The sequence below is a fragment of the Streptomyces sp. NPDC052043 genome, assembly GCF_044548235.1.
GTDB lineage: Bacteria > Actinomycetota > Actinomycetes > Streptomycetales > Streptomycetaceae > Streptomyces.
In genome coordinates, this window is record NZ_JBIUBT010000006.1 from 56,556 (window position 1) to 169,574 (window position 113,019).

Genomic DNA, 113,019 nt, shown 5'->3' on the forward strand with positions numbered 1-113,019 from the left:
AAGCGGTTCGGCCAGAAAACCCAGTCGGGTTGCCCGGGGCGCCGGGAAAGTGGTTCCATCACGGCTGAACGCGGTGACTGGCAGTCACAATTCGGCTCTGTGTCGATATTCCCCGACTCTTTTGATCGTCGAGCGGGCGCGACAAGGACAGGAACCAGGAAACGGCGGCCGCCCCTTTTGAACGGGCGGTCCGCGCCGGTCAGGAGGGAGCAACGTGGGTTGCTCGCACGCCGAGGGATGCCCCCTTTTCCCCCTGCTCAGGGCGAGCTTGCAGGGTTGGCGCGACTACTACTGCGACAGCGCGGACCAGTGGCACGACTGCGCCCGCTACCAGTTGTCGCTCACCGGTGAGCGCGTGCCGATCAGCCTGCTGCCCAACGGAGCGACCGCGCGGCACCTCGAAGGCACGTCCGGTGCGAGCCGGTCCAGCGCGACCAACTCCGCGCAGACACCCCGGCAGGCTCCGCGGCCACCGCAACAGCCGCAGCCACAGCCGCGGCCCGACACGTGGTCACAGTCGATACCGGCCGGACCGCCCGAGCCGGCCTCGTCAGGACCCGAACAACCGGGGAGCGCGGCCTGGTTCGGGGCGACGCCCGCGGCGCCGGCCCCGTACGGCCAGCCGTCACCCCACGCACCATCGCCCCACGCACCGTCACCCCACGCACCGTCACCCCACACACTGGCTGCCCAGACGCCGTCATTCCACGCACAGGCTCCGCACCCGCCGACTCCCCAGCCGTCGGGCCGCACCGCCCGGCAGTCGGGGCAGGCGACCAGCGCGAAGCGCGGCTTGTTGGGGCGGCTCGCCGACTGGATGAGAGGTCCGGCATGAACTACTGGCCCTGGTGGGCGGGCGCGGTCGGGCTCGCCCTGGTCACCGTCAACTACACCCTCACCACCGACCGTTCCTTCGGGGTGTCCTCGGCCTGGGACCGCGTGCTGCACTGGCGCAGCGAACGCCGTCTCGAACAGATGGACGACGAGTTCGCCGACGACGAGGCGCTCGCCGAAGCGCTCGCCGCGGCCACCGCGGAGCACTTCGGAACGCTGCCCGGCGCACCGGCCTCGCCCCCTTCCCCATACGCGGAACCGCAGTCCCCGTACCCGGGACAGTCCCCGTACGCGGACCCGCAGTCGCCGTACGCGCCGGACGGGCAGCAGGTCCCGTACGCGGACCCGTCGGCCGCCTACGGGGCGACGCAGCCGCCGGCGCCCGACGCCGACCCCGTGGCGTCCGAAGGTTCCTCGGTCACGAGCCAGCGCCCCGCCCCGCTGATCACCCAGGCCGCCCTGCTGGTGTCGATCTTCCTGGGCGGACTGATCGCCTCGCTCGTGTCCGGGCGGTTCGAGCTGCGCTACGACATGGGCCCCGGTTTCCGGGAGCTGGTCACCGGCGATCCGGTCACCATGGTCGTCCTGCTGTTCCTGGGCGGCGTGCTGGTCGGCTTCGGCACCCGGCTGGCCGGCGGGTGCAGCTCAGGCCACGGACTGAGCGGCTGCGGCCGGCTGCGACCGGTCAGCATCGTCGCGACCGCCGTGTTCTTCGGTACCGCCGTCGCGGTGTCGTTCCTCCTGTGGAAGGTGATCTGATGCGTACCCGGGGCGCGATCCTGCTCGCCAACATCATCACCGGCCTGGCCCTCGGCTTCACCGTCTCCAACATCGGCTTCGGCGACTACGCCGAGCTGAACCGCATGTTCACCTTCCAGGACCTGCGGATGTTCCTGTCCTTCGCGGGCGCCGTCGTGATCATCGTGCTCGCGTTCGCCCTGCTGCGGGTGCGTCGGACCCCCGGGCGGATCCACGCCGGTGTGATCCCCGGAGCGGTGCTGTTCGGCACGGGGTGGGCGATCTCGGGCGGCTGCCCGGCGATCCCGATCATCCAGGTCGCCGGCGGTTACCTGCCCGCCGCGGTGACCATCGCCGGCGTCGCCGTCGGCATCTGGCTGTGCCGCTGGGCCAACGCCCGCTTCTTCCACCTGGACCGCGGCTCCTGCGGGCTGTGACGAGGGGACGCCGTTCCCGTCGGCCGTAAGGCCTCAGGTCTCCCGCCCGATGCGCGCCGCGCCGGGCGGGAGACACATTTGCCCCACCTTTACCAAAAACGCCATCCGATTCCGCCTCCGGGACGTATCTACTCACGAGGCATGTTTCAGACATGTTCCAGGAGGACTCAATGGCGATCTTCAACGCTCTCTTCCCGACCATGGGCCGTGACCTCGACGAACGCGGCGGGCGCGGTGGACGTGGCGGACGCGGCGGACGCGGCGGACGCGGTGGACGCGGACGCGGTGGACGCGGTGGACGCGGCGGACGCGGACGCGGCGGACGCGGCGGACGCGGCGGGCGCTACTACTAGGGCGACCGGCTTTGGCCACGACAAGTGATACGGAGCGGACCGGTGTCTGAGCGAGCCGGTCCGCTTCGTCGGCTCGTCGTGCGGCTGCTGTCCGTCGACAGCGACGAGACGGACGCCGTGGTCGACGCGGCGCCGCCGCTGCCCGCGCGCGAGACCTTCCGGCGGTTCTGGCCCTACACACGCGGGCTCCGCGGCTGGCTGGTACCAGTGATCCTGCTCAGTCTGCTCGAGCCCCTCGTCGCCGCGGCCGAACTGTGGCTGTTCAAGATCGTGGTGGACCAGGTACTCGTCCCGCGGGACCTCTCCGCCTTTCTCTGGATCGCGCCGACGTACGTCGGGCTCATCGTCCTGTCCGGCATCATCGGCTTCGCCGACGACATGATCTCCGCCTATGTCAGCGAACGCTTCATGGTGGCCCTGCGCGCCGACGCCTTCCGGCACGTCCAGGGGCTGTCGCCGGGATTCTTCGAACGGCGGCGGCTGGGAGACGTGCTCGCGCGGCTCACCGAGGACGTCGACACCGTCGAGACGCTCCTGCTCTCCGGTCTGGCGGACGTGCTCTACTACGTGCTCCAGCTGGGCGTCTTCCTCGGTCTGCTCTTCTACCTGCGCTGGGACCTCACTCTCCTCGCGATGGTCATCGTGCCGCTGTTCTGGTGTTCCGCGCGTCACTTCGCCCGGCTGACCAAGGAGGCGTCGCGGGAACGCACGCGGCGCAGCGGCTCGCTCAGCGCGGTCGCCGAGGAGTCGCTGGGCAACGTGACCCTGGTCCAGGCGTACAACCGTCAGGTCTGGGAGCAGGACCGCTTCCAGCGCGAGAACCTGGGCCAGTTCCGCGCCACGATGGCCTCGACGCGGATCCGGGCCGTCTACCAGCCGCTCGTGGAGCTCATCGAGGTGTGCGGGGGCCTCGCCGTCATGGGCCTGGGCACCTGGAAACTGGCCCAGGGCCAGCTCACGCTGGGCGGACTGCTGGTCTTCCTGGCGCTGATCGGCAAGCTGTACACCCCGGTCCGCGGCCTCTCCCACCTCGGCCCCGCCTTCTTCTCCGCGGCCGCCTCCGCCGAACGTATCGCCGAGCTGCTCGACCAGCGGCCCCAGGTGCACGAGGCGCCGGACGCCCGGCGGACCGGCCGGGCACGCGGCGAGGTCGAGTTCGACGGCGTGTCCTTCCGCTACCCCGACACCTCCCGCTGGGCGCTGTCCGAGGTGTCGTTCCGGGTGGGCCGCGGCGAGACCCTGGCACTGGTGGGGGCGAGCGGCGCCGGGAAGTCCACAGCGGCCAAGCTGCTCCTGCGGTTCTACGACCCCGACCAGGGCACCGTCCGCCTCGACGGCACCGATCTGCGGGAGCTGGTCCTGTCCGACGTGCGGGACAACGTCGCGGTGGTGTTGCAGGAGACGCTCGTCCTGCACGGCACGGTGCGGGAGAACATCGCCTACGGGCGGCCCGACGCGACCGACGCCGAGATCGTGGAGGCGGCCCGCGCCGCCGACGCCGACGAGTTCATCCGGCTGCTCCCGGAGGGCTACGACACCGTGGTCGGCCAGCGTGGCCGGATGCTGTCCGGCGGGCAGCGCCAGCGGCTCGCCATCGCCCGCGCGATGGTCAGGGACGCGCCCGTGCTGCTCCTCGACGAGCCCACCACCGGCCTGGACGCCCAGTCGGGCCACCGGATCATGGCACCGCTGCGCCGGCTCATGTCCGGCCGGACGACCATCGTCATCTCCCACAACCTGCTCACGGTCCGCGACGCCACCCGGATCGTGGTCCTCGACCACGGGCGGGTGGTCGAGTCCGGAACCCACGACGAGCTGTTCCTGCGCGGCGGTGCGTACACGCAGCTGCACCGGTTGCAGGCGGCCTCTCCCCCGCAGACCGGGCAGACCGGCATACCACCGAACGGCGCCGTACTGTCATGACCGCCGTACTGTCATGACACGGCCGTCATGACACAGCGGTACCCGTGGAGACATGTGCCCTGGCCAGCGGTGTGCCGTCGGGTGCCGTCACCCGGACGCTGGCCAGGGTCGCGGGGTCGATGGCGGCCGGACCGCCCCAGGAGCCGCGGCCGCCGTGCAACGTGAAGTCGCCCAGGCGGACGGTGCTGCCGTCCTTGCGTACCAGTACGCAGGTGACCTTGCCGTCGTAGGGGGAGTCTCCGGCCTGAGGTGGAAGCTCGACGGTCATGTAGACCCAGCCCGGGGACCCGCGGTGGGCGTAGACCTCGCCGGACGGCTTGCCCGCGTCGGCGGAGACGAGCCCGCCCCACAGCATGCCTGCCCCGGCAGCGACAGCGGGAGCGGGACCGGTCATGGTGTCCTCGATCGCCGTACCGATGGCCCAGCCGCCGAAACCGATCGCGAGCACCAACGCGCCCGAGGCGGCGGCGACCTGGGGCCTGATCCGGCCGAAGGGCCCCGGGCGCGCGACGCGTGACCCGCGGTCGTGCGGGCGCCCCTCGTGCGCCGACGCCTGCCGGCCCGGCCCCGCGGCCCGCTGCCGCAGCGCCTGTGCCACCCGGCTCTCGAACCCGACCGGCGGTTCACTGCACGGAAGCAGCCCGATCAGCCGGTCGCCGAGCAGGGTCAGCTGGCGGATGTACTCACGGCAGTCCGCGCACCGGTCCAGGTGCGCGACGGCACCGGCCCGCTCCCGGCCCGGCAGTACACCGAGAGCGAGTTCGGCGCCGATCTCGCGCAGGCGCTCACAGGTGAACTCACTCGACATGGTCCCCTCGCTGGAAGGAAGCGAGCGTGGTCCGCAGCTTTCCCATTCCCGTCCTGATCCGCGTCTTGGCGGTGCCCAGCGGAATCTGCTCCCAGTCGGCGACCTGCTGGGCGGTCATGCCGTAGATACCCGCCAGCACCAGGGCACGGCCCTGTTCGGGCGGCAGTTCGGCCACGGCGGCCCGCAGCCGGGAGGACGCCTCGTCGGCCAGCGCGTACCGCTCCGGGCTCTCGCTGACGACGTCCAGGATCGCGTCGAGGTCCTCCGGCGCGACCGGCTCAGGGCGCCGGGACCGTACGGTGTCGATGGCGAGGTTGTGCGCGATGGTGGTCAGCCACGTGGTGACCGACCCACGCCGCGAGTCGTAGATCTGTGCATGGCGCCACGCCCTCTCGAAGGTCTGCTGCGAGATGTCCTCGGCAAGCTGCGGATCTCCCGTGACCGCGATGGCCACACCGAAGACCCGGTGCTGGAACCTGCGGACGAAACTCACCGCCAGGTCCGGATCCCCGGTGGCCAACCCGGACAGCAGAGCCTCGTCCGGGAGGCGGCCCGCCGGGAAGCGGAACCGTGACACATCCGTATATACGGGCCATCCCCGTCCGCGGATTGCCCGTCCCAAACGGAATCCCATGCTCCGATTCTCTCGCGAGACGGCCGCCCCCGCCGGTCGGTCGGCCCGTACAGACGGCAGACCTGCGATTTTCTTACCGGTTCCACGTCCGGTCGTACCGGTCGTGCGGTGTCACCCGGACCGCCGGAAAGATCGCCGGTCCGGGGTGGATGGTGGAACCACCGGTCCCGCTGAGGCAGTCTCTTCCCTCGTGGGGAGCGTTCCGTATCAGGGTGGGGTGCCGGCCGGCTCGGGCGCGCACATGGTGGTGTGCGGGGACGACGGGCTCGCACAACGGTTGGCCGCGGAATTGCGCGGCGTGTACGGCGAACAGGTGACGCTGGTCGTGCCGCCCTCCGAGCGGAGGGTCCAGCCGCCGGGGGCGGGCCGGGTCCGTACGGCTTCGGCGCTGCTGGACCGGGTGGTGAGCGCGGCCGTCAACCGGACGTCGGGCAACGGCGGAAGCGGTGCGGGCGGCGCACGCGGCGGTGATCCGCCGGCCGACGGGGACCGGCTGGTGGAGGCCGCCGAACTGACCGATACCGTGCTCGCGGAGGCGGGTGTGGAGCGGGCGGCGGCACTGGCCCTGGTGTACGACGACGACGAGACCAACATCCGCGCCGCCCTGACCGCCCGCCGCCTCAACCCTCGACTGCGGCTCGTGGTGCGCCTGTACAACCGGCGGCTGGGCCAGCACATCGAGGAGCTCCTCGACCAGGCCGCAGCGCTGGCGGTCGGCGGCGGCGACGCGGCGGGCGCCGACGCCTCCACGACCGTGCTGTCCGACGCGGACACCGCCGCGCCCGCGCTGGCCGCCAGTGCCGTCGTCGGCACCAGCAAGGTCGTCCAGACCGACGCGCTTCTGCTGCGCGCGGTGGAACGGCCGCCGCCCGCGCCGGGACAGGTCGCCGACCCCGGACTGTGCACCCTGGCGCTGCTGTCCGCCACTGCCAGCGACCCGGCCGGCGCGGACGGTTCCGAGGACAGCGGCGACCAGCGGCCGCAGCTGCTGCCGGACGAGGCGGCGGTACGGGCGGCCACCGGACGCGGGACCGTGGTGCTGGAGCAGGTCTCGTACGCCGCCGAGCCGCTGTCCGCGCGGCGCGTGGTGGCGGCCGCCGTGCCGCCGCTGACGTCGCTGTTCTCACGGCGGCTGCGGTGGACGGTGGCGGGTCTGGCGGCGTGCGTGGTCGCGCTCGCGGTGGCGTTGTGGCTGGTGGCCGGGGTCCATCCGCTGGGCGCGGTGTACCTGACGCTGCTCGACCTGTTCGCCATCGACGACCCCGCGCTCGGCGAGCCGGCCGGACGGCAGCTCCTGCAACTGCTGACCGGGCTGGTGGGTGTGCTGCTGTTGCCCGTGGTGCTGGCCGCGGTGCTCGAGGCGCTGGGCACGTTCCGCTCGGCGTCCGCACTGCGCAGGCCGCCGCGGGGGCTCGGCGGGCACGTCGTCCTGCTGGGACTCGGGAAGATCGGCACCCGGGTGCTGACACGGCTGCGGGAGCTGCGCATTCCCGTGGTGTGCGTGGAGTCGGACCCGGAGGCACGCGGGGTGGCCACGGCGCGGCGGCTGCGGGTGCCGGTGGTGCTCGGGGACGTCACGCAGGAGGGCGTCCTGGAGGCCGCGAAGATCCACCGCGCGCACGCGCTGCTCGCCGTGACCAGCGCGGACACCACGAACCTGGAGGCCGTGCTGTACGCGCGGTCCGTGCGCCCCGACCTGCGGGTGGTGCTGCGGCTGTACGACGACGACTTCGCCACCGCGGTGTACCGCACCCTGCGGGCCGCGCACCCGCACGCCCTGACGCGCAGCCGGAGCGTGACGCACCTGGCGGCGCCCGCGTTCGCCGGTGCAATGTTCGGCCGGCAGATCCTGGGGGCGATCCCGGTGGAGCGGCGGGTGCTGCTGTTCGCGTCCGTGGACGTGGGTGGGCATCCGCAGCTGGAGGGCAGGACGGTCGCGGAGGCCTTCCGGCCGGGGTACTGGCGGGTGCTGGCGCTGGACGTGGGGATGGCCGCGGGCGAACGGCGGGAACCGGCCGCTCCGGAAGCGGCGGCCGAGCACCCCGACCGGGTCTCGGGGCTGGTGTGGAACCTGCCCGGCACCTATGTCCTGCGGAAGGAGGACCGGGTGGTGCTCGCGGCGACCCGGCGCGGGCTGGCGGAGCTGCTGGGCCGCAGGTCGCGGGAGCGGACGGGACGGACAGGAACGGGGACAGGGACAGGAACGGGGGCGCAGGGAGCGTAGGGGTGCGGGGGCGTGCGGAGCCCGTGAGGGACCGTGCGGGGCGCACGCGGGTGGCTCAGGACGCGGTCCTGGGTCACCCGCGCCCCCGCGGCCCCCGCTCTCGCTTCGGCTACCTCGGCAGGTGCCGCTCCGCGAAGTCCAGTTCCAGACGGATCTGCTTGATGCGTTCGTCGACGACCAGGGAGCCGTGGCCGGCGTCGTAGCGGTACACCTCGTGGACGGCCTCGCGCGTCTCGAGGCGCCTGACGTAGTTCTCGATCTGGCGGATCGGGCAGCGCGGGTCGTTGACGCCCGCGGAGATGTAGACGGGCGCCTCGACCCGGTCGACGTAGGTCAGCGGCGAGGAGGCCTCGAAGCGCTCGGGCACCTCCTCGGGCGTGCCGCCGAGCAGGGTGCGGTCCATGGCCTTCAGCGCTTCCATCTCGTCGTGGTACGCCGTGACGTAGTCGGCGACCGGGACCACGGCGATACCCAGCGCCCACAGGTCGGGCTGGGTGCCGATACCGAGCAGGGTGAGGTAGCCGCCCCAGGAGCCGCCGGTGAGGATCAGGCGGGCCGGGTCGGCCAGCCCCGAGCCGACGGCCCACTCGCGGACCGCCGCGATGTCCTCCAGCTCGATCAGGCCCACCCGGTGCTTCAGCGCGTCCGTCCACGCCCGGCCGTAGCCCGTCGAGCCGCGGTAGTTGACCCGGACCACCGCGTAGCCGTGGTCGACCCAGGCGGCCGGGCCCGCGGCGAAGGAGTCGCTGTCGTGCCAGGTGGGGCCGCCGTGGATGTCGAAGACCGTGGGGAGCGGCCCGGTCGCGCCCTCGGGCCTCTGCACCAGGGCGTGGATGCGGCCGCCGGGGCCCTCCACCCACACGTCCTCCACCGGCACCGAACCCGGGGACTTCATGCCGGGCGGGTCGAGGACCACCCCGCCGTGCGTCGAGCGGACCGCCGAGGGCTCGGCCGCCGAGGACCACAGGTACTCCACGCTGCCGTCCGGGCGGGCACTCGCGCCGGAGACCGTGCCGGGCGGGGTGGGGATCCTCGTCAGCTCGCAGGCGGCCAGGTCGTAGCGGAACAGCTCGCTGCGGGCCTCGAAGCCGTGCACCACGAGCAGACCGCGGCCGTCCGGACACCACTCGGCGCTCACGTCGCCGGGCAGGTCGAGCGCCAGGTCGTGCTCCTCGCCCGTCGCCACGTCCCACACCAGCGGCTCCCACCGGCCGCGTCTTTGGTGGCCGACGAGCAGCCGCGTGTCCCCGTCGACCGGGGCGAAGCCCAGCACCTCGAGGCCCAGTTCGACCGTCCCGCCCTTGGTGTCGTCCAGCTCGGCGACCGTCGTGCCGTCCGGGCGCAGCACACGCAGCGCCGAGTGCATCGCGTCGCCGTGCTCGGTGTGCTCCAGGGCGATCAGCGAGCCGTCGTGGGAGAGGTCGCCCACGCCCGCCGACTCGCGGTGCCGGTAGATCTCCGTCACCTGGCCGGCACGGGCCAGGTGCAGGGTCGTGCCGTCCTCGTCCGTGGAGCGCCCCACGACCGCCGTGCGGCCGTCCCGGCCGAGTGCGAGTCCGGCCGGGTACGACGCCCCGAGGCCGGGCACGGCCTCCTCGTCCGGGCCGCCCTCGAAGGGCTGCCTCCGCCAGACGCCGAACTCGTCGCCGTCCTTGTCGTCGAACCACCAGATCCAGCGCCCGTCCGGCGAGAGCACACCGTCCGTCGTGCCGTTCGGCCGGTCGGTGACCTGCCGCTGCCCGCCCGTCGTCCGGTCCCAGGCGTACAGCTCGTACGTCCCGGTCGCGTTCGACACGAACAGGGAACGCTCCGGTGCGTCCTCCGCCCAGTCGGGCAGGGACACCCGGGGCGCGCGGAAGCGCTTCTCCCAGTCCGGCATCTCCTCGATGAGTGCCCGCCGGTCGAGCTGCTGCGGCGAGTCGGACCCGTTGCTCTCAGTCATGACCCCATACTGCACGGTCCCGCCGACATGGCGCTGTCCGGTCTCCCCAGCCTGTGGACAACTCCACCCGGACCCTTCGCATCCTCTTGCCTTTTCCACACCCTTCCCGACCCTCCCACTCCCTTCCCGCTCCCTCTTTCCGCTCCCTTTCCGCTCCCTTGTCGCCCCCTTTCCGCCCACCGGGCGTCCCGCGCCCCGCCCGCCGAAAGCCCCGCCGGGCCGACCCCGCGCCGGGCGCACGGCGGGCGGCACCGTACCGTTGAGGGCGTGTACCGGTTTCTGCTGACACCTCGCTGGTGGGGCATCAACGTCTTCGTACTGCTCGCCATCCCCTTCTGCGTGTTCATGGGGTCCTGGCAGCTGGGCCGGTTCGAGGCGCGGGTGCAGGACCACCGGACCGCGACCGAGCAGGCCGCCTCCCACCGCGAGGAGGCACCGCGCCCGCTGGACGGGCTGCTGCCCGTGGACAAGCGCACGTCCGGCATGCAGACCACCGCGACCGGCCGGTACGGCGAGCAACTGCTGGTCCCGGACCGCGAGCTGGACGGCAAGACCGGGTACTACGTGCTGACCCTGCTGCGCACCGGCTCCGGCAAGGCGCTGCCGGTCGTACGCGGCTGGCTGCCCGGAACCCCCGACCCGGCCAGGGCCCCGGCGCCGCCCGCGGGCGAGGTCACGGTCACCGGAGCGCTCCAGGCCTCGGAGACGCCGGGTGACAACGGGGTCAGCGCCCAGGGCGGACTGCCGTCCGGGCAGACCGCGGCGATCAGCGCGGCCTCACTGGTGAACCTCGTGCCGTACGGCGTGTACGACGCCTGGATCACCCTCGACCACGCCGACTCCGGGATGAAGGCGGTGCCGGCGAAGGCCCCGGAGAACACCGGTCTTGACCTGAAGGCGTTCCAGAACCTCGGCTACACCGGCGAATGGTTCGTCTTCGCCGGTTTCGTGGTCTTCATGTGGTTCCGGCTGCTGCGCCGCGAGGTGGAGGCCGTACGGGACGCGGAGCTGGGGCTTTCGCCCGAGGAGGCCCCGGTGCCGGCGCCCGCGTCGAGCAGCGCGTCCGGCGCCTGACCAGCCGCTACGACTCCGGGAGCACCCCGGTCCTGTAGACCGTCCCCGCACACGCGTTCGGCACTGTCACGGACGCCGAGGGCGAGCCGGCCTCCGGGGTGTGGGAGACCACGACGCTGCCGTCGGCCGGGCCGTCCGTCTGGAGCATCTGGGTGGTGACGCCGGAGTCGGCGCCGGGGCTCGTGGCACCCGTGGTGGTCACACCCTGGGTGGGGGACGGGTCGGACGAGGGTGCGCCGGTCTCGTTGCCGCCGGTGCTGCCGCCGCCGGTGGTCGGACAGGTCTGGGAGGGCACCCAGGCGAACTTCACCTCGTACGCCGAGCCGGACGGCAGGAGCAGTCCGGGCGCCTCGGTGGAGGGGTCGGGCAGCCCGGCCGCCGCGTCGCCGGAGGTGTGCGCGACCACGGTGATCCGGCCCGCGTCGGCCTCGCCCTGCGCCAGGGTGCTCACCGAGCCGGCGCCGCCGACCCGGCAGCTGCCGGTGGAGACGTTGGCGACGTGGAAGGTGCCGTAGACGACACCGGCCGAGTCGGGTGTGTCGACCGTGGCGGCGGCGGAGCCGAGCTGGGCGGCCGTGCACACCGGGGCGTCGCTGCCGGAGGGGGACGAGGAGCTGTCCGGGTCGCCGGTGGGTCCGCTGTCGGCGGCGCTGCCCGGACTGCTCTCGGGATCGTCCTTCCGGTTCTCCGCACCCCCGCCGGTGGCCTTGCCCGAGGAGCCGCCGAAGCCGCTCTCGCCGCCCTCCGGGTCCTTGCCCTGGCTCGCCCCGCCCTGGGCCTGGGAGGCCTGGCCGGCGATGGCCGGGTTGGCGTCGGAGTCGCCGGTGTGGGACACGTGCACGAGGGCCGGAACTGCGGTGCCGATGAACAGGGCTGCGGCGGCCATGCCGACGGCGGCCTGCCGCTTGCGGGCCCGCCGCGCCGGGACGGCGCGGCGCAGGTGCTCCAGAGTGCCGTCCCGCGGCTCGACGTCCTGGACCGCCTGGTGCAGCATCCTGCGCAGTGCCAGCTCGTCCGAGTCGAGCCCTTCCAGGCCGAGTTCGTCGGGGCTGTGGTTCACGGTTCCGTTCCCAGCGTGCGATGACATGTGCTCTTGGTGGTCCGGCTCGCGCGACGCGTCGGGTTCGTCCGGCTCGTCCGCGGCGCGGTCCTCTTCGTGCTTCCTCATGCGGACGCCCCCATCGCCACCCGTAGCGCCGCGATGCCGCGCGAGCCGTACGCCTTGACCGAGCCCAGCGAGATCCCGAGGGTCTCGGCGACCTGCGCCTCGGTCATGTCCGCGAAGTAGCGCAGCACCAGGACCTCGCGCTGGCGGCGCTGGAGGCCCTTCATCGCCTTGATCAGGGAGTCGCGCTCCAGCTGGTCGTAGGCGCCCTCCTCGGCGCTGGCCATGTCCGGCATCGGCTTGGACAGCAGCTTCAGGCCGATGATGCGGCGGCGCAGGGCCGAACGGGAGAGGTTGACGACCGTCTGCCGGAGATAGGCGAGGGTCTTCTCCGGGTCCCGGACGCGTTTGCGCGCGGAGTGGACCCGGATGAACGCCTCCTGGACCACGTCCTCGCAGGAGGCGGTGTCGTCGAGGAGCAGCGCGGCCAGGCCCAGCAGGGACCGGTAGTGCGTGCGGTAGGTGTCCGTGAGGTGGTCGACGGTGGTGCCGGCCGCCACGGTCTCCTCGGCGGCCTCACGCTGACTGGGTATGCGGGCGGGCCGCGCGGCGGGCATGGGCGCGATCACCGGCATGCCACCGGGCAGGCGCGGAGAGCGCGCCGCGCGGGGCGGCCGCAGGGCCGTGCCACGGGCCGCCGCCGGGGATTGCCCCCGCTCGAAGAACTTGGGGGCCAACTCGAGAACCTCTGCCACGCCAGTTGGACACGTCTCCCCCCACCGAGGTTGTACGTGCCGGGCAGGACATTTGCGCCATGTGACACGTCCGGCAACGTTCTCGCGGCAGGCGGCACAACCGAATGCGCCTTGTATGCCCTCATACGTCCCGCTCATCCCCTATGCCTGAATCGCCGGAACGTCCCCACGTCCCGCAGCGTCCCCACGCCCCCCGAAGGGCGACCGCAAAGACGCTCCCCGCCCTTCGCGCGGTTGCACGGGACGGGGAGGCACATCATCAGCCGCCGAACGGCATGGATCAAGTGGCCAAGCCCGTCGGCCGGACCATGATTCTCCCACGGATCCTGCCAACGGACAGGCCCCTGGCCACGGGATTTCCGGCGGCGGCCCCCTCACACGACAGGAGTCACGGCGCCTCGGCCGCCACCAGCTCCGCGATCTGCGCCATGTTGAGCGCCGCGCCCTTGCGCAGGTTGTCACCGCAGACGAAGAGCTCCAGCGCCGTCGGATCGTCCAGCGCCCGGCGCACCCGCCCGACCCACGTCGGATCGGTGCCCACCACATCGGCGGGCGTGGGGAACTCGCCCGCGGCCGGGTCGTCGTACAGCACCACGCCGGGCGCGGTGGCCAGGATCTCCCGCGCCCTGCCGACCGTGACCTCGTCCTCGAAGCGGGCGTGCACGGTCAGGGAGTGCGTGGTGACCACCGGGACGCGCACGCAGGTCACGGCGACCGGCAGCCGCGGCAGCTCGAGCACCTTGCGGGACTCCTCCCGCAGCTTCATCTCCTCCGACGACCAGCCCTCGTCGCACAGCGACCCGGCCCACGGCACAACGTTCAGCGCCACCGGCTCCGGGAACGGACCGGTGTCGTCCCCGACGGCCCGCCGCACGTCACCGGGGCTGGTCCCCAGGTCCGTGCCCGCCACCAGGGACAGCTGCCGGCGCAGCGTCTCCACGCCCTCGTCCCCGGCCCCGCTCACCGCCTGGTACGAGGAGAGGACCAGCTCGCGCAGGCCGAACTCGGCGTGCAGCGCGCCCAGCGCCACGATCATGGACAGGGTGGTGCAGTGGGGGTTGGAGACGATCCCGCGCGGGCGCCGCCGCACCGCGTGCGGGTTGACCTCGGGCACCACGAGCGGCACGTCCGGGTCCGTACGGAAGGCGCCCGAGTTGTCGACCACCACCGCGCCGCGGGCGGCGGCGAGCGGCGCCCAGTGCGCGGTGGCCTCGTCGGGCAGGTCGAACAGGGCGATGTCCACCCCGTCGAAGGCGTCCTCGGCGAGCGCGGCCACCTCGACCTCCTCGCCGCGCACCGTCAGCCTGCGGCCGACCGCGCGCTCGGGCTCCCCGCCGCCCGCACCGGGGCGGGGACCCGGAGGTGAGCCCGCGGGAGCGGCGAGCAGGCGGATGTCACCCCAGATGTCCGCGCGCTGGGACAGGATCCGGAGCAGCACCGTGCCGACGGCTCCGGTCGCTCCCACGACCGCGAGCGTCGGTCGGTCACTCATCGCCCGGTGCCTCCGTAGACGACGGCCTCGTCGCTGTCGGAGTCGAGCCCGAAGGCGCTGTGCACGGCGCGCACGGCCCCCGGCACGTCGTCCTGGCGGGTGACGACCGAGATACGGATCTCGGAGGTCGAGATCAGCTCGATGTTCACGCCCGCGTCGGACAGCGCGGTGAAGAAGTCTGCGGTGACCCCGGGGTTGGTCTTCATACCCGCGCCGACCAGGGAGATCTTGCCGATCTGGTCGTCGTAGCGCAGGGAGTCGAAGCCGATGCCGGACCGGTTCTTCTCCAGCGCGTCGATGGCCTTGCGGCCCTCGGCCTTCGGCAGCGTGAAGGAGATGTCCGTCAGGCCGGTGGCGGCGGCGGACACGTTCTGCACGACCATGTCGATGTTGATCTCGGCGTCGGCGATCGTCCGGAAGATGGAGGCCGCCTCGCCGGGCTTGTCGGGCACGCCCACGACCGTGATCTTGGCCTCGGAGGTGTCGTGTGCGACACCGGAGATGATGGCCTGCTCCACCTTCTTGTCCCCTTGCTGAATCGGCTCGCTGCTGACCCACGTGCCCTGCAGCCCGCTGAAGGAGGAGCGGACGTGGATCGGGATGTTGTACCGGCGCGCGTACTCCACACAGCGGTGGAGCAGCACCTTGGAGCCGGACGCCGCCAGCTCCAGCATGTCCTCGAAGGAGATCCAGTCGATCTTCCGGGCCTTCGCCACCACCCGCGGGTCGGCGGTGAACACCCCGTCGACGTCGGTGTAGATCTCGCACACCTCGGCGTCGAGGGCGGCCGCGAGCGCGACGGCGGTGGTGTCGGACCCGCCACGCCCCAGCGTGGTGATGTCCTTGCCCGCCTGGCTGACGCCCTGGAAGCCGGCGACGATGGCGATGTTGCCCTCGTCCAGCGCGGTCCGGATACGGCCTGGCGTGACGTCGATGATCCGGGCTTTGTTGTGCACCGAGTCGGTGATGACGCCTGCCTGGCTGCCGGTGAACGACTGGGCCTTGTGGCCCAGGTTTTTGATCGCCATGGCCAGCAGGGCCATGGAGATCCGCTCTCCGGCGGTCAGCAGCATGTCGAGCTCGCGCCCGGCAGGCATCGGGGAAACCTGCTCGGCGAGATCGATCAGCTCGTCCGTCGTGTCGCCCATCGCGGAAACCACGACAACCACGTCGTTGCCGTTCTTCTTGGCTTCCACGATTCGCTTGGCGACGCGCTTGATGCCCTCGGCATCGGCTACGGAGGAGCCTCCGTACTTCTGCACGACAAGGCCCACGTGCGCTCCTCGCTCAGTCCGTGTCCATCGCACTCACGCAAGATGCGGTGCGGTCGGCTCAGTCTATCGAGCGTCCGAATTTCCCTTTCGCGATATCGCATGGTGAGATACCCGGCGCCCGTCGGTCAGAACGGCTCATGCCCAAGGAGTGGAACACCACTCGGAAAAGTGCGCCGGGTCACACCCGAAGGTCAACGCGCCCGGCGCAGTCCCAGCGGGTCCGCGATCTCCTGTGCCATGACCTTGCCGGCCTCGAACTCCAGGGTCTCGTCGCCCATGCCCTGGTCGGTGTCCAGGCCGTCCAGCTCCTCCAGGGGCTGGTTGAGGCGGACGTGGGCGACCAGGGACTGGAGGGCGCGCAGGGTGGCGGAGGCCGTGGAGCCCCAGTTGGAGAAGTAGGAGAACTGCCACCACCACAGGGCCTCGGTGGTGCGGCCCGCGCGGTAGTGGGCCATGCCGTGGCGCAGATCGGCCATGACGTCCGCCAGGTCGTCCGAGATGCGGGCGGGCACGGGTGCCCGGCGCGGCTCGTAGGGGTCGAAGACCTCGGAGTAGACGTCGATCGGCTCCAGCAGACGCGCGAGGTTCTCGCGGAGCTGGTCCACGTCCTGCTCCGGACCGGGGTCGGGTTCGTAGCGCTCGTCGGGGACGATGTCCTCGTGCGCGCCGAGCCTGCCGCCGGCCAGCATCAGCTGGGAGACCTCCAGCAGCAGGAAGGGCACCGCCGAGTCCGGCTCGTCGCCCTTGGCGATCTCGGTGACCGCGACCAGGAAGCTCTCCACCTGGTCGGCGATCTGGACCGCGAAGTCGTCCGGGTTCTGGCTGGTGGCGTGCAGCGTGGCGTCAGACATCTAGGAGTCGTCTCCCCTCGAAGGCGCGGCCGAGGGTGACCTCGTCCGCGTATTCCAGGTCTCCGCCCACCGGGAGGCCGCTGGCCAGGCGGGTGACCTTCAGACCCATGGGCTTGATCATGCGGGCGAGGTACGTCGCCGTCGCCTCGCCTTCGAGATTCGGGTCCGTGGCCAGGATCAGCTCGGTGACCGTGCCGTCCGCAAGACGGGCCAGAAGTTCCCGGATCCGCAGGTCGTCCGGGCCGACGCCCTCGATGGGGCTGATCGCCCCGCCGAGGACGTGATAACGGCCGCGGAACTCGCGGGTGCGCTCGATGGCGACGACGTCCTTCGGCTCCTCGACCACGCAGATGACCGAGAGGTCGCGGCGGCTGTCGCGGCAGATCCCGCACAGCTCCTCCTGCGCGACGTTGCCGCAGGTCGCGCAGAAGCGGACCTTCGCCTTCACCTCGAGCAGGGCCTGGGCGAGCCGCCGTACGTCCGCCGGTTCCGCCTGAAGGATGTGGAAGGCGATCCGCTGCGCGCTCTTGGGACCGACGCCGGGCAGCCGCCCGAGCTCGTCGATGAGGTCCTGGACCACGCCTTCGTACAACGGACTGCCGTCCTTCCTGGGTCGCTTCGGTACGTACGGTAGTTGCCCGGTGCCCGCCTCAGAAAGGCAGCCCCGGGATTCCGCTGCCGCCGCCGAGGCCCTGGGCCAGCGGGCCGAGCTTCTGCTGCTGGAGGGCCTGGGCGTTGTCATTGGCCGCCTGGACGGCGGCGACGACCAGGTCGGCGAGGGTCTCGGTGTCCTCCGGGTCCACCGCCTTGGGGTCGATCTTCAGCGCGCGCAGCTCGCCGGCGCCGGTGACGGTGGCCTTCACCAGACCGCCGCCCGCCTGCCCCTCGACCTCGGTCCGCGCCAGTTCCTCCTGGGCCCGCTGAAGGTCCTGCTGCATCTTCTGGGCCTGCTGGAGCAGCTGCTGCATGTTGGGCTGGCCACCACCGGGAATCACGATCAGCTCCTGCTTTCGTACGGCTGTCCGGGCGGGGGACCGATGCACCGGTTTCCCGCTGGCACGAGCCTACGTGGTCCGGGCAGGCAGCGCCCCGCCACTCTTTCGAGTGAGTCTTGGATGAGCCCTATACCTGATCAAGGCCCTCTTACGGGCGGAAAAGCCGTGCTTTCCGGCGCCTCGCCACCCATTGGGGGGTAGGAAGGGGTCCGGCGTGTCAGCCAGCGTCACGGATCGTGATCAGTAGGGAGTGCCGGGTGGGTCAGCCGGAGATGCAGCCCGAGCGTCCGCCGCAGGACGGGCGGAGTGACGGGGCGGCCGGGCTGCGGCCGGGCGATCTGACCGGGCGGCCGTTCCCGCTCGGCGACTGGGGCGAGCCGGCGCAGCGGCTGGACGAGCTGTACCGCTGGGTGGAGCGGGGGGCGCTGCAGACCGTGGCCTGGTATCTCGGGGAGCGCGTGTGGAAGCGGCGCGGGGCGCGTGCGCTGCGGATCGGGGCCGCGGCGGGGGCGGTGACCGGGGCGGCGCTGCCCCTGCTCGATCTGACCGGGGCGGCCGACGGGGTGGCGCCGTGGGGGTATGTGGCGCTGCTGCTGGGCGTGGCGTGCGTCGGGATCGACCGGTACTTCGGGGTGACGGCCGGGTGGATGCGGGACGTGGCGACCGCGCAGGCCGTGCAGCGCCGGTTGCAGGCGTTGCAGTTCGACTGGGCGTCGGAGAACGTGCGGGAGGTCCTGGGCCCGGCGGAGGGAACGGCCGGTGAGGCCGCCGAGCGGTGCCTGGGGGTGCTGCGGCGGTTCTCGGAGGACGTGACCGAGCTGGTGCGCTCGGAGACGGCCGACTGGATGGTGGAGTTCCGCATCGGCTCGGCGCCGGTGGACCTTCAGGCGGTGGGGCCGGGGGCCGCCGGGCGGTCCGAGATGGGCGCCGGGCACGGGCGCCTGCCGCTGCCACCGGGCGCCGCACGGCCGAACATGCCACGGCAGCGGCCACCGGAGCCGCGCTGACGCCGGTGCCCGGTGGCGCCGACGCCGGTCACTGCCTGGTGTACGTCAGCTTCTCCCCGCTGCCGGCGTTCACGCGCTGGAGCCTGCCGTCCGGCAGCAGGGTGACCTCCGTGGCCGCGCCCGGGCTGCACCCCTCGCTCTGCCGCCCGCTCGTGACGACGGAGGGGCCGATCTCCAGTGGGCCCCCGTCGCTCGGCCGCCGGACGAGCCGGGCCTCGAACACGCAGTGGTAGGTGCTCCCGCTGTCGGTGGGGCCGTCGGCGACGAGAGTGAGCACGGTGTCGCCCACGTTGCCCTGGGTGAGGGTGAGCCGGCGGCTGTTCGCGCCGTAGGCGTTGTCGATCGTCGCCGTCCAGCTGCCGAGGTAGCCGGTCGGGACCACGCCGTCGGTCGGGGACGGGGACGGGGACTTCGGCTGCGAGGCCGCCGGGGACGGGTCGGAGCCGTCGGGGCCGGTGGCGTCGTGCGTGGCGGGCGCGCTGACGGCCGGCGTGGCGCCGGACCCGCCGCCCTTGTCGTCGCTGCCGCCGCCGCGCATCAGGACGTACACGGAACCGCCCGCGCCGAGCGCCACCACCAGGGCCACCGCGACCAGCGCCGCGGTGGACCGGCCGCTGCGGCGCGGCTCCCGCTCCGGGAGCGGGTTCGGGCCGTACGGCGGGGTCGGGCCGTACGGCGGGGTCGAGCCGATCGGGGGCGGACCGTACGGCGTGGTCGGGCCCAGGCCGCCGTACGGGTGATGCCCGGGCGGCGCGCCCCAGGCGCCGGGCTGCTGCGGGTAACCGTAGGCGGCGGGCTGCGGGTGCTGCTGGGGGTAGCCGTACGGCCCGGGAGCGGGCGCCGGGCCCGGCGCCGGCGCCTGCCCCGCGATCATGGTGGGCAGGTGATCCACCGGGGTGTGCCCCCCACCAACGGGCTGTCCGGGCGGCGGCGGCACGGAGGCGTCGGAGACCGGCGCGTGCTCGGGCGAGCCGTACGACTGCGCCCCGGCCGGCGGCTGCCAACCGCCCCCAGCGGCCCCGGTCCCGGCGGCAGGCACCCCCGACGCGGCTCCGGGCACTCCCGGTTTCCCGGATCCCCCGACCGCCTCCTGGTTCCCGGCCGCGTCAACAGCCACCCCGGAAAAACCCCCAGCCCCGCCTGGATCCCCAGCGGTACCCGGCGCTCCCGGGGCACCAGGCACACCCGGCGCGGCCCCCGAGGCTCCGGGCGGGCCCTGGGGGCCGGGCAGGCCGGTCGGTGGGTCCGCGTCGAGGGCCTCGGGGGCGGTGCCCGCCGCGTCTCGTGGGGGCTCCGGGCTCTCCGCTTCCAGAAGCTGGACCGCGTGGCGGCCGAGCTGGGCGACCAGGGCGCCGGGCAGCCACGGATCGCGCAGGCGGCCGTCGGCGACCGTGTCCTCGGCGCCGGTGCGCCGGATGATCTCGTCCACGGTGGGACGGGCCGCCGGGTCCTTCCTCAGGCAGGCGCGGACGAGGTCGGCGACGCCCTCGGGCAGCGCCCCGAGGTCGGGTTCCTTCTCGGCGATGCGGTACATCAGCGCGTGCACTCCGCTGTCGGTGCCGCCGAACGGAAGCGCCCCGGTCGCCGCGTACGCGAGGACCGACCCCAGGCAGAAGACGTCGCACGCGGTCGTGACCCGGTCGCCGCGCACCTGCTCGGGCGCCATGAACCCGGGCGAGCCCACCAGCGCGCCGGTCCGGGTGAGCCCGCCGTCCGTGACGGTCTGAAGGGCCCGGGCGATGCCGAAGTCGATGACGCGCGGCCCGTCGATCGTGACCAGCACGTTGGAGGGCTTGAGGTCGCGGTGGATCAGGCCGGCGGCGTGGATGTCCTTCAGCGCGCCCGCCAGCCCGGCCGCGAGGATCCGCACCGACCGCTCGGGCAGCGGGCCGTGGTCGTGCCCGACGACCCGTTGCAGGCTCGGCCCGGCCACGTACCCGGTGGCCAGCCACGGCACGGCGGCCTCGGTGTCCGCGTCCAGCACGGGCGCGGTCCAGTACCCGCCGACCTGCCGCGCGGCCCGCACCTCCTGCCGGAACCGCGCCCGGAACTCCTCCTGCTGCGCCAGCTCCCGCCGCACCAGCTTCACGGCGACGGTGCGCCCCCGGTCCGACCGGGCCAGGAACACCTGCCCCATGCCGCCGGCCCCGAGCCGCGCCAGCAGTCGGTACGCCCCGATCTCCTGTGGATCGCCAGCCCCCAGCCTCTCCATGGCAGAGCCGCCTCCCCCCGTATCCCCCGATACGCCCCTGTGCGTCAGACCGAGAATAGTGCGGCGTCCCCGCCCCCCGGGCGGCCCCGGTGTCTACGGTTCCGTAACAGGTCCGCCCCGCCCCGTAAGCCGCCCTCCCGGCGACCCGCCGCTCCCGCCGCCCGCCGCTCCCGTCGGCCTGCCCCTCCCGTTGGCCTGCCCCTCCCGACAACCTGTCGTTAAAACCCCCGGTCCACAGACAGGGCGCCGATGTCGCGCCCCCGCCCGGGCCGTTTACGCTCGGCCGCATGACCCCTCAGCCGAATCCCGAAGCCGGCGCAGTCGTCAAGGCCGCGGACCGGGCGCACGTGTTCCACTCCTGGTCCGCCCAGGACCTCATCGACCCGCCGGCCGTGGCCGGTGCCGAAGGGTCGTACTTCTGGGACTACGACGGCAAGCGCTTCCTGGACTTCACCAGTGGGCTCGTCTTCACCAACATCGGCTATCAGCACCCCAAGGTCGTCGCCGCGATACAGGAGCAGGCCGCCACCCTGGCCACGTTCGCGCCGGCGTTCGCCGTCGAGGCCCGGTCCGAGGCGGCGCGGCTGATCGCCGAGCGGACCCCCGGCGACCTGGACAAGATCTTCTTCACCAACGGCGGCGCCGACGCCGTCGAGCACGCGGTGCGCATGGCGCGGCTGCACACCGGGCGGCCCAAGGTGCTCTCGGCGTACCGCTCGTACCACGGCGGCACGCAGCAGGCCGTCAACATCACCGGCGACCCGCGGCGCTGGCCGTCGGACACCGGCTCGGCGGGGGTCGTGCGCTTCTGGGCGCCCTTCCTCTACCGCTCCCGCTTCTACGCCGAGACCGAGGAGCAGGAGTGCGCGCGGGCGCTGGAGCACCTGGAGGCGACGATCGCCTTCGAGGGCCCTGCGACCATCGCCGCGATCATCCTGGAGACCATCCCCGGAACCGCCGGGATCATGGTGCCCCCGCCCGGCTATCTGGCCGGGGTGCGCGAGCTGTGCGACAAGTACGGGATCGTCTTCATCCTGGACGAGGTCATGGCCGGCTTCGGGCGGACCGGTGAGTGGTTCGCGGCGGACCTCTTCGACGTCGTGCCGGACCTGATGACCTTCGCCAAGGGCGTGAACTCCGGATACGTGCCGCTGGGCGGCGTCGCCATCTCCGGGAAGATCGCGGAGACCTTCGGCAAGCGGGCCTACCCCGGCGGTCTGACGTACTCCGGGCACCCGCTGGCGTGCGCGGCGGCCGTCGCGACGATCAACGTGATGGCCGAGGAGGGCGTCGTCGAGAACGCCAAGCGGCTCGGCGCCGAGGTCGTGGAGCCGGGGCTGCGCGAGCTGGCCGAGCGGCACCCGAGCGTCGGCGACGTGCGCGGCGTCGGCATGTTCTGGGCCCTGGAGCTGGTGAGGAACCGCGAGACCCGTGAGCCGCTGGTGCCCTACAACGCGGCCGGTGAGGCGAACGCCCCCATGGCCGCCTTCGGCGCCGCCGCGAAGGCGAACGGCCTGTGGCCCTTCATCAACATGAACCGCACGCACGTCGTCCCGCCGTGCAACGCGAGCGAGGCCGAACTGAAGGAGGGCCTGGCGGCGCTCGACGCCGCGCTGGCGGTGGCCGACGAGCACACCGCGTAGCGGCGCGGGCCCCGGCGAGCCGGATTCGGAGGCATCCCGAACGCGTAAGGTGGCGTGCTCGTAGACATGGACGTACGAGTACGCCACCCGCACGCGCAAGGAGACGCCCCGACCATGCCCGGCATCAGCGGCACCGGCGCCGTGACGCGCAGCACCCTGCGGCAGCAGATCGCGGACGCGCTCCGGGACGAGGTGCTGGCCGGGCGGCTCCAGCCGGGGCAGGAGTTCACGGTCAAGGAGATCGCCGAGCAGTACGGGGTGTCCGCGACCCCGGTGCGCGAGGCACTCGTCGACCTGTCCGCGCAGGGCCTGCTGGAGGCCGACCAGCACCGCGGCTTCCACGTGCGCGAATACTCGCTGCACGACCTCCACGACATGATCAAGGCCCGTGCCCTGGTCACCGACGGCATGTTCCAGGCCGCCCAGTCGGCGCCGCGGGGCTTCCCCCGGCCCGACGACCCGCGTGTCAGGACCACGCTCACCGGGGTGCGCCGGCGCGGCGAGGAGGCGCAGCGCGCCGCCACCGCCGGTGACCTGACCGTCCTGATCGGCTACGACCTGCGCTTCTGGCGGGAGCTCGGCGCTCTGTTCGGCAACCCCTACCTCTCCGACTTCCTGAACCGGCTGCGCGTGCAGTTCTGGGTGTGCGCGGTGCAGCACCTGCGCCGCCGCGGCGATCTGCGCGGCCTGCTGTGGTCCGCCCACACCGAACTCGTCGACGCCCTGGCAAGAGGCGACACCCCGGCGGCCCGCGCGATCGTCGCCGCGTACAACGCGCACGACCTCGCCCTCGTCGAGCGCCTGGCCACCGCATGAGCGGGACCGCCACCGAGGCCGTCGACCTGTCCGTCGTCATCCCGGCCTACAACGAGGAACGGCGGCTCGGCCCCACCCTCGACGCGGTCACGGCGTACCTGACCGACCACGAGGACCGTTTCGGGGCATGGGAGGTCGTCGTCGCCGACGACGGATCCACCGACGGCACCGGCGGCCTCGTCACGGACCGCCGTGACCCGCGCGTCCGGCTCGTCGCCGGCGACCGCAACCGCGGCAAGGGCCACGCCCTGCGCCTGGGGGTGGCCGCCACCCGCGGCCACCGGGTGCTGGTCACCGACGCCGACCTCGCCGCCCCCATCGAGGAGCTGGAACAGCTCGACAAGGCGCTCGGAGAGGGCGGCACGGCCGCGATCGGCTCCCGCTCGGTGCCGGGCGCGACGATAGCCAGGCGCCAGCACCGGGTGCGCGAACTGCTGGGCCGTGCCGGGAACTTCCTGATACGGGGCATCGCGGTGCCTGGCATCCGCGACACCCAGTGCGGCTTCAAACTCTTCGAGGGCGAGAGGGCCCGCGAGGCGTTCGCCGCCTCCCGGCTGAGCGGCTGGGGCATCGACGTGGAGGTCCTCCAGCACTTCCGCCGCCAGGACTGGCCGGTGGCCGAGGTGCCGGTCCGCTGGTCGCACCAGAGCGGTTCGAAGGTCGGCCCGCTGGACTACCTCACGGTCCTCGCCGAACTGGGCCGCCTCAAGGCCCGTTCCGTCCGCCCGGCCGACCTGTTCGCCATCGCGCTCTTCCTGCTGATGGCGGTCACCCTCTACTCGGGCCGCCTCTTCGACCCCGGCCACCGCTACCTCCCCGACTCCCTCCAGGACCAGAACCAGTGGGAGTGGTTCTTCGCGGTCACCGCCGACAACGTCGCCCACCTGCGCAACCCCCTGTTCACCGATCTGCAGGGCTTCCCCGACGGCGTGAACCTCATGGCCAACACGGTCATGCTGGGCATGTCCGTCCCCTTCGCCCCCCTCACGCTGGCCTTCGGCCCGGCGGTCTCGCTCAGCGTCTGCATGGCGCTGGGGCTCGCGGCCACCGCGGCCGCCTGGTACTGGCTGATCGTCAGGCGGGTGGTACGGCACCGGGGCGCGGCCTTCACCGGCGCCTGCCTGGCCGCCTTCGCCCCGCCGATGGTCAGCCACGCCAACGCGCACCCGAACTTCGTGGTCCTGTTCATGATCCCGCTGATCGTCGACCGGGCGCTGCGCCTGGCCGAGGGTGCCCGGGTGCGGCGGGACGGGATCGTGCTCGGGCTGATGACGGCGTACCAGATCTTCCTCGGCGAGGAGCCGCTGCTGCTCGCCGCGATCGGCATGGCCCTGTTCGCCGCCGCCTACGGGCTCGTCCGCAGGGAGGTCGCGCGGGCGGCCTGGCGGCCCCTGCTGAAGGGCCTGCTGATCGCGGCGGCGGTGTGCCTGCCCCTCGTCGCCTATCCGCTGTACTGGCAGTTCGCGGGCCCGCAGAGCTACCAGAGCGTGCTGCACGGCGACAACGCCGGCAACAGCCCGCTCGCCCTGATCTCCTTCGCCGAGCGCTCCCTGTTCGCGGGCGACGCGGCGAAGGCGAACTCCCTCTCCCTGAACCCCACCGAGCAGAACGCCTTCTACGGCTGGCCGCTGCTCCTGCTCGCCTTCGGGATCGCCGTACGGCTGTGGGAGCACGCGCTGGTGAAGGCGCTGGCGGTCACGGCAGCCGGAGCGGCCCTGCTGTCCCTGGGCCCGAAGTTCCGCATCCCGCTGACCGACACGGTCTACCCCGGGCCGTGGGCGCCGCTCGCCCACCTGCCGCTGTTCGAGTCGGTCATCGAGGGGCGCGTGGCGATGATCTGCGCGCCGGCGCTGGGCATGCTGCTGGCCCTCGCCGTCGCCAGGATCACGGCGACCCGCCGCCTCGGCACGCTCTACGGCGGCCTGCTGGCGGTCTGTCTCGCGCTGCTGCCGCTGGTCCCGGCGCCGCTGAAGGCCGTGGACCGCGCCCCGGTGCCGGATTTCATCACGGCCGGCCTGTGGAAGCCCTACGTCCGCGACGGCGAGACCCTGGTGTCGGTACCGCTGCCCGACCCGAGCAACGCGGAGGCCCTGCACTGGCAGACCGCGGCCCACCTCGGCTTCAAGCTGCCCGGCGGCTACTTCAACGGCCCCTACGGCCCCGACCGCGTCGGCATCTACGGCGCCTCCCCGCGCCGCACCTCCGACCTGCTGCGGGACGTGAGCTACACCGGGTCCGTACCGGCCATCGGCGAGGACTGGCGGGCCCAGGCGCGGCAGGACTTCGCCCACTGGCACGCGGGCGTCCTGGTGCTGGCACCCCAGCCGCAGGAGGACCCGCTGCGGGAGGCGGTGACGAAGCTGGTGGGCCGTCCGGGCACGTGGACCGGCGGGGTGTGGGTATGGGACCTGCACGAGGGGAGCTGAGCGGTTGACCACCGGCTACGCTTCTACACTCTTCGACCACCGAACACGCTGGAAGCCCTGCCCTCCCCGAGGAGCCCTCTTTGGCCTGTGACCTGTGGCTGGTACCGCTCGTCGACGTGTTGTGCCACACCCCCGACAACCCGTTCGCCGAGGAACTCGCGCAGTACAACAAGGTGCTCGCCGAAAACGGGCTTCCACCGGTGCCGGTGTACCAGTACATGCCCGGCCTGTCCGGGGAGGTGGCGCCGGTGGCGGGCTTCGACTACGACGCGCTGCACTTCCTGCGCCGCGCCTACCTCCTCCAGGTCTGCGGCCTGCCGCTGACCCCGGTCGGTGAACTGGGCGGCGACTACGAGCAGTTGCTGGAGATGTTCGAGTCGACGGCCCAGCAGTCCCACCTGGTCTGGCACTTCGACCACGCCGGCGCCTACGTCCCGGTGGACTTCCCACATCCCCTGTCCAACGAGGAACTCCTGGCCGGCGGCGGCCCGTTGGGCTCGTCGCAGACCCTGCTGCGCGAGCTGGAGCACGTCGCCCCGTCCCTGGGCATCGACCCGGCCAACCCCCCGGCCGCCCCCGACCCCCCGCTCGGCCCCACGGAACTGGAACAGCCGGCCGCCCCCGGGCCCTACGACCCCAGCCCCTTCGCCCGCGAACGCCACGTCTGGCTGAGCCTCCACGCGGCAGCGACCCGAAGCCTGGCCCAGGGCTCGATGATCGTCTTCAGCTGACGGGATATCCGTGCCACGTCCCTTGTGACGTCAGGTCCATCTCGAGGTGCCCGAAGTGGGCCCTGCGTCGCACTCGTCTGAGTTATGGCGGTCCTGAGTACAGGTCAGGGGCGATGTGGGATGTGAGGGGGCTGGGGGGCGTAGTCGAGTGCCCAGGCCATTGCACTGGTCATGATGTCTCCCGCGGCCCAGCGCTGGCTCAGGACACGTGTCACGAAGGTGTCGGGGCTTGAGTTGATGTGAGGCATGCAGCGGTGTCCGTGTGTGGGGATGTGGACGCCGGCGGAGACCGGTCTGCCCAGGATCTCCTTGCCCCACGGGGCGAGCTCATCGGTCTTGTGTTTGCGCCGCCGTATTGCCATGGACCGGCAGTGAATCACCTCGACCAGCCGACGCCAACTGGTGGTCGTGCAGGGCGGCCGGTGCGGTTCACCGCACCGGCCGCCCTGGCAAATCTCCCGGAGGGGCGAGCGTCAGAGGAACGAGTTGATCTCGATCGTCTCGTCGCGGCCCGGGCCCACGCCGATCGCGGAGATCGGGGCGCCGGACATGTCCTCCAGGGCCTTGACGTAGGCCTGGGCGTTCTTCGGGAGGTCCGCGAAGGTCTTGGCCTTCGTGATGTCCTCCTGCCAGCCGGGGAGGTACTCGTAGACGGGCTTCGCGTGGTGGAAGTCGGTCTGGGAGTACGGGAGTTCCTCGACGCGCTCACCGTCGATCTCGTAGGCGACGCAGACCGGGATCTGCTCCCAGCCGGACAGCACGTCGAGCTTGGTGAGGAAGAAGTCGGTCAGGCCGTTCACACGGGTGGCGTAGCGGGCGATCACCGCGTCGAACCAGCCGCAGCGGCGGTCGCGGCCCGTCGTCACGCCCCGCTCGCCGCCGATCCGGCGCAGCGCCTCGCCGTCCTCGTCGAACAGCTCGGTCGGGAAGGGGCCGGAGCCGACGCGGGTGGTGTAGGCCTTGAGGATGCCGATGACGCGGCTGATCTTCGTGGGGCCGACGCCGGCGCCCGTGCAGGCACCGCCCGCGGTCGGGTTGGAGGAGGTGACGAAGGGGTACGTGCCGTGGTCGATGTCCAGCAGCGTGCCCTGGCCGCCCTCGAAGAGGACCACCTTGTCGTCTTCCAGCGCCTGGTTGAGGATCAGGACCGTGTCGGCGACGTACGGCTTGATCTGGTCGGCGTAGCCCAGCAGCTCCTCGACCACCTGGTTCACGGCGATCGCGCGCCGGTTGTACAGCTTGGTGAGGATCTGGTTCTTGGCGTCGAGGGCCGCCTCCACCTTCTGGGTGAGGATCGACTCGTCGTACAGGTCCTGCACCCGGATGCCGACGCGGTTGATCTTGTCCGCGTAGGTCGGGCCGATGCCCCGGCCCGTGGTGCCGATCTTCCGCTTGCCGAGGAAGCGCTCCGTCACCTTGTCGACGGTGACGTTGTACGGCGTGATGACATGTGCGTTGCCGCTGACCAGCAACTTGGACGTGTCGACGCCGCGCTCGTTCAGACCGCTCAGCTCGGAGAGCAGGACCGACGGGTCGACGACCACACCGTTACCGATGACAGGCGTGCAACCAGGGGAGAGGATTCCGGAAGGGAGGAGGTGCAGTGCATACTTCTGGTCACCGACGACGACGGTGTGGCCGGCGTTATTACCACCTTGGTATCGCACTACATAGTCCACCGAGCCACCGAGCAGGTCGGTGGCCTTCCCCTTGCCCTCGTCACCCCACTGAGCACCGAGCAGCACAAGTGCGGGCACGCGCGTACACCCCTTCCGGGCGGGGCATGTCCAGGGTCAGGGGCGTACGCGGAGGGTTGACCGCCGCGTGCACCGCGACCGTCGTCGGCCGCTCAACCGTCGGACCGGATGCCCCGGAATAGACGAAGCCCCCGGCGCAATAGCGCAAAGGGGCTCTTGCACAAAGATGCTACCCGAGGAAGCGAGGCAGGACCGAGGTGGCGACTTATCCGACGTCCGATCAGCTGCTGGTGGTCATCGACCCGGTCGCCCGGAGGACGGACGGGGAGTCCGTACGGATCGCGAAAGACGTGCTCAGCGCGGGTGCGGCCGCCAAGGTGTGCCTGCCGGACGGTCCCGAGGAGTTCACCCGCGCGCTGGCGCGGCGCGGCTCGCGGCGGCCGGTGGTGGTCGGCGACGACCGGGCGCTGCTGCGGGCGGTGTCGGCGCTGCACCGACAGCGGGAGCTGGCCGCGTGCGCGCTGTCCGTGGTGCCGGTCGGGGGCACCCTGTCGCTGGCCCGTTCGCTGGGGGTGCCGTCGGGGCCGGTGGCGGCGGCACGCGCGGTCCTCGAGGGCGCCGAGCGGCGGCTGGACCTGCTCGTCGACGACAGCGACGGGGTGGTGCTGGGCACGCTCCGCATCCCGCCGGTCTCTCCCCGTCAGCAGGATCCGGCAGGCCCCGAAGCGGTCCCGTCCGGAGCGGGGCATCCGTGGCTGCGGACCTGCCAGTCCCTCGTACGGACGCTGGTGACCCGGCCGCCGAGGGCCGCGGCGGCCGCCGGTGCCGGCCCCTCCCGGCTGCGGGTGGAGGTCGACGGGGAGACGGTCGTGGACCTGGAGCAGCCGGTGGAGGCGGTCTCGGTCACGCCGGGCGGCGGCACGGGGAAGGCCGAGGTGGAGGTGCGGCCGCTGTCGGTGGGCGCGGAGGCCTCGCCGCTGCTGGCCCGAGGGCGCACGGTGACCGTCTCGGGGGCCGGCTTCCGCTACCGGGCGGACGCGGTGGTGTCGGGGCCGGTGCGGACACGGACGTGGCGGGTCGTGGAGGGGGCCTGGGGGCTGACGCTGCCGGTGACGGGGTGAGCCGGCCGGAGCCGGGCGCCGTCCGGTCGCGTCACCCGCGGAGGTTCTCCTCCCGGTACCGGCGCCAGCGCTCCAGTATTCCGGCGATGTCCTGCTCGATGAACTCGAAGAAGGCCAGCGTGTCGGCGAGCCGACGGCCCGCGGGGGTCTCGGCCCCCAGGCTGGCCACGCCTTCGCGCAGGGCGTCCTCCCACCGCTTGATGATCGCGTCACGGCTGGTGAGCGCCTCGTACCACTGATCGTTGTGGACCCGGTAGCGCTCCCGCCGCGAGCCGGGCTCCCGCTCGCGGGAGACCAGGTGCACCTGGGCGAGGTAGCGCACCGCGCCGGAGACGGCCGCGGGGCTGATCCTCAGCCGGTCGCCGAGTTCGGCGGAGGTCAGGGCGCCGGCGTCGGAGGCGAGCAGCGCGGCGAAGACCCGGGCCGGCATGCGCGGCACGCCCGCCTCGACGAGCTGGGCCGCGAAGTGCTCCACGAACTGCGACACCACCTCGGGGTCCCGCTCCACCGCCGCTTCCCGTTCCGTCATCCCGGCCCTCTCCCCTGCTCCGCCTGTTCGGACGCCACCATCGAGTCTAACCTTGCTTTTATACGCTTCCTTAACTTCACAAATTTGTGAAGTGCGCGTACGTTCCAAAGCATGACCAAGGCAAACTGCGCCGTCGAGGTGTCCGGCCTGCACAAGTCGTTCGGCTCCACGCGAGCCCTGGACGGCCTCGACCTGAACGTCGCCGCCGGCGAGGTGCACGGCTTCCTCGGCCCCAACGGCGCCGGCAAGTCCACCACCATCCGGGTCCTGCTCGGCCTGCTGCGCGCCGACGCGGGCGCCACGCGGGTGCTGGGCCGCGACCCCTGGGCGGACGCGGTCGAGGTGCACCGCCGGATCGCCTACGTGCCCGGCGACGTGACCCTGTGGCGGAACCTCTCCGGAGGAGAGGTCATCGACCTGTACGGCAGGCTGCGCGGAGGCCTCGACCGGCGGCGTCGGGAGGAGCTGGTCGAGCGCTTCGAGCTGGACCCGGCCAAGAAGGGGCGGACGTACTCCAAGGGCAACCGGCAGAAGGTCGCCCTGGTCGCCGCCTTCGCCTCCGACGTCGACCTGCTGATCCTGGACGAGCCGACCTCGGGCCTGGACCCGCTGATGGAGGAGGTCTTCCAGCGGTGCGTGGCCGAGGAGCGCGACCGAGGCCGCACCGTCCTGCTCTCCTCCCACATCCTCAGCGAGGTCGAGGAGCTGTGCGACCGGGTGAGCATCATCCGCAAGGGCCGCACCGTGGAGAGCGGGTCGCTGGCCGACCTGCGCCACCTCACCCGCACCAGCGTCACCGCCGAACTGGCCGGCCCGCCGAACGGGCTCGCCCACCTGCCCGGCGTCCACGACCTCGACGTCCAGGGCAACCGCGTCCGTCTCCAGGTGGACACCGACAAGCTGAACGCGGTGCTGCGCTCGCTCAGCGAGTCGGGCGTGCGGTCGCTGACCTCGACCCCGCCCACGCTGGAGGAGCTGTTCCTGCGGCACTACCAGGACGAGGACGAGGCCGAGGCCGGGACGGGCTTCGGGACGGACGCGGAAGCCGCGGAGGTGGCGCGATGACCGCCGCCGTCGCCACGCCCGCCGCCTTGCCCGCCGGCCGCTCCCGCAACCTGGCCGGCACCGGCACCCTGCTGCGGTTCGCCCTGCGCCGCGACCGCGTGATGATCCCGGTGTGGATCGCAGTGAACGCGCTGATGGTCCTCAGCATGCCGAACACGCTGAAGGGTCTGTACGCCACCCCGGCCGAACGCGCCGACCTGGTGCGCCAGATGACGACGAACGCCTCCCTGCGCGCCATGGTGGGGCCGGTGTTCGGCGACTCGCTGGGCGCGCTGACGGCCTGGCGGGTGGGGGTGTTCGCGGGTGCGCTCGCCGCCGTCATGAGCCTGCTCGTCGTCATCCGGCACACCCGGGACGAGGAGGAGAGCGGACGGCAGGAACTGGTGTCGTCCGGGATGGTGGGCCGCCGGGCCCCGCTGACGGCCGCGCTGCTGGCCGCGGCGGTCGCGAACGCGGTCCTGGCGCTGCTGGTCACGGCCGGTCTCGCCGGGCAGGGCGCCGCCGGTGCCCTGGCCTTCGGGCTCGGGACGGCGGGCGTGGGCATGGTCTTCGCCACGATGGCGGCGATCGTCGCCCAGTTCACCGAGAGCGCCCGGCTGGCCCGGGGCCTGACGTCCGCCGTCCTGGGCGCCGCCTTCGCGCTGCGGGCCGCGGGCGACTCGGGGACGGACGACGGCTCGTCCGTGCTGACCTGGCTGTCCCCGCTGGGCTGGCTGGAGGACCTGCGTTCCTTCGCCGCCGAGCGCTGGTGGGTGCTGCTGCTGTTCGCGGCGGCGACGGCCCTCCAGGCGGGCACCGCCTACCAGCTCGCCGGACGCCGGGACATCGGCATGAGCTTCCTGCCCACCCGGCCGGGACCGGCCCGGGGCCGCCTCGCCACGGCGGGCGCGCTGGCCTGGCGGCTGCAACGCGGCAGCGTGCTCGGCTGGAGCATCGGCTTCTTCGTCGCCGGAGTCGTCTACGGCGGGCTGGCGGACGGTGCGGCCGAGCTCGTCGGCGACAACGCCAAGGCGCGGGAGATCTTCGAGCGAATGGGCGGGCAGTCCGGCATGACGGACGCCTTCCTCGCCGCGATCACCGGGATGCTGGGCATGGTCGCCGCGCTCTACGTCGTGGCGTCCGTGCTGCGCCTGAACGGCGAGGAGACCTCCGGGCGCGCCGAGCCGGTGCTGGCGGGCGCGGTGGGCCGGCTGCGCTGGGCCGCCGGGCATCTGCTGATCGCCTTCGGCGGCTCCGCCCTGCTCATGCTCCTGGCGGGGCTGGGCATCGCGGCCGGCCACGGCAAGCAGGTCGGGCCGGTACTCGGCGCGTGCCTCGTGCAGGTGGCCGGGGTGTGGGTGATCGGCGGCGTCGCCGTCCTGCTCTACGGCGTCCTGCCGCGGGGTGCCGTGGCCGCGTGGGGCGTGGCCGGAGCGGTGCTGCTGATCGGCTGGATCGGCCCCGCGCTGAACGTCCCCCAGCTGGTGCTGGACCTCTCCCCCTTCGGCCATCTGCCGAAGCTGCCGGGCGGGCGGATGGAGTGGGGGCCGGTCGGCGTCCTGCTCGCGCTCGCGGTGCTCCTGGTGGCCGGAGGGCTGGCGGGTCTGCGCAGGCGGGACATCAGCGGCGGCTGAGCCTCCGGCTCAGTCGCGGCCCACCGGGGCGAGCACGGCGTCGGGCCGTGCTCGCCCGTTCCGGTACGCCTCAACCTTCAGCCCCTGACCAGTGGTGCTGAGCGTGAGATCCGGGCGCGGGCGTCAGCCCACCGTCACGCTCAGCCCCTCCAGTCCGCGGATCACGAAGTTCGGCTTTCGCTGTGGTTCGGCGGCCAGGGTGAGGGTGGGGGCCTGGTCCAGGAGGGCGGCCATGGAGGCAGCGAGCTCGATACGGGCCAGGGGGGCGCCGATGCAGTAGTGGATGCCCGCGCTGAAGGAGATGTGCGGGTTGTCCCGGCGGGTGAGGTCCAGGCGCCCGGGGTCGGTGAAGACCGCCGGGTCGTGGTTGGCCGAGCCGAAGAGCATGGCGATCTCCGCACCCCTCGGGATCGTGGTGCCGGCTATCTCGATCTCGTCCAGCACCCAGCGCTCGAAGAGCTGGAGCGGGGTGTCGTAGCGCATCAGCTCCTCGATCGCGGAGGGGATCAGGGAGTGGTCCGCGCGCAGGGCCGCCAGCTGCTCCGGGTTGCGGAACAGCGCCCACCAGCCGTTGACCGTGGCGTTCACCGTGGCCTCGTGGCCGGCGTTGAGGAGCAGCACGGCCGTGGAGATCATCTCCTGCTCGGTCAGCCGGTCGCCCTCGTCGTGCGCGGCGATCAGCCCCGAGATCAGGTCCTCGCCCGGCTCCTTGCGGCGGGCCGCGATCAGCTCGCGCAGGTAGTCGGAGAACTCGACCGACGCCCGCACCGCCTTCTGCGCCGTCTCCCCGGACGGGTTCAGCTCGTACATCCCGCAGATGTCCGCCGACCAGGGCCGCAACGGGGCCCGGTCGGACTCGGGGATGCCCAGCATCTCGGCGATCACGGCGACCGGCAGCGGTTCGGCCACGTCCCTCAACAGGTCGCCGCCGCCCGCCTCCACCAGGGCGGAGACCAGCTCGTTCGCCAGGCCGTGCACGTACGGCTTCAGCCGCTCCACCGTGCGCGGGGTGAACGCCTTCGACACCAGGCGCCGGATCCTGGTGTGGTCCGGCGGCTCCAGGTCGAGCATCCCGTGGTCGTTGAGGACGTGGAACGGCTCGTGCTCCGGCGGGGGCGGCGTGCGGCCGAAGTCCTCGTGCGTGAACCGGTGCTGGTACGTCCGGCCCAGCCGCCGGTCCCGCAGCAGCGCCGAGACGTCCGCGTGGTGCGGCACCAGCCACTGGTCGGTGGGCTCGTAGTGGAGCACCCGGCCCCGCGCGCGCAGCTCGGCGTAGGCCGGGTAGGGGTCGGCGAGGAACGCCGGGTCCCACGGGTCGAAGGCGAGGCCGGAAAGAGCGGACATGCCCGGACGTTAGCCCGGCCACCCCCGATCCGACCAGGGGGTCCGGCCAAGGGTGTCGGTCACAGACGTCGCACGGCGTCCCGGTCCGGTGACGGCCCGGGGCGGCTCACCCCGGCGTGACGAGTCTGGCCTCGTAGGCGAACACCGCCGCCTGGGTGCGGTCCCGCAGGCCCAACTTGACCAGGACGCGGCTGACATGGGTCTTGACGGTCGACTCGGCGACCACCAGCCGCTCGGCTATCTCCCCGTTGGACAGGCCCTGTGCGATCAGTACCAGCACCTCCGTCTCCCGCTCGGTCAGCTCCCCGTACGCCGCGTGCGCGGTGGCCGCCAGCCGCGGGGGCTCGGTCAGCTTCGAGAACTCCGTGATCAGCCGTCTGGTGACCGAGGGGGCGAGCAGCGCCTCGCCGGCCGCGACCACTCGCACCCCGTCGGCGAGCTGCCGTGCCGAGGCGTCCTTGAGCAGGAACCCGGAGGCACCGGCCCGCAGCGCCTGGTACACGTACTCGTCCAGGTCGAACGTGGTCAGCACCAGCACCTTCGCCGTGCCGTCCGCGGCGACGATCTCGCGGGTCGCCTCGATGCCGTTCAGCTCCGGCATGCGGATGTCCATCAGTACGACGTCCGGGGCCAGTTCGCGTACCCGCTCCACCGCGTCGCGGCCGTTGACGGCCTCGCCGACGACCTCGATGTCCGGCATCGCGTTCAACAGGACCGAGAAGCCCTCGCGCACCATCATCTGGTCGTCCGCGACCAGCACCCGGATCGTGCCCGCCCTCATGCGCCGGCCTCGTCGTCGTCCGTGTGCTCGGCCACCGCGGCGACCGGCAGGAACACCGCCACCTCGTACCCGCCGTCGTCGACCGGGCCCGCCGTCATCTCGCCGCCGAGCATCGACACCCGCTCCCGCATGCCCGTGATGCCGTGCCCGGATCCGGGCGAGGGCTTGAGCAGGGACGGCCCCGGCGGCGGGCCGTTGACGATGCGCAGGGCCAGCCCGCCGAGGACGTAGCCGATCTCGACGCGGGCGCTCGCGCCGGGCGCGTGCCGCAGGGCGTTGCTCAGCGCCTCCTGGACGATCCGGTACGCCGACAGCTCGACGCCCTGCGGGAGTTCGCGCACCGCGCCCATCGTCACCCTCTCCACCGTCAGCCCGGCCTCCCGCACGTTCGCCAGCAGGGTGCCGAGGTCGGCGAGGGTGGGCTGCGGGGCCTCCGGGGCCTCGTAGTCCTCCGCGCGGACGACGCCGAGGACGCGGCGCAGCTCGGTGAGGGCCGCCACCGCGTTCTCCCGGATCGTGGCAAAGGCCTTCTCCAGCTCCGGCGGCGGGTTCTGCACCCGGTAGGGGGCGGCCTCGGCCTGGATGGCGACGACGGACATGTGGTGGGCCACGACGTCGTGCAGCTCGCGGGCGATCGTGGTGCGCTCCTCCAGCAGGGTGCGGCGGGAGCGCTCGTGCTCGGTCACCGTCTGCTGGGCGGTCACCTCCTGCTCGGCGTCCTTGCGTATGTGCCAGACCGTGACGGCGAGGAGGACGAGCGCGGAGAGGACCAGCAGGGGCGCCGAGTTGTTGCCGTAGGCGTATCCGAACAGCGCGTCGGCGATCACGGAGGAGAACGCGGTGGCCGCCCACATCCATGCCGCGGTGCGCGGCCGGGTGCGTATCGCCACCACCGTGAGCACCGTCAGGTGCGCGATGTAACTGCCGGGCTGCCACGGATAGCTCGCATGGATACCGGCGAGCCACGACGAGACCAAGGCCGCCATCAGGGAGACCCAGAACGCTCCGACCGGGCGGGTCAGGGTGAGCAGCACCGGGGCGAGGGCCAGCAGACCCGTCATCGGGGCCGCCCCGCCGTCCATGCCGCTCGTCCAGCCGGCGAACAGCGCCAGCAGGCCGGCCGCCACCACCACGGCGTGCCGCCTCCAGGCCGCGTACGGACGCAGGCGGCCGGGCAGCCGCCGGACCAGCGGGCCGTCGACACCCACGGGTCGCAGCGGACGGTAGGCGAAGGCGTCATGGAACAGGCCCTGCCGCAGCCCGCGCAGAACCTTCTCGGCGAGCCTGTACTCCGGGCTGCGCTGCTTGTACGGACTGAAGGCGCCGTCCGGCGGCGTCGCTTGCGTCTGCGTCGTCTCGGTCACGCTGAAAACGGTAGGCGCAGGCGGCGGCCGCGGTCGTCCCCTTCGAGGGGGTCCTTCGCGATCCGTCTCAAGTACTACGGGTATCGCCCTGATGCCCGCGCTCAGTACCCGGAGGGGCGGACCAGTCCCGACTCGTAGGCGAACACCGCCGCCTGAGTGCGGTCCCTGAGGCCCAGTTTCACCAGGATGCGGCCCACGTGGGTCTTCACGGTCTGCTCGGCGACGACGAGGTGCCGGGCGATCTCCGCGTTGGACAGGCCCTGCGCGATCAGGGCGAGCACTTCCGTCTCGCGTTCGGTCAGTACGCCGATGCGTGACTTCAGCGGGGCGCGCGGTGCGTCCTTCAGCCGGGAGAACTCCGCGATCAGCCGGCGCGTGATCCCCGGCGCCAGCAGCGCGTCTCCGGCCGCGATCACCCGGACCGCCTCGGCGAGCTGGTCCGCGGAGGCGTCCTTGAGCAGGAAGCCGGACGCGCCGGCGCGCAGCGCCTCGTACACGTACTCGTCCAGGTCGAAGGTGGTGAGGACCAGGACCCTCATGTCCGGGGTGGCGGTGGTGATACGGCGGGTGGCCTCGATGCCGCCGAGTTCGGGCATGCGGATGTCCATCAGGACGACGTCCGGGGAGACCTCGGCGGCCTTGGCGACGGCGTCCAGGCCGTCCACCGCCTGGCCCACCACCTCGATGTCCGGCTGGGTGTTGAGCAGCACGGTGAACCCCTGCCGCACCATCTGCTGGTCGTCGGCGATGAGGACGCGGATGCGGCCGCTCGTCATGGAGTGTCCTCTCCTGTCGGGGACGGTGAGCCGGGAGCGGGTGCGGCGCCGGGCGGTTCGACGTGGACGACGGGGGTGTCGGGCGGGTCGGTGTAGACGACGGGCAGGCGGGGCGGGCTGGTCGCGGGCGCGACGCCGTCGTGGGGGAGGAAGGCCGTGACCGCGAAGCCGCCGTGGAGTGTCCTGGCGGCCGTGACGTGCCCGCCCAGCATGGTCGCCCGCTCGCGCATGCCGAGCAGGCCGTGCCCGGCACCCGGGGAGGGCTGGACGGGCCGCCGGGGTCGGGAGTTCACCACGCTCAGGAACAGGCCGTCGGGAACGTGGGTGACTTCCACACGGACCGTCGACCCCGGGGCGTGCCGCAGGGCGTTGCTCAGGGCCTCCTGGACGATGCGGTACGCCGACAGCTCCACGGCCGGCGGATACGCACGTTGCTCGCGCCGCGAGTCCTCGATGTCCACGGTGACCGTCAGACCGGCGGCGCGGGTGTTCTCGACGAGGGCGCCGAGGCGGTCGAGGGTGGGCTGCGGGGCGTCCGGGGCGGCCCTGGTGCCGGATTCGCCGAGGCCGTAGGGGTCCTCGGGGTTCTCCGAACGCAGCACGCCGAGCACCCGGCGCAGTTCGCCGAGCGCCTCCAGCGCGTTCTGCCGGATGCCGTGGAGGTTCTCCTTCAGCTCCGGCGAGGGGTCCGGTGTGAGGTGCGGTGCCACCTGCGCCTGGATGGAGATCACCGACATGTGGTGGGCGACCACGTCGTGCAGCTCGCGGGCGATGCGGCTGCGCTCCTCCAGGAGCGTGCGGCGGGCCCGCTCCTCCGCGGTGAGCGTGGTCTGCTGCACCAGTTCCGCGCGGGCCTCGCGGCGGCCGCGCAGGGCCGTGCCCAGCAGCACCACGACCGCGAACAGCGCCAGCGCGAGAACACCGGTGGACTGGTAGTCCGCCGCGCCCCACACACCCTGGAGGACGTAGGTGGCCAGTGCGGTCAGGGCCAGCGCCTCCACGGCGACGCGGGCGCGTACCCGCAGGGCGAGCAGCAGCAGGACGAACAGGTGGGCGATGATCCCGGACGTGGTCCAGGGCCAGGTAAAGCCGTGCAGATCGCCGGCGACCAGCGGGCCGTGCAGGGCCACCGCTCCCAGCACCGTGGCCGCCATGGACAGCCACCACGCCGGGATGGGCCGCCACAGGGCCAGCGCCATCGCACCGGCCTGTCCGAGCGCGACGAGGAAGGCGTAGCCGAAGGCCAGCCGCGCGCCGCTCCAAAGGTGACCCGCGGCGCCCAGCAGCACCACGAGCGCGACGAGCCACACGACGCCGTGCGGAAGCCAGCGCAGCCAGACGGACGGGGGCAGCGGATCCGGCCGTGCGGTCCACAGGTCCTCGCGCAGCACCCGCAGCCCGTGCCTGACGCGGCTTTCCCCTGGCATCACGCGCCCACTCTAGGGTCTGGCGCGGAGGCCGTCCCGGGGCGATGGACCCTGACCACCCGGGAACGGCGCCGGCCACCGCCCTGCTCACAGGTACGGAAGGCGGCCCAGCAGACGGCCAGGGCGAGGGCGAAGACCGGGAGCCAGGCCAGCCGGGCCGCCACCCAGCCGGGGCCGTCGGGGAGTGTGTGCAGGCCCGGGAGGCGGCCGGCGAGCAGGCCCATGGCGGTGGTCGCCATCAGGGCCGTCTGGTGCCAGAGGAAGATCGTCATCGCGGAGAGGTTGACCAGCGCCACCGCCGCCCAGGCGAGCGGGCGGGACATCGCGCGGCGCAGCCGCTCGCGCAGCAGCAGGGCCAGGCCGCACTGGGCCAGGCCGAAGGTGACGGCCGCCAGTGTCGGCGGGTTGAGGTTGGAGACCGTGGCGCCCGGGACGCCGACCATCGACGCCGGGTAGCCCGCCCAGGCGACGAGGGCCGCGGTCGCCGTCGCACCGCAGATGAGCAGCGTCCAGCCTGCGCGGCGGCGGTCCAGCTCACCACGGGTCCAGGCCGCGCCCAGGGTGTACGGCACGAGCCAGCCGGCCGGCAGGTTCAGCCAGCCGATCCAGGAGGGGGCGCCGAGGCCGAAGCGGAGGAGGTCCACGTGCAGGACGACGGCCAGGGGCCACAGGGGACTGAGCCGGGTGAGCAGGGGCGTCGCCGCCGTCAGTACGGCGAAGACCAGGAGGAACCACAGGGGGGACAGAGCCAGCTTCACGAGGGTGTGGACCGTGTCGAGGTCCACGCCGGTCAGGAGGAGAGCGGTGGCGGTGACCGTCCAGAGGGCCAGGACGGCCGCGACCGGCCCGAACAGCCGGGACAGGCGAGCACGGAGCCACTGCGGGTAGCTGGTGCCGCGGGCGCGGGCCGAGAGGTGGCTGCGGGTGGCGACGCGCCCGCCGACGAGGAAGAACACGGCGAGGGTCTGGAACGCCCAGGAGATCGGGGCCAGGGCGGGCAGGTAGTGGAGGGGGCTCGCGGTGTGCAGGGTGGGGCGGGGCTGGGTGCGGGTGTCGGCGACCAGGGCCGTGACCAGCCAGTGCCCCAGGACCACACCGAGGATGGCGAGGGCCCGCAGGGCGTCCACCGCCCGGTCCCGGTGCGGTGGGGTCTGGTTGTGGAGGCGGTGGGCGGAGGCTCGTATGCGGGTGAGTGCTGCTGGGAGGCGGTCAGTCACCTTGCACCTCGCTCGTGGCGCCCAGGACGATCCGGGCCAGGTTGGTCAGGGACGGGGAGCCGGGGGTGAAGTAGGCGCTGTGGCCGCCGCTTCCGGCCGTGAACCTGCGGGCGCCGAAGGCGGGGTCCATGGGGTCGGCGCCCAGGCCGACGGTCGTGCCGAAGAGGTGGGCGCGGACGTGCGGCACGTTCGCCACCCAGTCGCCGGTTCCGCGGGCCGCCCAAACACGGGCCCGGGTGTGCAGCGCGGGCACGGAGTCCGCTCCGGTGCCGGGACTGCCGATGAAGGCGATGTCGTCCACGTCCAGGCCGGACGCGGCGCGCCCGCACACCACCGAACCGTAGGAGTGGCACACCAGGGTGATGTGCGGCGCCCGCCCCATCACGGCGCGCAGGTCGCGTATCAGCTCCCCCAGATGCGGGGCCGCCTGCTCGGCGCGGCCCGTGGTGAGCACCGTGGTGCTGACCGTGCCCGGCGTCTCGTAGCCGAGCCAGGCGACGACCGCCGGGCGCGAACCGGCCGTGGCCTCGCGGCCGAGCTCCTGGTACAGGGCGAGTGCGCCCTTCCGGAAGCGGTCGTAGGTGTCCAGGGAGGTGTCGGAACCCGGGACGAGGACCGCAGTGCGGTCGGCGTGCGCCAGGTCGCCGAACACCTCCGACACGCGGCCGGAACCACGGCCGTCGAAGGAGAGCAGTTGACGAGAGGGTGACGCCAGCGCCCGGTCCACGGCCGCGCGGTGCGTGTCGCCGTGTGCCGCGGCCATGCCGGACGCGCGGGCCGCGTCGGCGCTGTTCGCCCCGTAGGCCGCGTCGAGGGCGGTCCGGGTCAGGGGCGCGAGGGTCGCCGGGGCGGGCGCGGGAATCCGGGGCCGGGCCGCGGCCGACAGAGGCACCACGAGAGCGCCGGTGACGAGAAGGGCGAGCAGGGCCCGACGCCATCCGCCTGCCCTCGCCCCGACGCCCGACTTCACCTCCGGGCCGGGCCTCGGGCCCACTCCCGGACCGGCACTCAGGTCCGCTCCCGAACTGGCACTCAGGCCCACTCCCGGGCCAGCACTCGGTTCCGCTCCCAGGTCAGCACTCGGACCGGCCCCCGGTCGCCTTCCCAGGCCGGGATGCGAGCCCGCACCCAGAGCCGCGCTCGGGTCCGCTCCCGGGCCGGCACTCGGCCCCATACCGAGACCGGCATCCGGTTCGGTCTCCGGTCCGGTCTCCGGCCCCGTGCCCGGTCCCGCGACCCCGCCCGGGCTCGCGGCCCTGCCCCGCCTCTCCCGTCCACGCCCCACGGCTCATCCCCTCCGGCTCCGCCCGGCCACCGGGCCGATCTGGAAGGGAAGTTACGGATCCGGGGCCGTAGCCCGCGTCCCGCCAGGGAGGTGTTCGCGGCCGTAGCTCTCAAGTACTACGGGTACGACCGGGTTGCCCCGGTCGAAGCGCGGGCCCGGTCGGGACGAAGGCCGGAGTCACCATGCCAGCTGCGCGATCTCCTCCGCCACCACCGCGCACGCGTCGGCCGCCGGGTCGATCAGGGGGAAGTGGCCGACGCCCTCCAGGAGGGTCAGGCCCACCACCTCGCCCGCCTTCGCCGCGGCCTCGGTGTAGGACTCCGCGACCACCTGCGGTACGACCAGGTCGTCGCGCCCCTGGACGAGGGTCGTGGCGATGCCGGTCGGCAGCAGCAGAGCCGGGTCGGCACAGGGCTGCCGCTCGACGAAGCCCTCTTCCCCACCCAGCAGTTGACGGGCCGCACCGCCGCACACGTCCAGCTTCTCGGCGACCGCGAAATCAGCGATGGGGGCGAGCGCGACCACGCCCCGCAGCGGGGCGGGACGGTCCGTGCGCCAGGGCGCGTCCGCGGGCAGGACATGCCGGGCCGCCGCCCACAGGGCCAGGTGGCCGCCCGCCGAATGGCCGGTGAGCACCGTGCGCCGCGTGTCGGCCTGCGGGAGCGCCTCCCGGGCCAGCCCGGGCAGCGCGTCGAGCGCCGCCGCCACGTCGTCGAACGTGTCCGGCCAGCGGCCCGCGACCGGGTCCTCGCCCGGCGCCGCCGGGGTGGCGCTGCCGCGCCGGTACTCGACGCAGGCCACGGCGAAGCCCCGGCGGGCGAGGAAGTCCGAGAACGGCGTGATGTGGCGGCGGTCGTACGGGGCCCGCCAGGCGCCGCCGTGCAGCACCACCACGAGCGGGGCGTGCGGCGCGGGCCCCGAGGAGTCGGCCGCACCGCGCGGGCGGTAGAAGTCGACGACCTGGTCGGGGTGGTCGCCGTAGGCGGCCGTGCCGTCGGGTGCGACGGGCGCATGCGAGAAGACCGACTCCTCCTCCGCGGCGGCACGCGCCGCCGCGTCACGGCCGGGGGTGCTCCCCGGTTCCGCGGCGGTGGGGGTCTCCCCCGCCCGAGCGGACCCGAGCGCTCGGGGGAGGGGGGCGTCGGCTTCCGGCATGCTCCAACCTCTCAGCGGTGAAACGGGTTTGGCGGTCCGGGATGGAAATCAACCGACCGTTGGCCGGGACGGTATCAGGCCCGTCACGTGCCCCGACATGGGGATGTCACGCTGGGTGAGGCCAAACGGTTCTGCCGCACGATCCGGGACCGTGCGGCAGGAAACCTCCGTTCCGGTACGCCCGCGGGAGCCGGGCACTCCCGCAGGAGCCGGGCACTCCCGCGGGAGCCCGGCTACGCCCGCGCCAGCCGGGCGTAGCCGACGCATCAGCCGGCCGGCCCCTACGCCGGCATCTCCGCCAGTACCTCCGCCAGCACCCGCGCCGCCCGCTCCGCGTCCGCGAACCCGACGTAGAGCGGGGTGAAGCCGAAGCGCAGGACGTCGGGGTGCCGGAAGTCGCCGACCACCCCGCGTTCGATCAGCCGCTTCATCGCCTCACCGGCGTCCGGGCAGCGCAGGGCCACCTGGCTGCCGCGCTCCTCGTGGGCCGCCGGGGTCAGGGACTCCACGCGTCCGGCGGGGACGTACGCGTCGACGCACTCCAGGAAGAAGTCCGTCAGCGCGAGGGACTTGGCGCGTACGGCCTCGACCGGCACCCCGTCCCAGACGTCCAGCGCCGCCTCCAGGGCGAGCAGGGAGAGGATGTCGGGGGTGCCGACCCGGCCACGCAGCGCACCCCCCGCCGGTTCGTAGCCGGGCCGCATGCCGAAGGGCTCGGCGTGCGAGTTCCAGCCGGGCAGCGGGGAGTCGAAGCGGTCCTGCACATCGCGGCGGACGTACAGGAAGGCCGGTGAACCCGGGCCGCCGTTCAGGTACTTGTAGGTGCACCCGACCGCCAGGCGGACCCCGTGCTCGTCCAGCCCCACCGGCAGGGCGCCCGCGCTGTGGCACAGGTCCCAGACGGCGTACGCGCCCACCGCGTGCACCGCGGCCGTCAGGGACGGCAGGTCGTGCAGCCGGCCCGTGCGGTAGTCGACGTGGTTCAGCAGGACCGCGGCGGTGCGCGCAGTGAGCGCCCCGGGCACCTCGGCCGGCGTCACCGGGCGCAGCGCGCAGCCCGTCATCCGGGCCGCCGACTGGGCGATGTACCCGTCCGAGGGGAACGTCGTCGCGTCGACCAGGATCTCGTCCCGCTCGCCCGCACCGTCCTGCCGGGCCATCCGGACCGCCGCCACCAGCGCCTTGAACACGTTGACGCTGGTCGAGTCGCCCACCACGATCTGGCCCGGCGCGGCCCCGACCAGCGGGGCGATCCGGTCGCCGACCCGCTCGGGCGCGGTCCACCAGCCGCCCTCCGTCCAGGAGCGGATGCGCAGCTCGCCCCACTGGCGGCGTACGACGTCGCCGATGTGGTCCGGGACGTTCGCCGGGAGCGCGCCCAGCGAGTTGCCGTCCAGGTAGACGCCCTCGTCGAGGACGAACCGGTCGCGCAGCCCGGCGAGTTCGTCGGCGGCGTCCAGCTTCTCGGCTCGGAGGGTCATCTCAGACATGGGACCTCGCCGTCCACAGCTCGGGGAAGACGTTCTTCCGGGCCCGCTTCTCCAGCCAGGCCACCCCGGCGGAGCCACCCGTGCCGGCCTTGGCGCCCATCGCGCGGCGGGTGGCCACGAGGTGGTCGTTGCGCCAGCGCCACACCAGTTCGGCGACGTCGGTCAACGCCTCGCCGAGCCGGGCGAGTTCGTCGTCCTGGTCACCGGCGTAGAGCGCCGTCCAGACGGCCTCGACCTCCTCGCTGGGCTCGTAGCGCAGCGACACGTCGCGGTGCAGCACGGCGTCCGGGACCGCGTGCCCGCGGCGGGCGAGCAGCCGCAGCACCTCGTCGTACAGGCTCGGCTCGTGCAGCGCCTTCTCCAGTTCCGCGTGGGCGCGGGGGGCGCCGCGGTGCGGGACGAGCATCGAGGCGGACTTGTCGCCGAGCAGGAACTCCATGCGGCGGTACATCGCCGACTGGAAGCCGGAGCCCTCGCCGAGGGCGCCGCGGTAGCTGTTGAACTGGGCCGGCGTGAGTGCGGCGAGCGGCGTCCAGGAGGCGTTCAGCGCCTGGAGTTCCCGTACGGACCGCTTCAGCGCGGCGACCGCCGTCGGCACGTCGTCCGAGCGCAGGGCGCGGGCCGCGGTCTCCCACTCGTGGACGATGACGGTGAACCACAGCTCCATCACCTGGGTGGTGACCAGGAAGACCATCTCGCCGGGGTCGTCGGAGAGGGTGTGCTGGAGGTGGGTGAGCACGTCCGCCCTGACGTAGTCCTCGTACGGCGTGGTGCCTGCGAAGTCGAGATGCGGGGTCTCGGGCTCAGAGGCCTCAGCAGGCTGAGGAGTCGGGTGAGCCGGTTGGGACATCGCTGTCTCCTGTAGTACTCCGGGTAGCGGTCCGCCCCTGCCGATGCCGGCACGGGGGCCCCGGTCCCCATCCGCATCCTGCGCATCACGTGCACAGATCGCAAGGCCCGCCCGGTCGCGCCGGCGGGCCTCGCGTGCGTACGGGGTCAGCCCAGCGTGTGCGCGGCCGTCTGCGAGGAGTCCGTCAGGAACTGCGTGCAGCGCTCGTACTCCTCCTGCTCGCCGATCGCGTGGGCGGCGCGCGCGAGGGCGTGCAGGGCGCGCAGGAAGCCGCGGTTGGGCTCGTGCTCCCAGGGGACCGGGCCATGGCCCTTCCAACCGCTGCGGCGCAGGGCGTCCAGACCGCGGTGGTAGCCCGTCCGGGCGTACGCGTACGACTCCACGGCCGCCCCCCGCTCGAAGGCGTCGTCGGCCAGCTGCGCCCAGGCCAGCGACGACGCCGGGTACCGCGCCGCCACCTCGGCCGGCGAGGTTCCCGTCGCGAGGAGCTCACGCGGCTCCGGGTCGTCGGGAAGGTGGGTGGGCGGCGGACCGCCCAGGAGGTTCTCGTGAATGGTCATGGGGTCCAGTCTGCTGCATGGCCCGTGAGCGGTGACGGCTGCTCCCGGCCGCCGCGGAACGGCCCGTTCCACGGCTCACGCGGCCGGTTCGGTGCCGGAGGCCGCACCCCCGCGCCCCGTCTCCAGCGGCGGTGTCGTCACACTGCCGTGGGTGCGGCACTCGGGCCGGCAGCAGCCCTTGGCCGGACGGCGGACGGTGGCGAAGGCGAGGACCGCCCCCACCACCAGGACCGCCGCGCAGATCGGCATGGCCCGGCGGAACGCGGCGTCGAAGGCGTCCGCCGAGCGGTAGGCCTCCGGGCCCATCCCGGCCAGCAGCGGCAGCGCGGCCACCGCGATCAGGCCGGCCGCGCGGGCGGCCGCGTTGTTGATGCCGCTGGCAAGACCGGCGCGGGAGGTGTCCACCGAGGCGAGCACGGTGGCGGTGAGCGGGGCGACCAGGGTGACCATGCCCGCGCCCATGACCAGCAGGGCCGGCAGCACGTCCGTGAGGTAGTCCGCCCCCGCGCCGACCCGCAGCATCAGCAGCAGCGCCGCCGCGCACAGCAGCGGTCCGGCGGTGAGCGGCAGGCGCGGCCCGATGCGGTCGGCGAGGGCACCCGAGCGGGCCGAGAACAGCAGCATGAGGACGGTCGTCGGGAGCAGGGCGGTACCCGCCTCGAGCGGTGAGTAGCCGGACACCACCTGGAGTTGCAGGGCGGTGAGGAAGAAGAAACCGCCGAAGGCCGCGTACACGCACAGGGTGACCAGGTTGACGGCGGTGAACTGGCGGGAGGCGAAGATGTCCGGCGGCATCATCGGATCTCGGCGGTGCTTCTCCACGTACACGAAGGCGACGGCGGCGAGCACGCCCGCGGCGGCGGTCAGGGCGACGACCCAGGTGCCGCCACGCGCCTCGATCAGGGCGTACGTCACCAGGGCCAGGGACAGGGCGCCGAGGGCCGCGCCCAGCACGTCGAAGCGGCCGTGGGCGGCGCGGTCGCTGGACTCGGGGACGTGGCGTACGGCGACGGGGGCGCAGACCAGGGCCAGTGGGATGTTGAGCAGGAAGACCCAGCGCCAGCCGGGCCCGGCCACCAGCCAGCCGCCGAGGAACGGGCCGACGGCCGCGCCGATGCCGCCGAAGCCGGACCACAGGCCCACGGCCCTGGCGCGGTCGTCCGGATGGAAGGAGGCCTGGATGAGGGCGAGCGAGCCGGGGGTGAGAAGGGCGCCGCCGACGCCTTGCAGGGCGCGGGCGGCGACCAGGACGGTCGCGTTCGGGGCGAGGCCGCAGCACAGGGAGGCGGCGGCGAACCAGACGACGCCGAGCACGAAGACCTTGCGGCGGCCGTAGCGGTCGCCGAGTGAGCCGCCGAGGAGGATCAGGCCGGCCAGGGTGACCAGGTAGGCGTTGACCGTCCACTGGAGCGCGGCGAGGTTCGCGTGCAGGTCGCGGCCGATGCGGGGCAGGGCGACGTTGACGACGGTCGAGTCCAGCAGGGCCATGCTGGAGCCGAGCACGGTGGTGAGCAGGATCCAGCGGCCGGTGGGACTGGAGATCCTCACGACGGGGGCGTGCTGTGCGGTGACAGCCATGAGGGGATCATCCCGCGCCGGCCGGCCCTGAGCCAGTGGGCACACGACGGGCCCGGTGCCGCAGCACCGGGCCCGTCGGAAGGAACCGGAGGAACCAGAGGGACCGAAGGAACTGGAGGAACCAAAGGAACCCGAGGAACCGGGAGTTACTTGATCTTCGTGCCGGTTGAGCGGAGGTTGCCGCAGGCCTCCACCACGCGCTTGGCCATCGACGCCTCGGCCAGCTTGCCCCAGGTGCGCGGGTCGTAGGTCTTCTTGGAGCCGACCTCGCCGTCGACCTTGAGGACGCCGTCGTAGTTCTTGAACATGTGGTCGGCCACAGGACGCGTGAAGGCGTACTGGGTGTCGGTGTCGATGTTCATCTTCACCACGCCGTTCTCCAACGCCGTGCGGATCTCCTCCTCCGTGGAGCCGGAGCCGCCGTGGAAGACGAAGTCGAACGGCTGGCTGCCGGCCGGGCGGCCGTACTTCGCCGCGACGCCCTCGTTCAGCTCCTTCAGCAGGTCGGGGCGGAGCACGACGTTGCCCGGCTTGTACACGCCGTGCACGTTGCCGAAGGAGGCGGCCAGCAGGTAGCGGCCCTTGTCGCCCAGGCCCAGGGCCTCGGCGGTGCGGATCGCGTCCTCGACCGTGGTGTACAGCTTGTCGTTGATCTCGTGGGTGACGCCGTCCTCCTCGCCACCGGTCGGGGTGATCTCCACCTCGAGGATGATCCGGGCGGCGGCGGTGCGGACGAGCAGGTCCTGAGCGATCGCCAGGTTGTCGGCGAGGGTCTCCGCGGAGCCGTCCCACATGTGGGACTGGAACAGCGGGTTGCGGCCGCTCTTGACGCGCTCCTCGGAGATCGCGAGCAGCGGACGCACGTACCCGTCGAGCTTGTCCTTCGGGCAGTGGTCGGTGTGCAGAGCGATGTTGACCGGGTACTTCTCGGCGAGGATGTGCGCGTACTCGGCCAGGGCGACGGCCCCGGTGACCATGTCCTTGCTGTACTGGCCACCCAGGAACTCCGCACCACCCGTGGAGATCTGGACGATGCCGTCGCTCTCCGCCTCCGCGAAGCCGCGCAGGGCCGCGTTCAGGGTCTGGGAGGAGGTGACGTTGATGGCCGGGTAGGCGAACTTGCCTGCCTTCGCCCGGTCGAGCATCTCGTTGTAGACCTCGGGGGTTGCGATGGGCATCTGTCCGCTCCTTGTATGTGCGGGGTGCGTTCTGCGTACTTACGGCCCTGACCTAGGGAGTGACGTCATCGTCGGCCCCATCTTCGCAGACGTTGCCGGATGTGTCGGACACCCTGCCCGGCCGGTGGACGACCGGGTCACGCGCTACGGACCCGGGCCCGCCTCAGTCCAGTCCGAGGTCGTCCTTCGAGTACGCGAAGACGTACGGCACCCCGGCGCCCTCACTGATCTTCTCGGCCGCGCCGGTGGCCCGGTCGACGATCGTCGCCACGGCGACCACCTCGGCGCCCGCCTCGCGCACCGCCTCGACGGCGGTGAGCGGGGAGCCGCCCGTGGTGGAGGTGTCCTCCACCACCAGGACGCGGCGGCCCTTGATCTCCGGGCCCTCCACGCGCCGTTGCATGCCGTGGGCCTTGGCGGCCTTGCGGACCACGAAGGCGTCAAGGCTGCGCCCGCGCGCGGCGGCGGCGTGCAGCATGGAGGCCGCGACGGGGTCGGCGCCCATCGTCAGGCCACCCACCGCGTCGAAGTCGAAGTCGGCGGTCAGGTCCAGGAGCACCTGACCGACCAGCGGAGCCGCCTCGCCGTCGAGGGTGACGCGACGCAGGTCGATGTAGTAGTCGGCCTCCAGGCCGGACGACAGCGTCACCCTGCCGTGCACCACGGCCTTGTCCTTGATCTGCTGCAGCAGCTCGCCGCGAACGTCGCTCATGACAGCCAGCTTAAGCGCGGTGCCAGGTCCAGGTCGTCGAGGCCTCCAGCGGCTCCAGCGGGGTGACCAGGCGCGGGAGGGTGTTCAGACCGTCGGGCGGGCCGGTCTGCGGCTCCACGCACACGGCGGCCTGCTGCTCGTCGTAGACGACGACCCATTCCTCGCGGCTGGTCACCCTCAGCTCCAGCTGCCCGGGCCAGGTGAGCGTGACGTCGACGCCGCCGGGCATGCCGAAGCAGTCGTCCCAGGGACCGGGCCGCGGCTCGACGCGGTGCCCGGTGGGCAGGTGGTCGTCGCCGCGCTCCTCCTGCCAGGCGGGCCGGAAGTCGACGCGGACGTCCTGGGCGCCGGCACCCTCGAGGGTGCGGTTGAACCACGGGTGCCAGCCGATCTGCGCGGGGAAGGACGACTCGTACGTCTCCACGGACATGGTCAGCGTCAGCGCGTCCTCGGTCAGGGTGACGGCCTGGGTGACACGGCCGGGGTAGGGCCAGGGGGCGACGAGGTCGTACGTGATCACCGCCTCGCCCGCGGAGCTGCGGGCGGTGCGCCAGGCGCCGTCGCGGGCGGTGCCGTGGATGGCGTGCGGTGGGGAGTTGAGCGGCATCTGGTGGACGGCGGCACCGTCCCGGAAGCGGCCCTCGCGGATCCGGCCGCACCAGGGGACCATTGGGAAGCAGCCGAAACGCTCTCCCTGGCGGAGCAGTTCGAGGCCGCCGACGCGCAGACTGCCGATACGCCCGCCGTTGCCCGGCTGCACGACCGCTTCCGCGTCACCCGCGGTCAGCGTGATGTCTTCGTTCCTCACCCCACGAGGCTACTTGGCCGATCAGGAAGACGTTCAGCGTCGCGGTCGAGTGGGGGCGCGAACGGGGGGGGCAAGGGGGCGGGCCGAGCGGCCGGGCGGGAAGGACCGGAGCCGGGCCGCCACCTGGGTACCGGGGCGGCGGGCCGCCACCGGGGCGGTGCTCAGCGGCGGCGCCTCAGGGCCCGGCCCGCGACGATCACCGACGCCACGACCAACGCCGCCGCGGGCACCGCCCAACGGAGGGTGGGCCCGGCGGAGACGGTCAGCGGCGCGGGGACGGGGGCGTAACGGCCTCGGGGCGGGGCGTGGTCGACCTCCTCGGCGCTGCGCCCGATCATCGTCCGCCGCGCGTGCGCCGCCTCGGCGGGCGGCTCGGCGGTCTCGGCGAAGTCCTCGGAGACGGGGGGCTCGTCGTCCTCGTCTTCCTCGTCGGCCAGCGGGTCGAGGGAGGAGGGCGGCACCTCGGCGTCGAAGACGGAACCGCGCCCGCCCGGCCCGGCCGGGTGCGCCTCGCCCTCGTCCCCGACCGGCGGCGCCGGCGCGTCGTCCGCGTCCGGAGCGGCCTCGAAGTCCCCGCTCGCCAACGGGGCGAAGTCCTCGGTCGCCTCCTCGGCCAGCCCCACGACCCCGTCGACCCCAGGCGCCTCGGCTTCACCGGACTGCGACTTTTCGGCGGCGTCCGGTTCGGCGACCTCCGCTTCAGGGGCCTCCGCGTCTGCAGCCTCCGGTTCAGCAGCCACGGGTTCGGCGGCCTCCGATTCGGGGGCCTCCGATTCGGGGGCCTCCGATTCGGGGGCGGGCGGCTGGGTGGACAGGTTTTCCGCGAAGCGGTTCAGGAGGCGGGTCGTGGCGGTGTGGACGGCGTCCGGGGACAGCTCGGTGACGCGGCCCTCCGCACGAGCGGTGCCGTCGAAGGTGAGGGTGGAGCCGCCGTCGGTGTCGCGGAGGCGGAGCGTGAGCGTGAGTTTCACCGAACCGGTGCCTCGGGACTCGGCCCCGTCGCCCTCGACGGCGTAGGAGCCGTCGTCGAGCGCACGGACGCGCAGGGTGCCGCGGTAGGTGATGGAGTGGCTGCCGATCCGCACCTTGAGCCGGCCGCTGACGGGCCCGCCACCCGCGTCCTGCTGAAGCCCGGGAACCGCCCGGGCAACCCGCGCCGGATCGGCGAGCGCCCTTCGCAACCGCCGAGCCGGAACCGGAACGAACACCTCGTGCTCCATGTCAGCCGAGGGTACCCAGTGCCGCCCCCGATTACCCTCCCCTCGGCCACAACCCGTCCCCGCGGGACACTCACCGGGCTCGGCCCTGCCGCCGGGTGGCTCCCAGCGAGCAGGACGGCACGCAGGACGGCACGGACCACCACGATCCACGCGCTGCCCCCACGTACCGCACACACCGGCGGCGGACCCGGATCAGCCCGTCTACCGGAGGTGGACCAGCGTCGACGGCGGAAGGCCGGGGACGCGGGTGTGGGCCGCGGCGCGGGCGGCCGCCGCGAGCGAGTCCGGCGTGAGTGTGCGCGGGGCGGGGGCCCGCGGGTCCAGGCGGAGCGCGGGCGGCATGCGGCCCGCCAGGACGAAGCCCCAGTCACCCCGGTCACCGCCCCGGTCACGGGAGGCGCGGGAGGCACCGGCCGTGCGGTCGGGCCCGGCGGCGGAGCCGGAGTCGCGGCCGTCCACGCGGTACGGCAGGGTGCGCAGTCCGGCGGCCCTGACCGTGGCCTCCACCGTCCAGAACTCCCGGGGCCGCGAGGCGACCGGTCCGGCGTGCACCACCAGCCGGCCGCCGGGTGCCAGGGCCCGCCGGGCCAGGCTGTAGAACTCCTGCGTGTACAGCTTCGCGCTCGCCGTGATGCCCGGATCGGGCAGGTCACCGATCACCACGTCGTACGCCGCCGGCGGCGCCCCGCGCAGCCGGTCGAAGGCGTCGGCGGTGCTCACGTGCACGCGCCGGTCGTCGAAGGCGTGCTCGCCCAGTCCGGCCAGTACCGGGTCGCCGCGCGCGAGCCGGACGAGCGCCGGGTCGCGCTCGACGACGTCCACCCGCTCGACGCCGGGGTGCCGCAGCACCTCGCGTGCGGCGAAGCCGTCGCCGCCGCCGAGGATCAGCACCCGCGCGTGCGGCCCGCTCATCGCGGGGTGGACCAGCGCCTCGTGGTAGCGGCGCTCGTCGCGGCCGCCGCCCCGCAGCCGCCCGTCGAGGAACAGCCGCGGCGGACGGCCCCGGGTGCCGCCGGTGAGGACCACCTCCTGCTCGCCGGTCCGCAGCGCCACCCGGACGTCCGCGCCGTACATCGCCTGCCGCGCGGCCCGTTCGAAGTCGCCGACCAGGGCGGTGAGGGAGGCGAGCAGACCGAGCACGGCGAGGTTGGCGACGAGCAGCAGCCAGCGGCCGCGTGGGGTCAGGTCCCGCGGGAACAGGCCGAGCACGAGGACGCCGCCGGCCACGGCGTTGACGGCGCCGGTCACCAGCGCTCCGGTCAACTGCCCCAGCAGCGGCAGCAGGAGGAACGGGAACGCGAGTCCGCCGACGAGCGCGCCCACGTAGTCCGCCGCGAACAGGTCGGCGACCGCACCGCCCGCGTCCTGGCGGCGGATCCGCTGGATCAGCTCCATCAGCAGCGGCACCTCCGCGCCGATCAGCAGGCCGATGGCCAGGGAGAAGCCGACCAGCAGGCAGCGCGGACCGTTCGCCCACACGCCGCCCCAGCCGCCGGTCCAGGCGAACACCGCGTACAGCGCCATGGCGCTGCACCCGCCCACCAGCGCGAGCGTCGCCTCGATCGCGCCGAAGGCGACGGCGGCGTGCCGGCGCAGCCGCTTCGCGGCGAGCGAGCCGATGCCCATGGCGAACACCATGACGGACAGCACGATGGACGCCTGGGTGACCGAGTCGCCGATCAGGTACGAGGCCAGCGCCACGAGTTCGAGCTCGTACACGAGTCCGCAGGCCGCGCAGACGAAGACACCCGCGAGGACCAGGAACCGGCCGGTTCCCGGCCGGACGGGCAGTCGCGCGGGGCCGTGGAAGGACGACGCCGCGCCGGGCGGGGCCGGGGCGTGCGATTCGATCACACCTGTGACGTTACGTCACAGAAGTGGGACGCTTCGTCACCCACACGTGTGGAACGGGACGTGGTCGCGCCTCGCGTGTTTACCCGCGCTCACCTCGCTCCGGCCGGCGCGGAACGGCGCACCCCCACCCTGGTCCGGGTGGTCACCAACTGGCCGTCCTGCGGGTAGGCGTGCCAGGTCCGCCAGTGCACCTGGCCGTCGTGCCACTGCGCCAGCATCGCGGTGAACGCGTTCGGGCTGCCCGGGAAGACACCCGCCAGACCGTGCGGATGCTCGGAGACGAGGGCCAGCAGCTCCTGGGCACGGCCGGTGAACGACCCCGGCGTCAGGAACTCGACGCGGGCGGCGAACTCGTACGCCCAGTCGTCGGCCCGCTTGGCGACGCCGAGCGGCAGCGGCGTGCTGGAGCCCGGGATGCACGCCACGGTCTCCGAACAGCTTCCCCGCTCCTCCTCCAGGAGCACCTGGTGGGACGCGCCGAGGAGTCTCAACTGGAGTTTCGCCCCGGTCAGTTCGAGGTCCAGGGTGGCCAGTGCGGGCAGCGGCTCGCGCCCCAGGGCCCAGGCGAGGTCGGCCGCGCTCGTGTCGGTGTAGGAGGTGTTCAGGGTCGTGAGCATGGATCGGCTCCGCTAGCACGCAAAGAAAAAGAAGGAGAGGAACGGGCCGGCACGCCCCGGTGGACACGGGGACGACGGCCCGGTCAGCCCAGCTCGGGAGGGGGGTGCTGGACATCCGAGGGGCTGCGTCGGTAGAGGCAATCACGAACAGCGGTTCCGCCACAGGGTTTTTACCCAACTTCGTGCGGTTTCCATCCCTCAGAGGGCCTCACAGCTCAACTGTTCAACCATGGCGGGTGCCAGAGCGTGCGCGACGGGGCCGGTGCACCCGCCGGAGGCTTCCCCCGGCGGGCGCCGGCCCGGATGCGGTTCCCCCGCGGAGCTCGGCTGCCCCGTGTCAGCTGCCTCCGCCGCATCCGCCCCCGCACGACGACCCTCCGCCGCACGAGGAATGCCCCCCGCAGGAGTGACCCCCACACGAGTGCGACCCCCCGGAATGTCCCCCTCCCGAGTGACCCCCTCCCGAGTGATGGCCACCGTCGGACGAGCAGCCACCGCCGCCGCCGTCCGACCCGGCCCACCAGCCGACGCCGCCGCTCGCGCTTCCCCCGCCGACCGACCTCGCGCCGACCGACCCCGCGCGCCGGCCCCGCGACGACTTCACGAGCCGGACGCGGCGGGCCCTGCCGCGCCCGGCCGCCACGGCGGCCACGCACAGCACCACGATCAACGCCAGGACGATGCCCAGAACCATGGCGTCCCCCTCCCTCCGATCCCCAGGACCCCCGGCCGGGGCACCCGGGGCCGTTCCCCCGGACGCCCGCCGGACGTTCCCGGGGCGTTCCGCCGAAGCGGCCCCCCGTGGGCGCCTCGCAGCGTGCCCGGGAGATGCCCGGCCGCCGGACCGGCCAAAGCACACTTGAGGAAGTCCAGAGCTTGGACGGAGGATGGCCGGCATGACCTCCAGCGCACGCCCGCTCCTCAACCGCCGGCTCGCCGAGTTCGGGACGACGATCTTCGCCGAGATGTCCGCGCTCGCCGTACGGACCGGGTCGATCAACCTGGGGCAGGGCTTCCCCGACACCGACGGCCCCGAGGAGATCAGGGAGGCGGCCGTGCGCGCGTTGCGCGACGGGCGGGGCAACCAGTACCCGCCAGGTCCGGGCATCCCCGAGCTGCGCACGGCGGTCGCGGAGCACCAGCTGCGGCGGTACGGCCTCTCCTACGACCCGGACACCGAGGTGCTGGTCACCGCGGGCGCCACCGAGGCGATCGCGGCCACGCTGCTGGCGCTGCTAGAGCCCGGCGACGAGGTGATCGCCCTGGAGCCGTACTACGACTCCTACGCCGCCTGCATCGCGATGGCGGGCGGGAAGCGGGTGCCGGTGACGCTCCGGCCGGACCACGAGGAGGGTGCGTTCCGGCTCGACCTGGACGAACTGCGCGACGCGGTGACCCCGCGGACCCGGCTGCTGCTCCTGAACACCCCGCACAACCCGACCGGCACCGTCCTCACCCGCGCCGAACTGGCCGAGATCGCACGGCTCGCCGTCGCACACGACCTGCTCGTGGTGACGGACGAGGTGTACGAGCACCTGGTGTACGACGACGCCGAGCACATCCCGCTCGCCACGTTCCCGGGTATGCGCGAGCGCACGGTCACCATCTCGTCGGCGGGCAAGACGTTCTCGTTCACGGGCTGGAAGGTCGGCTGGGTCACCGCCGCCGCTCCCCTGGTCACGGCGGTCCGCTCGGCCAAGCAGTTCCTGACCTACGTGAGCGCCGGACCGTTCCAGTACGCGGTCGCCGAGGCGCTCGCCCTCCCCGACAGCCACTTCACCGGTTTCCGCGAGGACCTGCGCGCCAAGCGCGACCTGCTCGCCACCGGACTGGCCGAGGCGGGCTTCGAGGTCTTCCGCCCCCGGGGCACCTACTTCGTCACCACCGACATCGCCCGGCTCGGCGAGAAGGACGGCATCGCCTTCTGCCGTACCCTGCCCGAACGCTGCGGCGTGGTCGCCATCCCCAACGCGGTCTTCTACGACGACCGGGAGGCGGGCCGCACCCAGGTCCGTTTCGCCTTCTGCAAGCGGACGGACGTCCTGCGCGAGGCCGTGTCCCGCCTGCGGAGCCTGTGAGCCGGGGTACGCGCGCCGCTACGGCGAAGAGCCCGCTCCCGGGTACGCGGCCATGGTCGGCTCGCGTCCCGGGCCGGGCTCTCGCTTCTGTGCGTGACGGCCGGGGGGACTACTTCTCGTCGTCCTCGGGCTTGTCCGCCTCGTCGACGTCCTGCTCGACGGGCTTGTCCGTCTCGTTGATGTCCTGTTCGAGGCCGAGCTGCTCGACGAGCCACCGGTCGAACTCGATGGCGGCCCGCACCCAGCTGACCGTCGAGGAGACGAAGTGCTCCAGGCTCACGCCCATGCCGATCAGCATCTGCGCCTCGCCGATGAGGCGGACGGTGCCGTCGTCGTGGGTGTGGCTGTACACCTTGGGCCACAGGGTGCGCCGGTTCCAGTCGTCGATGGACTCCAGCAGCTGCGGCTTCTCGTCGATCTTGTGGGGCCGGTCGTAGAACGTCCGCACCGAGAAGACCTGCTGGTCGGCCTCGCCGCGGAACATGAAGTACGTACGGAACTGCTCCCACGGCGCCGCGAGGTCGCCCTCGTCGTCGACGACGTACTTGAGCTCCATCTGGTCCAGGAGCTGCTTCACGAGGTCCTGATCCGGGACGACGGGGCCCGCCGGTCCCTGGGGCTGCGGCTCTGGCTTGCCCCCGAAGTTCGGAATCGAGGACGGGTCGATGCTCACCGTGTTTTTCCCTTCGTACGGATCTCGCCATCCTCCCTCATGCGGGGAGGGGGGTGGCAAGCCCTCCGGGAGCCTGTCAGCCCTGGGCTGACACGATCCGGCCGTCAGGTGGACGTCCGGCAAACGGAGGTGGGGGTCATGACGCGGACACGGGGCGGGACGAAGGCACTGCCCTTCCTCGTCGCCTTCGCGGGCATCGTGCTGTCCGCCTCCGAGTACCCACTGAACGGAGGACCCACGGGGAACCCCGCCCCGGCCCGGACACGGTTCCCGGCGTTCCCGGCGTTCACGGCGTTCACGGCGTTCACGGTGCGACGCGGCCCGCCACCCACCGTGGTGGCGGACCGCGCCGGGGGCTACAGCGTCTTGCCGGTCGCCGGGCCCACCAGCAGGCCCTCGCCGAAGCGGTCGACGCGGACCGTGTCGCCGTCCTTGATCTCGCCGGAGAGGATCTCCTTGGCGAGGCGGTCGCCGATGGCGGTCTGGACCAGACGGCGCAGCGGGCGGGCGCCATAGGCCGGGTCCATGCCCTCCTCGGCGAGCCAGGCCAGGGCGTCGGGGGTGACGTCCAGGGTCAGGCGGCGCTCCGACAGACGGCGGGCGAGCCGGTCGATCTGGAGCCCGGCGATCCGGCTCAGCTCCTCCTTGGACAGGGCCGAGAAGACCACCAGGTCGTCCAGGCGGTTGAGGAACTCCGGCTTGAAGGAGGTGCGGACCGTTTCGAGGACCTGCTCCTTCTTCTCCTCCTCGCTCGTCAGCGGGTCGACCAGGTACTGGCTGCCCAGGTTCGAGGTCAGCACCAGGATGGCGTTGCGGAAGTCGACGGTGCGGCCCTGGCCGTCGGTGAGGCGACCGTCGTCCAGCACCTGCAACAGGATGTCGAAGACCTCCGGGTGGGCCTTCTCCACCTCGTCGAGCAGCACCACGCTGTACGGGCGGCGGCGCACCGCCTCGGTGAGCTGTCCGCCCTCCTCGTAGCCGACGTAGCCGGGCGGGGCGCCGACCAGCCGGGCCACGCTGTGCTTCTCGCCGTACTCCGACATGTCGATGCGGACCATGGCCCGCTCGTCGTCGAAGAGGAAGTCGGCGAGCGCCTTGGCGAGTTCGGTCTTGCCGACGCCGGTCGGGCCGAGGAAGAGGAACGAGCCCGTGGGCCGGTCCGGGTCCGCGATGCCGGCCCGGCTGCGGCGCACGGCGTCGGAGACGGCCCGCACGGCCTCGGCCTGGCCGATGAGCCGCCTGCCGATCTCCTCCTCCATGCGCAGCAGTTTCTGCGTCTCGCCCTCCAGCAGTCGGCCGGCCGGGATCCCGGTCCAGGAGGCGACCACGTCGGCGATGTCGTCGGGGCCGACCTCCTCCTTGACCATGGTGTCCTTGGCGGCCTCCTCCTCGGCCTGCGAGGCGGCCTCCAACTCCTTCTCCAGGTCGGGGATCTCCCCGTACAGCAGCTTGGAGGCGGTGTCGAAGTCGCCGTCGCGCTGGGCGCGTTCGGCCTGGCCGCGCAGGTCGTCCAGGCGCTCCTTCAGCTCACCGACCCGGTTGAGGGCCTGCTTCTCCTTCTCCCAGCGGGCGGTCAGGCCGCGCAGCTCCTCCTCCTTGTCGGCGAGGTCGCGGCGCAGTTTCTCCAGTCGCTCCCGCGAGGCCGCGTCGGTCTCCTTGTCGAGCGCCAGCTCCTCCATGCGCAACCGGTCGACGCCGCGCTGGAGTTCGTCGATCTCCACCGGGGAGGAGTCGATCTCCATGCGCAGCCGGGAGGCGGACTCGTCGACGAGGTCGATCGCCTTGTCGGGCAGGAAGCGTGAGGTGATGTACCGGTCGGACAGGGTCGCGGCGGCCACCAGCGCGGAGTCGTTGATCTGCACCTTGTGGTGGGCCTCGTAGCGGCCCTTGAGCCCGCGCAGGATCGCGATGGAGTCCTCCACGCTGGGCTCGGCGACCAGCACCTGCTGGAAGCGCCGCTCCAGCGCCGGGTCCTTCTCGATCCGCTCCCGGTACTCGTCGAGCGTCGTGGCGCCGACCATGCGCAGCTCGCCGCGGGCCAGCATGGGCTTGAGCATGTTCCCGGCGTCCATCGCGGAGTCGCCGCCGGCGCCCGTGCCGACGACGGTGTGCAGCTCGTCGATGAAGGTGATGATCCGGCCGTCGGACTCCTTGATCTCCGCCAGGACGGTCTTGAGCCGCTCCTCGAACTCGCCGCGGTACTTCGCGCCCGCGACCATCGCCCCGAGGTCCAGCGCCACCAGCCGCTTGTCCTTCAGCGACTCGGGCACGTCGCCCTTGACGATCCGCTGGGCGAGCCCCTCGACGACGGCGGTCTTGCCGACGCCGGGCTCACCGATGAGCACCGGGTTGTTCTTGGTGCGGCGCGACAGCACCTGCACCACGCGGCGGATCTCCTGGTCCCGGCCGATCACCGGGTCGAGGCGGCCCTCGCGCGCCGCGGCGGTGAGATCCGTGCCGAACTTCTCCAGGGCCTTGTACTGGCCCTCGGGGTCGGCTGTGGTCACCCGGCGTCCTCCCCTCGCCTTCGAGAAGGCGTCCTGAAGCTTCCTGGCGCCGGCGCCCTGGCCGGACAGCACCTCGCCGGCCGCGCCGCCCTTCGCGGCGATGCCGATGAGCAGGTGCTCGGTGGACAGGTACTCGTCCCCGAGGTCCCGCGCCCTGCCCTGCGCGTCCGCGATCACGGCGAGCAGCTCGCGGTTGGGCTGCGGCGGCGCGACCGTGGACCCGGTCACGCTGGGCAGGGACGCGAGCACGCGCTCGGTGCCGGAGCGGACGGAGGCCTGGTCGGCGTCGACGGCCGACAGCAGGTCGATGATGTTCTCGTTGTCCTGCCCCTCGAGCAGCGCGAGAAGCAGATGGGCGGGGGTGAGGTCGGGGTGCCCCTCCCGTACGGCCCGGTTGCCGGCCGCGTTGATCGCGTCACGGCTCCTGTTGGTCAGCTCGGCGTCCACGGTCGCTTCTCTCCTCCTTGACGAGCGCTCTCAGCCCACATCTCCCAGCGCTGACTGCACCAGCGTACACAAACTTGAGTCTATTCCACTCAAGGTGAGACCGGGAGCTTTCTCAGGGAGGGGATCGAGGAGGTCGGGACCGGCGCGAAGGCGGCACACACGACGGCGCCCGGGGCGACCCGTCCCGCGTGATGATCGGAATCGGGCCGCCCCGGGCGCCGGGGCACGACTGAGCGGCGGTGGCCTTTTTCGGCCAGTGATCGAATCCGCCGATACCCGGAGATTTTGGGAAAACAACAGCGGCGTCACCGTGTTCAGGTCACGGTGACGCCGCTGCGGGGGGAAGCACCTGAGCGATCTGTTACGACGGGGGAATCGCGTCAGGCACTGCGGGGGGTGGCGGTGATGGTTCTCAGGACCGAGGGTTGCTCTGCTACCTGCCGGTGGTCCCTCTGGTCCAGGTTCACGAAGATCATTCCGTAGCGGACGGCACACCGTACGGGCTGCGGCGCCCCCCGAGGCCGCCGCAGACACCGGTACGCCCGTACGTCACCGTCCTCGTCCCGCGTGACGACGACCGGCTCACCGAAGACGGTCACCATCAGCGAGTCACCGCTGTGGGGGAGGGCGGTGACCAGGTCGATGAAGTGCCAACCGGAGCGGTAGGCGGTGGCCATCTCGCGGCGGAAGGAACGGTCGTCGGGTGGAGTGGTCACATCAGCTCTCCGGAGTCAACTGTCGTGACAAAGTCCGGCCAGTGCGAGTCGGCGGGACTCGTCACCACGACTGCCGGCCAGTGACTGTCCGCCCTGTCGTCACTCCCCGCATCGAAGTGACCACCCAGCACCCCAAAGGCCGCAACAGCGGAGAAGGCGGCCACAAGCACCGAGCGAAGCATTCTCTTACGCATAGTCGGCTTCGTCCTCACTTGAAAGTCTCCCTTTCCCCCGTCAGGTAAGACGATGGCTCATTCCGGCACGTCATGGCCACAGGATCGATGCATCATGTTCCTGCATGTTCAGGACCCTGGGGGGTGGAGATTTAGTGGGAAATCGGACTAAGGGGATGCATCCCCACGCGGTGACCGAACTTTGTGAGGAAGGTGGCCGACTTTATGCGAACGCCCTCCGTCTGGGGAGGATCGTCCGGGCGGATGCCGAATGCGCCCCTTGTCTCGTGGAGTTCGACCTTCTCCGCCCGGATCCGGACGACGCGAACTGGCTGTGCCCGGTGCACCCTTCGGTCGCGCTGGCCGAGCGTCTCCACCCAATCGAGCGAGAGATCACGGAACGCCGGCGGCTGTCCATCCAGCTTGCGGACCTCTTTGAGCCGTTTCTCGCGCTCAGCGCGCAGTCGGCGACGACCGGCCACTCGATCACGGTGTTGGAGGGGGGAGCGCGGATCAACGCGGCGCTCAACGTGGCCACGGCCCAGTGCCACACCGAGATGCTCACCATCCAGCCGAGCGACGACCGCTTCTCCGAGCGCAGCCTCACCCAGGGCCTCGAGCGGGACCGGCCGCTCATCGAGCGTGGCGTGCGCATCCGGACCCTTTATCAGCACACCGCGCGCTACAGCCCCGAGAAACTGGCCTACGTGGACCAGTTGTCGAGCGGGAAGGCCGAGTACCGCACCATCGACGAGGTAGTGGAACGGCTCATCGTGTGCGACGAGACCGTCGCGTTCATCCCCACCCGCGACGATCAACAAGTCGCTCTGGAACTCCGCCACTCGGGCCTCGTCCGCTACCTGATCAAGGTCTTCGAGTTCATGTGGGGCCGATCGGTCCCACTGAGCGCCGGCACCCCCTACGAGACCGCTCCCGGCGGCATCAACGACATCCAGTACTCCATAGCCAAGCTCCTCGTCGAGGGCCACGTCGATGAGGCCATCGCCCGTCGCCTTGGTATGAACGTCCGTACCTGCCGGGCCCACATCGCCAAGCTCGCTGCCATCCTCGGCAGCGGCAGCCGTGCCCAACTCGGTTACCTCATTGCCCAGTCGGGGATTCTGCAGCAAAAGCACTGAAGCCACAGGGAGGACCGGGGTGGGCCCGACACGTCATCCGGAGCACGGCGCGGAGAACCTGTGCCCAACGGGCGCAGAGTTGTACGAACGCGCCCTGCGGAGCGGATGGGTGCCCGCGGGAGAGGCGGCCGCGGCCCCCTGCCTCGTCGACTTCGGTCTGCTGCACCCGACGGTTGAAGATCTCGGCCGGCTGGAGCCCGTGGCACCCGCCGCCGCCCTCCACCGGCTCTTGCGCGCTACCGAGGAGCGCATCGCCGAGGAGCGACGGCGCGAGGAACGACTGACCCAGACCTTCGAGCCGCTTATGCGCATCGACGGCCGGCGCACCGGGGAGCCCGACACCTCGACGCTTGCGATCCTCAGCGGTACCCGCCGGATCAACCAGGCCATCACCGAGACCATGGCCGAAGCGAGCCAGGAGCTCCTATGCGTGCAACCGCACGCGGGCCTCGTCGGTCAGCGCGCCGAGGAGGCCCGGGTCGTGTCGCTGGTGCGCGACCAGGCGCTGCTGGACCGAGGTGGCCGCATCCGCACGCTCTACCAGCACACTCTGCGCCATGTGCCCTCAGTGCCCGCCTATCAAGAGCAACTGAACGGCGATGTCGAGGCCCGTTCCCTCGACGAGGTCACCGCCCGCCTCATCGTCGTGGACCGCAGGGCCGCCTTCATCCCCGCCAACCGTGACGGCACCCTCGCGCTCCAAGTGCGCCACCCGGCCCTCGTGGAGTTCTTCACAACCACCTTCGAACGGCTGTGGCGGCTGGCCACCCCCATGTTCCCGTTGACCGTCCAACAGCCGTCCTCGGACCGCGTCACCCCCCGCCAGCGCGCCATCGCCGGGCTCCTCGTCGAAGGCCACACCGACACCGTCATCGCCGAACGCCTCGGCATGAACGTGCGCACCGCACGTGAGCACATCGCCAAGCTCGCCGCCACCCTCGGCAGTGGCAGCCGGGCCCAGTTGGGCTACCTCATCGGGCAGTCGGGAATTCTTGACCCGGAACCGTGAACGGCCCCACGCCCACGGTGCTCGGCGGTCCGTCCAGCCCCGCCTGGGCGATCCGCACACCCAGCTGCGTGCGGCCGGCCGCGCCCAGCGTCTCCGACAGCCGGGCGATGTGCGCCCGGCAGGTGCGGACGCTGATGCCCAGCCGCTCGGCGATCACGGCGTCCTGGTGGCCTTCGGCCAGCAGCGCCGCGATGGACCGCTCGCGGTGGGAGATGCCCTCGATGCCCGTCTCGGGCAGCGGCGCGGTCAGCGGGATCGCCAGCCGCCAGAGCCGTTCGAAGACCGTCCCCAGGTACTCCACCAGCGCGGGATGACGCAGCTCCAGCGCCATCGTGCAGTCGGCGTTGGCGGGTACGAAGGCGACCGTGCGGTCGAAGAGGATCAGCCGGTCGATCACCTCGTCCAGCGTGCGCGCCTCGACCGCGTCGCCCATCAGCTCCAGGTAGTTGAGCAGCCCCTGGCCGTGCCGGGCCACATGCGTGTACAGGTCCCGCATCCGCACCCCGCGCCCGCGCAGCGCCAGCGCCCGGTGCAGCCCCTCGGACAGCTCGTGCTCGCGGCGGATGCCGCCCGGCTGGACGGTCAGCACCTCGGCGGTGCACGCCTCGGTCGCCTCGTCCATCGCCGCCTGGATGCGGGACAGTCCGTCCAGGACCCGGATCGCCGTGCCCTCCACGGCCGCCGAGGGCACCCGCACCTGCCGGCCGAGCCCGGCGTACCGCTCGACGGCGGACACCACCGAGCCCACCCGCCGGTGGCTCTCACTCACCTCGTCGTACATCCCGCGCAGCAGCCGGGTCATGACCTCCTGCGGCGCGGTCGGCACCAGGAAGTCCATGTCGTCGGGGTCCGGGTGCAGCAGGGCGAGTTCAAGCAGGCAGGGCACCGGCTCGGCGAGCCGGCGCGGCACCCGGCCCTGCCGTACGGCCCGGGAATACACGTGCTCCCCGGCCTCGCACAGTCGGTCGGCACCGTGTGGATGCTTCTCCGTCCCGTGCCCGGTCATGCCCCATCACACCCCCGGTTTCCGCGTCTTCCGCAGCGCAACTATGCGCGGAGCGGACCGGCTGTGCAACACGGCTCCTTCCGGCGCGACCCCCGAAAACCAGCGGTTTCGACCGGTGTGCACCAGCCTCCACCGGACTGATCGCAGCGCGGCGAAGTCGGCTGCGAAGTCGGCTGTGGAACCCGAACGCGCCCCGCTTGCAAGGACGTTACTTCAGTCCGATGGAGTTACAGGCCGCCTTGTACGTCGCGGTGCAGATGTCGGACACCTTGTAGATGCCGTCGTCGATGACCGTGTCCTGGATGTTCCTCTTCGTCAGGGCGACCACGGAGACCAACTGCGCGGGAATGTTCTTGTGGGTGGGGCTGCTGATCCGGTCCCGGGTGAGGGAGTCGAACTGGATGTCCTTGCCCTGGACCTTGGCGACCGCCATCTGGGCGGCGGTCTCGGCCTCCGTCGGGTAGGACTTGTACACGCTCATGTACTGCTCGCCGGTGACGATCCGCTGCACGGCGTCGAGTTCGGCGTCCTGGCCGGTGATGGCCGGCAGGTCGGTGAAGCCCGCGTCCTTGAAGGCCTTGATGACGCCGCCCGCCATGCCGTCGTTGGCGGAGTAGACGGCGGCGATGTCGTCCTTGCCGAGCGCGGCCAGCGCCTCGGCCATGTTCGCCCGGGCGTTCTCCGGCTTCCAGTCCTTGGTGTCGTAGGACTTGGCGATCGTGACCTTCCCGCTGAGCTGGGAGAGCGCGCCCTCCTTGAACTGCTTGGCGTTCGGGTCGGTGGGCGATCCGTTGATCATGACGATCTGGTCGGAGGTGCTCACGTCGGAACCCAGCGCGTCGATCAGGGAGCGGCCCTGCACCTCGCCCACCAGCTCGTTGTCGAAGGAGATGTACGCGTCGATCGGGCCCTCGGAGAGCCGGTCGTAGGCGATGACCGGGATGCCCGCGTCCTTGGCCTTCTGCACCACGTCGGCGATGGCGTGCGAGTCGACGGCGTCGAGCAGGATGACGTCGACCTTGTCGTCGATCATCCGCTGCATCTGGCCGGCCTGCCTGCCCGCGTCCGCGTCCGCGTTGGAGTACTCGACCTTGCCCTTGTTCCGGGTCAGCTCGGCGACCTTCTCCTTGATGATGGGGTAGTCGAACTTCTCGTACCGGGTGTTGGCCGTCTCCGGCAGCAGCAGGCCCACCGTCAGGTCGTCGCCCTTGGTGGGGCTCGCGTCGGCGCCGCTCCCCGACCCGCCGAGCGCCCCGCAGGCGGCGAGCGAGAAGGTCAGCGTGGACGCGGCCACGGCTATGGCGATATGACGCATCGAGGTGCTCACTTCTGGTGCCTTCCGGACGAGGGCGCAGCATTGCAACCCAGGTGACTGAAAAGCCAACGCGGAGGCGACCATCGGCGTCAAGCGGAACCACTTAACGAGATGGCAACACCACACTCCGCTGCGGCTGTGAAGACCCTGCGAACCCTTGCGGAATCATCCTCAAACGCCCTTTGCGGACCCTTCACCAGAGGGAAGTTCAGCGGTCGGGCGAAGACGCGGGCGACCTGACGGACGCACACCTACCGGTCCGAACAGGAGACGGCGCCGACGGAGGCGCCGGTCATGGAGAGGGTCGAGGGCGTGGAGACGATCCGCATGAGCCGACTCGGGCACCGCACAGACCGACACTTGCCATGATGGAAAGTCGAGCTAGACTTTCCATCATGGAAAGTACCTCGGAAGATCCTGCCGCCGCACGCGCGGCCCTCGACGGCGCGGCCTGCGCGCGCGCCACCCTCGCCGACCGCGCCACCGCGCCCTGGTGGTACCACGCCGGGCTGGGCCTCGGCGTGGGCATCGTCTTCGCCTCGATCGACATGGGCGGCAGCATGGTGCCCTCGGGCGTCATCGTCGGGGGGATCGTCCTCCCGACGATGCTCACCCTGAGCGTCGCCCGCTCCCGCGGCGTCTCCGTCAACCGCTCGGTGTCCGCTCCGGGCACGCGCGGGCTCAACGGCTTGTACCTGCTGGCGCTCATCGCCCTCGGCGGTCTCGGACTGAGCCTGAAGCTGGCCGCGGGGCTGACGGGCGCCATGTCGGTGGCCGGTCTGCCGGCCCTGGCCCTCACCGTGTACGTCACCCGGCGCAACGACGACGCGCTGCGCCGCGATCTGCTGCGGCGGATGTGACCATGTCCGGACTCGACGAGGTGATCCATCCGGCACACCGGCTGCGGATCTGCGCCATGCTCGCGGCGGTCGACTCCCTGGAGTTCTCGGTGGTCCGCGATGCCCTCGGAGTGAGCGACTCCGTCCTGAGCAAGCAGGTCAAGGTGTTGCAGGCGGCCGGCTACGCGACCGTGCGCAAGGTCCCGATGAACTCCCGCACCCACACCTGGCTCGCCCTGACCGACGCGGGCCAGGAGGCACTTGCCGGGCACCTGGCGGAACTGCGGCGCATCGCGTCCCTCGCGGACGGGGCCAAGCCGTAGGGCCGTCCGGCAGGCCCCGGGGCCCGTTGCCCTGCTCCTCGGGGTCCTGCTCCCCGCACAACTTCCCCGGCTCGCCATCGGCCTGCAGAAAGCCCCCGCCCGGCCTCCCAGGAGGCCCCGCGACGACGATTCCCCCGTCAACGCCCGCTTCCGCCGCGCCCACTGCTCACTGTCGTGGTCCAGCCCCGCCGCGCAGTGCGCCTCCGCGAAGGGGCCCGGAGGCTTGCGGCCTCCGGGCCCCTCGAGTGCGGGACGGTGCTACTCCGGTTGCTGGCGCTTGGGCCGCCACACCACCAGCGCGCTGGTCTGCTGGACCTCCTGGTAGGGGACCAGGTCCCGGCGGTAGGAGGCGTGCACCGCGGCCTCGCGCTGCCGCATCGCCGCCGCCGCGCCGTCCAGCGCCGCCTGGAGTTCCGCGACCCGGGACTGGAGCGCCGTGACCTGGTTCTCCAGTTCGATGATGCGCTTGATGCCGGCCAGGTTGATGCCCTCGTCCTGCGACAACTGCTGCACCTGGCGGAGCAGTTCGATGTCACGGGCCGAGTAGCGACGCCCGCGGCCGGCGGTGCGGTCGGGGGACACCAGACCCAGCCGGTCGTACTGACGGAGGGTCTGCGGGTGCAGTCCGGACAGCTGGGCGGCCACCGAGATGACGTACACCGGTGTGTCTTCCGTCAGTTCGTACGGGTTGCGGCGGCGGCCGTCCATCTCCCTCATGCTCCCTTCGCGGCCTCGAACAGCTCGGCCCGCGGGTCCTCGCCCGCGGTGGCCTCGCGATACGCCTGAAGCGCGTCACGAGCCTTCCCCGACAGGTCCTTGGGGACACTCACCTCCACGGTGACCAGCAGGTCGCCGCGGCTGCCGTCCTTGCGGACCGCGCCCTTGCCGCGCGCCCGCATCGTACGGCCGTTCGGCGTGCCCGGGGGCAGCTTCAGCGTCACCGACGGACCGCCCAGGGTGGGCACGCGGATCTCGCCGCCGAGGGCCGCCTCGGTGAACGTGACCGGCACGGTGACGGTGAGGTTGTCGCCCCGGCGGCCGAAGACCGGGTGCTCCCCGACGTGCACCACCACGTACAGGTCGCCCGCGGGTCCGCCGCGCTCGCCCGGGGCGCCCTTGCCGCGCAGCCGGATGCGCTGGCCGTCGCTGACCCCGGCCGGGATGCGGACCTGCATCGTCCGGGACGACTTGGCCCGCCCGGAGCCCGTGCACACCTCGCAGGGGTTCTCCGCGATGAGCCCGCGGCCCTTGCAGTCCGGGCACGGGTCCGTCAGCGAGAACCCGCCGCCCGAGCCGCGTGCCACCTGGCCGGTGCCGACGCAGGTCGGGCACACCCGCGGTGTGCCGTTCTTGTCGCCGGTGCCGGAACAGGCCTTGCACGGCTGCTGGCTCGACATGCGCAGCGGCACCGTCGCGCCCTCGATGGCCTCCGTGAAGCTCAGCGTGACCTCGGACTCGATGTCCTGGCCGCGCCGGGGCTGGGCGCGCGTGGTGCCCGTGCCGCCCCGGTTGAACAGGCCCCCGAAGACATCACCGATTCCGCCGCCGAAGCCGCCGCTCCCGCCGCTCCCGCCGCCGCCCTGGGCGCCTCCGAAGAGGTCGCCCAGGTCGAAGTTGAAGGAGCCGCCGCCGGCGCCCGGTCCGGGGCGGAAGCCGCCGTTGCCGAACAGGGCGCGGGCCTCGTCGTACTCCTTGCGCTTCTTGGCGTCGCCGAGCACGTCGTTCGCCTCGGAGATCTCCTTGAAGCGCTCCTCGGCCTTGGCGTTGCCCTTGTTGGCGTCCGGGTGGAACTCGCGGGCGAGCTTCCGGTACGCCTTCTTGATCTCGGCCTCGGTGGCGTCCTTGGGGACGCCGAGGACCTTGTAGAAGTCCTTCTCGATGAAGTCCTTGGTGCTCATCCCCGACGTCCCTCCTCTCGCGCGTCGTCCGTTATTACGTCAGCCCTCCTCCGGGCCACCGTTCTCCTTGTCCTCGCCCTGCTCGGCTGCCGGGGCCGTGCCGGACTCCTCGGCCGGCTTGACCGTCTGCGCGCCGGGCTGGGGCTCGGCCACCGCCACCCGCGCGGGGCGGATGGTGCGCTCGCCGATCCGATACCCGGGCTGCAGAATCGCCACGCACGTCGTCTCGGTGACGTCCGGTGCGTAGGAGTGCATCAGGGCCTCGTGGATCGTCGGGTCGAAGGACTCGCCCTCCTTACCGAACTGCTGCAGTCCGAGCTTCGAGACCACGGTCTCCAGCGACTCTGCGACGGACTTGAAACCGCCCACCAGTTCGCCGTGGTCCCGCGCGCGGCCGATGTCGTCGAGCACGGGCAGGAGCTCGGACAGGATGTTCGCCACGGCGACCTCCCGTACCGCGATCCGGTCCCGCTCGACCCGGCGCCGGTAGTTCTGGTACTCGGCCTGGAGCCGTTGCAGGTCCGCCGTGCGCTCGCCGAGCGCCGTGCGCACCTGGTCCAGCTGGGCCGTCAGCGCGGCCGACTGGTCCCCTTCGTCGGCCGGGGCCGCGCCCTTGTCCTGGGCGGCGGCCGGCGCGGCGTCCTCGGGGGTGGTGCCGGAGGCGGCGTCAGACTGCGGCGGAGGCTGCGGCTGGTGTTCCTCGAAGCCGGGGGTCTCCTCCGTCACGCCGCACCGTCCTTGCGTTCGTCGTCGACGATCTCGGCGTCCACGACGTCGTCGTCGGCCCGGGCCTGGCCGGCACCGGCCTCACCGGCACCGCCCGCGGCCTGCGCGGCCTGGGCGTCGGCGTACATGGCCTGGCCGAGCTTCTGGGAGACGGCGGCGACCTTCTCCGTGGCGGTGCGGATCTCGGCGGTGTCCTCGCCCTTGAGCGTCTCCTTCAGCTCGGCGACGGCGGACTCCACCTCGGTCTTGATCTCGCCGGGGACCTTGTCCTCGTTGTCCTTGAGGAACTTCTCGGTCTGGTAGACGAGCTGCTCGCCCTGGTTGCGGGTCTCGGCGGCCTCGCGGCGCTTGTGGTCCTCCTCCGCGTAGCGCTCGGCCTCCTCGCGCATGCGGTCGACCTCGTCCTTCGGGAGCGAGGAGCCGCCGGTGACGGTCATCTTCTGCTCCTTGCCGGTGCCGAGGTCCTTCGCCGTGACGTGCATGATGCCGTTGGCGTCGATGTCGAAGGACACCTCGATCTGCGGGACGCCGCGCGGCGCCGGCGGCAGACCGGTCAGCTCGAACATGCCGAGCTTCTTGTTGTACGCGGCGATCTCGCGCTCGCCCTGGTAGACCTGGATCTGCACCGACGGCTGGTTGTCCTCGGCCGTGGTGAAGATCTCGGAGCGCTTGGTCGGGATCGTGGTGTTGCGCTCGATCAGCTTGGTCATGATGCCGCCCTTGGTCTCGATGCCGAGGGACAGCGGGGTGACGTCGAGCAGCAGGACGTCCTTGACCTCGCCCTTGAGGACACCGGCCTGGAGCGAGGCGCCGATGGCGACGACCTCGTCCGGGTTCACACCCTTGTTGGCCTCCTTGCCGCCGGTCAGCTCCTTGACGAGCTCGGCGACCGCGGGCATACGGGTGGAACCACCGACGAGCACGATGTGGTCGATGTCGCTGACGGAGACGCCGGCGTCCTTGATGACGTTGTGGAACGGCGTCTTGCAGCGCTCCAGCAGGTCGGCCGTCAGCTGCTGGAACTGGGCGCGGGTGAGCTTCTCGTCCAGGTGCAGCGGGCCCTCGGCGGACGCGGTGATGTAGGGCAGGTTGATCGAGGTCTCGGTGGACGAGGACAGCTCGATCTTGGCCTTCTCCGCCGCCTCACGCAGACGCTGGAGGGCCATCTTGTCCTTGGACAGGTCCACGCCGTGACCGGAGTGGAACTGCTTGACCAGGTAGTCGACGACGCGCTGGTCCCAGTCGTCACCGCCGAGGTGGTTGTCGCCGTTGGTGGCCTTCACCTCGACGACACCGTCGCCGATCTCCAGCAGCGAGACGTCGAACGTACCGCCACCGAGGTCGAAGACGAGGATCATCTGCTCGTCCTTGTCGAGGCCGTACGCCAGGGCGGCGGCCGTCGGCTCGTTGACGATGCGCAGCACGTTCAGACCGGCGATCTCGCCGGCCTCCTTGGTGGCCTGGCGCTCGGCGTCGTTGAAGTACGCCGGGACGGTGATGACCGCGTCCGTGACCTTCTCGCCCAGGTAGGCCTCGGCGTCCCGCTTCAGCTTCTGCAGCACGAAGGCGCTGATCTGCTGCGGGTTGAAGTCCTTGCCGTCGAGGTTGATCTTCCAGTCGGTGCCCATGTGGCGCTTGACCGACCGGATGGTCCTGTCGACGTTGGTGACAGCCTGACGCTTGGCCACCTCGCCGACCAGCACCTCACCGTTCTTGGCGAAGGCGACGACGGACGGCGTGGTCCTGGCACCCTCGGCGTTGGTGATGACGGTGGGCTCGCCGCCCTCCAGAACGCTGACGACGGAGTTAGTCGTGCCCAGGTCGATGCCGACCGCACGTGCCATGGTGAATCCTCCAGCTGACTTGAGTGGAACGGACTCAAGTGTGCCCGAGGCTCACCGTCGGGTCAACAGACCTGAGCCACTCAGACTCAAGTCTTATCCATCTCTTATACGCAAGGGCGCTCTGACCTGCGGCGACGTGGATTGCCGGGGCGGAGGAGGCGGATATTCGAGGTGACGCCGAGGGGCCTGGAGGCCGGATTCGCCGGTTCCGCCGCCGGACTCCGCGTCGTACGGGACCCTGCCGCGCGGGGCTCCGGGGGCCGTGCCGGACTGCCTCGGGGCACGCAGGACCCGGAAGGGCTCGGTGCGCGCTCGGGCACCGGACGCGTCGCCGCGCGCGCGTGGCGGCGCCCCGGTGCCGACCACCTCGCCACGCGCGCGCGTGGCGCCACCGGCGGCGGAGGGACCCCGAGCCGTGCGCTCTTCGGGCCGCCCGCGGGTGCCGGGTACCCGGGTCTGCCCCCGGGTGCCGGGAAGCCGGGACTGCGTGCGGACACCGTTGGGTTCGGTCGGCCGCCGCGGAGCGTACGCCGGCACCCGCAGCAGCCCGAGGACGACCACCAGGGCCGCCCCGGCCACCCACAGCACGGCCGTCGGCCGGGCCAGGCCCGTGTGCACCAGCACCCCGACCAGGACCGCGGCGAAGGTGCCGACGCCGAGCAGGACGGTCGCGCCCGGCCACGTCGGCCCGAGCCGGCGCAGCCGGTGCGCGAGGTGGTCGGGACCGCGGCGCAGCACGGGACGCCCGGCCAGCCTGCGCGACACCAGGACCAGCACGGCGTCGGTGCTCGCGGTGGCGGTGAGCGCGAACAGCACCGCCACGGTGGAGACCGTGTCGTACCCGGAGCGGGTGAGGAGGGCCGCGCAGGCCAGCACGAAGCCGGTGAACAGCGCGCCTCCGGACCCGAACGCGATCCGCGCCGGATGCCAGTTGTGCATCAGGAAACCGGTGAGGGCGGCGGCCAGCACGCTCAGCAGCACGGCGAGGTCGTCCATCACCTCGGCCGCCGCGCACACGCCCACCCCGAACGCGGTGAGCACGCCCACCGTGCCCGCGAGACCGTCCGCGTGGTCGAGCCCCCGGAAGGCGGCGGCCACACAGGTGATCCAGGCGACGGCGGCCACCCCGGCCACCGGCCCGGTCTCGTCGTACGGCACCACGCAGGCCGCCGCGAGGGCCGTACCGACGAGCAGGAACGGTGTCCTCAGCCGCCACACGTCCGCGGCGGTACCGAGCAGGGCGACCGCGGCGCCCGCGACGAGCAGTCTGCCCACTCCGTCGCCCAGCGGGGCGGTACCCGTCCAGCCGCCGGCCGCGGCGACCAGGCAGGTGCTGAGCACCACGGCCAGGCCGCCGAGCAGGGGCAAGGGGCGTGCCCGCCTCCTGCGGTCGACGAGGCCCAGCCGAAGCGCGAGCACCCGGAGCAGCGCCGAGAGCAGGGCGGCGAGGAGGAGAGCGGTGATGGCGGTGGCGATCCCGTAGAGCACGGTTCTTAAATTAGGGGTATATGGGGCGATTGGGTGCGAATAACACGATCGGCGCGCGACTGGATCCCCGGGCGGCCCTCCGGCACCCCCCGGACGGCCCTCAAGTGGACCCGCAGCGACCCAGATCACCCCGCACTCGACTGCATTGCGGCCGAGGATGGAGGTAGTCTCAGACGGACTACATAAGTTACCGCTCAGTAATCTCGAGGCCGCCTCAGGAGCCCCCATGCAACTCGCCGCGATCATCGTGTCGCTGGTCCTGACCGTGGTCGGCGTCGCGCTGCTCGCCCGTGCCATCGGTCAGTTCGTCCGGTACTTCAAGCTGGGCCAGCCCGTACCCGCCGGCACCCGTACCGACAACCCCTACCAGCGCAGCGTGACCCTGGTCCGGGAGTTCCTCGGCCACACCCGGATGAACCGATGGGGCATCGTGGGCGTCGCCCACTGGTTCGTGGCCATCGGCTTCCTGACGCTGCCGCCCACCCTCGCGCAGGCGTTCGGCCAGTTGTTCCGGGCCGACTGGACGCTGCCGGTCATCGGGGACTTCCTGCCGTTCGAGATGTACATCGAGTTCATCGGCGTGATGACCGTCCTCGGCATCGCCGTGCTCATCGCGATCCGGCTGCTGAGCCTGCCGTCCCGGCCCGGCCGCAAGTCCCGCTTCGCCGGCTCCAAGGCCGGCCAGGCGTACTTCGTCGAGTACGTCATCCTCATCATCGGCCTCGCGATCTACGTCCTGCGCGGACTGGAGGGCGCGCTGCACCACGTGGAGCACTACGAGGCCGGATACTTCGCCTCGTACCCGCTGGTGCTCGCCTTCAAGGGCCTGTCGGCCGGCACCCTGCAGAACCTGGTCTACCTGACCGCGATGATCAAGATCGGCACGTCCTTCGTGTGGATGATCGTGGTCTCCCTGAACACCAACATGGGTGTGGCCTGGCACCGCTTCCTGGCCTTCCCGAACATCTGGTTCAAGCGCGAGGCGGACGGTGGCACGGCCCTGGGCGCCCTGCAGCCGATGACCTCCGGCGGGAAGGCGATCGACTTCACCGATCCCGGTGAGGACGACGTGTTCGGTGTCTCGCAGGTCGAGCAGTTCTCCTGGAAGGGCCTGCTGGACTTCTCCACCTGCACCGAGTGCGGCCGCTGCCAGTCCCAGTGCCCGGCCTGGAACACCGGCAAGCCGCTCTCCCCGAAGCTGCTGATCATGTCGCTGCGCGACCACGCGCACGCCAAGGCCCCCTATCTGCTGGCCGGCGGCGGCAAGACGGCGGAGGGCGAGGAGAAGGCCTCCGCCGAGCAGCTCGCCGGCGTCCCGGCGGCGGCGCTGGCGGAGGCCGAGCGTCCACTGATCGGCACGCTGGAGGCCGCGTCCGACGGCGGCTTCGCCGCGGGCGGCGTCATCGACCCGGACGTGCTGTGGTCCTGCACCACCTGCGGGGCCTGCGTCGAGCAGTGCCCGGTCGACATCGAGCACGTCGACCACATCGTCGACATGCGCCGCTACCAGGTCATGATCGAGTCCTCGTTCCCGTCCGAGGCGGGCACGATGCTCAAGAACCTGGAGAAGAAGGGCAACCCCTGGGGCCTGGCCAAGAAGCAGCGCCTTCAGTGGACCAAGGAGGTCGACTTCGAGGTCCCGGTCGTCGGCAAGGACATCGAGGACCTCTCCGAGGTCGACTACCTCTACTGGGTCGGCTGCGCCGGCGCCCTGGAGGACCGCGCCAAGAAGACCACCAAGGCCTTCGCGGAACTGCTGCACATCGCGGGCGTCAAGTTCGCGATCATGGGCGGCGACGAGAAGTGCACCGGCGACTCCGCCCGCCGCCTGGGCAACGAGCCCCTGTTCCAGGAGCTCGGCATGGAGAACGTCGCCGCGCTGAACATGGCCTTCGGTGAGGAGTCGGACGACGAGGGCAACGTCACCCCCGAGTCCCGGAAGCCGAAGTCGGCGAAGAAGATCGTCGCCACCTGCCCGCACTGCCTCAACACCCTCGGCAACGAATACCCGCAACTCGGCGGCGACTACGAGGTCATCCACCACACCCAGCTGCTCCAGCACCTGGTCGACGAGGGCAAGCTCGTCCCCGTCACCCCGGTCGAGGGCATCATCACCTACCACGACCCCTGCTACCTGGGCCGCCACAACAAGATCTACACGCCGCCACGGGAGATCATCGGCAAGGTTCCGGGCCTCCGGAACGAGGAGATGCACCGCCACAAGGAGCGCGGCTTCTGCTGCGGCGCCGGCGGCGCCCGCATGTGGATGGAGGAAAGGATCGGCAAGCGCATCAACGACGAACGCGTCGACGAGGCTCTTTCGCTGAACCCGGACATCGTCTCCACGGCCTGCCCGTTCTGCCTGGTCATGCTCACGGACTCCGTCAACGGCAAGAAGAACGACGGCAAGGCCAAGGAATCCGTCCAGGTCGTCGACGTCGCCCAGCTGCTGCTCGACTCCGTCAGGACGCCGGTCGACCCGGCGGGCGAGGCGGCCGACGAGAGCGCGCCGGAGCCCGAGCCGGTGAAGTAGGCGGCCCGGCCGTCCCACGTCCGACGCCCCCGTGTCCGTACGGCACGGGGGCGTCGCCGTGTTCCCGGGAGCGGGCCGCGGTAGTGCTACGCGCTCTTGGGCGCGGCCTGCTGCACGACCTCGAAGGACCACAGGGTGGAGCCGGTGGCCGCGGGCTTCGGCCGCTCCCCGCCCTCACCCGCGCCGGCACCCTGGTGCGCGGCCTTCATCGGCCCCTCCAGCCAGGCCTGGAACGACCCCTCGTCACGCCAGCGCGTGTAGACGAGGTAGCTGTCGGTGCCCTCGACAGGGCGCAGGAGCTCGAACCACTCGAACCCGTCGGAGTTCTCGACCGCGTGCGCCCGGGAGGCGAACCGCTTCTCCAACGTCTCGCGCTGCTCGGCGGGCACGGTCAGTACGTTGATCTTGACTACGCTCATGGTCCCATCCTGCCCGGTGGCCCCCGAGCCGCCACTCAGCGCCCCGGAGCCCCCGTGGGCTCCCCTGAGAATCGCCCGGAAAACCCCTGGGAACACCCCTGGGAACACCCCTTAAGGGATGTCACAGCTCGGACCCAAAGCCCAGCGGAAACACCCGGCCCGGCCCGTGACTTCACGGGCTCGGGTACGTTCGATGACGTGGCTGGATTCAGGAGCGGACGCGGCGGCCGGAACGATCGTGCCCCGCAAGCGCGGACCCAACAACCTCCGTACGGGCAGCAGGAGCCCCAGGCCCCCTCGTACGGCTATCCCCCTGCGCAGCAGCAGCCGCCGTACCCGCGGCAGCGGCAGCGGCCGCCCTACGGAGGCGGGGGCGGGGGCGGGGCCGTCCAGTGGCCCCGGGCCGACGGCGGGGGCTACGGCGGCGGGGGCTACGGCAACCAGGGTGAGCCGGAGTACTTCGGCGGCGGCCACCCGCAGGGCGGCCCCGACCCGTACGCGGCCGACAACCCCGGCCACACCCAGGCGTTCGCGGTCGGCGAGGACCCCTACAACCCGGGCGGGACCTACCGCGCCGGCTCGGCGCCGGCCGGCCCGATCGGCCCTCGCCTGTACTGGTCGGACCTGCTGCGGGGCATAGTCCTGTCCCCCCAGCAGACCTTCCTCCGGATGCGCGACTACACGATGTGGGGCCCCGCCCTCATCGTGACGTTCCTCTACGGACTGCTCGCGGTCTTCGGCTTCGACGGCGCCCGCCAGGACGCCATCAACGCCACCCTCTCCAACGCGGTCCCGATCGTCCTGATCACCGCCGTGGCCCTGGTGATCAGCTCCTTCGTCCTCGGTGTGGTCACCCACACCCTGGCCCGCCAACTCGGCGGCGACGGGGCCTGGCAGCCCACGGTCGGCCTGTCCATGCTGATCATGTCGATCACGGACGCGCCGCGTCTGCTCGTGGCCATGTTCCTCGGCGGCGACGCGGGCTTCGTCCAGTTGCTCGGCTGGGCCACCTGGGTCGCGTGCGGCGTCCTGCTGACCCTCATGGTCCGCAGCTCCCACGACCTGCCCTGGCCCAAGGCCCTGGGTGCCTCGGCGATCCAGCTGATCGCCCTGCTGTCGATCGTGAAGCTCGGCACGTTCTAGGGCCTGTTGCGGCCTTCCCACAGCCCACCAGCACACGGCCCACCAGCACACGAGGGGCCCGGCGTACCGCCGGGCCCCTCGCTGGTCCTCAGTTCCGTCGTGCGCCGGCTCCAGCGCGGTCGGCGCCCGAGTCCGGGCCCGTCAGAGCGTGCCGCCGATCTCGCACGCCCGGCAGGGCGGCTGCCCGCAGGTGCACTGCATGACGGCCTCGACGACCCCGCGGTCGTGGTAGAGGCACTCGTCCTTGCAGGTGTGGCGCGGGACGAACCCCGCCGGGATCTCGCCGGGCCACGGCTCGTAACCGTCCCGGCAGCGGACGAACCGCTCGGGGTCGGTGGAGTGCAGGTCGTGCATGCTCGACCGCGCCCTGTCCTCCAGCTCCCGCACCCGCTCCACCAGGGTCTTCAGCTCGGCGGCGATGCCGGCGTACTGGTCGGTGCCGGTCCTCACGTGTGCGGCCCGCAGCGCCATCGCCGCGTTGCCCAGGAACCTGCCGGCGTCCTGAAGGTCGGTCACGTGATGCAACTGAATGCCGTTCACGCCTCGCACCCACACGGCGTCCATGTTGCTCACCGATCCGCCCTCCTTGGATTTCTTGCGGGACAGTATGCGCGGCGCCGATGCCTTCGCATAAGAAAAATCAATCTATTTACCGAAACTAAAGGCCTCGGCCGCGACCGTCCAGCGATATTCGAGGTGAGTCGGCTCACAGCAGCCCTGAGGCGGCGGACACGGCCGTACCGGAAGGCTCATTGCCCCACACGTAATGGATCTTCTCAAGCGATCTCCTCAGCGGATCTCCTCTTGGCGCCGGTCCTGCGCAACGCTTGATCAACGCGGACACTCGTTCACGGGGGCCGCGAACGAGCCTCGGCGCACACCACGGGCCGCCCGAGCAGGAAAAGAACCGAGCGCCCCGCCCCCGATTTGACACACCCATTGACGGGACGTCTCCTTGAAGGGAGGAAACAGCTGCGGCACACGCTTTTCCAGGTGCGCCGCGCACTCGGGTTCGCGAGCGTCCAGCAGTTTCCGGAGCGACAATGGCTACGTATGAATACCTGTGCAGCCACTGCGGCCCTTTCGACGTGAAACTGACGATCGGAACGGCGCCCACGACGTACGGCTGCCCCGTGTGCACCACCACTGCGAGGCGCGTGTACTCCGCGCCTGGCCTGTCGTCGGCCTCAAGCGCGTCCGTCGCCCTCCACGAACGGGAGGAGCAGGCCCGTGAGGCCCCGGCGGTGGTTTCCGAAGTGCCGCCGCGCACAAGGCCGGAGCGGCGACCGCATCCCGCGCTCTCCCGGTTGCCACGACCCTGACCGCCTCCGCCCCACGCGGAGTCAGGAGGTGCGTCCCCGTGGACAATGTGGGACTGCTCTTTGTCGGTGCGGTGCTCTTCATGAATGGGCTGCTGCTTCTCGACAAGGTCGATGACCGGGCGGGAGCAGTGCTCAACCTGTTCGTGGGAGCACTGCAGGTACTGACGCCTACCTACCTCATCTTCACCGCCGGCGGCGACTCCAAGAAAATCCTCGCGGCATCCGGAATCTACCTGTTCGGCTTCACCTATCTCTATGTGGGCATAGGCCTGCTCGCCGACCTCGACACCAGCGGGGTCGGCTATTACTCATTGTTTGTGGCCATCGCCGCACTTGGATATTCGTACGCCAATTTCCGGCTCTTGAAGGACTACCCGTTCGGGGTCATCTGGCTCTACTGGGCCCTGCTGTGGTTCCTGTTCTTCCTGCTGCTCGGCCTCAAGAGGGAGCACCTCAGAACCTATACGGGATGGATCACCGCGATCGAAGGCTGGGTCACCGGTGCCATTCCCGCGGGTCTGCTGCTCTCCGGCTACTGGAAGCACCCCACCGAGACCGCCATCGCCCTGGGGGTCTTCGGCGTGCTGATGTTCGTGGGGCTGTGGCCGCTCACCCGGAAACCGCCTCAGCCGACCCAAGCCGCTCCGCCGACCAGTGGGGCGGGCGCTCCAACCTCACCGGATCAGAAATGAGGAGCTGTCATGCCCGAAACTCTCTTCAGTGTGGACCAGAGCAAGTCGATGCGTGAGCAGGACGTTCCCGGGCACAACAGGTGGCACCCGGGCGTCCCCAACGCCACCATGGTGAAGCCGGGAGCGGAGTTCCGGATCGAGTGCCGTGACTGGACCGACTGCCAGATCGGCGACAACGACTCCGCCAACGACGTGCGCGACATCGACCTGACCGTCCCCCACATGCTCAGCGGCCCGATAGGCGTGGAGGGCGCCGAACCGGGCGACCTGCTCGTCGTCGACATCCTCGACCTCGGTCCCGTGCCGCAGCAGCGCGGGGACGCGGCGGGCCAGGGCTGGGGCTACACCGGCATCTTCGCCAAGGCCAACGGCGGAGGCTTCCTGACCGACTACTTCCCCGACTCCTACAAGGCCATCTGGAACTTCCACGGCCAGCAGGCCGTCTCCCGCCACCTGCCAGGAATCCGCTACACCGGGATCACCCACCCCGGTCTGTTCGGAACGGCCCCCTCCGAGGAGATGCTCGCCCGCTGGAACGCCCGCGAGAAGGCGCTGATCGACACCGACCCGAACCGGGTCCCGCCGCTCGCCATCCCCCCGGACGCCCAGAACGCGCTCGCCGGCACGGCCACCGGGGACCTCGCCAGTCGCATCGCCGCGGAAGGCGCACGCACGGTGCCGGCCCGCGAGAACGGCGGCAACCAGGACATCAAGAACATGACCCGCGGCTCGCGGGCCTTCTTCCCCGTGTACGTCAAGGACGCCAAGCTCTCCGCGGGCGACCTGCACTTCAGCCAGGGCGACGGAGAGATCACCTTCTGCGGCGCCGTCGAGATGGGCGGCTTCATCGACTTCCATGTCGACCTGATCAAGGGCGGCATGGAGAAGTACGGCATCACCACCAACCCGGTGTTCATGCCCGGTAACGTCGAGCCGCGCTACACGGAGTTCATGAGTTTCATCGGGGTCTCCGTCGACCACGACACGGACACGAACTTCTACATGGACGCGACGCTGGCCTACCGGCGGGCCTGCCTCAACGCGGTCGAGTACTTCAAGAGGTTCGGCTACAGCGGAGAGCAGGCCTACCTGCTGCTCGGCTCCGCCCCCATAGAGGGTCGCATCAGCGGCATCGTCGACATCCCGAACGCCTGCTGCTCGCTGTACGTACCCACCGCCATGTTCGACTTCGACGTCCGGCCCTCGGCGGCCGGCCCGATGAAGGCGGACCGCGGCACGTGCGCGATGACCACCGCCTGACCGGACCACGGCCCGACCACGACGGCCCCGCGGCGCGTGCTGCGGGGCCGTACGGGGCGTGCTGCGAGGCCCTGCGGGGCGCTTACAGAGCGTCCTTCGAGGGTGTGATTGGCTCCCCCTCCCTACGTACTGGAGGCAAAACACTCCACGGGAAGTTGATCCAGTCGTCGGTGCGCTTCCAGACGTACTCGCACTTCACGAGCGAGTGGGACTTCTCGTAGATGACGGCGCTGCGCACCTCGGCGACGGTGTCCAGGCAGAAGTCGCGGACCAGCTTGAGCGTCTTGCCGGTGTCGGCGACGTCGTCGGTGATCAGCACCTTCTTGTCGGAGAAGTCGATGACGTTGGGCACGGGCGCGAGCATGACGGGCATCTCGAGCGTGGTGCCGACGCCGGTGTAGAACTCGACGTTGACCAGGTGGATGTTCTTGCAGTCGAGGGCGTAGGCGAGCCCGCCGGCGACGAAGACACCGCCGCGCGCGATGCTGAGCACGATGTCCGGCTCGTACCCGTCGTCGGCGATGGTCTGCGCGAGCTCGCGCACGGCGACGCCGAAGTCCTCGTAGCTGAGGTTCTCCCGTGTCTCACTCATGTCGTGGGCGTCCCTCACACCTGCGTGCGGTGGAAGTTGACGTAGGAGCGGGAGGCGGTGGGTCCGCGCTGCCCCTGGTACCGGGAGCCGTAGCGCTCGCTGCCGTACGGGGCCTCGGCGGGCGAGCTGAGCCGGAACATGCACAGCTGCCCGATCTTCATCCCGGGCCACAGCTTGATCGGCAGGGTCGCGAGGTTCGACAGCTCCAGGGTCACGTGCCCGGAGAACCCGGGGTCGATGAACCCGGCGGTGGAGTGGGTGACCAGCCCCAGCCGCCCGAGCGAGCTCTTGCCCTCCAGCCGGGAGGCGAGGTCGTCGGGAAGCGTGATGACCTCGTACGTCGACGCGAGGACGAACTCCCCCGGGTGCAGGATGAACGGCTCGTCGCTCTCCGGCTCGACGAGCCGGGTGAGGTCGGGCTGCTCGACCGAGGGGTCGATGTGGGGGTAGCGGTGGTTCTCGAACACCCGGAAGTAGCGGTCCAGCCGCACATCGATGCTCGACGGTTGCACCATGGATTCGTCGAAGGGATCGATCCGCACCCGCCCGGCGTCGATCTCGGCCCGGATGTCCTTGTCTGAGAGAAGCACGTAGCGAGGATACGCAAGGCGCGCGGAGCCCCCACCATCAGGACGGCTCCACGCGCCGGTACCGCGCTGCTCCCGCTACCGCTTCTGGAGTGCCACGGGCACCGCACTGCGGAGCCTGGCACACCGTGGACACCTCATGAGCCGGCCGGGGCCGAGCCGCTCGGCCTGCTGCATCGGGAACGAAGCGGTGCTGAACACGTGCCCCTCGGCACAACGGACGACGGTGCGCTCCATCAAGTCCCTTAAGTCCCTTCCCCAGAACCGCGTCTGGCCTCTCGCCACCTGACGACAAAAGCCACATTACGGGATCAAAGAGACGTGCCACCAGGCGGCACTCCGGCCCCGCAGGACCCCTCACCCACATCCCCACCGTACGCCCCAACTCCGGTGCCCCGCAGGGCCACCGCCCCCTTCGAACGCACACAGCCCCCACGGTTCGAGCACCGGGCGCCGGGGATGGGGTACAGTGAGCGCCGGACCCGAACCTCGGTCGGCGTCTTACGCGGGTGTAGTTTAATGGTAGAACATCAGCTTCCCAAGCTGAGAGCGCGAGTTCGATTCTCGTCACCCGCTCCATACAAAACCCTCAGGCCAGAGGCCCGGGGGTTCTTTATTGTCTAGACCGGTAGCCGGTGCGCGCACCACAACCGCACCATTAGCTCTCGGACGGCTCCGCCCTGTGGTGCGCGGGATCGTTCTTGTGGTCCTTCGCACGTTCGGCGCGTACGAGGTCGTCCAGCCAGGCGGCGACCTCGCGTTGCCGGTCCTCGTCGGAGTGCTGATAGATCAGCGCCGCCTTCTCGGAGGACTGGCCAGCGCGCGCCATCGTGTCCCGGCGGTTCGGGGGCTATGGCGCAGGCCGCGAGGACGGCCTCAGGGCGATGTCGCCGAGCGCCATCTTGGCCGAGGCTTCGTCGTTCACGCGGTGGCAGACGCGGCCCGTGTGGTGAGTGGTGGCTCAAGCCTGGAGGGCAGACCGGGCCAGCCAGTCGTCCAACAAACCCGCCAAAACCCTCAGCTGCTCGTGGGGAAGCGCGTGGCCGACACCGTCAAGCACTGCCAGGGTGGCCCGCGGGTAGTGGTCGAGCAGGTCCGCCGCCGCCGCGTAACCAACGATGGAGTCCTGGCGGCCAGCGACGACGAGCGTAGGGCCCTGGTATGCCAACCCCTCGGTCGCGTCGAGTTCCCACCGCTCGCCGATCCGCTCCATAGCGGCCTGGTCGGCGAGGGGGATCGCTGGGGCGACGAAGCGCTCGTACCGGTCCAGCATCGCCGGTGTTTGCATCACGAAGTAACCGCGGAACCCGTCATCGCCCAGATCGTTGGCCGCGACCACCGCGTGGTGCTCCGGGACGTCGCGGACCCCTGCCAGCAGAGGACAGACGAGCGCGAGCCCAGAGACCCGGTCGGGCCGTCGGGCTGCGATCCCCTGGGCATAGTAGGCGCCGACCGAGTGGCCGACGACAAGGACGGCGTCCGACCCGGCGACCTCGTCGGCGAAGCCGAGCAACATGTCGAGGACGTCGTTGGCGCTTCGCAGGGACGCCGGCGCCGGCGTGCGCCCCATTCCAGGAAGGTCAGGATAGATTCGCCGGTAGCCGTCACGCGCCCCCAGGGCTGGCTCGAAGCAGGCCTCGGCCTCGCGGTGGTCAACACCCGCTCCGTGAAGCACCAGCACCGGCCTGCCTTCGCCGTGCTCCACGTAGTGCACCGATGCGTCGCCTGCCGCACGCTCCATCCGGTCAGCCTAGCGACCAAGGGCTCATGCCGTACCCCAGAACCATGTGGCTTCGGGGGATGCAGCGAGTGTCCAAGTGGCCGTCACTCACGCCGGGGTCGTCTATGCGGCCCTTACCGCGACGCCGGAGCAAACCCCCGGATCAGGTCGATACCCGTACGCCACTTCCGTGGACGCAACCGGCTGATGCTGGGCCGTCGGCATGCCATGTCACACCGCTGTTTACCGTGGCTGTCTGCTCCCTGTCGCGGGAGCGCCCCGGAGCCGGCCATCTCTCGGGCGGGCAAGGTGTGGAGCTCGATGATCCGGCGAAGGAAGCGGTAGGCGGTTGGGGTCTACATCGCTTCGGCGAGGCCGCTGCGGTGGGCAAAAACGACGAGTTGAGCCCGATCGCGGGCGCCGACCTTCACCATGGCGCGGTTGACGTGCGTCTTGACGGTGGCGGGGCTGAGCACGAGCTGTGCGGCGATCTCGTCGTTGGACAGTCCGGTCGCCACGAGGGTGGTGATCTCGCCTTCCCGGTCGGTGAGTGTGGCGAGCCCCCGGCGGGCGGCCTCGTCCAGGGGCCGTGGGGTGGCGGGAGCGGCGAGGAAGCGGCCGATGAGACTTCTGGTCGCGGCGGGGGACAGCAGCGCGTCGCCCCGGCTGACGGTGCGGAGGGCGTGCAGCAGCTCCTCGGCGTCGGCGCTCTTGCCGAGAAAGCCGCTGGCTCCGGCGCGAAGTGCCTCGAAGACGTACTCGTCAACCTCGAACGTGGTGAGGATGAGGACCTTCACTCCGGCGAGGTCCTCGTCGCCGGTGATCAGGCGGGTCGCGGCGAGACCGTCGAGGACCGGCATGCGGATGTCCATCAGGACCAGGTCTGCCCGGGCGGCCTTGGCCAGCCGCACCGCCTCGCGCCCGTCGCCCGCCTCGCCGACCACCTCCAGATCCGGCGCCGGCTGGATCAGGGCCTTGAAACCGGTGCGCACCAGAGGCTGGTCGTCGGCGATGACTACGCGGATGGTCACGAGGTCGGCTCCGGAAGAAGGGCGAGGGGTTGGTAGGGCAGGACCGCGGCCACCTGGAACGCTCCCTCCGGGCGCGCATCGGCGGCGAAGTGTCCGCCGAGCGCGAGGACTCTCTCGCGCATTCCGACAATGCCATGGCCGCCTACCGGAACGGCGGCTGCGCCAGGGCCGGGCCCGCCGGCAGTGCTTGCGTCTCCCAAGTCGTCGACGGTGATGTGGAGTTCGTGCAGGCCGTAGCTCAGTGCGAGCCGGGCCTTCCGTCGCCGGGAGTGTTTGCAGACGTTGGTCAGCGACTCCTGGATCACGCGGTACGTGGTGAGATCGGCCGCGGGTGCCAGGGGTACGACGGCGCCGTCGATGCGGCAGTCGATGTCCAGGCCGGATGCGCGCAGCGAGGTGAGCAGCTCCTCGATCGCGTCCAGTCCGGGCGCGGGAATCGCGACGGGGGCGACGGCCTCTCCCGGTTGCCGGAGCAGGCCGACGGTGTCGCGCAGTTCTCCGAGGGCCTTGCGGCTGGCGGATTTCACGTGGGCGAGTGCCTCGCGTGCCGCCGCGGTGTCGCGGTCGAGCGCCTGTCCGGCGACGTTGGACTGCACGCTGATGAGCGCGAGCTGGTGGCCCACGGCGTCGTGCAGGTCACGGGCGATGCGCAGCCGCTCCTTGGCGATGCGGCGCCGCGCGTCCTGTTCGCGTTCGCGTTCGGCGCGCTCGGCGCGCTGCTCGACCTCGGTGAGGTAGGCGCGGCGGTTGCGGGTGGAGTCGCCGGCTGCGATCGCCAGGCCGCCCAGCGCGATGAACGCCAAGGTCTGCGGGCCGAGCAGCGCAGGATGGAGCAGGGGCGCGTGGGCGATGGCGAGCGCGGCCAGAACGCCGCCGCCGATGGACAGGCCGCGCCGGCGTTCGACCAGGTCGGCAACCGTGTACAGGGCGATCAGCGGGGCGAGCAGGATCAGCGCCCCCCTGGTGCCGCCGGTGGCAGCGAGGAACGCCTCCGCGTTTCGCGAAGGGGGAGACGCTCGAAGCCGCGTTCCTCCGGCTGACGTCCAAGCCCCTCACCGACTCCGCGACCGGCGCCACGACGGCGTCCACGCGTGGCTGAGTACGAGAAGCGAGTGACATGTACGGCCTGATCCACACCGAAGTACTCAAACTGCGCACTGTCCGCAGCCCGTGGCTGCTGCTGGCCGCTGCTCCGCTGCTGGTGGCCGCGGGCGTCAGCGGTCTGGTGGTCTCCGGGAAGAAGGCGCTCGATACGACCACACAGAGCGGGGCGCTCTCCCATGTGGGCCTGACTTCGATGTTCACGCTGGTGTTCGGGATCCTCGCGGTCGCCGGAGAGTACCGGCACAAGACCATCACCGACACGTATCTGAGCACTCCCGCGCGCGGACGCGTCATCGGCGCCAAACTCCTGGTCTACGCGGTGTTCGGCGCCCTGGCCGGAGTGGTCAGCAGCCTGACGGGCCTCGGTGTCGCGGCCGCCTGGTGGTCGGACAAGGCCGTGCCCTTCGTGTGGTCCGACTCACAGATATGGACCACGATCGGCGGCGGCATCGCCTGGAACGCGGCGTTCGCCGCCATCGGCGTAGGAGTCGGCGCGCTCATCCGCAGCCTGGTCGGCGCGGTCGCGGTCGCGCTGGCCTGGGTCGCCCTGGTCGAAGGCATCGTCGGTCAACTGATCGGCAACCTCGCCCGTTGGCTGCCCTTCAACGCCGGCCAGGCGCTCGGCGCCGGAGCCAAGGCCATGGCCGGCGAGAACCTGCTACCACGCGTGGGCGGCGGCGTCGTCCTGGCGATCTACACGCTCATCTTCGCGGTACTCGCCGTCACCACCGGCATGCGACGCGACGTGTCCTGACCTGCCGCGTACCGCGCCGTGCTCACGCCTACGAACGCGAGTCAGCCGCAGCCGACCGAAGCGGGCGGCCGCGAGCGGCGACGGGGTCCGGCGGGCCCCCTCGACACAGCCATGGCCCTGCCGGCGGATGCATCGGCTCTCGTCGGTACGTGCGTTCACCCTTCCGTTTCGGACGCCGGCCGGGTCGGCACACCGCGCCCGCGAGCCTGTACGGCCACCGCGCCCGCTGCCACGAGGACGGCCAGGGCTGCGAAGCCGTGGGTGAGGGTTGCGATCGAGGCGACGGCCGCGACGAGCAACGGTCCGCCCGCGTCGCCGAGTTCGCGGCCGAGTTCAGCGGCGCCCATGGTCTGCCCCAGGCGTTCCGCGGGGGTGCTCGCAGCCAGTGCGGCGAAGCCCAGTGGCGTGATCAGGCCCGTACCGGCTCCGATCAGGACCGCGCCCAGCAGCACACCGGCCAGGCCGGGCAGCACGGCGCAGGCCAGACCGGCGGCGGTGACCAGCAGCCCCGCGACCAGGCCGGTACGCGTCGTCAGCCGACCGTCGTCCAGAGCACGCCCGGCCTTCGGCTGCACGACGGCCGCAACGGCCGCCAGCACCGAGACCGCGGCACCGGTCGCGACCGTGCCCAGCCCGGCTGCCCTGCCGGAAACCGGTAGGAAGCCCACACCGACCGAGAGGGCGGCAGTCGCCGCTGCCAGCGCCGCCGTCGGGGCGAGGAAGGCCGGGTCGGCCAGACGGCGGGCCAGGTCAAGCACGGTCTGCCGGTTCCTGGGCAGCGGCGGTACGACCGGGACGGCGACCGCGGCCCATACGGCGACCGCGGCCCCCAGCACCGCCAGCACCGCGAACAGCAACCACAGGCCCCCGGCCCACACCAGGACGCCGCCGAGCAACGGGCCAAGGGTGTAGCCGATGGACTTGTGGAAGCCGTAACTGCCGAAGGAACGGCCATGCTTGACTGCCGGGTTGAGCCGGGCGACCAGCGCCGACGCCGACGGGGAGAACGCGGAGGCCGCCGCGCCCTGGCCGAGGCGGGCCGCCCACAGCCAGCCGGGACCGTCCGCGACGACGTACACGGCGGACGCGAGGGCGAAGGCGAAGAGACCGCCAAGCAGCACGGGCCGGGCGCCGATGCGGTCGGCGAGGGCACCGAACACCGGCTTGAGAACGACCTCAGCACCGTCGTACAGGGCGAGCAGGCCACCCAGCACCAGCAGCGAGGTGACCGCGCCCTTGGAGAATCCGCCCAGGTTCGCGGCGATGCCGTGCGCGCCGAAGGCCGTCGTGAACCCGGCCGCGTACAGCGGCCACATCTGCCGCTTCGGAGCCGACCCCGCCAGAGCGGCGCCGCTCACCGGGTGTCTTCCGGCGCCTGGTGCAAGGCCGCGAAGACGCGTTCCGCATAGTCCTCGCATGCGGCGGCGCACTCCTTGAGCCGCTTGACCGCCTCGGCCGCCTCCGGCGCTCCGAACACATCCCGGGCGGTGAGGTCACGGTGCCAGCGCCGCAGCCGCTCCAGCGACTGCTCCTCCTCTTCCAGTTCGGCCAGGGTGAACTTGGCGATGCGAATCTCCTTGGCCAGCTCCTCCTCGTACTTGCCGCAGTCTGCGAGGAACTCCGCCCAGTCCGCGGACCGGGCGGCGGTGAACAGCGCCTGAAAGCGGGCGGCGTCCTCGGGGCCGCGCCCGGAGGCGCTCAGGGTCATGGCCTGGCCCCCGGCAGCTTCGGTCAGGGCGATGGCCCGCGCGGTGCCGTCGGCGAAGACCGGCACGTCCGGTACGGCCCACACCCCCTGGCCGAGCGAGAGCGCACCGCTCTTGCGCAGCTCACGCCAGACCGCCACCCGGTACCGCGACGGCTCGGCAGCCAACTTGATCACGAGGATGAGCCAGCGGCTATCCGGTTCCGCATTCGACACATCAAGGAATGTAGCAACCGTTACAATCAGCGCCGTACCAGGCTGCTCGCACCGGTGCCGCCGCCGTGGAGCACTGCGGCAGGTCGAGGATCTCCGGCAGATCGGCAAGCCCAGGCCAGAGGCTCAGGAGCGGCCGCTGAGGCTTGCGGCCAGGGCGGCCAGTCGGTCCATCGCGTGAGCCACGCCGAGCCCATCCATGTAGTCGCGGACATGCACGATCCGGCTGTTGCGGACCCGGATCACGAGGAGGCCCGGGAAGCTGAAGGGCCGGCCGGTCGTGGTCATGGTCCCCGAGACGACCTGCTCGACGACGATCACCTCCGGGTCGGTGTTGTCATGCACGACGACTTCGCGGATCTCCTGCGGTTGCGCCGGGCTTGCGTCCCAGGCCGCTCGATAGCCCGCGCGGGCCTCTTCGCGTCCCTGGTAGCGCTCAGGCATGCCAGGGAAGAGGAAAGGAAACTCGTGCACGGCGTCGACCGCGTACAGATCGGCCAGATCGTCCGCGGACTTGTAGCATCGCTCGCTGGTAGCGGGCCAGGACCTCACGAGGGCCGAGGTTGGTCGAGGTTGTGTCCGGCATGGCGGTGGACTCCGTTCAGTCAACGTGTGGACGAGTTCATTCGAGCGCTGGGCCAGAACTTCGGGCCTCTGGGTCCGTGGACGGGACGAGGGCCTCCAAGATCCGGTTGTGACGCCCGACTTGGAGACCCTCGGGTCAGTTGGTGCGGCCTGCTTTGAGGGCTGCTGCTGTTTCGGTGACGCGGCGGCCCTGGTGGGCGGCGGCCTGGAGGGTGGTCTCGCTGGGTGCGCCTTCGCCGACCACGTGTGAAGTGCCTTACGGATTGCCCGACTTGAACTGGACGGGGTCGGTGTGGCCGGGCGGGACGATGATGCCGCCCCAGTGGTAGAACGTGTTCGACAGGGCGAGGATCGTGGATTCCTGGCCGCCGTGCGCGGTGTTCGAGGCGGTGAACGCCGAGTAGACCTTGCCGGCAAGCCTGCCCGGAAACCACAGCGGACCCGTCGTGTCGATGAACGCCCTCAGCTGACTGGCCGGGTCAGCGCGGGCGGTGACTGAGGAGATCGCCCGGCTGGCACTCCAGTACCTCGCAGATGCGGCTCAAGGTGGTGAACCGCACGGCCCTTGCCCTGCCGTTCTTGAGGATCGACAGATTCACGTGGGTGACTCCGACCCGGTTGGCAAGTTCCGTCAAGGTCATCCCCCGCTCCTCGAGCAGCCGGTCGAGATGGACCTCGATCGCGTGCTCCTGCTTCTCCTCAGGCATCAGACCGTCCCATCGAGGTCCTCGCGCATGGTGATGCCGACGCGCATGATCCGGGCGAAGGAGAGAACGCCGAGGCCGGTGAGGATCGCCAGGAAGGGAACGTCCCACGACAGCAGTCCGGCGGGGACAGAGCTGATGTCGCTGTCGAGTCTCAGGGTGGCGATGAGAGCCTTCTCGGCCATAGAAGTAGCAATCGAGGTGAGCACACTGCCTGCCAGTATCCACCAACCCAGCCGGCGCAGCCGCTCCGCGGTCTGTGTGGTGTAGAGGCCGTCGCGCGCTGCGCTTCGGATCACCCAGAGGGCGAGCAGGAGCGCTCCAACGGCGAAGATGAAGGGAGCCAGCCGGGTTGCGGTGTTGAGCAGGCTCTGCGCCGTACTGGGGGCTTCCGTGCAGTACTCCGGGTGGGCGTTCATGGTGAACCTGGCCCCCGGTGCGGGTGCGAAGTCCGGGCTCGGCTGCTCATCGTCGCCGATCCTCGTGTTGGTATCCGTGGCACAAATGGACTTCTCGCCGATGCCGAGAACGTGCACGTTGTCGGGGAACAGCGAGGCCAGCAGTCCCATGCCCATCAGCGCCGCGAGCAGCGTCAGGACGCCCGTAACCGCCGTCGATATCGGCTCCAGAGGATTGCGGACCTTCGACATGACGACACCCACCCCTATCGATTATCGATGTTATCGAAAGACGATACAGAGGCCTGCGTGGTCTCGACAACCTCCGTGGTCGTGCCCGATCGCACGGGAACCCGCGGGGAACGGCGGTGCCGAGCGGGCACGGCACAACGCAACGGCCCCTGACCGATTCGCCCGGTCAGGGGCCGTTCACCTGCGACCTGGCCCCTTCACCGCGGGGCGAACTGGTCGAGCGCGTTCAGCATCCAGGTGCGCTTGATGTCGCTGCCCAGATGGCCTGAGTGGTCGTCAACCAGGAGTTCGGCTCCGGGCCAGGCACGAGCAAGTTCCCACGCGGTGTCCACCGGGCAGCTCAGGTCGCGCCGGCCGTGGATGAGCACGCCGGGGATGCCGGCAAGGCGACCTGCGTCGCGGATCACGGCGTTCTCCTCCAGCCAGCCGGCGTGCGCGTAATAGTGCGCCGTGAGCCGGACGAACGCCAGCAGATCGTCGTCCGGCCGACCGTCGTAGACGGCCGGTACGGTCTTCGCCTCGAGGGAGAGCACCACATCCTCCCAGGTGCGCCAGGCGTTCGCCGCCGGGTACCGCACCCGCGGGTCGGGGTCCCCCAGCAGGCGTGCATACGCCCCGACGATGTCGCCGTCGCGGTCGGTTCCGGCGCCTGCCCTGAACTGTTCCCACTCCTCGGGAAAGAAGCGCCGCACATCTCGGTAGAGCCAGTCGATCTCCGAGCGCCGCGTCGTGCTGATGGCGCTCAGCATGATCTCCGATACGCGATGGGGGTGGCGCTCGGCGTAGACGAGAGCGAGCGTGGTGCCCCAGGAGCCGCCCGTCAGCAACCAGCGGTCGACGCCGAGGTGTTCGCGTAGCAGTTCCATGTCGGCGACCAGGTGGTCGGTGGTGTTGTGCCGCAGGTCCGTGCCGGGATCACTCGCGTGCGGCGTGCTGCGCCCGCATCCGCGCTGGTCGAACAGGACAGCCCGGTATCGTTCGGGATCAAACATCCGGCGCATGTTCGGCACGCATCCCTGGCCCGGACCGCCGTGCACCATCACGGCCGGCTTGCCGTCCGGGTTCCCGCAGGTCTCCCAGTACACGAGGTGGCCGTCGCCAACATCGAGCATTCCCTGGTCGTACGGCTCGATCGGAGGGTAGAGCTCGGCCATGTCCTGCCCTTTCGTCCCGTCGGAGACCACCGACGTCGTGCCGCCGGGCATCGTCTCAATCTGGGGCCGAAAGTGTCGCGTCGATTTCAGGGAATGGGGCAACGCGTGGCATCACTGACGTGCCGCGGCAGCGCCCCGCGGCGCGTGACCGCGGGGCGCCTTGTGGGGGTTAGTCGATCTTCTCCCCGTTGTGCGTACCGCCCTTGCAGAGGTTGTCCGCCAGATCGGGCGTTCCGCCGCCCTGCTTGCACTCAGAAGGGGTGACGTAGGAGGAGGCACCCTGTGCGGCGGCGGTGGCGGTGGCGGCGCCTGCGAGGCCGAGTCCGGCGAGGCCTGCCGTGGCGATGGCGGCGACGAGGATTCGTCGAATGCGCATGTGGTTCCCCTTTCACGGTTGCCTCGGTTGGGGCACTAGTCAGCCTGACTTTCACTCATGTGGGCGGCACGTCATGTTGCGCCATTCGGGTGACAGTGCCGTACTGGCAGGAGTTGAGGCCTCGTCTGGACGGATGACCCAGCGCACGGCTCGGGGCACGGGGAAACCGATGCGTGACAGGCGCGGCTCCGTTTCCGGAGGGGCAGGCCCTAGTCTGATCCCCGTGAGGCAGGCAGGCGCTGGGAAGGATGATCGGCGATGACGCCCCTGAGCAGCGGGGACCCGGAGTTCATAGGCGGGTACACCCTTCTCGGTCGGCTCGGGGCGGGCGGCATGGGAGTCGTCTATCTGGGAGTCTCCGCCTCGGGACGGCAGGTCGCGGTCAAGCTCGTGCACGGGCCGTATGCCCAGGAGGAGGAGTTCCGGACGCGCTTCCGGCAGGAGATCGTGGCAGCGCGCAGAGTGAGCGGCGCCTTCACCGCGCCTGTCGTGGATGCCGACCCGGACGCCGACCGGCCGTGGATGGCGACGCTCTACGTGCCGGGGCTCAACCTCGCCGAAGTCGTCAAGAACGACGGCCCGCTGAACCAGCGGGAACTGCGCGCGCTGGGGCTGGGGCTCACCGAGGCGCTGCGCGACATCCACCGGGTGGGCCTGGTGCACCGGGACCTCAAACCGGGCAACGTCCTGATGACCGAGGACGGGCCGCGCGTCATCGACTTCGGCATATCGCGCGCTTCCGACAGCCAGAACCTCACCGCGACCGGACGGATGATCGGCACTCCGCCCTTCATGTCGCCGGAACAACTGTCCTCCCCCCGAGACGTCACCCCGGCCTCGGACGTGTTCTCGCTGGGGTCGCTGCTGGTGTTCGCGGCCGTCGGCACGGGACCGTTCGACGCCGACAGCCCGTACATCACCGGCTATCAGGTGGTGCACGGGACCCCGGACCTGGGCGGGGTGCCCGAAGCGCTGCTGGCCATCGTCGAGCGCTGCCTGGACAAGGACCCGGCCGCACGGCCGGACCTGACGGACCTCCACCGCATGCTCCAGGCGCTGCCGGAAGCCGATGCCACCGGGTTCCCTGAGACCGGGCAGTCCGCGCAACCCCGGCGTCGCCCCACTTCGCGAAGCGCGGCCACCACCTCCGTGGGTGCCGCGACCGGCACCAGCACCGGCACCGGCACCGGCACCGACAAGCGCCGACGCGCACGGCTGCTGCTCACCGGCCTCGGCGCGGCGCTGGCCGTCACGGGGCTGTGCATCGGGGTGGGTGTCTTCGTGTTCGCTCCGGACACCACCGCCGCCACCGACGCCACCGCCACGGCCCGTGCCGCCTCACTGCCCGACGGCTGGCGGCCGTGGCGCACGAAGCTGCGGTACGACGTGAAGCGTGTCCCTCTCGACTACGGCAGCCCCGGATGTGTGGCGGAGGGAAGCGCCCTGTTCTGCGGCGGTACGGGATTCACGGCCGCCAGGATCGACGCGGCCTCCGGGCGCACCCTGTGGCGGACCGGCACCCGGCCTCAGGGGGTGGAGCCGATCGGCGTTCGTGACGGGCTGGTCTACATGTACGAGGACCCGGACGACGAGACCAGGCGGGTGGTGGCTCTCGACGCCGGTACCGGGCACCGGCGGTGGCAACGCGACATCAACCGGGCCGAGAAGGCGGTCCTGTACGACGGCGGACTGCTGACCCTGTCTCCCGACTCCTCGTGGTTCGTGGCCTATGGACCGTCCGGCAAGGAGCTGTGGCGGGCGCCTTCACTCGACGAGTACTGCATTCCGTCGGCGCTGGGAGGCGCCCCTTACGCCCTGTGTTCGGAGGGCACCGAGCCCGGCCAGGCCCCGGTGGATCTGATGAAGCTCGGACCCGGCAGCCTGGCCGAAAGCGCCACACTGCCCAAGAAGGCGGAAGCGCTCGGCGCCGTCGGCGGGCAGCCGCTGTTCCTCGCCCCCCAGACCGCGAAGGACGTGTACGAAGCCGGGTACGAACGGCCGTACAACGCGCTGCTGCGGGTGGCCCCGGAAACCGGGCAGGTCAGACGGATACCACTGGCACACCCGCTGACCGGCGCGGCCACCCTTGCGAACGGCGTCGTCTACTTCGTCCGGTCCGACGGGTCGGTCACCGCGGTGTCGGCGGACAGCGGCAAACAACTCTGGCAGCAGGTCACGGACGTGGAGAGCCTGTCCGTGCCCGCGGTGTCGGCGACGTACAAGCGGGTCTATTTCTCCAACCGCTTCGGCCGTCTGCTGGCACTGGACAGTCGCACCGGAGCGGAGGTCTGGCGCACCTCCGCACTGGACGACCCCGGGGACAAAGCGCAGAGCTACCCGCCGCAAGTGCTGCTCGTCAAGGACGCGATCGTGGCCATGGCCGGCGACACGGCCTTCTCCCGAAGCCCGGACGGGCCCGCCTGAGCAGTCGCAACGCCCCTTCTACAGCTCCTGCTCGCACGCGCGTGCCACCCCTCGCGGCGCTCCGCCCCGCCGGACCAAGTCCAGCGGGGCGGAATCAACCGACAGGATCCGAGTCGGCGGGGGCCCGCAGTCTGCTGCCGGCCTGGCGGCCCGGCCTTACTTCAGGTGTCGGTCGAAGAACCGGGCCCCGTCCTCCAACTCGAACCACGGGGTGCCGGTGTGCCCGCCGAGATTGGCGTGCAGCGTCTTCTCCTTGGTGCCGAAGGCGTCGAACAGGTCCAGGGCCCGCTGCCGGGGGTTCCCTTCGTCGTCCCACTGCAGCAGGAACAGCAGTGGAACGGTGACCTGCCGGGCCTCCTCGCGCTGGGCGCGGGGCACGTAACCGCCGGCGAAGAAACCGGCGGCCGCGATGCGCGGCTCGAGGACCGCCAGCCGAATGCCGACGGCGGTCCACCCCGAGTACCCGACCGGGCCGCCGCCGATCTCGGGCAGCGCAAGGAGGGCGTCCAGGGTGGTCCGCCATTCCGGGACCGCGTTTTCGACCAGCGGGCCGATGAAGGACTCGAAGATCTCATCGACCGGCTCGCCGGCCCGCATCGCCCGGCGGAGGTCGACGCGGGCCTGCTCGTCGGCGGCGGAACGGGGCCGGTCACCGCACCCGAAGGCGTCGATGGCGGCCACCGCGTAGCCGTACGCCGCGTAGTGCCGGGCCCGGGCCACCAGCCGGGGCTCCCGCTTGGGCAGGCCGTTGTTGTGGGCCATCAGGATCAGCGGGGCCGGTGCGGCGGATTCAGGCGTCCACAGGGTGCCGGGGATCTCGCCGAGGGTGAACTCGCGTTCGAGGACGCCGTCGTCGAGGCGCTGTTCAGAAGTGAAGTGCATGGTCGTGCCTTTCGGGAGGGCTCTTGAACGGCGCTCCCGGACGACCTATCGCCCGACCGTGACCCCGGAGGAGAGCACCCATGTCGATACTGTGTTCACGGGTACCACCTCCTCGTTCTCTCGCACGGCCTCCGGAAACGTAGCAGTGGCCGCCGTGGTCCGCCAAACGGATTTTCACGCGGGCTCCGCCTTCTTGTCGCGCCACCACAGCGGTACGTGAGGTGAGAGTCAGCTGGACATGCTGGCAGCGCGGACGGGAGAGCGGAGGGGGAGCCCGGTGTCCGGGGGCGCCATCCCCTGTGTGGCGCCCCCGGGCGGGTGGTGCTACGGCACCTGCTTCTCGTAGTACTTGTCCTGGTCGGAGTCGTAGACGAGCTTGCTGTCGGCGTCGTAGCCCCTGATCCGCGGGGCCGCGGTGACCTGCCGGTCCAGGACGCCGGAGGCGACGAACCAGCCGTGGTCCAGGACGGCCTGGCTGGTGGCGCCGCCGTAGGAGACGGTCACCCGGGCCACCGACGGCTCGACGGTGCCGATGACACCCCATCGGAACGGCAGCTTCCAGTTGCCGTGGTCGAGGATGCTCTGCTGGTAGAGCTTGCCGCCGTTGTCGTCCGCCCGCACCGGGGCGGCGTCCGACGGATCGTCGTAGCCCATGCTGGTGTTGAGGCCGGAGGCCTCACCGTTCTTCAGGTTGCAGATCAGCCGGGTCGGCTTCGGCTGCTCCTTCACCGCGACGACGAAGATGCCGTCGCCGGGCGCGTTGGAGTCGCCGGTGCTGTTCATCGCCAGGATGATCCGGTACTCCTCCACCACGCCCAGGTCCGGACGGAAGTCGGACGAGGGGCTGGTGAGCGGATGGTCGGCGGCGTCGGCGAGGCACTTCTTCAGCCCGTCGGCGGCCTGCCCGAAGGTGATTCCGTCGAGGAGCTGGCCCTCCGTGGCCGGCCGCGCGGGCTCCGGCGACGGAGACGGTGCCGGCGACGTCCGCGGCGTGGCGCTGACCGACGGCTTCGATGCCACCGTGTTCCCGCCCGCGTCGCCGCCGGCCAGCGCGTACGCCCCCACGGGCACCGCCGCCAAGGTCACCAGCGCGGCCCCGGCCGCCACCCGGCGCCGCCGTTCGACCGTGCCCCGGCGGCGGATCACCGGATACGGGGCCGGCGCGGGCCGGATCGTGTTCGCGTCCTCGGCGAGCAGTTCGCGCAGCTGCTCCTCGAAGTCCTCGCCGGCTACTGCCTCCTGCTGGTTCTGCTCCTCGTTCACTTGCTGCCTCTCTGCCCGGACGGCACTCGGCTGCGGACAGGTTCGTCCACGACCTGTGTGAGCCCCGGATGTGTACGCAACTTCGCCAGCGCCTTGGACGCCTGGCTCTTGACCGTGCCGGGTGAGCAGCCGAGGATCTCGGCGACCTCGGCCTCGGGAAGGTCCTCCCAGTAGCGCATGACGATCACCGCCCGCTGCTTCGGCGGCAGCCCGGCCAGCGCCGCGAGCAGGGCGCTGCGCTCGTCGGCCCGTGCGACGGCCTCGTCGCGCCCGGCCGCGTCCGGCGGCGTCGCGGTCAGCGCCTCCCTGACCCGCCGTTTGCGGAACCGGTCGCTGTTGCAGTTGACCAGGATCCGCCGGACGTACGCCTCCGGACTGGTGCTGCGCGAGACGCCCCGCCATGAGCGGTACGCCTTGGCCAGCGCCGTCTGTGTCAGGTCCTCGGCATGGTGCACATCACCGGTGAGCAGATACGCGGTCCGCACGAGATGGGACCACCGCGCTCTGACGAACTCCTGGAACTCGGCCTCCTGTTTGGCCTGCATCAAGCACCCTCCCTCGCCCTCCAGACCACCGTTTCGGCGGATTCGGTTGCCCGGGATCCGGTGGCGCGTCGGTCAGGTGGCCGTGACCGCGCCGGCCGCCGCCGTCGAGGATGCGTCCGAGCCCCTTGGAAACACGTAGCCCGGGTCAGATGTCGGGCGGGCCGGGGGCGGGGCGGGGGGCCTCCAGGCTGTCCGGCGGGCCGGGGGCGGGCAGCGGGGCCTCCAGGCGCAGGACCAGGGCGCGCAGGGCGCGGAGTTCGGCGTCCAGTGCCTGTGCGCCGGCTCGGGTGAGGGCGATCCAGGTGCGGGGGCGCCGGCCGGCGTAGCCCTTCTCCAGGGTGATCAGCCCGGACTCCTCCAGCACCCTCAGGTGCCGGGAGAGATTTCCGTCGGTGACGGCGAGTTGCTTCTTCAGGAAGCCGAACTCGACACGGTTGGCCTCCCTCGCGATGGCGAGGATGCCGAGCCGCACACGCTGGTGCACGGTGTCGTCCAGCGACTGGGTCGGATGGAGTCCCTCCTGTTCAGCCCGCGCAGTGGTCGAGTCCCCGACACTCATGAGGCAACCGTACCGGCGTCGGCGGAGCCGGCCGTGGCGCGAGGGCGAGCCACCGCCCAGTCGACCAGGCCGGCGAGCAGCAGGACGGCGGCGAGCAGGAGCGCCTTCGCCTGCGGTCCGTCGCTCCAGCCGGGGTGGGCGGGAAGCCGCCAGGGCAGCCATCCGGTGCCCCAGGAGGCACCGAGGTAGGCCGTGAGCAGCAGGGCGTGAGCGATGCCGGCGGCCGCGGCGATCCAGCTGCGTTCGGCCATCCCGAGGGCGAGCAGTCCGATGCCGACCAGGTACCAGGGGGAGGCGTAGCTGTTCTCCAGCAGATCGACCTGCCAGGGCTGGTACCTGGCGAAGAGCAGGGCCGTCAGGGCGCCCGTGATCATCACGGTGGTGACGGCGGTCGTGCCGACCCACACGCCCCGGCGGGGGACGATGCCGCGGGCCTCGCCGCGCAGGCGGTACCAGCGGGCGAAGACGAACCAGGCCAGGGGGATGAGCACGAACCACACGCCCCAGGCGGTGAAGCGCAGGACAGCGCCGTCGAACTCGCCCCTCAGACAGGGGGTTCCCGGTTCATGGACGACGCACAGGCCGGTCAACTCGGCGTAGGCGAAGGCCGGATAGGAGCCGACGTTCCGGCCGTGGGCTCCGAAGTTGAAGGCGTACCGGGCCATCGGAGCCGCTGCCAGCGCGAGAAGGCCGAAGCCGAGGAGGGAGACCCACGAGCCGTTCATCTGCGCGCGGGCACGGGCCCGCAGGCCTTCCGTCGCGGCCAGCAGGCCGGCCGCGCGCGCCCTCGGTTCGGCTCCCGCGCTGCTCAGCGACGGTGTTTCCATTCCCACGATGTCCCCCTTGTGGTCGCGCCTCGCACAGCACCGGGCCGCCGGTCGGTCACCCGGCCCCATAACTCTGCAATGCAAAGTACATGGCGCACAAGAGTATGTGGCCGCGGCGACCGACACGCCTCCCTGCACCGTCGGCGGCGCGCTTCCCGGACGTGGGCGACGGGTCAGGATCCGCGGTGCATCAGAGCGTTCCGGTCCAGGGTGGCCAGGACGGTGTTGACCCCGACCACGACGGCGAAGACGGCGGCCCACCGGTGCCGGCCGACGGCGTACAGGGCGGCCACCGCGGCGCCGAACACCAGCGCCTTCACGGCCAGGACGCCCAGCACCGGCAGTGCCACCCGGGCCTTCGGGGCGGCGAACAGGCCCCACACGACGGCCGCCGCCGCGGGAGCGGCGACGGCGAGGAGGAGACGCGCGGCCGCGTGGTCCGCGCTCTGCCAGCCCCACCAGGCGAGGACAGCCAGGGCCAGCACCTCCAGGAGGAACGCCAGTCCCTCATTGATCACGTGCAGGGGGCCGGGAAGTATCACCGGGAGTCGCCCTCCGTCGCCTCTGTCGCCTCTGTCGCCTCTGTCGTCTCTGTTGTCGTCGCCGTCTTCGCCGCCTTCGCCGTCTTCGTCACGTGCGCGGCCGCCAGTTGCAGCAGTTCGTCGACCGACCACTGGTCATAGACATGCTCACCGTACTTGGCGGCGAGGACCCGGCCGTCGGGTGCGACGAGGAAGTCGGCGGGCAGGCCGGTCCGTCCGCCGTGCGGACTGGCGGACGGCAGGTGCTCCCGCCCGCGGGCGACCTCCCGCAGGCCGCTCAGGACCGCCCGGAGGATCGGCCACCAGGCCCGCGGGTCGAGCAGGGCGCGGGGCGAGCGTTCCACGCCGAACTCCGCGTACAGCCGCCTGGCCGGGTCGGCGACGACGGCGAACGGGAGCTCGGTGGTGTGGGGCAGCAGTTCGTCGGCGGGCGAGTGGAAGACCACGACCTCGCGGACACCGACGGCCTCGATCTCCCCGTGCCGCCGCACCACCGAGCGCAGGTGCAGGTTGCAGACCGGGCAGCCGGCGAACCGCCGGAACTGGAGGTGGATCAGCCTGTCGGGATCAGGGACGGCGACCCGGTCGCCGGAGACGGCGGTGAGCTGCCGGTCGTGGACGGTGGAACCGGGCCTCACCTGGCTGCGGGACATGCGCACGACGGGCTCCCCTCCGTAAGCGTACGGCATACGCTTACCAGCGTAGGCGTATGCCGTACGCTGTCAACCGCCATGCCACGCCCACGTTCCCTCACGCAGGACCAGCCGGCCGCCGCCGCCCTGGCCGTCATCGACCGGGACGGGCCCACCGGACTGTCGATGCGCGCCGTCGCCAAGGAGCTCGGCATGAGCACCATGGGGCTCTACCGGTACGTGGACGACCGCGAGGAACTGGAACGGCTCGTCGTCGAGCTCGTACTCGCCGGCGTGGACGTCGAGCCGCCGGACCCCGGCATGCCGTGGCGCGAGCGGATCGTGGTCATGGTGCGGCGCCTGCGCGACGCCGTGGCGGCCCATCCGGCGATCGTCCCGCTCACCATCACCCACCGGCACCACTCGCTCGGAGTGCTGCGCTGGTCGGAGGCCGTGCTCGCCGTCCTCACCGAGGCGGGCGTCGAGGGCGAACGGCGGGTCGTCGCCCTGCGGGGCCTGCTCAGTTACGTCATCGGCGCCATCCAGCTCGAACACCTCGGGGCCCTGTCCGGTCCGGGCACCGTGGCCATCACCGAGCTGCCGCCCGCCGAGTTCCCGCACATGACGGAGACCGCCCGGCACGCCCGGAACGTCGGCGCCGACCAGGAGTTCCTGGGAGGACTCACCCTGCTCCTGGACGGCATCGAGGGTATAGACGGCCTCGACGCCTGAAGGCGGCCCGACGACAGCCCGACGGCAGATCGGCGGCAGATCGACGGCGCGTGAGCCGCGCGCCCGTCCCTGAGCGCGCCATGCCCCGTCCCGTCCACCGGTCCGCGCGCGGCCGGGTGTGACGGGAAGGAGCCTCCATACGCTGAGGCAGTCGGAATGAGCAGCGAGGGCGTCGGATCCGTAGAGCGAACGAGTAGCAACCGCATGGGATGGACACGGGTATGGGCGACCGACACAGCGACGCCGGGGGCGTAAACCGCCGACGCGCCGACACGGGCGGCCGCGGGCCCGGTGCCGACGACGACATCCGCGCCACCGCGCTGGAACCCGTGCTCCGTCGTACCCTGCGCGCCGAGGCCCTCGACGCCTCGGCCGAGGAGCGGGCCATGGCCGCTTTCCGGGCCGCCCGGGAGGAAGGCGTCCACCATCAGGCACGAGCGCGGCGGCGGGACGACTGGCGGCCGCGGCGCGTCCCGGGGCGCCGCTCGGTGCGGGCTGCCGTCGCCGTCCTGTTCGCCGCCCTGACGTTCAGCGGCGTGGCGATCGCGGCGATCGGCTCACCGAGAACCGGCGGGGAGGCGGGGGACCACGGTCGGGTGCGGCCGCACCCGTCGCCCACCGCTCCCCGGGCCCCGTCGCCCGACCCGTCGCCCTCGGCGACCACGGCACCCGCCGACGCCGCACCGTCCCAGCCCGCCTCCCCGACGCCCGCCCCCTCCGCCACCCGGGACCGCCCGCCCACGGCCAAGGACATCCAGGCCCACTGCCGCGCGTACGCGTCGGTGAAGGGCAGGGGCAAGGCGCTGGAGTCGACGGCCTGGAAGCGGTTCATCGAGGCCGCCGGGGGCGAGGACAACGTCGACGCCTACTGCGCCGACCAGCTGTCGCGGACCGAGGCGGGCAAAACGAGCAACGCGGGCAACCCAGGCAACGCGGGCAACACGAGCAAGGGCAGCGGCTCCGGCAACGCGAGTGACTCCGACGCGGCCAGCGACCCCGGCAACACGAGTGGTCCCGGTGGCGGAGGCGGCCCCGGCGAAAAGAACGGTCAGTCGAACAGCGACCCGGCCGGGAAGAAGAGCGGGCACCCCGGGGCGTGACCGCGCGGAGTGCGGGTGGTGACGCATCTCGTGACCGCATCGAGTCCCTTACTGCACAGTTGTGTTGACCTCGTGTCAGTGCACCGGCACCCGTGACAGTCCGCGCTCGCGGCGCGCTGTATCTAGTGACCCCGGGCGGGGTCAGGCCGCCTGCTCTCCGGGGGGAGGTACGCGGGCGGCATCGTGCAGGGGCGGACTCGTTCGCACCCCCCGTGGCGGGTCCGCCTCTGCGCAAGCGCCTGGTCGGCCGGCGACCGTATGAGCCGCCGCCGGCGCGCTCCCCGCAGATCGCCTGGTCGTGGCGCTGCCGCGCGGGCCGGGGTGGAGGGCGGCGAACCCTCAGGGCCCCCTTGGCCACGACCGCCCGCCTTCGAGAGGCCGTGAGCGGCCCGGGAGCAAGACGACGGCGCCTGAAGCAACCCGTTCCCCTCCTGCTACCGTCTACCAATCTGTAGACGTTCATCCCTCGGACGGCCCGGCTTCACGAGGGTTCCACATCTGCGTCCGCGTGTGTTCACACGCGTTCCCCGGAGCGCTCACGCACGTGGACCCATGGCCCGGAGATCCACCTGATGACGACTTCCTCCCCGCCCGCCACGGGGCTCGACGGCGCGGCCATCGACGGCGGCCTCTACACCGACGTCACCAACTTCGCTCGGGACACGCACTGGCTGAACGAGCCCGCCGCGCTCTTCTCCGACCTCGGCATGGGCCTGTTCGCGCTCTTCCTGCTGATGGCCTGGTGGCGCGCCCGGCGCCAGGGGAACACGGTCATGGCCGCCGTCCTGGCCACACCGTTCGCCGTGGTCCTTTCGTACGTCGTCAACAGCGGGATCAAGAACGTCTTCGAGGAGCCGCGCCCCTGCCGGGCCCTCCCGCACGACTTCCTCATCGAGGCGTGTCCTCCGGTCGACGACTACGCCTTCCCCAGCAACCACACCACGGTCGCCTTCGCGTTCGCGGTGGCCCTGCTCGTCATCAACCGGTGGCTGGGGTCCATCGCGCTGCTCGCGGCCGTGGCGATGGGGGCCTCGCGCGTCTACGTCGGCGCCCACTACCCGCATGACGTCGGCGTCGGCGCGCTGGTGGGGACCGTCGTCACCCTGGTCGTCGTACTGACCGCACGCCGTTTCGCCCCGCCGCTGGTGGAACGGCTGAGCGCCGGGCCCCTGGGCCCGCTGCTCGTCGCACGGACCGCGAAGCGGGCCCGCCCGACGGCACGCTCGGGCCGGGCTGCGGCGCGGGCCCGGATCTAGGGCCTCTCGTTTGGATCAGGCCGGGCTCGCGGGCCCTGGCACCGCGCCTCGCCGCGTTGTCGTCGGTTGGCAGGGCTCCGCCCTGCCGCCCTCCTCCGCCTTGCGATGCACGGCACCAGACCCCGCTCCCTGATCCGGCCTGATCCAAACGAAAGACCCCAGCGCCGCAACCGGCTCAGGGCCGGACCGCCCGGCCGGCCTTGGCCCAGTTCTCGTGGAGCTTGTCGAGGTAGGACTGGGCCTGGCTGCCGGGGGTGGCCCCGCGGGCGAAGGCGAGCATGTTGCCCTGGCCGGTGTTGTAGCCGAGGGCCAGCAGGTCGTCCCTGCTGTACGGGGCCGTCCAGTGGGCGGGCAGCACGGCCGCGAGGTCGTGCAGGTACCAGGCCGCGGCCTCGATGGCGAGGTCGCGGTCGTCGGGCAGCTCGTTCCAGGAGCGGTTCGCGAAGTCACGGTCCTTCTTGGTGGCGTCGAAGGTCGCCCGGTGCATGTTGGCGATACCGAAGGCGGCGTCCGGCTTGTACTTCTGCCAGGCCCGTTCGAAGTCGGGCTCGTGGGGCTTGTACGACTCGTTGTAGAGGATCGCCATCAGCAGCTGGGCGCCGACGCCCGCCTGACCGGCCCGGCGGCGCACCTGGGCGGCGTGGTCGGCCGGGTCGTACGGTCCCGCGGTCGCCGTCGCGGAGGGGTGTGCCGGGCCGGTGGGCGGGGCCGGGGCCGAGGTGTGGACCGACGGTGCGGGCCGGGGAGTGGAACCGGCGGGCAGCCCGCCGACCGCGCGCACGGCGACGTAGCAGACGGCGGCCAGAGCCACCACCGCCGGCCAGCGCCGCCGCGACCGGGTATCGGTCATGTCCCACCCTCTCCGCCGCGCTCCCGGGCTCCGCGGGAGCCGCTCACTCCTCGTAGTAGTTGTTGATCACCACGTCCGGCTCGTCGTCGTCGAATGCCTCGTTGAGGAGGGCCCCGCCGACCAGGCCGGCCGCGCCGGCTCCGATGAGCGCGCCGGTGCCGAAGCGGCGGCCGCCCTGCTGCTGGTCGCCCTGGGGAGCCGGGTAGCCCTGCTGCGGGTACCCCTGCTGGGGATAACCCTGTTGCGGATAGCCCTGCTGGGCCTGGGGATACCCCGGGCTCGGCGGCTGGGGCGGGGTGTAGAACGGCGGCGCGGTGGTCTGGACCCGCTGCGCGCACTCGGCGCACGCCTGGACCGGCCGCGGCACGCCCCACTGCGGGTACCAGCTGACGCTCGTCGTGCCGGGGCCGTGGCCGGGGTCGAAGAAGCAGGTCATGTCGGGGCTCCTCGTGGGGTGCGGTGGTACGGCGACGGTCGGCGGCTGGGGGGACACCAGGGTCGGCGTCGGTGTCACCGTGACGGCGGGCGCGGGCGGCCCAGGCGGCACAGGGGCCGGTGGGGTCGGGCCGTACCCTCCCGCGCCCAGGGACGGGTCGGACGGGACCGGGCCCGGGACCGGGGCGGCGGTCTCCTTCAGGACGTCCACGCCGTAGTCGGTGGCGATGCCGGCGAGGCCCGAGGCGTACCCCTGGCCGACCGCCCGGAACTTCCACTCCGCGCCGTGCCGGTACAGCTCGCCGAAGACCAGCGCCGTCTCACCGGCCAGTCCGTCGGCCACCAGGTCGTACCGGGCCAGCTCGGCGCCGCTGTCCTGGTCGAGCACGCGGATGTGGGCGCGCCGCACCTGACCGAAGGTCTGCCCGCGGGCGGCTCCCTCGTAGAGCGAGACCGGGAAGACGACCTTGGTGACCTCGGCGGGCACGCGCGTCAGGTCGACGTCGATCCGCTGGTCGTCGCCGCCGACGGGGCCGCCGCCACCGCTGTGGCGGACCGAACCGTCGGGGCTGCTCAGGTTGTTGAAGAAGACGAAGTGCCGGTCGGACAGCACTTTTCCGGACGCGTCGCACAACAGCGCGCTGGCGTCCAGCTCGTATCCGGTACCCGCCTGCCAGCCCAGCCCGACCGTGACCGCCGTCAGGCCGGGAGCCTGCTTGCTCAGCGAGACGTTGCCGCCCTTGGCCAAGGGCACACTCATCGAACTCCTCCGCAGCTTTTCCGGTCCCCCGTGTCCATGGGGGTCAACGCACCTGGCCTCCTCGGCAGTTCCGAGGTTGCGCAACAATGAAAATATGTGGCTGGATGCGGACCTGCCAGGCAACCAAGGGTGCCCTACCTCGCGTCCTGGCCATAGCAGGCGTCCGGAACCATGCGATCCGGCAACCAACACTCCTGGAGGTCAGACGACATGGGCATCATCGGCTGGATCATCCTCGGACTGCTAGCCGGGGCCATCGCCAAGATCCTGCTGCCGGGGCGGGACCCGGGCGGCATCATCGGCACCACTCTCATCGGCATCGCGGGCGCGTTCGTGGGCGGCTGGCTCTCCGCCCGGTTCTTCGACCGGCCCGTGGAGAACAACTTCTTCGACCTCTACACCTGGGGTGCGGCCATCGGCGGCTCGCTCGTGCTGCTCATCGGCTACCGCCTCCTGTTCGGCAACTCGCGCCGCTGATCCCGCGCACCGGCCGAGAGCCGTTCACTCCTCCTCGGCCGGTGACGGGCACCGGTAGGCGTGGGCCCGGCGGCGGTCGCGGCGGACCAGGACGGTCGTGCTGGCCGCCACGATCAGCGCGGCGGTGCTGAGCGGCACCAGGAAGGGCGTCATCACCGCCATCGCCGCGGTGACCGCCGTCATCGTCTCCATCGTCGTCACTCCTCCTTTGCGTGCTCGGCCGCGTGCCGGGCCCGGGAGGTGGTACGGCCGAGGAGGGCGGCCTCGATGGCACCCATCCGGTCGGCCAGCAGGGCCAGGGCCGCGGTCGCGCGTGTGAGGGGGTCCCCGGCCGGGTCGCCGAGGGTCTGGGCACGGACGTGGGCCGCCTTCAGCTCGGCCCAGCGAGTGGCGCGTTGCGGGGTCAGGGTGCCGCGCAGTTCGGCCAGTTTCAGCAGGTTGGCCTCGGCTCCTGTGGTGAGGGTCTGCGCCTCGGCGGTGAAGTGGTCGTCGAGGACGGCGGACAGTTCGGCGTCGTTCATGACGGGCCGCAGCCGCTGGGCGATCTTGTTCATGGTGCGGTAGGAGCCCTGGAGCCGGAACGGCGGCTCGGTGCGCGTCGCGTCGGACTGGGCGGCGGAGGCGATGTAGGCGGCGTTGACCGCGAGGACCGTCTCGCGCGCGCTGAGCAGATGGCGCAGCACGGACACGATCTGCTCCACCTCGGCCGGCGCGTAGGGGTGCACGAGCCGGTCGGCGCGGGCCGCGGGGTCGTGGCCCGCGAGCCGGAGGAAGAGGTCGAGGTCGCCGCGGTCGCGGCCGGCCAGCGGCGCCAGCGCCGGGTTCGCGGTGAGCGCGTTCTCCAGGAAGCTGAGCGCGAAGACGTCCTCCTTGCCGGTCAGGACGTCGCCGAGGTTCCAGACGTCGGCGCGGTTGGCAAGCATGTCGGGGACGCGGAAGCGCTCGCCCGACTCGGTGTACGGGTTGCCGGTCATGCACACCGCGAACCGCTTGCCGCGCAGGTCGTAGGTGCGCGCCTCGCCGTTCCAGACGCCCTCGACGCGGCGGGTGGCGTCGCACAGCGGGATGAACTTCTGCAGCAGTTCCGGGGACGTGTGCTGGATGTCGTCCAGGAGCAGCAGGGTGTTGTTGCCCGCCGCCAGCGCGAAGTTGATCTTCTCGATCTCCTGGCGGGCGGTGGCGTTCGGGGCCTCGGCGGGGTCCAGCGAGGTGACGTTGTGGCCGAGCGCCGGGCCGCTGATCTTGACCAGCATCAGGCCGAGGCGGTCGGCGACGTACTCCATCAGCGTGGTCTTGCCGTAGCCGGGCGGCGAGACGAGCAGCAGCAGGCCGCCGGTGTCGGTGCGCTTGGTCTCGCCCGCGGTGCCGAGCTGGCGGGCGAGGCTGTCGCCGACGAGGGGCAGGTAGACCTCGTCGATGAGCCGGTTGCGGACGAACGCCGCCATGGAGCGCGGACGGTGGTCGTCCAGGCGCAGCCGGCCGCGCTCGGCGTCGACCAGGGCGGTGCGGCGGCGCTGGTAGGCGCGGAAGGCGGGTGCCTCCCGCGCCTCGAAGCGCTCGGTGCGGGCCAGGAACTCGTCGATCCGCAGGGTCAGGGAGCGGCCCTCGATGCGGGGGTGGGCGCCGAGCAGGCCCTCGACCGTGGTCACCGGGGAGACCTCGGACTCGTAGCGGGGCAGGTCCGGGCACAGCTCGGCGGCCACCGCCTCGGCCAGGCCCCCGGCGGTGATCTCGGTGCCGGTGGAGGTGACGTACGCCGACAGCCACGCCCCGGCCAGCTGGCGGCGCGCGGCGAGGTCGTCGAGCGCGGCCAGGTCCTCGTCGTAGGCGGAACTGCCCACAGTCCGCCGGAACTTGTCGAGCAGGGTGCGGGTGGCGGCACTGATGACGAACCCGCCGGGACCGCTGGTCAGCTCCTCGAACAGATACACCGCGGCGGCGTGCGCGAGGTCGCCCGCACAAAGGGGGGCGGGACCGGCGGTGGGCGGCGGCCAGGTTTCCAGGGACGTCGCGAGTTCCGTGATGAGTTCGCCGATGGCGGGGGACGGGCCGAAGGTGGCGCGGGCGCGGGCCAGGGAGGCCGCTCGGCGGGACCAGGCCGTGCGGGCCTCGGCGGTGGTGCCGTGCGCCCAGAACAGCTGGGCGGCGGCCCGCGCGGCGGGTTCGTGGCGCAGCGGGCCGGCCTGCTCGTACAGGGGGAGCAGGGCGGTGAGGATCGCCGTCGCGTCGTGGTCGTGGACGCCGCGCTCGTAGCCCTCGTCGTACGCCTCCTCCGCGGCCCGACGCACCAGGGCCGGCAGGTCGGCCTCCCCCAGGGTGGCCGCGCCGTGCTCGCGCAGCAGCCGGGAGGCGAGGTGTTCGGCGCGGTAGACCTCGGGCGACTCGGACGGCAGCCGCCGGTCCCAGTACGGGCGGGTGTCCGCGAAGTCCGGGTCGGTGACCGGGGCGCGGTAGTCGGTGCCGGACAGGGCGAAGGCGAGGCCGTCGCCGTGCGGGACCAGGGTGAGGTCGAGCGGCCGGGTGGTGACGGCGAAGCGGTGGGTGCCCAGGCGGAGGGTACGGCCGCCGTCGGCGTACAGGTCGGTGCGGTCGCGCAGCGCGCGGGCCGCCTCCTGGCGGGCGGACTTCAGCCGGCCGTCCAGCTCCTCGGCCCGTACCGGGTCGCCGAGTTCACGCAGTTCCTCGGCGGTGCGGCGGGTCTTGGCGACCAGCGGGTCGGAGGCGAAGAACGTGCTGACGGCGTCGGTGTCGGCGAGGGTGGCCGCGCGCCGGGCGATCGTCTCCAGCACCCGGCTCGCCGAGGCGGCGAGCTGTTCGGCGCGGCGGGCGCGGGCGTCCAGGAGGCCCTGCCTGCGGCCGGAGAAGGCCTCGTAGATCTCGGTGCGCTTGTCGGCCAGCTCGCCGAGGAAGTCGTCGAACTCCGCGAAGCGGGACTCCAGGTTCTCCAGCCGCACCAGCATGGACGCGAGTTGCTCGTCGCAGGCGTCCGGATCGTCCGCGGCCGCGAGCGCGCCGGTGACGGCCTGGCCGAGCAGCGCGAACTCGGCCGCGAACTCGGCGCGGCCCTCCTGGTCGCGCAGTTCACGGCGGCGGGCGTCGAGCAGGGCGCGGGCGCGGTTGACGCCGCCCAGCACCTCGGCGATGCGTTCCAGGACGGAGGTGCGCACGGTGGCGTCGCCGATGTCGAGGCCGGCGACGACCTCGGTGACCGTGCGCAGCGTGCCGGCGAGGTCGTCGAGCCGGTCGGCGACCGGTGCCGCCTCGGCGACGCTGCCGATCGACTCGGCCTCGGCGGCGAGGCGTTCGACTTCCTCGTGGTGGTCGGCGAAGGCGTCCTCGCGGGCCAGGAAGGCGACCGCCCGCTGCCCGAAGGTGGCGAGGTCGGCCTCTGCCTCGGCGGCGAGTTCGTCGATGCGGGCGGTGTCGGCGTACCGCATCTCCTTCAGGGTCAGCAGGTGGCCCTGGGCCTGCCTCAGTTCGCTCAGGCCGCCGACCCAGGCGGCGGCGCCGCGCGGTGCCTCGCCGCGCAGCCGGCGCACCACCGCGGCGAGCCGGCCCGCGACCGCCTCGAGCGCGTCGGCGGCCTGCCGGGTCAGGGTCTGGACGGTGCGGAACTCCTCCAGCACCTGCTCGGCGGTGGCCCGTACGGCGTCCAGCGGGGTGCGCAGGTCCCCCAGTTCCTCCTCGCCCAGCCAGTGGTGGGTGTCGAGGGCGCGGACGCAGGCGGCGGCCAGTGCCTCGTACACCTCGACGGTCGGCGTGGTCTCGGCGACGGCGCGGCCGATGGACAGGCAGTCGGAGATGCCGCGTACGAGGTCGGCGTTGCCGATCCGCCCGAGGGGCCCGGTGCCCGTGGTGCCGGCGTGGGTGTCGGAGACGTAGGGGGAGCTCCACAGCTGGAGGGGGTGCACGCGGCCCGGCTCGTCGGGTCCGGCCGAGGGGTCCGTGCGCAGCGCCGTCAGCGTGCCGTCGTCGAACAGCGCCCAGCCGTGGCAGGACAGCGGGGTGGCGACCTCCTCGCGGATGGTGTTGTACGACAGCAGCAGGCTGCGTCCCCCGTCCGGCGCGTGGAAGGCGTACAGCACGTCCTCGCCGTAGGGGGAACGCACCTCGCGCTCGAACTCAAGCCCTGAGCTGTCCAGTTCGTAGGTCTTGTGGGCGCCGGTGGCCAGGCAGTAGCCCCCGGGGAACACGATGCCCTGGTCGTCGGGCAGGCGGCGGCAGGCCTGCCCGATGCCGTCGAGGCGGACCACGGTCCTGGTGAGGGGGTGGAAGACGAGGTGGCGGTGGGCCTGTTCCTTGTAGGGACGGATCCGCAGCAGGATCAGCGGGCCCACGCTCGCGTAGGCGATGTCGGCGTCGGCGAGGGCCTGGAGCGGCTCGTCGACCGGCTCACTGTGGATGCCCTCGCCGGTCTCGGTGTCGTCCTCCGTCTTGACGGTGAGGTGTCCGCCGACGGTGGACACAAAGATCTCGCCGCGCACGGAGACGTGCGGGTGGCGGCCCGGCACTTGGTCCTCGCGGCCGGTCGCCGTCCACTCGAAGTCGTGGGAGGGCGGCGGCACATGGTCGCGTTCGCCGCGCCCGTCCAGGAACTCGGCCCGGCCGTCGGACGTGATCGTCCAGCGCAGTACCCGGATGTCGCCGGCCTTCTCGCCGGTCCGGAAGACGGCGAGGAGCCGGCCCTCCACGCGGCGCAGGCTCAGCAGCCGGGCCTGCCGGTAGTAGCGGTGCAGGGCCCCGAACTCCCGCACGAAGGCGGGGTCGTCGAGGAGTCCGGGCACCGCGTCCTCGGGCAGCCGGTTCACCTCCCGGTCGTACAGTGCGAGGACGTCGCCGACCTCGGGCTCGGTCCGGTTGCTGTGGTAACCGAACAGCAGGCGGTCGCCGACGGCCACGACGTCGCACGGCACGCTGGGGTGCTCGGTGCGCAGCCGGCCGGTGCCGGTGAGGTCCAGGCGCGTGGCGCCGAACTCCTCGGCCCGTCGGGCGTTGAGTCGCTCGGCACCGCGGGCGAGCTCGGCGGCCTGCGCGGTCAGCCGGTCGCGCAGCACCTCGTACGTTCCGGTGTCCACGGAGTCGTACGAACCCGTCTCCAGGGCGGTGGCCATGGGTGGTGCGTCCCTTCACGAAGAGGTGCGGGCCCGGGGCCCGGCCGGTCCGGTGGATCGGGCCGGGCCCCGCCGGCGGGGCTTTCGGCCCCGCCGCTGTCGGCGTGGTCCGCGGGACCGGCCCCCAACCGCCGTCCTCTGGCTGCGGCTTGGGGCCTGTCCCGCGGGTCGTCAGACCCGGGCGGTGCCGTTGAGGGCGGTGAGCGGGGTGTCGGCGATGCCCAGCTCACCCGCGCGGTCGAGGAGTTGCTGGAGCTGACCGGCGTTCGTACCGCCCGACTGCATCATCTTCATCAGCAGCGCCGAGACCGTCAGGTTCTTGACGTCGGCCGAGCCCAACTGGCCGAAGATCCGGCCGAGGTCGTCGGTGAAGCTCGACGAGCCGTCCAGCCAGGGCGCGGCCAGGGCCTGCGCGGTACGGGAGTTCTCCACGAACCCGTCGACGCCCTTGCCGAACGAGATCGCGCTCATCAGGCGGTCGAAGAAGACCGACTCACCGCCGACGATGTCGATGTCGGCGTGCTCCAGGCCGGTCGCGAGGACCGTGGCCTGCGCCTCGGCGACCTGCCGCTGCGCCTCCAGGCCGGCCAGCCGGATCTCCTTCTCCGCTTGGAGCCGCAGCCGGTACTCCTCGTGCTCGCGGGAGGCCTCGTCCAGGGCGGCCATCGCGGCCGCCTTCTCGGTCAGGCCCGCCGCCTCGGCCTTCAGCTTCTCGCCGATCGCGGCGGCCTCGGCCAGCGCCTTGGCCTGGGCGCCCTCGGCCTCCGCGCGCAGCAGCGCCTCGGTGCCCTGGGCCTCGGCCAGCGCCTTGGCCTGAGCGCCCTCGGCCTCCGCACGCAGCCGGGCCTGCAGCGCCTCGGCCTCGGCGCGGCCGGCCTTCTCGATGACCTCGGCCTCCTGCTCGCGGACCTGGACGGCGGCCAGCCCCTCCGCGGCGGCCTCGGCCTTGACGGCCTCCGCCATGCGCAGCTTGGCGCGGGCGTCGAGGTCGGCGGTCTTCAACCGGGCCTCGGCCAGCGTCAGTTCCTCGGCCGCGCGGTGGGTGGCGGCCTGCTCGGCTGCCTCGGCGGCCTTGATGTCCTTGACCAGCTTCTCCTGCGCCTCCGCCTCGGCGGCGATGATCACGGCCTGGCGCTCGCGCTCCGCCTCCTCCACGGCGCGCAGCTTCTTGATGGACTCCTCCTGCTCGGCGACCGTACGGTCCACCGCGACCCGCTCGCGGACGACCTCGGCGATCTCCCGCTTCTCCGCCTCGACCTCCTTGTCGGCGGAGATCCGGGTGAGCTGGGTCTCCCGCTCCCGGGCGATGACCTCCAGGAGGCGGTCCTTCTCGATGCGCTCGTTCTCGATGGCGATGACCCGCTCGCGGTTCTTCGCGGCGACCGCGACCTCACGGGCCTGGTTCTCGCGCTGGACGCCCAGCTCCTCCTCGGTGCGCAGGAAGGCGCTCTGCGCGCGCAGCCGCTCCTCCTCCATCACGCGGGCGGTCTCGGCCTCCTCGCGGGCGCGGGAGGTCTCGATCTCCCGCTTCTGCTTGATCTCGGCGTCGGCCTGACGGCGCTCCAGCTCCAGGATGGCCTCGCGCGCGTCGACGTTCTGCCGGGTGATCTCCTTCTGTTCGGTGCGCTGCGCCTCGTTGGTGCGCACGTGCTCCACGGCCGTCAGCTCGGTGATCTTCCGGATGCCCTGGGCGTCGAGGACGTTGCCCGGGTCGAGCTGGGTCAGCGGCGTCTGCTCCAGGTAGTCGATCGCCGCGTCCTCGAGGTGGTAGCCGTTCAGGTCGACACCGATGACCTCGATGATCTGGAACCGCAGTTCCTCGCGCTTGGTGTAGAGGTCGGTGAAGTCCATCTGCTTGCCGACGGTCTTCAGCGCCTCGGAGAACTTGGCGTGGAACAGCTCCTGCAACGTGTCCCGGTCACTGGCGCGGGTGGTCCCGACGGCCTGGGCGACCCTGACGACGTCCTCGACGGTCTTGTTGACCCGCACGAAGAACGTGATGCGGATGTCGGCGCGGATGTTGTCCCGGCAGATGAGTCCCTCGCGGCCGGTGCGGGTGATCTCGATGGCCTTCACCGAGATGTCCATGACCTCGGCCTTGTGCAGCACCGGCAGGACGACCTGGCCGGTGAAGGTCACGTCGACCTTGCGCATCTTGGAGACGATCAGGGCCTTGCCCTGCTCCACCTTCCGGAACAGCCGGGAGAAGAAGAACAGCACGAGGACCACGACGAGCAGGCAGGCCGCGACGAGTGCGCCGATGAGTTCCATGGCATACGTCCTTGACGGTAAGGAACGGTGAGTAAAGGAGAGAGCGGGTGGCCGGGTCCGGCCCCCCGCCGTGTCCCGGCGGCTCAGGCGCCGGGCAGCGGGCGGCGGATGCGCCGCAACATCGTCGAGCCCCCTCTTCCCCCTGCGGCACACCGGGCGGCGGTACTTCCCCCTGCCGGTTCCGGAACCGGACATCTGCCGGTGCCCGGCACCGGAACCGTCCGCGGTGCTCCCCTGGCGACATGATGCCCGATCAGGTCCGCCGCGCACATTGCCGGTTTCCGGCAGCGTTCGATGGGGCTTCCATGCCGGTGATCTGACAGTGCAGCGTCAAGATCGGGAGTCCGGGGCCGGAACGTGCCTCCGCCTTCACGGGCCGTACCGGGTACAGGGCGGCGCGGTCCGCACCCGTCGGCGCCACGGGACCGCGAGGAGATCACGAGGAGGGCGTCCAGCGGGGGGCCGTGCGGGCCCAGGCGCTGTCCCAGGCGGCCAGGTTGCGGCGGCGGAGCAGCAGGCAGGCGGCGCCGTACGCCCCGGCGCCGGCGACCGGGACGGTCAGGGCGGCGAGGGCCGCCCAGCCCGTGCTGTGGCCGCGGACCTGAGCGCTGGTCAGGGGCGGCTCGGTGAGCCGCCCGTCGGTGTCGGCCCATACGTCGACGGAGCTGCCCGCGGGCAGACCGGGCTCGACATGGGTCCTGGCGGTGCGGGCGAGCCCGCCCGGGTCGGTGAAGCGGACCGGTACCGGGTAGCGGGTGTTCCTCTCCTCCGCGGAGCCCGGTTCGGGATGGCGGGGTGCGTCGTGCAGGAGGACCGCGGTGGTCTGGCGCCGCGTCCTGTCCTGGTGCTCGGCCGCCCGCTCGTAGTGGCGCAGGGCGGTGTCGCCGACGAGGAACACCGCCACGGGCGTGGCGGCCAGTACCGCCAGCAGGACGCCGAGGCCGATCCAGGCCTGGAGCAGGTCGCTCGGGCGGCGCAGCGGGTTGCGCCGCAGGCGCCAGAGCACGCGGCTGGGGAGTTCGTCGGGGAGCGGTTCGTCGGGGAACAGTCCTTCGGGGGGCGGCTGTGCCCGAGGGATGCCGCCGGCCATGCTGCGGCCCTCCTTCCGTGTCCTCGTGGGCCTCGTGGGCCCTGGCCCTCGTAGGCCCGTGGGCCCGTGTCCTCGTGGGCCCAGTGGGCCCGCGGACCTGGTGGGCTTCGTGGGATCCGTGGCGCTGGTGCGGTGGGGACGGGGGCTGGTCTAGAAGGCGGGCGGCTCGAAGGACTCGCCCGCCGGGCCGTCGGGGTGGTCGTGCGCGTCGCGCAGCAGGGTGGCGGCACCGCGGACGGCGGCGGTGTGCGGCGCCGCCACGGCCTTGAGGGGCGCGTGCAGTCTGCCCGTGAGGTGGTAGGTGATCTCCGGGCGCAGGGCGCCCCCGCCGGCCAGCAGCGCGCCCCGGCGCAGCGCGTCCACGGTGAGCGACGTACGGTCCTGGCGCAGCATCGCGGTCACCATCGTGGCCACCGCCTCGCAGATCTGCACCGGCGAGGCGGAGTCGAGGTCGCTGGTGCCCAGCGCGGTGCGGCGCGCGTCGACGACGGCGCCCTCCGACAACAGCACCACCTCGGTCAGATGCGCGCCGATGTCCACCACGAGCAGCGGGCGGGACAGGTCCGCGCCCGCGGCCAGGGCGACGGCCCGCGCGCTGGGAACGGTCAGCACCCCGCGCGGCCGCAGCACCTCCACCGCCGTACGGGCCTCGTTCCGGAAGGCCACCCCGTCCAGTACGGGGGCGGTGAGGACGACCAGGGGGCGGGTGAAGCGGGGCAGGCGGTTGCCGAGCAGGCGGTCGAGCATCCGGGCCGTGCCCGCGGTGTCGATGATCGTGCCGCGCTGGATCGGATACACCGCCCCGGAGCCGGGGAACGTCACCGTGGGAACGTCCAGGACGAGACCCCGCCCGGCGACCCAGGCGCGGGTACGGGCGCTGCCCATGTCGAGGGCGACGCCCCAGCCCTGCCGCCCCAGCGGCCACGACCGGTGCCGGGCGGCCGCGGCCGCACGCGAACGCTGGGTCACGCTCACCGCCCGGCCTCCCTGACCTGCTGGCAGCGCGCGCAGTAGCGGGCCTGCGGCACGATCTCCAGCCGTTCCCGTGCGATGGGACTCCGGCACAGGTGGCAGACGCCGTAGCTGCCGTCGTCCATACGCTCCAGGGCCGCCTCGACGTCGGCGAGGACCATGCGGGCGGAGGCCGCGAGCTTGACGCGGACCTCCACCTGCGAGGCCTGCCGCTGGAGCAGGGCGTCCGCGCGGGACGTCGCGGCGGCCGAGATCTGCTCCAGCTGCTCCTGACGGAACAGCCGCTGCTCGTCGAGGTTCGCGCGGAGCACGGCGAGGTCCTCGACCGTCAGGGACGTGTCGCGGTCGTCGATGATCTGGTGGTTCACCATTTCACCCCTCGGGCAGGGCGGAAGACGAAGGCAGGGCGGACGGGCGGGCGGCGGTCAGGCGCTGCGGCGCCGGCAGCCGACGCAGTGACCCGTGTACGGCAGGATCTCCAGGCGCTCCGCGGGAACCGGCTTGCCACAGCCCAGGCAGGTCCCGTAGGTGCCGTCCTCGATCCGGGCGAACGCCTCGTCGATCTCCTTGAGCACCCCCTGGATGGCCTCACGCTGGGAGGACATCAGGTGGTCGTCCGCCGTCTGCCCGGTCTCGCCGAGGGCTTCCAGCTGGACCATCCGGGTCTCGCGGGCGTGTTCAAGGCGCCGGCGGGCCTCCTGAGCAGACAGGCGCTCACGGGGTTCGGTCCGGGCGGCGTCGAGCGACATTTTCAGTGCCCTTCTTTCTGCAACGGGGGACGGGGGTCGGTCACAGCTCAACCCTGGTCGAACCCGCCGCGGTTTCCCATCGGGTCCAGAGCCCATTTGCGGCCGATCGGGGGATCCACTCGACCGGGGCATGGGTAGGTCGCACCCGGCGAAATGGGGAGCGTGCCCCATCGCTCCCGGCGGCCGGCGAACGGCAGACTGGCGGCAGGCCCGGTCGGGACCAGGGGCCGCGGCTCGTCCAGGATGCGCGATGCCCGACAGTAGAGGCAGACCGCATCACGGAAGGAGGCTTGACCCCGGTG

The 113,019-nt window shown here is 71.8% G+C and carries 102 protein-coding genes, 1 tRNA gene and 2 pseudogenes (1 of these 105 cut by a window edge); 32 read left to right on the forward strand and 73 right to left on the reverse strand.

Annotated features, from left to right (window positions below; genetic code table 11):
* Positions 1–831 precede the first annotated feature (831 nt).
* From ACIHCX_RS17110 to ACIHCX_RS17125, 4 genes are all read left to right on the forward strand, one after another.
* Positions 832–1,593 (forward strand): YeeE/YedE thiosulfate transporter family protein, encoded by a 762-nt coding sequence (locus ACIHCX_RS17110; RefSeq protein ID WP_400030091.1) that lies wholly within the window; start codon positions 832–834, stop codon positions 1,591–1,593.
* The gene (locus ACIHCX_RS17115; protein WP_400030093.1) at positions 1,593–2,009 is read left to right on the forward strand and encodes a YeeE/YedE thiosulfate transporter family protein; all 417 of its coding nucleotides are present in this window, start codon (positions 1,593–1,595) and stop codon (positions 2,007–2,009) included. The genes ACIHCX_RS17110 and ACIHCX_RS17115 overlap by 1 nt, the downstream gene beginning before the upstream one ends.
* A 207-nt stretch (positions 2,010–2,216) precedes the next feature.
* Positions 2,217–2,390 (forward strand): hypothetical protein, encoded by a 174-nt coding sequence (locus tag ACIHCX_RS17120; protein ID WP_400030095.1) that lies wholly within the window; start codon positions 2,217–2,219, stop codon positions 2,388–2,390.
* Between the two features lie 14 nt (positions 2,391–2,404).
* A complete protein-coding gene (locus tag ACIHCX_RS17125; protein WP_400030097.1) occupies positions 2,405–4,285 on the forward strand; it encodes an ABC transporter ATP-binding protein in 1,881 nt (626 codons plus the stop codon).
* A 25-nt stretch (positions 4,286–4,310) separates the two neighbouring features.
* Here ACIHCX_RS17125 and ACIHCX_RS17130 read toward each other — a convergent pair whose 3' ends face one another.
* Together ACIHCX_RS17130 and ACIHCX_RS17135 are read right to left on the reverse strand one after the other, a co-directional pair.
* Positions 4,311–5,093 carry a hypothetical protein gene (locus tag ACIHCX_RS17130; RefSeq protein ID WP_400030099.1) on the reverse strand — a complete coding sequence of 261 codons (783 nt, stop codon included), beginning with the start codon at positions 5,091–5,093 and terminating at the stop codon, positions 4,311–4,313.
* A complete protein-coding gene (locus ACIHCX_RS17135) occupies positions 5,083–5,670 on the reverse strand; it encodes an RNA polymerase sigma factor (RefSeq protein WP_400030101.1) in 588 nt (195 codons plus the stop codon). Before ACIHCX_RS17135 ends, ACIHCX_RS17130 begins: the two co-directional genes overlap by 11 nt.
* 298 nt (positions 5,671–5,968) lie before the next feature.
* Between ACIHCX_RS17135 and ACIHCX_RS17140 the strand changes: the two genes are divergently transcribed.
* A complete protein-coding gene (locus ACIHCX_RS17140) occupies positions 5,969–7,951 on the forward strand; it encodes an NAD-binding protein (RefSeq protein ID WP_400030794.1) in 1,983 nt (660 codons plus the stop codon).
* Between the two features lie 109 nt (positions 7,952–8,060).
* Here ACIHCX_RS17140 and ACIHCX_RS17145 read toward each other — a convergent pair whose 3' ends face one another.
* On the reverse strand, positions 8,061–9,893 hold the full coding sequence (locus ACIHCX_RS17145; RefSeq protein ID WP_400030103.1) for a prolyl oligopeptidase family serine peptidase: 1,833 nt from the start codon (positions 9,891–9,893) through the stop codon (positions 8,061–8,063).
* Between the two features lie 267 nt (positions 9,894–10,160).
* Between ACIHCX_RS17145 and ACIHCX_RS17150 the strand changes: the two genes are divergently transcribed.
* Positions 10,161–10,967, forward strand: coding sequence for an SURF1 family protein (locus tag ACIHCX_RS17150; protein ID WP_400030105.1), 807 nt, complete (start codon positions 10,161–10,163; stop codon positions 10,965–10,967).
* Between the two features lie 7 nt (positions 10,968–10,974).
* Here ACIHCX_RS17150 and ACIHCX_RS17155 read toward each other — a convergent pair whose 3' ends face one another.
* The 7 genes from ACIHCX_RS17155 to ACIHCX_RS17185 form a co-directional block, all read right to left on the reverse strand.
* A complete protein-coding gene (locus ACIHCX_RS17155) occupies positions 10,975–12,135 on the reverse strand; it encodes a hypothetical protein (RefSeq protein ID WP_400030107.1) in 1,161 nt (386 codons plus the stop codon).
* The gene (locus ACIHCX_RS17160; protein ID WP_400030796.1) at positions 12,132–12,707 is read right to left on the reverse strand and encodes a SigE family RNA polymerase sigma factor; all 576 of its coding nucleotides are present in this window, start codon (positions 12,705–12,707) and stop codon (positions 12,132–12,134) included. The genes ACIHCX_RS17155 and ACIHCX_RS17160 overlap by 4 nt, the downstream gene beginning before the upstream one ends.
* A 508-nt stretch (positions 12,708–13,215) precedes the next feature.
* Positions 13,216–14,319, reverse strand: a complete 1,104-nt coding sequence (locus ACIHCX_RS17165) for an aspartate-semialdehyde dehydrogenase (RefSeq protein ID WP_400030109.1) — start codon at positions 14,317–14,319, stop codon at positions 13,216–13,218.
* On the reverse strand, positions 14,316–15,593 hold the full coding sequence (locus tag ACIHCX_RS17170; protein WP_400030111.1) for an aspartate kinase: 1,278 nt from the start codon (positions 15,591–15,593) through the stop codon (positions 14,316–14,318). The genes ACIHCX_RS17165 and ACIHCX_RS17170 overlap by 4 nt, the downstream gene beginning before the upstream one ends.
* Positions 15,594–15,784: 191 nt before the next feature.
* Entirely contained in the window at positions 15,785–16,444 is a 660-nt protein-coding gene (locus tag ACIHCX_RS17175; RefSeq protein WP_400030113.1) for a DUF5063 domain-containing protein, read from the reverse strand.
* The gene (gene recR, locus ACIHCX_RS17180) at positions 16,437–17,036 is read right to left on the reverse strand and encodes a recombination mediator RecR (RefSeq protein WP_100568436.1); all 600 of its coding nucleotides are present in this window, start codon (positions 17,034–17,036) and stop codon (positions 16,437–16,439) included. Before recR ends, ACIHCX_RS17175 begins: the two co-directional genes overlap by 8 nt.
* A gap of 58 nt (positions 17,037–17,094) precedes the next feature.
* Positions 17,095–17,439 carry a YbaB/EbfC family nucleoid-associated protein gene (locus ACIHCX_RS17185; protein WP_400030116.1) on the reverse strand — a complete coding sequence of 115 codons (345 nt, stop codon included), beginning with the start codon at positions 17,437–17,439 and terminating at the stop codon, positions 17,095–17,097.
* A gap of 257 nt (positions 17,440–17,696) precedes the next feature.
* Between ACIHCX_RS17185 and ACIHCX_RS17190 the strand changes: the two genes are divergently transcribed.
* Positions 17,697–18,446, forward strand: coding sequence for an SLATT domain-containing protein (locus ACIHCX_RS17190; RefSeq protein ID WP_400030118.1), 750 nt, complete (start codon positions 17,697–17,699; stop codon positions 18,444–18,446).
* 28 nt (positions 18,447–18,474) lie between these two features.
* On the opposite strand, the gene ACIHCX_RS17195 is transcribed toward ACIHCX_RS17190, so the two are convergent.
* The gene (locus tag ACIHCX_RS17195; protein ID WP_400030120.1) at positions 18,475–20,658 is read right to left on the reverse strand and encodes a serine/threonine-protein kinase; all 2,184 of its coding nucleotides are present in this window, start codon (positions 20,656–20,658) and stop codon (positions 18,475–18,477) included.
* Between the two features lie 287 nt (positions 20,659–20,945).
* On the opposite strand from ACIHCX_RS17195, the gene ACIHCX_RS17200 reads away from it, so the two are divergent.
* The 4 genes from ACIHCX_RS17200 to ACIHCX_RS17215 all read left to right on the forward strand — a co-directional run bounded on the left by ACIHCX_RS17200 (position 20,946) and on the right by ACIHCX_RS17215 (position 26,274).
* Positions 20,946–22,301, forward strand: coding sequence for an aspartate aminotransferase family protein (locus ACIHCX_RS17200; protein WP_400030122.1), 1,356 nt, complete (start codon positions 20,946–20,948; stop codon positions 22,299–22,301).
* A 114-nt stretch (positions 22,302–22,415) separates the two neighbouring features.
* Positions 22,416–23,117, forward strand: a complete 702-nt coding sequence (locus tag ACIHCX_RS17205) for a GntR family transcriptional regulator (protein WP_400030124.1) — start codon at positions 22,416–22,418, stop codon at positions 23,115–23,117.
* On the forward strand, positions 23,114–25,543 hold the full coding sequence (locus ACIHCX_RS17210) for a glycosyltransferase (protein ID WP_400030126.1): 2,430 nt from the start codon (positions 23,114–23,116) through the stop codon (positions 25,541–25,543). The genes ACIHCX_RS17205 and ACIHCX_RS17210 overlap by 4 nt, the downstream gene beginning before the upstream one ends.
* Before the next feature lie 80 nt (positions 25,544–25,623).
* Positions 25,624–26,274 (forward strand): hypothetical protein, encoded by a 651-nt coding sequence (locus ACIHCX_RS17215; protein WP_400030128.1) that lies wholly within the window; start codon positions 25,624–25,626, stop codon positions 26,272–26,274.
* A 473-nt stretch (positions 26,275–26,747) separates the two neighbouring features.
* Here ACIHCX_RS17215 and ACIHCX_RS17220 read toward each other — a convergent pair whose 3' ends face one another.
* Positions 26,748–28,031, reverse strand: a complete 1,284-nt coding sequence (locus tag ACIHCX_RS17220; RefSeq protein WP_400030130.1) for an adenylosuccinate synthase — start codon at positions 28,029–28,031, stop codon at positions 26,748–26,750.
* A 197-nt stretch (positions 28,032–28,228) separates the two neighbouring features.
* Between ACIHCX_RS17220 and ACIHCX_RS17225 the strand changes: the two genes are divergently transcribed.
* Positions 28,229–29,092, forward strand: coding sequence for a diacylglycerol kinase family protein (locus ACIHCX_RS17225; RefSeq protein ID WP_400030132.1), 864 nt, complete (start codon positions 28,229–28,231; stop codon positions 29,090–29,092).
* A gap of 31 nt (positions 29,093–29,123) precedes the next feature.
* Here the strand turns inward: ACIHCX_RS17225 and ACIHCX_RS17230 are convergent, their stop codons facing one another.
* The gene (locus tag ACIHCX_RS17230; protein ID WP_400030134.1) at positions 29,124–29,621 is read right to left on the reverse strand and encodes a GbsR/MarR family transcriptional regulator; all 498 of its coding nucleotides are present in this window, start codon (positions 29,619–29,621) and stop codon (positions 29,124–29,126) included.
* A 111-nt stretch (positions 29,622–29,732) separates the two neighbouring features.
* On the opposite strand from ACIHCX_RS17230, the gene ACIHCX_RS17235 reads away from it, so the two are divergent.
* Both ACIHCX_RS17235 and ACIHCX_RS17240 read left to right on the forward strand, forming a co-directional pair.
* Positions 29,733–30,686, forward strand: coding sequence for an ATP-binding cassette domain-containing protein (locus tag ACIHCX_RS17235; RefSeq protein ID WP_400030136.1), 954 nt, complete (start codon positions 29,733–29,735; stop codon positions 30,684–30,686).
* The gene (locus ACIHCX_RS17240; RefSeq protein WP_400030138.1) at positions 30,683–32,299 is read left to right on the forward strand and encodes an ABC transporter permease; all 1,617 of its coding nucleotides are present in this window, start codon (positions 30,683–30,685) and stop codon (positions 32,297–32,299) included. The genes ACIHCX_RS17235 and ACIHCX_RS17240 overlap by 4 nt, the downstream gene beginning before the upstream one ends.
* A gap of 123 nt (positions 32,300–32,422) precedes the next feature.
* On the opposite strand, the gene ACIHCX_RS17245 is transcribed toward ACIHCX_RS17240, so the two are convergent.
* The 18 genes from ACIHCX_RS17245 to ACIHCX_RS17330 form a co-directional block, all read right to left on the reverse strand.
* Positions 32,423–33,643 carry a cytochrome P450 gene (locus ACIHCX_RS17245; RefSeq protein WP_400030140.1) on the reverse strand — a complete coding sequence of 407 codons (1,221 nt, stop codon included), beginning with the start codon at positions 33,641–33,643 and terminating at the stop codon, positions 32,423–32,425.
* A 106-nt stretch (positions 33,644–33,749) separates the two neighbouring features.
* On the reverse strand, positions 33,750–34,424 hold the full coding sequence (locus tag ACIHCX_RS17250) for a response regulator (protein WP_400030142.1): 675 nt from the start codon (positions 34,422–34,424) through the stop codon (positions 33,750–33,752).
* The gene (locus ACIHCX_RS17255) at positions 34,421–35,788 is read right to left on the reverse strand and encodes a sensor histidine kinase (protein WP_400030144.1); all 1,368 of its coding nucleotides are present in this window, start codon (positions 35,786–35,788) and stop codon (positions 34,421–34,423) included. The genes ACIHCX_RS17250 and ACIHCX_RS17255 overlap by 4 nt, the downstream gene beginning before the upstream one ends.
* Positions 35,789–35,889: 101 nt before the next feature.
* On the reverse strand, positions 35,890–36,564 hold the full coding sequence (locus tag ACIHCX_RS17260) for a response regulator (RefSeq protein WP_400030146.1): 675 nt from the start codon (positions 36,562–36,564) through the stop codon (positions 35,890–35,892).
* Complete coding sequence (locus ACIHCX_RS17265) at positions 36,561–37,991, reverse strand: sensor histidine kinase (RefSeq protein ID WP_400030799.1); 1,431 nt, start codon at positions 37,989–37,991, stop codon at positions 36,561–36,563. The genes ACIHCX_RS17260 and ACIHCX_RS17265 overlap by 4 nt, the downstream gene beginning before the upstream one ends.
* Entirely contained in the window at positions 37,991–39,175 is a 1,185-nt protein-coding gene (locus tag ACIHCX_RS17270) for an acyltransferase (protein WP_400030801.1), read from the reverse strand. Before ACIHCX_RS17270 ends, ACIHCX_RS17265 begins: the two co-directional genes overlap by 1 nt.
* Before the next feature lie 25 nt (positions 39,176–39,200).
* Positions 39,201–40,100: an alpha/beta hydrolase gene (locus ACIHCX_RS17275; protein ID WP_400030803.1), complete on the reverse strand. Its 900-nt coding sequence runs from the start codon at positions 40,098–40,100 to the stop codon at positions 39,201–39,203.
* A 570-nt stretch (positions 40,101–40,670) separates the two neighbouring features.
* A complete protein-coding gene (locus ACIHCX_RS17280; protein ID WP_400030148.1) occupies positions 40,671–41,648 on the reverse strand; it encodes an alpha/beta hydrolase in 978 nt (325 codons plus the stop codon).
* Between the two features lie 281 nt (positions 41,649–41,929).
* A complete protein-coding gene (gene kynU, locus ACIHCX_RS17285; RefSeq protein WP_400030150.1) occupies positions 41,930–43,138 on the reverse strand; it encodes a kynureninase in 1,209 nt (402 codons plus the stop codon).
* Positions 43,131–43,988 carry a tryptophan 2,3-dioxygenase family protein gene (locus ACIHCX_RS17290; RefSeq protein ID WP_400030152.1) on the reverse strand — a complete coding sequence of 286 codons (858 nt, stop codon included), beginning with the start codon at positions 43,986–43,988 and terminating at the stop codon, positions 43,131–43,133. The genes kynU and ACIHCX_RS17290 overlap by 8 nt, the downstream gene beginning before the upstream one ends.
* A gap of 146 nt (positions 43,989–44,134) precedes the next feature.
* Positions 44,135–44,548 (reverse strand): DUF3151 domain-containing protein, encoded by a 414-nt coding sequence (locus ACIHCX_RS17295; RefSeq protein ID WP_400030154.1) that lies wholly within the window; start codon positions 44,546–44,548, stop codon positions 44,135–44,137.
* A 75-nt stretch (positions 44,549–44,623) separates the two neighbouring features.
* Positions 44,624–46,126, reverse strand: coding sequence for an MFS transporter (locus ACIHCX_RS17300; RefSeq protein WP_400030156.1), 1,503 nt, complete (start codon positions 46,124–46,126; stop codon positions 44,624–44,626).
* A 146-nt stretch (positions 46,127–46,272) separates the two neighbouring features.
* Positions 46,273–47,304, reverse strand: a complete 1,032-nt coding sequence (fbaA, locus tag ACIHCX_RS17305) for a class II fructose-bisphosphate aldolase (protein ID WP_400030158.1) — start codon at positions 47,302–47,304, stop codon at positions 46,273–46,275.
* A gap of 163 nt (positions 47,305–47,467) precedes the next feature.
* Positions 47,468–48,016 (reverse strand): orotate phosphoribosyltransferase, encoded by a 549-nt coding sequence (pyrE, locus tag ACIHCX_RS17310; RefSeq protein ID WP_400030160.1) that lies wholly within the window; start codon positions 48,014–48,016, stop codon positions 47,468–47,470.
* Between the two features lie 10 nt (positions 48,017–48,026).
* Complete coding sequence (locus tag ACIHCX_RS17315) at positions 48,027–48,824, reverse strand: aldose 1-epimerase (protein WP_400030162.1); 798 nt, start codon at positions 48,822–48,824, stop codon at positions 48,027–48,029.
* A gap of 161 nt (positions 48,825–48,985) precedes the next feature.
* Positions 48,986–50,044: an SRPBCC domain-containing protein gene (locus tag ACIHCX_RS17320; RefSeq protein ID WP_400030164.1), complete on the reverse strand. Its 1,059-nt coding sequence runs from the start codon at positions 50,042–50,044 to the stop codon at positions 48,986–48,988.
* A gap of 201 nt (positions 50,045–50,245) precedes the next feature.
* The gene (locus ACIHCX_RS17325; protein WP_400030166.1) at positions 50,246–51,898 is read right to left on the reverse strand and encodes a polyamine aminopropyltransferase; all 1,653 of its coding nucleotides are present in this window, start codon (positions 51,896–51,898) and stop codon (positions 50,246–50,248) included.
* Between the two features lie 89 nt (positions 51,899–51,987).
* Entirely contained in the window at positions 51,988–52,515 is a 528-nt protein-coding gene (locus ACIHCX_RS17330; RefSeq protein WP_400030168.1) for a DUF2617 family protein, read from the reverse strand.
* Between the two features lie 887 nt (positions 52,516–53,402).
* Between ACIHCX_RS17330 and ACIHCX_RS17335 the strand changes: the two genes are divergently transcribed.
* Positions 53,403–54,593 carry a pyridoxal phosphate-dependent aminotransferase gene (locus ACIHCX_RS17335; RefSeq protein WP_400030170.1) on the forward strand — a complete coding sequence of 397 codons (1,191 nt, stop codon included), beginning with the start codon at positions 53,403–53,405 and terminating at the stop codon, positions 54,591–54,593.
* Positions 54,594–54,702: 109 nt separating this feature from the next.
* Here ACIHCX_RS17335 and ACIHCX_RS17340 read toward each other — a convergent pair whose 3' ends face one another.
* The 3 genes from ACIHCX_RS17340 to ACIHCX_RS17350 all read right to left on the reverse strand — a co-directional run bounded on the left by ACIHCX_RS17340 (position 54,703) and on the right by ACIHCX_RS17350 (position 58,936).
* A complete protein-coding gene (locus tag ACIHCX_RS17340) occupies positions 54,703–55,266 on the reverse strand; it encodes a YbjN domain-containing protein (protein WP_400030172.1) in 564 nt (187 codons plus the stop codon).
* A 356-nt stretch (positions 55,267–55,622) separates the two neighbouring features.
* Positions 55,623–58,220: an ATP-dependent chaperone ClpB gene (clpB, locus tag ACIHCX_RS17345; protein WP_400030174.1), complete on the reverse strand. Its 2,598-nt coding sequence runs from the start codon at positions 58,218–58,220 to the stop codon at positions 55,623–55,625.
* 380 nt (positions 58,221–58,600) lie between these two features.
* Positions 58,601–58,936 (reverse strand): hypothetical protein, encoded by a 336-nt coding sequence (locus ACIHCX_RS17350; protein WP_400030176.1) that lies wholly within the window; start codon positions 58,934–58,936, stop codon positions 58,601–58,603.
* 298 nt (positions 58,937–59,234) lie between these two features.
* On the opposite strand from ACIHCX_RS17350, the gene ACIHCX_RS17355 reads away from it, so the two are divergent.
* Positions 59,235–60,248 carry a helix-turn-helix transcriptional regulator gene (locus ACIHCX_RS17355; protein ID WP_400030178.1) on the forward strand — a complete coding sequence of 338 codons (1,014 nt, stop codon included), beginning with the start codon at positions 59,235–59,237 and terminating at the stop codon, positions 60,246–60,248.
* Positions 60,249–60,267: 19 nt separating this feature from the next.
* The gene (locus ACIHCX_RS17360; RefSeq protein ID WP_400030180.1) at positions 60,268–61,257 is read left to right on the forward strand and encodes a helix-turn-helix transcriptional regulator; all 990 of its coding nucleotides are present in this window, start codon (positions 60,268–60,270) and stop codon (positions 61,255–61,257) included.
* On the opposite strand, the gene ACIHCX_RS17365 is transcribed toward ACIHCX_RS17360, so the two are convergent.
* Together ACIHCX_RS17365 and ACIHCX_RS17370 are read right to left on the reverse strand one after the other, a co-directional pair.
* Positions 61,220–62,263, reverse strand: coding sequence for a LuxR C-terminal-related transcriptional regulator (locus ACIHCX_RS17365; RefSeq protein ID WP_400030181.1), 1,044 nt, complete (start codon positions 62,261–62,263; stop codon positions 61,220–61,222). The genes ACIHCX_RS17360 and ACIHCX_RS17365 overlap by 38 nt on opposite strands.
* A 208-nt stretch (positions 62,264–62,471) precedes the next feature.
* Positions 62,472–63,578: a sugar ABC transporter substrate-binding protein gene (locus tag ACIHCX_RS17370; RefSeq protein ID WP_400030805.1), complete on the reverse strand. Its 1,107-nt coding sequence runs from the start codon at positions 63,576–63,578 to the stop codon at positions 62,472–62,474.
* A 395-nt stretch (positions 63,579–63,973) separates the two neighbouring features.
* Between ACIHCX_RS17370 and ACIHCX_RS17375 the strand changes: the two genes are divergently transcribed.
* On the forward strand, positions 63,974–64,438 hold the full coding sequence (locus tag ACIHCX_RS17375) for a hypothetical protein (RefSeq protein ID WP_400030183.1): 465 nt from the start codon (positions 63,974–63,976) through the stop codon (positions 64,436–64,438).
* A gap of 2 nt (positions 64,439–64,440) precedes the next feature.
* Positions 64,441–64,740, forward strand: coding sequence for a transcriptional regulator (locus ACIHCX_RS17380; protein ID WP_400030185.1), 300 nt, complete (start codon positions 64,441–64,443; stop codon positions 64,738–64,740).
* A gap of 258 nt (positions 64,741–64,998) precedes the next feature.
* Here ACIHCX_RS17380 and ACIHCX_RS17385 read toward each other — a convergent pair whose 3' ends face one another.
* From ACIHCX_RS17385 to ACIHCX_RS17405, 5 genes are all read right to left on the reverse strand, one after another.
* Positions 64,999–65,448, reverse strand: a complete 450-nt coding sequence (locus ACIHCX_RS17385) for a heat shock protein transcriptional repressor HspR (protein WP_400030807.1) — start codon at positions 65,446–65,448, stop codon at positions 64,999–65,001.
* A gap of 5 nt (positions 65,449–65,453) precedes the next feature.
* A complete protein-coding gene (gene dnaJ / locus ACIHCX_RS17390; protein ID WP_400030187.1) occupies positions 65,454–66,638 on the reverse strand; it encodes a molecular chaperone DnaJ in 1,185 nt (394 codons plus the stop codon).
* Positions 66,639–66,677: 39 nt separating this feature from the next.
* Positions 66,678–67,364 carry a nucleotide exchange factor GrpE gene (gene grpE, locus ACIHCX_RS17395; protein ID WP_400030189.1) on the reverse strand — a complete coding sequence of 229 codons (687 nt, stop codon included), beginning with the start codon at positions 67,362–67,364 and terminating at the stop codon, positions 66,678–66,680.
* A complete protein-coding gene (gene dnaK / locus ACIHCX_RS17400; protein ID WP_400030191.1) occupies positions 67,361–69,208 on the reverse strand; it encodes a molecular chaperone DnaK in 1,848 nt (615 codons plus the stop codon). Before dnaK ends, grpE begins: the two co-directional genes overlap by 4 nt.
* Before the next feature lie 93 nt (positions 69,209–69,301).
* On the reverse strand, positions 69,302–70,696 hold the full coding sequence (locus tag ACIHCX_RS17405; RefSeq protein ID WP_400030193.1) for an undecaprenyl/decaprenyl-phosphate alpha-N-acetylglucosaminyl 1-phosphate transferase: 1,395 nt from the start codon (positions 70,694–70,696) through the stop codon (positions 69,302–69,304).
* Between the two features lie 226 nt (positions 70,697–70,922).
* Between ACIHCX_RS17405 and ACIHCX_RS17410 the strand changes: the two genes are divergently transcribed.
* Positions 70,923–73,229 (forward strand): (Fe-S)-binding protein, encoded by a 2,307-nt coding sequence (locus ACIHCX_RS17410; RefSeq protein WP_400030195.1) that lies wholly within the window; start codon positions 70,923–70,925, stop codon positions 73,227–73,229.
* Between the two features lie 86 nt (positions 73,230–73,315).
* Here the strand turns inward: ACIHCX_RS17410 and ACIHCX_RS17415 are convergent, their stop codons facing one another.
* The gene (locus ACIHCX_RS17415; protein WP_400030197.1) at positions 73,316–73,648 is read right to left on the reverse strand and encodes an antibiotic biosynthesis monooxygenase family protein; all 333 of its coding nucleotides are present in this window, start codon (positions 73,646–73,648) and stop codon (positions 73,316–73,318) included.
* A 198-nt stretch (positions 73,649–73,846) separates the two neighbouring features.
* Here ACIHCX_RS17415 and ACIHCX_RS17420 point away from each other — a divergent pair, with 198 nt between their 5' ends.
* Positions 73,847–74,791, forward strand: coding sequence for a Yip1 family protein (locus ACIHCX_RS17420; RefSeq protein ID WP_400030199.1), 945 nt, complete (start codon positions 73,847–73,849; stop codon positions 74,789–74,791).
* Positions 74,792–74,932: 141 nt separating this feature from the next.
* Here ACIHCX_RS17420 and ACIHCX_RS17425 read toward each other — a convergent pair whose 3' ends face one another.
* Positions 74,933–75,355, reverse strand: coding sequence for a hypothetical protein (locus ACIHCX_RS17425; RefSeq protein ID WP_400030809.1), 423 nt, complete (start codon positions 75,353–75,355; stop codon positions 74,933–74,935).
* Positions 75,356–75,834: 479 nt separating this feature from the next.
* Here ACIHCX_RS17425 and ACIHCX_RS17430 point away from each other — a divergent pair, with 479 nt between their 5' ends.
* The 3 genes from ACIHCX_RS17430 to fmdA are packed head-to-tail and all read left to right on the forward strand — an operon-like array spanning position 75,835 to position 78,065.
* Positions 75,835–76,113: an FmdB family zinc ribbon protein gene (locus tag ACIHCX_RS17430; protein WP_400030201.1), complete on the forward strand. Its 279-nt coding sequence runs from the start codon at positions 75,835–75,837 to the stop codon at positions 76,111–76,113.
* A 38-nt stretch (positions 76,114–76,151) separates the two neighbouring features.
* Positions 76,152–76,805 carry an AmiS/UreI family transporter gene (locus ACIHCX_RS17435; protein ID WP_400030203.1) on the forward strand — a complete coding sequence of 218 codons (654 nt, stop codon included), beginning with the start codon at positions 76,152–76,154 and terminating at the stop codon, positions 76,803–76,805.
* Positions 76,806–76,814: 9 nt separating this feature from the next.
* Complete coding sequence (fmdA, locus tag ACIHCX_RS17440) at positions 76,815–78,065, forward strand: formamidase (RefSeq protein ID WP_400030205.1); 1,251 nt, start codon at positions 76,815–76,817, stop codon at positions 78,063–78,065.
* Between the two features lie 82 nt (positions 78,066–78,147).
* Here the strand turns inward: fmdA and ACIHCX_RS17445 are convergent, their stop codons facing one another.
* Entirely contained in the window at positions 78,148–78,657 is a 510-nt protein-coding gene (locus ACIHCX_RS17445) for a phosphoribosyltransferase (RefSeq protein ID WP_400030207.1), read from the reverse strand.
* Between the two features lie 14 nt (positions 78,658–78,671).
* Positions 78,672–79,247, reverse strand: coding sequence for a dCTP deaminase (dcd, locus tag ACIHCX_RS17450; protein WP_400030211.1), 576 nt, complete (start codon positions 79,245–79,247; stop codon positions 78,672–78,674).
* A gap of 502 nt (positions 79,248–79,749) precedes the next feature.
* Between dcd and ACIHCX_RS17455 the strand changes: the two genes are divergently transcribed.
* A tRNA-Gly gene (locus ACIHCX_RS17455) sits at positions 79,750–79,823 on the forward strand.
* Positions 79,824–79,902: 79 nt separating this feature from the next.
* Here ACIHCX_RS17455 and ACIHCX_RS17460 read toward each other — a convergent pair.
* The 5 genes and pseudogenes from ACIHCX_RS17460 to ACIHCX_RS17480 all read right to left on the reverse strand — a co-directional run.
* Positions 79,903–80,082, reverse strand: a pseudogene (locus ACIHCX_RS17460) (site-specific integrase); the annotation flags it as partial.
* A pseudogene (locus ACIHCX_RS17465) lies at positions 80,078–80,190 on the reverse strand (conjugal transfer protein TraS); the annotation flags it as partial. The pseudogenes ACIHCX_RS17465 and ACIHCX_RS17460, both read right to left, overlap by 5 nt.
* A gap of 15 nt (positions 80,191–80,205) precedes the next feature.
* Positions 80,206–80,985 (reverse strand): alpha/beta fold hydrolase, encoded by a 780-nt coding sequence (locus ACIHCX_RS17470; protein WP_400030213.1) that lies wholly within the window; start codon positions 80,983–80,985, stop codon positions 80,206–80,208.
* Between the two features lie 335 nt (positions 80,986–81,320).
* A complete protein-coding gene (locus ACIHCX_RS17475) occupies positions 81,321–81,995 on the reverse strand; it encodes a response regulator (RefSeq protein ID WP_400030215.1) in 675 nt (224 codons plus the stop codon).
* Positions 81,992–82,798 (reverse strand): sensor histidine kinase, encoded by an 807-nt coding sequence (locus ACIHCX_RS17480; protein WP_400030217.1) that lies wholly within the window; start codon positions 82,796–82,798, stop codon positions 81,992–81,994. The genes ACIHCX_RS17475 and ACIHCX_RS17480 overlap by 4 nt, the downstream gene beginning before the upstream one ends.
* A 314-nt stretch (positions 82,799–83,112) precedes the next feature.
* On the opposite strand from ACIHCX_RS17480, the gene ACIHCX_RS17485 reads away from it, so the two are divergent.
* A complete protein-coding gene (locus tag ACIHCX_RS17485; RefSeq protein WP_400030219.1) occupies positions 83,113–83,853 on the forward strand; it encodes a hypothetical protein in 741 nt (246 codons plus the stop codon).
* A gap of 155 nt (positions 83,854–84,008) precedes the next feature.
* Here ACIHCX_RS17485 and ACIHCX_RS17490 read toward each other — a convergent pair whose 3' ends face one another.
* From ACIHCX_RS17490 to ACIHCX_RS17520, 7 genes are all read right to left on the reverse strand, one after another.
* The gene (locus ACIHCX_RS17490; protein WP_400030811.1) at positions 84,009–85,169 is read right to left on the reverse strand and encodes an MFS transporter; all 1,161 of its coding nucleotides are present in this window, start codon (positions 85,167–85,169) and stop codon (positions 84,009–84,011) included.
* Positions 85,170–85,207: 38 nt separating this feature from the next.
* The gene (locus ACIHCX_RS17495) at positions 85,208–85,774 is read right to left on the reverse strand and encodes a Chromate resistance protein ChrB (RefSeq protein WP_400030221.1); all 567 of its coding nucleotides are present in this window, start codon (positions 85,772–85,774) and stop codon (positions 85,208–85,210) included.
* A gap of 123 nt (positions 85,775–85,897) precedes the next feature.
* Positions 85,898–86,323 carry a nuclear transport factor 2 family protein gene (locus ACIHCX_RS17500; RefSeq protein ID WP_400030223.1) on the reverse strand — a complete coding sequence of 142 codons (426 nt, stop codon included), beginning with the start codon at positions 86,321–86,323 and terminating at the stop codon, positions 85,898–85,900.
* A 512-nt stretch (positions 86,324–86,835) separates the two neighbouring features.
* Positions 86,836–87,063: a helix-turn-helix domain-containing protein gene (locus ACIHCX_RS17505; protein ID WP_400030225.1), complete on the reverse strand. Its 228-nt coding sequence runs from the start codon at positions 87,061–87,063 to the stop codon at positions 86,836–86,838.
* Entirely contained in the window at positions 87,063–87,710 is a 648-nt protein-coding gene (locus ACIHCX_RS17510; RefSeq protein ID WP_400030227.1) for a DUF2975 domain-containing protein, read from the reverse strand. Before ACIHCX_RS17510 ends, ACIHCX_RS17505 begins: the two co-directional genes overlap by 1 nt.
* Before the next feature lie 197 nt (positions 87,711–87,907).
* Positions 87,908–88,864, reverse strand: coding sequence for a prolyl aminopeptidase (pip, locus tag ACIHCX_RS17515; protein WP_400030813.1), 957 nt, complete (start codon positions 88,862–88,864; stop codon positions 87,908–87,910).
* A 169-nt stretch (positions 88,865–89,033) separates the two neighbouring features.
* Positions 89,034–89,240, reverse strand: coding sequence for a hypothetical protein (locus ACIHCX_RS17520; protein WP_400030229.1), 207 nt, complete (start codon positions 89,238–89,240; stop codon positions 89,034–89,036).
* Positions 89,241–89,498: 258 nt separating this feature from the next.
* Between ACIHCX_RS17520 and ACIHCX_RS17525 the strand changes: the two genes are divergently transcribed.
* The gene (locus tag ACIHCX_RS17525) at positions 89,499–91,664 is read left to right on the forward strand and encodes a PQQ-binding-like beta-propeller repeat protein (protein WP_400030231.1); all 2,166 of its coding nucleotides are present in this window, start codon (positions 89,499–89,501) and stop codon (positions 91,662–91,664) included.
* A gap of 156 nt (positions 91,665–91,820) precedes the next feature.
* On the opposite strand, the gene ACIHCX_RS17530 is transcribed toward ACIHCX_RS17525, so the two are convergent.
* The 7 genes from ACIHCX_RS17530 to ACIHCX_RS17560 form a co-directional block, all read right to left on the reverse strand.
* Positions 91,821–92,546 (reverse strand): dienelactone hydrolase family protein, encoded by a 726-nt coding sequence (locus tag ACIHCX_RS17530; RefSeq protein ID WP_400030233.1) that lies wholly within the window; start codon positions 92,544–92,546, stop codon positions 91,821–91,823.
* A gap of 324 nt (positions 92,547–92,870) precedes the next feature.
* Positions 92,871–93,809, reverse strand: coding sequence for a hypothetical protein (locus tag ACIHCX_RS17535; protein WP_400030235.1), 939 nt, complete (start codon positions 93,807–93,809; stop codon positions 92,871–92,873).
* Positions 93,806–94,354, reverse strand: coding sequence for a SigE family RNA polymerase sigma factor (locus tag ACIHCX_RS17540; RefSeq protein WP_400030237.1), 549 nt, complete (start codon positions 94,352–94,354; stop codon positions 93,806–93,808). Before ACIHCX_RS17540 ends, ACIHCX_RS17535 begins: the two co-directional genes overlap by 4 nt.
* A 145-nt stretch (positions 94,355–94,499) precedes the next feature.
* Entirely contained in the window at positions 94,500–94,913 is a 414-nt protein-coding gene (locus ACIHCX_RS17545) for a winged helix-turn-helix domain-containing protein (protein ID WP_400030239.1), read from the reverse strand.
* Positions 94,910–95,740, reverse strand: a complete 831-nt coding sequence (locus tag ACIHCX_RS17550) for a hypothetical protein (protein ID WP_400030815.1) — start codon at positions 95,738–95,740, stop codon at positions 94,910–94,912. Before ACIHCX_RS17550 ends, ACIHCX_RS17545 begins: the two co-directional genes overlap by 4 nt.
* Before the next feature lie 173 nt (positions 95,741–95,913).
* Complete coding sequence (locus ACIHCX_RS17555; protein ID WP_400030241.1) at positions 95,914–96,282, reverse strand: YrdB family protein; 369 nt, start codon at positions 96,280–96,282, stop codon at positions 95,914–95,916.
* Positions 96,279–96,935, reverse strand: coding sequence for a peroxiredoxin-like family protein (locus ACIHCX_RS17560; protein WP_400030243.1), 657 nt, complete (start codon positions 96,933–96,935; stop codon positions 96,279–96,281). Before ACIHCX_RS17560 ends, ACIHCX_RS17555 begins: the two co-directional genes overlap by 4 nt.
* A gap of 78 nt (positions 96,936–97,013) precedes the next feature.
* Between ACIHCX_RS17560 and ACIHCX_RS17565 the strand changes: the two genes are divergently transcribed.
* From ACIHCX_RS17565 to ACIHCX_RS17575, 3 genes are all read left to right on the forward strand, one after another.
* Complete coding sequence (locus ACIHCX_RS17565; RefSeq protein ID WP_400030245.1) at positions 97,014–97,646, forward strand: TetR/AcrR family transcriptional regulator; 633 nt, start codon at positions 97,014–97,016, stop codon at positions 97,644–97,646.
* A gap of 221 nt (positions 97,647–97,867) precedes the next feature.
* A complete protein-coding gene (locus ACIHCX_RS17570; RefSeq protein WP_400030247.1) occupies positions 97,868–98,746 on the forward strand; it encodes a hypothetical protein in 879 nt (292 codons plus the stop codon).
* Positions 98,747–99,318: 572 nt separating this feature from the next.
* Complete coding sequence (locus ACIHCX_RS17575; protein ID WP_400030249.1) at positions 99,319–100,002, forward strand: phosphatase PAP2 family protein; 684 nt, start codon at positions 99,319–99,321, stop codon at positions 100,000–100,002.
* Positions 100,003–100,177: 175 nt separating this feature from the next.
* Here the strand turns inward: ACIHCX_RS17575 and ACIHCX_RS17580 are convergent, their stop codons facing one another.
* Positions 100,178–100,852: a transglycosylase SLT domain-containing protein gene (locus ACIHCX_RS17580; protein ID WP_400030251.1), complete on the reverse strand. Its 675-nt coding sequence runs from the start codon at positions 100,850–100,852 to the stop codon at positions 100,178–100,180.
* Between the two features lie 43 nt (positions 100,853–100,895).
* The gene (locus tag ACIHCX_RS17585; RefSeq protein ID WP_400030253.1) at positions 100,896–102,047 is read right to left on the reverse strand and encodes a TerD family protein; all 1,152 of its coding nucleotides are present in this window, start codon (positions 102,045–102,047) and stop codon (positions 100,896–100,898) included.
* Between the two features lie 210 nt (positions 102,048–102,257).
* Here ACIHCX_RS17585 and ACIHCX_RS17590 point away from each other — a divergent pair, with 210 nt between their 5' ends.
* Complete coding sequence (locus tag ACIHCX_RS17590) at positions 102,258–102,524, forward strand: GlsB/YeaQ/YmgE family stress response membrane protein (protein ID WP_400030255.1); 267 nt, start codon at positions 102,258–102,260, stop codon at positions 102,522–102,524.
* A gap of 24 nt (positions 102,525–102,548) precedes the next feature.
* Here the strand turns inward: ACIHCX_RS17590 and ACIHCX_RS17595 are convergent, their stop codons facing one another.
* From ACIHCX_RS17595 to ACIHCX_RS17625, 7 genes are all read right to left on the reverse strand, one after another.
* Positions 102,549–102,716 (reverse strand): hypothetical protein, encoded by a 168-nt coding sequence (locus ACIHCX_RS17595; RefSeq protein WP_400030257.1) that lies wholly within the window; start codon positions 102,714–102,716, stop codon positions 102,549–102,551.
* Between the two features lie 5 nt (positions 102,717–102,721).
* Entirely contained in the window at positions 102,722–107,635 is a 4,914-nt protein-coding gene (locus ACIHCX_RS17600) for a DNA repair ATPase (RefSeq protein ID WP_400030259.1), read from the reverse strand.
* Between the two features lie 171 nt (positions 107,636–107,806).
* Positions 107,807–109,906, reverse strand: a complete 2,100-nt coding sequence (locus tag ACIHCX_RS17605) for an SPFH domain-containing protein (RefSeq protein WP_400030261.1) — start codon at positions 109,904–109,906, stop codon at positions 107,807–107,809.
* 436 nt (positions 109,907–110,342) lie between these two features.
* Positions 110,343–110,996 (reverse strand): hypothetical protein, encoded by a 654-nt coding sequence (locus ACIHCX_RS17610; RefSeq protein ID WP_400030263.1) that lies wholly within the window; start codon positions 110,994–110,996, stop codon positions 110,343–110,345.
* Between the two features lie 150 nt (positions 110,997–111,146).
* On the reverse strand, positions 111,147–111,971 hold the full coding sequence (locus ACIHCX_RS17615) for a rod shape-determining protein (RefSeq protein WP_400030265.1): 825 nt from the start codon (positions 111,969–111,971) through the stop codon (positions 111,147–111,149).
* Complete coding sequence (locus tag ACIHCX_RS17620) at positions 111,968–112,339, reverse strand: TraR/DksA family transcriptional regulator (protein WP_400030267.1); 372 nt, start codon at positions 112,337–112,339, stop codon at positions 111,968–111,970. The genes ACIHCX_RS17615 and ACIHCX_RS17620 overlap by 4 nt, the downstream gene beginning before the upstream one ends.
* A gap of 54 nt (positions 112,340–112,393) precedes the next feature.
* Positions 112,394–112,717 (reverse strand): TraR/DksA family transcriptional regulator, encoded by a 324-nt coding sequence (locus ACIHCX_RS17625; protein WP_400030269.1) that lies wholly within the window; start codon positions 112,715–112,717, stop codon positions 112,394–112,396.
* Positions 112,718–113,016: 299 nt separating this feature from the next.
* Between ACIHCX_RS17625 and ACIHCX_RS17630 the strand changes: the two genes are divergently transcribed.
* Positions 113,017–113,019 carry the start of a HAMP domain-containing sensor histidine kinase gene (locus ACIHCX_RS17630; protein WP_400030816.1) on the forward strand. Its footprint extends 954 nt past the window's final position, so 3 of the gene's 957 nt are visible here — the first part of the coding sequence; its start codon is at positions 113,017–113,019; the stop codon falls past the right edge of the window.

Bases quoted from the DNA above. Each gene is read 5' to 3' on its own strand.
- ACIHCX_RS17295 (WP_400030154.1), bottom strand. From the start codon at position 44,548: ATGACCATTCACGAGAACCTCCTGGGCGGTCCGCCGCCCACCCACCTT.
- ACIHCX_RS17590 (WP_400030255.1), top strand. From the start codon at position 102,258: ATGGGCATCATCGGCTGGATCATCCTCGGACTGCTAGCCGGGGCCATC.
- ACIHCX_RS17385 (WP_400030807.1), bottom strand. From the start codon at position 65,448: ATGGACGGCCGCCGCCGCAACCCGTACGAACTGACGGAAGACACACCG.
- ACIHCX_RS17520 (WP_400030229.1), bottom strand. From the start codon at position 89,240: ATGCGCATTCGACGAATCCTCGTCGCCGCCATCGCCACGGCAGGCCTC.
- ACIHCX_RS17605 (WP_400030261.1), bottom strand. From the start codon at position 109,906: ATGGAACTCATCGGCGCACTCGTCGCGGCCTGCCTGCTCGTCGTGGTC.
- fbaA (WP_400030158.1), bottom strand. From the start codon at position 47,304: ATGCCCATCGCAACCCCCGAGGTCTACAACGAGATGCTCGACCGGGCG.
- ACIHCX_RS17370 (WP_400030805.1), bottom strand. From the start codon at position 63,578: ATGCGTCATATCGCCATAGCCGTGGCCGCGTCCACGCTGACCTTCTCG.
- ACIHCX_RS17165 (WP_400030109.1), bottom strand. From the start codon at position 14,319: ATGAGTGACCGACCGACGCTCGCGGTCGTGGGAGCGACCGGAGCCGTC.
- ACIHCX_RS17470 (WP_400030213.1), bottom strand. From the start codon at position 80,985: ATGGAGCGTGCGGCAGGCGACGCATCGGTGCACTACGTGGAGCACGGC.
- ACIHCX_RS17565 (WP_400030245.1), top strand. From the start codon at position 97,014: ATGCCACGCCCACGTTCCCTCACGCAGGACCAGCCGGCCGCCGCCGCC.
- ACIHCX_RS17375 (WP_400030183.1), top strand. From the start codon at position 63,974: ATGGAAAGTACCTCGGAAGATCCTGCCGCCGCACGCGCGGCCCTCGAC.
- ACIHCX_RS17510 (WP_400030227.1), bottom strand. From the start codon at position 87,710: ATGTCGAAGGTCCGCAATCCTCTGGAGCCGATATCGACGGCGGTTACG.
- ACIHCX_RS17240 (WP_400030138.1), top strand. From the start codon at position 30,683: ATGACCGCCGCCGTCGCCACGCCCGCCGCCTTGCCCGCCGGCCGCTCC.
- ACIHCX_RS17485 (WP_400030219.1), top strand. From the start codon at position 83,113: ATGTACGGCCTGATCCACACCGAAGTACTCAAACTGCGCACTGTCCGC.
- ACIHCX_RS17130 (WP_400030099.1), bottom strand. From the start codon at position 5,093: ATGTCGAGTGAGTTCACCTGTGAGCGCCTGCGCGAGATCGGCGCCGAA.
- ACIHCX_RS17560 (WP_400030243.1), bottom strand. From the start codon at position 96,935: ATGTCCCGCAGCCAGGTGAGGCCCGGTTCCACCGTCCACGACCGGCAG.
- ACIHCX_RS17175 (WP_400030113.1), bottom strand. From the start codon at position 16,444: ATGTCTGACGCCACGCTGCACGCCACCAGCCAGAACCCGGACGACTTC.
- ACIHCX_RS17525 (WP_400030231.1), top strand. From the start codon at position 89,499: ATGACGCCCCTGAGCAGCGGGGACCCGGAGTTCATAGGCGGGTACACC.
- ACIHCX_RS17265 (WP_400030799.1), bottom strand. From the start codon at position 37,991: ATGCCAGGGGAAAGCCGCGTCAGGCACGGGCTGCGGGTGCTGCGCGAG.
- ACIHCX_RS17155 (WP_400030107.1), bottom strand. From the start codon at position 12,135: ATGAGGAAGCACGAAGAGGACCGCGCCGCGGACGAGCCGGACGAACCC.
- ACIHCX_RS17365 (WP_400030181.1), bottom strand. From the start codon at position 62,263: ATGACCGGGCACGGGACGGAGAAGCATCCACACGGTGCCGACCGACTG.
- ACIHCX_RS17145 (WP_400030103.1), bottom strand. From the start codon at position 9,893: ATGACTGAGAGCAACGGGTCCGACTCGCCGCAGCAGCTCGACCGGCGG.
- ACIHCX_RS17355 (WP_400030178.1), top strand. From the start codon at position 59,235: ATGTTCAGGACCCTGGGGGGTGGAGATTTAGTGGGAAATCGGACTAAG.
- ACIHCX_RS17575 (WP_400030249.1), top strand. From the start codon at position 99,319: ATGACGACTTCCTCCCCGCCCGCCACGGGGCTCGACGGCGCGGCCATC.
- ACIHCX_RS17230 (WP_400030134.1), bottom strand. From the start codon at position 29,621: ATGACGGAACGGGAAGCGGCGGTGGAGCGGGACCCCGAGGTGGTGTCG.
- ACIHCX_RS17235 (WP_400030136.1), top strand. From the start codon at position 29,733: ATGACCAAGGCAAACTGCGCCGTCGAGGTGTCCGGCCTGCACAAGTCG.
- dnaJ (WP_400030187.1), bottom strand. From the start codon at position 66,638: ATGAGCACCAAGGACTTCATCGAGAAGGACTTCTACAAGGTCCTCGGC.
- ACIHCX_RS17425 (WP_400030809.1), bottom strand. From the start codon at position 75,355: ATGGACGCCGTGTGGGTGCGAGGCGTGAACGGCATTCAGTTGCATCAC.
- ACIHCX_RS17610 (WP_400030263.1), bottom strand. From the start codon at position 110,996: ATGGCCGGCGGCATCCCTCGGGCACAGCCGCCCCCCGAAGGACTGTTC.
- ACIHCX_RS17430 (WP_400030201.1), top strand. From the start codon at position 75,835: ATGGCTACGTATGAATACCTGTGCAGCCACTGCGGCCCTTTCGACGTG.
- ACIHCX_RS17570 (WP_400030247.1), top strand. From the start codon at position 97,868: ATGGGCGACCGACACAGCGACGCCGGGGGCGTAAACCGCCGACGCGCC.
- ACIHCX_RS17320 (WP_400030164.1), bottom strand. From the start codon at position 50,044: ATGGAGCACGAGGTGTTCGTTCCGGTTCCGGCTCGGCGGTTGCGAAGG.
- pyrE (WP_400030160.1), bottom strand. From the start codon at position 48,016: ATGAGCGACGTTCGCGGCGAGCTGCTGCAGCAGATCAAGGACAAGGCC.
- ACIHCX_RS17490 (WP_400030811.1), bottom strand. From the start codon at position 85,169: ATGTGGCCGCTGTACGCGGCCGGGTTCACGACGGCCTTCGGCGCGCAC.
- ACIHCX_RS17600 (WP_400030259.1), bottom strand. From the start codon at position 107,635: ATGGCCACCGCCCTGGAGACGGGTTCGTACGACTCCGTGGACACCGGA.
- ACIHCX_RS17505 (WP_400030225.1), bottom strand. From the start codon at position 87,063: ATGCCTGAGGAGAAGCAGGAGCACGCGATCGAGGTCCATCTCGACCGG.
- ACIHCX_RS17290 (WP_400030152.1), bottom strand. From the start codon at position 43,988: ATGTCCCAACCGGCTCACCCGACTCCTCAGCCTGCTGAGGCCTCTGAG.
- ACIHCX_RS17250 (WP_400030142.1), bottom strand. From the start codon at position 34,424: ATGAGGGCGGGCACGATCCGGGTGCTGGTCGCGGACGACCAGATGATG.
- ACIHCX_RS17280 (WP_400030148.1), bottom strand. From the start codon at position 41,648: ATGCCGGAAGCCGACGCCCCCCTCCCCCGAGCGCTCGGGTCCGCTCGG.
- ACIHCX_RS17585 (WP_400030253.1), bottom strand. From the start codon at position 102,047: ATGAGTGTGCCCTTGGCCAAGGGCGGCAACGTCTCGCTGAGCAAGCAG.
- ACIHCX_RS17620 (WP_400030267.1), bottom strand. From the start codon at position 112,339: ATGGTGAACCACCAGATCATCGACGACCGCGACACGTCCCTGACGGTC.
- ACIHCX_RS17330 (WP_400030168.1), bottom strand. From the start codon at position 52,515: ATGCTCACGACCCTGAACACCTCCTACACCGACACGAGCGCGGCCGAC.
- kynU (WP_400030150.1), bottom strand. From the start codon at position 43,138: ATGTCTGAGATGACCCTCCGAGCCGAGAAGCTGGACGCCGCCGACGAA.
- dnaK (WP_400030191.1), bottom strand. From the start codon at position 69,208: ATGGCACGTGCGGTCGGCATCGACCTGGGCACGACTAACTCCGTCGTC.
- ACIHCX_RS17260 (WP_400030146.1), bottom strand. From the start codon at position 36,564: ATGACGAGCGGCCGCATCCGCGTCCTCATCGCCGACGACCAGCAGATG.
- ACIHCX_RS17545 (WP_400030239.1), bottom strand. From the start codon at position 94,913: ATGAGTGTCGGGGACTCGACCACTGCGCGGGCTGAACAGGAGGGACTC.
- ACIHCX_RS17445 (WP_400030207.1), bottom strand. From the start codon at position 78,657: ATGAGTGAGACACGGGAGAACCTCAGCTACGAGGACTTCGGCGTCGCC.
- ACIHCX_RS17300 (WP_400030156.1), bottom strand. From the start codon at position 46,126: ATGGCTGTCACCGCACAGCACGCCCCCGTCGTGAGGATCTCCAGTCCC.
- ACIHCX_RS17380 (WP_400030185.1), top strand. From the start codon at position 64,441: ATGTCCGGACTCGACGAGGTGATCCATCCGGCACACCGGCTGCGGATC.
- ACIHCX_RS17110 (WP_400030091.1), top strand. From the start codon at position 832: ATGAACTACTGGCCCTGGTGGGCGGGCGCGGTCGGGCTCGCCCTGGTC.
- ACIHCX_RS17415 (WP_400030197.1), bottom strand. From the start codon at position 73,648: ATGAGCGTAGTCAAGATCAACGTACTGACCGTGCCCGCCGAGCAGCGC.
- ACIHCX_RS17200 (WP_400030122.1), top strand. From the start codon at position 20,946: ATGACCCCTCAGCCGAATCCCGAAGCCGGCGCAGTCGTCAAGGCCGCG.
- fmdA (WP_400030205.1), top strand. From the start codon at position 76,815: ATGCCCGAAACTCTCTTCAGTGTGGACCAGAGCAAGTCGATGCGTGAG.
- ACIHCX_RS17245 (WP_400030140.1), bottom strand. From the start codon at position 33,643: ATGTCCGCTCTTTCCGGCCTCGCCTTCGACCCGTGGGACCCGGCGTTC.
- ACIHCX_RS17160 (WP_400030796.1), bottom strand. From the start codon at position 12,707: ATGCCGGTGATCGCGCCCATGCCCGCCGCGCGGCCCGCCCGCATACCC.
- ACIHCX_RS17580 (WP_400030251.1), bottom strand. From the start codon at position 100,852: ATGACCGATACCCGGTCGCGGCGGCGCTGGCCGGCGGTGGTGGCTCTG.
- ACIHCX_RS17205 (WP_400030124.1), top strand. From the start codon at position 22,416: ATGCCCGGCATCAGCGGCACCGGCGCCGTGACGCGCAGCACCCTGCGG.
- pip (WP_400030813.1), bottom strand. From the start codon at position 88,864: ATGGCCGAGCTCTACCCTCCGATCGAGCCGTACGACCAGGGAATGCTC.
- ACIHCX_RS17335 (WP_400030170.1), top strand. From the start codon at position 53,403: ATGGCCGGCATGACCTCCAGCGCACGCCCGCTCCTCAACCGCCGGCTC.
- ACIHCX_RS17115 (WP_400030093.1), top strand. From the start codon at position 1,593: ATGCGTACCCGGGGCGCGATCCTGCTCGCCAACATCATCACCGGCCTG.
- ACIHCX_RS17530 (WP_400030233.1), bottom strand. From the start codon at position 92,546: ATGCACTTCACTTCTGAACAGCGCCTCGACGACGGCGTCCTCGAACGC.
- ACIHCX_RS17410 (WP_400030195.1), top strand. From the start codon at position 70,923: ATGCAACTCGCCGCGATCATCGTGTCGCTGGTCCTGACCGTGGTCGGC.
- ACIHCX_RS17625 (WP_400030269.1), bottom strand. From the start codon at position 112,717: ATGTCGCTCGACGCCGCCCGGACCGAACCCCGTGAGCGCCTGTCTGCT.
- ACIHCX_RS17540 (WP_400030237.1), bottom strand. From the start codon at position 94,354: ATGCAGGCCAAACAGGAGGCCGAGTTCCAGGAGTTCGTCAGAGCGCGG.
- ACIHCX_RS17210 (WP_400030126.1), top strand. From the start codon at position 23,114: ATGAGCGGGACCGCCACCGAGGCCGTCGACCTGTCCGTCGTCATCCCG.
- ACIHCX_RS17195 (WP_400030120.1), bottom strand. From the start codon at position 20,658: ATGGAGAGGCTGGGGGCTGGCGATCCACAGGAGATCGGGGCGTACCGA.
- ACIHCX_RS17595 (WP_400030257.1), bottom strand. From the start codon at position 102,716: ATGGAGACGATGACGGCGGTCACCGCGGCGATGGCGGTGATGACGCCC.
- ACIHCX_RS17550 (WP_400030815.1), bottom strand. From the start codon at position 95,740: ATGGAAACACCGTCGCTGAGCAGCGCGGGAGCCGAACCGAGGGCGCGC.
- ACIHCX_RS17140 (WP_400030794.1), top strand. From the start codon at position 5,969: ATGGTGGTGTGCGGGGACGACGGGCTCGCACAACGGTTGGCCGCGGAA.